At 61.8% G+C, this 87,887-nt stretch carries 72 protein-coding genes, 1 tRNA gene and 3 pseudogenes; 39 read left to right on the top strand and 37 right to left on the bottom strand.

Going from position 1 to position 87,887, the window contains the following annotated elements; translation table 11 throughout:
- Positions 1-96: pseudogene (locus U1839_RS18115) on the top strand (IS5/IS1182 family transposase); the annotation flags it as partial.
- 235 nt (positions 97-331) lie between these two features.
- Entirely contained in the window at positions 332-592 is a 261-nt protein-coding gene (locus U1839_RS18110; protein WP_332804982.1) for a GlsB/YeaQ/YmgE family stress response membrane protein, read from the top strand.
- A gap of 59 nt (positions 593-651) precedes the next feature.
- Here the strand turns inward: U1839_RS18110 and U1839_RS18105 are convergent, their stop codons facing one another.
- Both U1839_RS18105 and U1839_RS18100 read right to left on the bottom strand, forming a co-directional pair.
- The gene (locus U1839_RS18105; protein ID WP_332804981.1) at positions 652-1,374 is read right to left on the bottom strand and encodes an SIMPL domain-containing protein; all 723 of its coding nucleotides are present in this window, start codon (positions 1,372-1,374) and stop codon (positions 652-654) included.
- A 205-nt stretch (positions 1,375-1,579) separates the two neighbouring features.
- Positions 1,580-1,846: a GlsB/YeaQ/YmgE family stress response membrane protein gene (locus U1839_RS18100; protein WP_281126803.1), complete on the bottom strand. Its 267-nt coding sequence runs from the start codon at positions 1,844-1,846 to the stop codon at positions 1,580-1,582.
- A gap of 233 nt (positions 1,847-2,079) precedes the next feature.
- Between U1839_RS18100 and U1839_RS18095 the strand changes: the two genes are divergently transcribed.
- The 3 genes from U1839_RS18095 to U1839_RS18085 all read left to right on the top strand — a co-directional run bounded on the left by U1839_RS18095 (position 2,080) and on the right by U1839_RS18085 (position 7,744).
- Positions 2,080-3,246, top strand: coding sequence for an efflux RND transporter periplasmic adaptor subunit (locus U1839_RS18095; RefSeq protein WP_332804980.1), 1,167 nt, complete (start codon positions 2,080-2,082; stop codon positions 3,244-3,246).
- Positions 3,247-3,250: 4 nt separating this feature from the next.
- Positions 3,251-6,400 (top strand): efflux RND transporter permease subunit, encoded by a 3,150-nt coding sequence (locus tag U1839_RS18090; protein ID WP_332804979.1) that lies wholly within the window; start codon positions 3,251-3,253, stop codon positions 6,398-6,400.
- Between the two features lie 78 nt (positions 6,401-6,478).
- Positions 6,479-7,744, top strand: a complete 1,266-nt coding sequence (locus tag U1839_RS18085; protein WP_332804978.1) for a DUF445 domain-containing protein — start codon at positions 6,479-6,481, stop codon at positions 7,742-7,744.
- Between the two features lie 16 nt (positions 7,745-7,760).
- Here U1839_RS18085 and U1839_RS18080 read toward each other — a convergent pair whose 3' ends face one another.
- On the bottom strand, positions 7,761-8,435 hold the full coding sequence (locus tag U1839_RS18080; protein WP_332804977.1) for an HAD family hydrolase: 675 nt from the start codon (positions 8,433-8,435) through the stop codon (positions 7,761-7,763).
- 62 nt (positions 8,436-8,497) lie between these two features.
- On the opposite strand from U1839_RS18080, the gene U1839_RS18075 reads away from it, so the two are divergent.
- Genes U1839_RS18075 through U1839_RS18060 form a run of 4 tightly spaced genes read left to right on the top strand, consistent with a single transcriptional unit; the run spans position 8,498 to position 11,995 of the window.
- On the top strand, positions 8,498-9,607 hold the full coding sequence (locus U1839_RS18075) for an ABC transporter permease (RefSeq protein WP_332804976.1): 1,110 nt from the start codon (positions 8,498-8,500) through the stop codon (positions 9,605-9,607).
- A 2-nt stretch (positions 9,608-9,609) separates the two neighbouring features.
- Positions 9,610-10,425: an ABC transporter ATP-binding protein gene (locus U1839_RS18070; RefSeq protein WP_281126797.1), complete on the top strand. Its 816-nt coding sequence runs from the start codon at positions 9,610-9,612 to the stop codon at positions 10,423-10,425.
- Positions 10,425-11,390, top strand: a complete 966-nt coding sequence (locus U1839_RS18065) for an MlaD family protein (protein ID WP_332804975.1) — start codon at positions 10,425-10,427, stop codon at positions 11,388-11,390. Before U1839_RS18070 ends, U1839_RS18065 begins: the two co-directional genes overlap by 1 nt.
- Positions 11,391-11,398: 8 nt before the next feature.
- Positions 11,399-11,995: an ABC-type transport auxiliary lipoprotein family protein gene (locus U1839_RS18060; protein WP_332804986.1), complete on the top strand. Its 597-nt coding sequence runs from the start codon at positions 11,399-11,401 to the stop codon at positions 11,993-11,995.
- Between the two features lie 46 nt (positions 11,996-12,041).
- Here U1839_RS18060 and U1839_RS18055 read toward each other — a convergent pair whose 3' ends face one another.
- Positions 12,042-12,905, bottom strand: coding sequence for a peptidylprolyl isomerase (locus U1839_RS18055; RefSeq protein WP_332804974.1), 864 nt, complete (start codon positions 12,903-12,905; stop codon positions 12,042-12,044).
- A gap of 98 nt (positions 12,906-13,003) precedes the next feature.
- Here U1839_RS18055 and U1839_RS18050 point away from each other — a divergent pair.
- Both U1839_RS18050 and U1839_RS18045 read left to right on the top strand, forming a co-directional pair.
- A tRNA-Ser gene (locus U1839_RS18050) sits at positions 13,004-13,094 on the top strand.
- 150 nt (positions 13,095-13,244) lie between these two features.
- Entirely contained in the window at positions 13,245-14,402 is a 1,158-nt protein-coding gene (locus U1839_RS18045) for a tyrosine-type recombinase/integrase (protein WP_332804973.1), read from the top strand.
- 94 nt (positions 14,403-14,496) lie between these two features.
- On the opposite strand, the gene U1839_RS18040 is transcribed toward U1839_RS18045, so the two are convergent.
- The 3 genes and pseudogenes from U1839_RS18040 to U1839_RS18035 all read right to left on the bottom strand — a co-directional run bounded on the left by U1839_RS18040 (position 14,497) and on the right by U1839_RS18035 (position 16,554).
- Positions 14,497-15,558 carry a diadenylate cyclase gene (locus tag U1839_RS18040; protein WP_332804972.1) on the bottom strand — a complete coding sequence of 354 codons (1,062 nt, stop codon included), beginning with the start codon at positions 15,556-15,558 and terminating at the stop codon, positions 14,497-14,499.
- Entirely contained in the window at positions 15,528-16,034 is a 507-nt protein-coding gene (locus tag U1839_RS26815) for a glycine-rich domain-containing protein (RefSeq protein WP_443030636.1), read from the bottom strand. The genes U1839_RS18040 and U1839_RS26815 overlap by 31 nt, the downstream gene beginning before the upstream one ends.
- A 313-nt stretch (positions 16,035-16,347) precedes the next feature.
- Positions 16,348-16,554, bottom strand: a pseudogene (locus U1839_RS18035) (helix-turn-helix transcriptional regulator).
- 526 nt (positions 16,555-17,080) lie between these two features.
- Between U1839_RS18035 and U1839_RS18030 the strand changes: the two are divergent.
- The 3 genes from U1839_RS18030 to U1839_RS18020 all read left to right on the top strand — a co-directional run bounded on the left by U1839_RS18030 (position 17,081) and on the right by U1839_RS18020 (position 19,232).
- Positions 17,081-18,019: an ArdC family protein gene (locus U1839_RS18030; RefSeq protein WP_332804971.1), complete on the top strand. Its 939-nt coding sequence runs from the start codon at positions 17,081-17,083 to the stop codon at positions 18,017-18,019.
- Positions 18,016-18,255, top strand: coding sequence for a sigma-70 family RNA polymerase sigma factor (locus U1839_RS18025; RefSeq protein WP_332804970.1), 240 nt, complete (start codon positions 18,016-18,018; stop codon positions 18,253-18,255). The genes U1839_RS18030 and U1839_RS18025 overlap by 4 nt, the downstream gene beginning before the upstream one ends.
- A gap of 71 nt (positions 18,256-18,326) precedes the next feature.
- Positions 18,327-19,232, top strand: coding sequence for a HEPN domain-containing protein (locus tag U1839_RS18020; protein WP_332804969.1), 906 nt, complete (start codon positions 18,327-18,329; stop codon positions 19,230-19,232).
- A 19-nt stretch (positions 19,233-19,251) separates the two neighbouring features.
- Here the strand turns inward: U1839_RS18020 and U1839_RS18015 are convergent, their stop codons facing one another.
- From U1839_RS18015 to U1839_RS18005, 3 genes are all read right to left on the bottom strand, one after another.
- Positions 19,252-19,758 carry a Ros/MucR family transcriptional regulator gene (locus U1839_RS18015; RefSeq protein WP_332804968.1) on the bottom strand — a complete coding sequence of 169 codons (507 nt, stop codon included), beginning with the start codon at positions 19,756-19,758 and terminating at the stop codon, positions 19,252-19,254.
- Between the two features lie 111 nt (positions 19,759-19,869).
- Positions 19,870-20,082 carry a conjugal transfer protein TraD gene (locus U1839_RS18010; RefSeq protein ID WP_332804967.1) on the bottom strand — a complete coding sequence of 71 codons (213 nt, stop codon included), beginning with the start codon at positions 20,080-20,082 and terminating at the stop codon, positions 19,870-19,872.
- Between the two features lie 16 nt (positions 20,083-20,098).
- Entirely contained in the window at positions 20,099-20,599 is a 501-nt protein-coding gene (locus U1839_RS18005) for a conjugal transfer protein TraD (protein ID WP_443030635.1), read from the bottom strand.
- Between U1839_RS18005 and traA the strand changes: the two genes are divergently transcribed.
- The 9 genes from traA to U1839_RS17960 all read left to right on the top strand — a co-directional run bounded on the left by traA (position 20,598) and on the right by U1839_RS17960 (position 32,896).
- Positions 20,598-23,420, top strand: coding sequence for a Ti-type conjugative transfer relaxase TraA (traA, locus tag U1839_RS18000; RefSeq protein ID WP_332804966.1), 2,823 nt, complete (start codon positions 20,598-20,600; stop codon positions 23,418-23,420). The genes U1839_RS18005 and traA overlap by 2 nt on opposite strands.
- A gap of 9 nt (positions 23,421-23,429) precedes the next feature.
- Positions 23,430-24,005, top strand: a complete 576-nt coding sequence (locus tag U1839_RS17995) for a DUF6118 family protein (protein WP_332804965.1) — start codon at positions 23,430-23,432, stop codon at positions 24,003-24,005.
- A gap of 256 nt (positions 24,006-24,261) precedes the next feature.
- Positions 24,262-25,338: a hypothetical protein gene (locus tag U1839_RS17990; protein WP_332804964.1), complete on the top strand. Its 1,077-nt coding sequence runs from the start codon at positions 24,262-24,264 to the stop codon at positions 25,336-25,338.
- Positions 25,310-26,620 (top strand): hypothetical protein, encoded by a 1,311-nt coding sequence (locus U1839_RS17985; protein WP_332804963.1) that lies wholly within the window; start codon positions 25,310-25,312, stop codon positions 26,618-26,620. The genes U1839_RS17990 and U1839_RS17985 overlap by 29 nt, the downstream gene beginning before the upstream one ends.
- Before the next feature lie 123 nt (positions 26,621-26,743).
- Positions 26,744-27,712 (top strand): hypothetical protein, encoded by a 969-nt coding sequence (locus U1839_RS17980; RefSeq protein WP_332804962.1) that lies wholly within the window; start codon positions 26,744-26,746, stop codon positions 27,710-27,712.
- A 30-nt stretch (positions 27,713-27,742) separates the two neighbouring features.
- Positions 27,743-28,978: a hypothetical protein gene (locus tag U1839_RS17975; RefSeq protein ID WP_332804961.1), complete on the top strand. Its 1,236-nt coding sequence runs from the start codon at positions 27,743-27,745 to the stop codon at positions 28,976-28,978.
- A 343-nt stretch (positions 28,979-29,321) separates the two neighbouring features.
- Entirely contained in the window at positions 29,322-30,281 is a 960-nt protein-coding gene (locus tag U1839_RS17970; protein ID WP_332804960.1) for an anti-phage phospholipase, read from the top strand.
- 4 nt (positions 30,282-30,285) lie between these two features.
- Positions 30,286-31,176, top strand: a complete 891-nt coding sequence (locus tag U1839_RS17965) for an anti-phage nucleotidyltransferase (protein ID WP_332804959.1) — start codon at positions 30,286-30,288, stop codon at positions 31,174-31,176.
- Between the two features lie 16 nt (positions 31,177-31,192).
- Positions 31,193-32,896: an anti-phage protein gene (locus U1839_RS17960; protein ID WP_332804984.1), complete on the top strand. Its 1,704-nt coding sequence runs from the start codon at positions 31,193-31,195 to the stop codon at positions 32,894-32,896.
- Between the two features lie 626 nt (positions 32,897-33,522).
- On the opposite strand, the gene arsA is transcribed toward U1839_RS17960, so the two are convergent.
- The 6 genes from arsA to U1839_RS17930 form a co-directional block, all read right to left on the bottom strand.
- Complete coding sequence (arsA, locus tag U1839_RS17955; protein ID WP_332804958.1) at positions 33,523-35,355, bottom strand: arsenical pump-driving ATPase; 1,833 nt, start codon at positions 35,353-35,355, stop codon at positions 33,523-33,525.
- A 429-nt stretch (positions 35,356-35,784) separates the two neighbouring features.
- Complete coding sequence (locus U1839_RS17950; protein WP_332804957.1) at positions 35,785-36,903, bottom strand: cytochrome-c peroxidase; 1,119 nt, start codon at positions 36,901-36,903, stop codon at positions 35,785-35,787.
- A 190-nt stretch (positions 36,904-37,093) separates the two neighbouring features.
- Positions 37,094-37,462 carry a carboxymuconolactone decarboxylase family protein gene (locus tag U1839_RS17945; RefSeq protein WP_281126786.1) on the bottom strand — a complete coding sequence of 123 codons (369 nt, stop codon included), beginning with the start codon at positions 37,460-37,462 and terminating at the stop codon, positions 37,094-37,096.
- A 97-nt stretch (positions 37,463-37,559) separates the two neighbouring features.
- Positions 37,560-38,420, bottom strand: a complete 861-nt coding sequence (locus U1839_RS17940) for a class I SAM-dependent methyltransferase (protein ID WP_332804956.1) — start codon at positions 38,418-38,420, stop codon at positions 37,560-37,562.
- 20 nt (positions 38,421-38,440) lie between these two features.
- Positions 38,441-39,220: a sulfite exporter TauE/SafE family protein gene (locus U1839_RS17935; protein WP_332804955.1), complete on the bottom strand. Its 780-nt coding sequence runs from the start codon at positions 39,218-39,220 to the stop codon at positions 38,441-38,443.
- Between the two features lie 13 nt (positions 39,221-39,233).
- Positions 39,234-40,100 carry an MBL fold metallo-hydrolase gene (locus U1839_RS17930; RefSeq protein WP_332804983.1) on the bottom strand — a complete coding sequence of 289 codons (867 nt, stop codon included), beginning with the start codon at positions 40,098-40,100 and terminating at the stop codon, positions 39,234-39,236.
- A 172-nt stretch (positions 40,101-40,272) separates the two neighbouring features.
- On the opposite strand from U1839_RS17930, the gene U1839_RS17925 reads away from it, so the two are divergent.
- On the top strand, positions 40,273-40,941 hold the full coding sequence (locus tag U1839_RS17925; protein WP_332804954.1) for a peroxiredoxin: 669 nt from the start codon (positions 40,273-40,275) through the stop codon (positions 40,939-40,941).
- Complete coding sequence (locus U1839_RS17920) at positions 40,938-41,309, top strand: ArsR/SmtB family transcription factor (protein ID WP_332804953.1); 372 nt, start codon at positions 40,938-40,940, stop codon at positions 41,307-41,309. Before U1839_RS17925 ends, U1839_RS17920 begins: the two co-directional genes overlap by 4 nt.
- A 99-nt stretch (positions 41,310-41,408) precedes the next feature.
- Here U1839_RS17920 and trxC read toward each other — a convergent pair whose 3' ends face one another.
- From trxC to U1839_RS17895, 5 genes are read right to left on the bottom strand one after another with little or no spacing between them, the layout of a single operon-like run.
- Entirely contained in the window at positions 41,409-41,855 is a 447-nt protein-coding gene (trxC, locus tag U1839_RS17915; protein ID WP_332804952.1) for a thioredoxin TrxC, read from the bottom strand.
- 4 nt (positions 41,856-41,859) lie between these two features.
- The gene (locus U1839_RS17910; protein WP_332804951.1) at positions 41,860-42,174 is read right to left on the bottom strand and encodes an ArsR/SmtB family transcription factor; all 315 of its coding nucleotides are present in this window, start codon (positions 42,172-42,174) and stop codon (positions 41,860-41,862) included.
- On the bottom strand, positions 42,171-45,392 hold the full coding sequence (locus U1839_RS17905) for an efflux RND transporter permease subunit (RefSeq protein WP_332804950.1): 3,222 nt from the start codon (positions 45,390-45,392) through the stop codon (positions 42,171-42,173). Before U1839_RS17905 ends, U1839_RS17910 begins: the two co-directional genes overlap by 4 nt.
- Positions 45,389-46,402 (bottom strand): efflux RND transporter periplasmic adaptor subunit, encoded by a 1,014-nt coding sequence (locus U1839_RS17900; protein WP_332804949.1) that lies wholly within the window; start codon positions 46,400-46,402, stop codon positions 45,389-45,391. Before U1839_RS17900 ends, U1839_RS17905 begins: the two co-directional genes overlap by 4 nt.
- A 9-nt stretch (positions 46,403-46,411) precedes the next feature.
- Positions 46,412-46,753 carry a rhodanese-like domain-containing protein gene (locus U1839_RS17895; protein ID WP_332804948.1) on the bottom strand — a complete coding sequence of 114 codons (342 nt, stop codon included), beginning with the start codon at positions 46,751-46,753 and terminating at the stop codon, positions 46,412-46,414.
- Between the two features lie 84 nt (positions 46,754-46,837).
- Between U1839_RS17895 and U1839_RS17890 the strand changes: the two genes are divergently transcribed.
- From U1839_RS17890 to U1839_RS17865, 6 genes are all read left to right on the top strand, one after another.
- Entirely contained in the window at positions 46,838-48,115 is a 1,278-nt protein-coding gene (locus tag U1839_RS17890) for an NAD(P)/FAD-dependent oxidoreductase (RefSeq protein ID WP_332804947.1), read from the top strand.
- Positions 48,116-48,142: 27 nt separating this feature from the next.
- Positions 48,143-48,346, top strand: coding sequence for a YgaP family membrane protein (locus U1839_RS17885; protein ID WP_332804946.1), 204 nt, complete (start codon positions 48,143-48,145; stop codon positions 48,344-48,346).
- A 9-nt stretch (positions 48,347-48,355) separates the two neighbouring features.
- Entirely contained in the window at positions 48,356-49,615 is a 1,260-nt protein-coding gene (locus U1839_RS17880) for a TolC family protein (RefSeq protein WP_332804945.1), read from the top strand.
- Between the two features lie 73 nt (positions 49,616-49,688).
- Complete coding sequence (locus U1839_RS17875; protein ID WP_332804944.1) at positions 49,689-50,165, top strand: DsrE family protein; 477 nt, start codon at positions 49,689-49,691, stop codon at positions 50,163-50,165.
- A 93-nt stretch (positions 50,166-50,258) separates the two neighbouring features.
- Positions 50,259-51,143, top strand: a complete 885-nt coding sequence (locus U1839_RS17870; RefSeq protein ID WP_332804943.1) for a c-type cytochrome — start codon at positions 50,259-50,261, stop codon at positions 51,141-51,143.
- A 160-nt stretch (positions 51,144-51,303) separates the two neighbouring features.
- The gene (locus tag U1839_RS17865) at positions 51,304-51,966 is read left to right on the top strand and encodes a class I SAM-dependent methyltransferase (RefSeq protein ID WP_332804942.1); all 663 of its coding nucleotides are present in this window, start codon (positions 51,304-51,306) and stop codon (positions 51,964-51,966) included.
- A gap of 65 nt (positions 51,967-52,031) precedes the next feature.
- Here U1839_RS17865 and U1839_RS17860 read toward each other — a convergent pair whose 3' ends face one another.
- On the bottom strand, positions 52,032-53,630 hold the full coding sequence (locus U1839_RS17860) for an ATP-binding cassette domain-containing protein (protein WP_332804941.1): 1,599 nt from the start codon (positions 53,628-53,630) through the stop codon (positions 52,032-52,034).
- Positions 53,627-55,234: an ABC transporter ATP-binding protein/permease gene (locus U1839_RS17855; protein WP_332804940.1), complete on the bottom strand. Its 1,608-nt coding sequence runs from the start codon at positions 55,232-55,234 to the stop codon at positions 53,627-53,629. Before U1839_RS17855 ends, U1839_RS17860 begins: the two co-directional genes overlap by 4 nt.
- Positions 55,235-55,322: 88 nt before the next feature.
- On the opposite strand from U1839_RS17855, the gene U1839_RS17850 reads away from it, so the two are divergent.
- The 6 genes from U1839_RS17850 (at position 55,323) to U1839_RS17825 (ending at position 61,080) form a co-directional block, all read left to right on the top strand.
- Positions 55,323-56,900 carry a cytochrome ubiquinol oxidase subunit I gene (locus U1839_RS17850; protein WP_332804939.1) on the top strand — a complete coding sequence of 526 codons (1,578 nt, stop codon included), beginning with the start codon at positions 55,323-55,325 and terminating at the stop codon, positions 56,898-56,900.
- Between the two features lie 13 nt (positions 56,901-56,913).
- Positions 56,914-58,062 (top strand): cytochrome d ubiquinol oxidase subunit II, encoded by a 1,149-nt coding sequence (cydB, locus tag U1839_RS17845; protein ID WP_332804938.1) that lies wholly within the window; start codon positions 56,914-56,916, stop codon positions 58,060-58,062.
- 10 nt (positions 58,063-58,072) lie between these two features.
- Positions 58,073-58,174 carry a cytochrome bd-I oxidase subunit CydX gene (cydX, locus tag U1839_RS17840; RefSeq protein WP_281126766.1) on the top strand — a complete coding sequence of 34 codons (102 nt, stop codon included), beginning with the start codon at positions 58,073-58,075 and terminating at the stop codon, positions 58,172-58,174.
- Between the two features lie 449 nt (positions 58,175-58,623).
- Positions 58,624-59,514 (top strand): hypothetical protein, encoded by an 891-nt coding sequence (locus U1839_RS17835; RefSeq protein ID WP_332804937.1) that lies wholly within the window; start codon positions 58,624-58,626, stop codon positions 59,512-59,514.
- Complete coding sequence (locus U1839_RS17830; protein WP_332804936.1) at positions 59,507-60,457, top strand: sensor histidine kinase; 951 nt, start codon at positions 59,507-59,509, stop codon at positions 60,455-60,457. Before U1839_RS17835 ends, U1839_RS17830 begins: the two co-directional genes overlap by 8 nt.
- Positions 60,454-61,080 carry a response regulator transcription factor gene (locus tag U1839_RS17825; protein ID WP_332804935.1) on the top strand — a complete coding sequence of 209 codons (627 nt, stop codon included), beginning with the start codon at positions 60,454-60,456 and terminating at the stop codon, positions 61,078-61,080. The genes U1839_RS17830 and U1839_RS17825 overlap by 4 nt, the downstream gene beginning before the upstream one ends.
- A 562-nt stretch (positions 61,081-61,642) precedes the next feature.
- Here U1839_RS17825 and U1839_RS17820 read toward each other — a convergent pair.
- The 4 genes and pseudogenes from U1839_RS17820 to U1839_RS17805 form a co-directional block, all read right to left on the bottom strand.
- Positions 61,643-62,980, bottom strand: a complete 1,338-nt coding sequence (locus tag U1839_RS17820) for an IS5 family transposase (RefSeq protein WP_332804934.1) — start codon at positions 62,978-62,980, stop codon at positions 61,643-61,645.
- A 430-nt stretch (positions 62,981-63,410) separates the two neighbouring features.
- Positions 63,411-64,528 (bottom strand): IS3 family transposase gene (locus U1839_RS17815; RefSeq protein ID WP_443030634.1). Its coding sequence is split into 2 segments (ribosomal slippage): positions 63,411-64,276 and positions 64,276-64,528, totalling 1,119 coding nucleotides; the frame shifts between segments, so codons are not numbered across the junction.
- Between the two features lie 80 nt (positions 64,529-64,608).
- A pseudogene (locus tag U1839_RS17810) lies at positions 64,609-64,731 on the bottom strand (IS3 family transposase); the annotation flags it as partial.
- A 108-nt stretch (positions 64,732-64,839) separates the two neighbouring features.
- Entirely contained in the window at positions 64,840-65,673 is an 834-nt protein-coding gene (locus U1839_RS17805) for a CDP-alcohol phosphatidyltransferase family protein (protein WP_332804932.1), read from the bottom strand.
- A 563-nt stretch (positions 65,674-66,236) separates the two neighbouring features.
- On the opposite strand from U1839_RS17805, the gene U1839_RS17800 reads away from it, so the two are divergent.
- Complete coding sequence (locus U1839_RS17800) at positions 66,237-67,502, top strand: glycosyltransferase (RefSeq protein ID WP_332804931.1); 1,266 nt, start codon at positions 66,237-66,239, stop codon at positions 67,500-67,502.
- A gap of 245 nt (positions 67,503-67,747) precedes the next feature.
- Here the strand turns inward: U1839_RS17800 and U1839_RS17795 are convergent, their stop codons facing one another.
- The 10 genes from U1839_RS17795 to U1839_RS17750 form a co-directional block, all read right to left on the bottom strand.
- The gene (locus tag U1839_RS17795) at positions 67,748-68,953 is read right to left on the bottom strand and encodes a polysaccharide biosynthesis/export family protein (protein ID WP_332804930.1); all 1,206 of its coding nucleotides are present in this window, start codon (positions 68,951-68,953) and stop codon (positions 67,748-67,750) included.
- Entirely contained in the window at positions 68,950-70,233 is a 1,284-nt protein-coding gene (locus U1839_RS17790) for a glycosyltransferase family 4 protein (protein WP_332804929.1), read from the bottom strand. Before U1839_RS17790 ends, U1839_RS17795 begins: the two co-directional genes overlap by 4 nt.
- Positions 70,234-70,263: 30 nt before the next feature.
- Entirely contained in the window at positions 70,264-72,486 is a 2,223-nt protein-coding gene (locus tag U1839_RS17785; protein ID WP_332804928.1) for a glycosyltransferase family 4 protein, read from the bottom strand.
- 13 nt (positions 72,487-72,499) lie between these two features.
- Complete coding sequence (locus tag U1839_RS17780; RefSeq protein WP_332804927.1) at positions 72,500-73,174, bottom strand: class I SAM-dependent methyltransferase; 675 nt, start codon at positions 73,172-73,174, stop codon at positions 72,500-72,502.
- Positions 73,152-74,648 carry an ATP-binding cassette domain-containing protein gene (locus tag U1839_RS17775; RefSeq protein ID WP_332804926.1) on the bottom strand — a complete coding sequence of 499 codons (1,497 nt, stop codon included), beginning with the start codon at positions 74,646-74,648 and terminating at the stop codon, positions 73,152-73,154. The genes U1839_RS17780 and U1839_RS17775 overlap by 23 nt, the downstream gene beginning before the upstream one ends.
- A complete protein-coding gene (locus U1839_RS17770) occupies positions 74,645-75,448 on the bottom strand; it encodes an ABC transporter permease (RefSeq protein ID WP_332804925.1) in 804 nt (267 codons plus the stop codon). Before U1839_RS17770 ends, U1839_RS17775 begins: the two co-directional genes overlap by 4 nt.
- A complete protein-coding gene (locus U1839_RS17765; protein WP_332804924.1) occupies positions 75,448-76,599 on the bottom strand; it encodes a KpsE/RkpR family capsule polysaccharide export protein in 1,152 nt (383 codons plus the stop codon). The genes U1839_RS17770 and U1839_RS17765 overlap by 1 nt, the downstream gene beginning before the upstream one ends.
- 420 nt (positions 76,600-77,019) lie before the next feature.
- On the bottom strand, positions 77,020-78,384 hold the full coding sequence (locus tag U1839_RS17760) for an HlyD family type I secretion periplasmic adaptor subunit (protein ID WP_332804923.1): 1,365 nt from the start codon (positions 78,382-78,384) through the stop codon (positions 77,020-77,022).
- Positions 78,381-80,111, bottom strand: coding sequence for a type I secretion system permease/ATPase (locus U1839_RS17755; protein ID WP_332804922.1), 1,731 nt, complete (start codon positions 80,109-80,111; stop codon positions 78,381-78,383). Before U1839_RS17755 ends, U1839_RS17760 begins: the two co-directional genes overlap by 4 nt.
- Positions 80,112-80,346: 235 nt before the next feature.
- Complete coding sequence (locus U1839_RS17750) at positions 80,347-80,865, bottom strand: helix-turn-helix domain-containing protein (protein WP_332804921.1); 519 nt, start codon at positions 80,863-80,865, stop codon at positions 80,347-80,349.
- 538 nt (positions 80,866-81,403) lie between these two features.
- Here U1839_RS17750 and U1839_RS17745 point away from each other — a divergent pair.
- The coding region (locus U1839_RS17745) for a pre-peptidase C-terminal domain-containing protein (protein WP_332804920.1) at positions 81,404-87,887 on the top strand (6,484 nt) is incomplete at its 3' end.

Here is an 87,887-nt window from a genome sequence, read left to right as displayed (position 1 = left end):
GACTGGGAACGATCCATCGAAAGCTCGACCGCATGGGCAACCATCGCCAGCATCCGCATGATCACCCGCAGAATCGCAAGAGTCTCAATCAGTTGAGAAACTTTTGAATCAGGCTCTGAGAGCGGCGCCGCGCCGGCGGCATCGTCAAGCCATGTTCAGATCGGGCCGACGCACCGCAAAGTGCGCCGGCCCGATGTCGTTTGCGGGTTACGCAATCACCAGCGCAGCGATGAAGCTCTGGCCGGGCGCCCTCCCCAAAGGAACCTTTTGCGCCCGTTACGAGTCTTGCCTTGTGTACCCGCTGCGACGGGTAAGCAATGGAGGGAAGAAAATGGGTCTCACCGGTCTTATCGTATGGCTCGTGGTCGGCGGCGTTTGCGGCTGGCTGGCGAGCATGGTTATGCGCACCGATGGTCAGCAGGGCATTGTGCTCAATATCGTGGTCGGCATTGTCGGCGCGGTTATTGCGTCGTTCATTTTCGGCGCCGGCATCAACGAAGCCATCACTGTGATGACGTTCGTCTATTCATTGGTCGGCGCGATCATTCTGCTCGCGATCGTCAATCTGGTGCGTCGCGGCACGGTTCGCTGAACCATCAGTAACGCTTCGGAAATGGGGCCGTCCGTGCGACCGGGCGGCCCCATTTCTCATTATTTCAGCAGAAAGCGCACTGACAGGGTAACGGTTACATCGGCTTCACCCGCCGCAACCTCGGTTGTTGCAACCTTGTCGCGCGCCGCCATCGCAAAGACGCGCGGGGGTGGCGAACCGCCGTCATTCTGGCCCGCTTCCGAGATCGATACGATTCGCGCCACGCTGAGGCCGGCGGCACGGGCATAGAGCTCGGCGCGCGCACGCGCCTGCTTCACCGCATCGTTGCGCGCCTCGTCGAGCGCGGCCTCGGGCTTGTCGATCGACAAATTGGGGCCTTCGATCTGATTGGCACCCTCGCCGACCAGCGCATCGAGGATCGCACCGGCCCGGGCGATGTCGCGAAAGCGAATCGAGACCGTGTTGCTGGCCTGATATCCCGTGACCTCTGGCGGCTTGCCGTCGGCGTAGCGATATTGCGGATTGAGCGAGACGTTGGCAGTCTGCACATCGCGCGGCTGAACCCCGGCACGCTTGATCGCCGCGAGCACGCGCATCATGCGCGTCGCGTTGTCGGCCAGTGCGGCCGCGGCGGTGGCACCCTGCGTAACGACACCCGAACGGATCGTCGCGACGTCGGGCACGCGCGTCGTCTTTCCCTCCGCGGTAATGTCCAGCAATGTTCCGTCGGGTAGAATCGGCGACATCATCGGCACCTGCGCCATAGCCGGCCCGGCCAACGGCACGGCGGCCAGCGCCATCAGCATCATTATCTTGCGCATGTCATTCTCCCGGCTTCCTTTGGTCCGGTCGTTCTGGCAGGTCGCAGGCGAACCGGCGATGAACGGCGCAGCACCATGACCGCATAACCTCGGCGGACTTGCGCGTGCGCGAGCGGGCCGCGCGGGTACCCGTGCGACCTGCCGTCAAGCATTGCATAAATTACGTGCGCGAGCCCGGGGAACGCGCAAAAAATGTCGTCGAGCGCTAGCGAACGCGGCGCGACGTAACGAGACGGTAGAGCGCCAGAAGCACCACCGCCCCGGCGGTCGCCGCGCCGTAGCTCTGCCAGCCGCCCTCGACATGTACGCCGAGATAAGGCGAGACGTAACCGGCGAGCAGCGCGCCCGCGATACCGATGAGGATCGTGACGATGATCCCGCCCGGGTCCTTGCCGGGCATGATGATCTTGCCGAGGATCCCGGCGACCAAACCGATCAGGATCCAGCCGAGGAAGGTGTTGTGCGTCAGCATCGCGCCACTCCAGTGTCGCCCGCCCCCCTGTGGCCGGCGCGCGAACCTCGCGCGGTCGCGCAACAATTGCAACCCATTGCGGTGCGAAACCCGCCGCCATCCTTGCGAAATCGGACAAAAGAAGCCAAGGCGAGATGTCAGCCGATGACCCTCTTGAGGTCGGTGCTATATTCAGCTAATACAGCTATGACGAGATGCAGCGGCGGACGGCCGCGACGGGGAAAGTGACGCACATGAACTATGATACGCCGGCGTGGAGCAAGGACGATCAACGCGCCTTGCCGGACGGCACCGAGCGGTCGCGGCGTGGCCTGATCATCGGCATCGTGGTCGCGGTGGCGCTCGCGTTGATCGTCGCCTGGTTCGTGTTTCACAAAAAGCCCGAGCAGGCCAAGCCGGTCGAGCAATTGCCGACCGTGAGCGTTGCGTCGCCGGGTCGGCAGGCGGTCGCGCGGGTGATTTCGGCCACCGGTTCACTTGCCGCCCAGGTCGACATGCCGGTCGGCGTGGCTGGCGAGGGTGGCCGCGTCACGCAGGTGCTGGTCCAGCCGGGGCAGTGGGTCGAGGCAGGCCAGGTCCTCGCCACGGTCGACCGGTCGGTCCAGAGCCAGACGGCCGCGTCCCTCGCCGCGCAGGTCGCGGTCGCCCAGGCCGACGCCAAGATCGCCCAGTCCAATCTCGATCGTGCCCAGTCGCTGGTCGACAAGGGGTTCATCTCGCGCGCCGATCTCGAGACCAAGACCGCGACGCGCGATGCCGCCAATGCCCGCGTGCGCGTCGCGCAGGCGACGCTCGGCCAGCAGCGCGCCGCCAACGGTCGCCTCGACATTCGTGCACCGGCCGCCGGCCTGGTGCTGCTCCGTTCGGTCGAGCCGGGGCAGATCGTCAGTGCCGGCGCGGGCATGCTGTTCCGCATCGCCAAGGGCGGCCAGCTCGAACTGCGCGCCCAGCTCAGCGAAGCCGATATCGCGACGCTCAAGGTTGGCGACAGCGCCGATGTCACGCCCGTGGGCAGCGACAGGAAGTTCGCCGGGCATATCTGGCAGGTCTCGCCGGTCATCGATCCGCAGAGCCGCCAGGGCATCGCCAAGATCGCGCTGTCCTACGACCAGGCGTTGCGGCCGGGCGGTTTCGCCGCGGTGTCGATCCGCAGCGGGACGAGCGATTCGCCGCAGCTACCCAACTCGGCGATCCAGAGCGATGAAAAGGGCAATTTCGTCTATGTCGTCGGGGCCGACGACAAGGTCGTGCGGCGCGCGGTCACGATCGGCGAGGTATCCGACAGCGGCGTCTCGATCGCCTCGGGGCTGATCGGGAACGAGCGGGTCGTACTGTCGGCCGGTGCGTTCCTCAATCCGGGCCAGAAGGTGAAGCCGATCCTGTCCAAGACCAGGAGCTGACATCATGGGTTTCCGCAACATCTCGGCATGGTCGATCCGCAACCCGGTTCCGTCGCTCGTCCTGTTTTTCATGCTGACGGTAGCGGGCATCTTCAGCTTCAACTCGATGCAGATCAACAACAACCCGGACATCGATTTTCCGGTTGTCGTCATATCGGTCAGCCAGCCCGGGGCGGCGCCCAGCGAGCTCGAAGCGCAGGTCACGCAGAAAATCGAGTCGGCAGTGCGCAGCCTGCAGGGCATCGACGAGATCAATTCGCGGGTCACCGAGGGCCAGTCGCTGACCATCGTGCAGTTGGCGATCGGCACGCCGATCGACCGCGCGGTCGAGGATGTGCGCAGCGCGGTGCAGCAGGTACGCAGCGATCTTCCCGACGGCATTCTCGAGCCGCAGATCGAACGCGAGAACACATCGAACCAGGATCTGGCCAGCTACGCTGCGGTCAGCACCGACATGACGATCGAGCAGCTCAGCTGGTATATCGACAATACGGTCAGCAAGGAGCTGCTGGCGGTGCCGGGCATGGCGACGGTCGGTCGCAACGGTGGGGTCAGCCGCGAAATCCGCGTCATCCTCGATCCGGTGCGGCTGCAATCGCAGGGGCTCACCGCGAGCCAGGTCAATCAACAGCTGCGCCAGATCAATCTCAACGCCGCCGGCGGCCGCGCCGAAATCGCCGGGTCGGAGCAGTCGGTGCGGGTGCTGGGCAATGCCCGCACCGCCTATGATCTGGGCCAGCAACAGATTTCCGTCGGGGGCGGTCGCACGGTCAAGCTGAGCGACATCGCCGATGTGCGCGATCTCTATGCCGAGCAACGCTCCTCCTCCGCGCTGAACGGCCAGCAAGTGCTGAGCTTCGACTTTCAGCGCGCCAAGAGCGGCTCCGACGTCACGGTGTTTCGCGGCGCGGCGGCCAAGCTGGCGGCACTGGAGAAGCGCAACCCCAGGGTACATTTCCAGCTGATCTTCAACGACGAGAAATACACCGAGATTCAGTACAACTCCGCGATGGAGGCGATGGTCGAGGGCGCGGTTCTCGCGGTGATCGTGGTGTTCCTGTTCCTGCGCGACTGGCGCTCGACCATCATCTCGGCGCTGGCGATTCCCCTCTCGGCGATCCCGACCTTCTGGTTCATGAGCCTGATGGGTTTCACCCTGAACGGCATCAGCCTGCTCGGACTGAGCCTCGTCGCCGGCGTGCTGGTCGATGACGCGATCGTCGAGATCGAGAACATCGTGCGGCACATGCGGATGGGCAAGACCGCCTATCAGGCCGCGATCGACGCGGCCGACGAGATCGGCCTAGCGGTGCTGGGCACGACCATGGCGATCGTTGCGGTATTCCTGCCGGTCGGGCTAATGCCCGGCATTTCGGGCCAGTTTTTCAAGAATTTCGGACTGACCGTCGTTGTCTCCGTGCTGATGAGCCTCGCCGTCGCGCGGCTGATCACGCCGATGTTCGCGGCCTATTTCCTCAAGGCGCATGGCCATCAATCGCATGGCGAGGGGCGGATGATGGACGCCTATATGGCAGTCCTGCGCTGGACGCTGCAGCATCGCTGGTCGGCAATAGTCGGCAGCGTCGCGGCATTGGCGCTGACGATCGTCTGCATCATGAACCTGCCGATGACCTTCCAGCCCGACCAGGACCAGGATTCGAGCACCGCCACGATCGAGATGGTGCCGGGCACGACGCTGGCCCAGACCGAGGCGGTTGTGGAGCACGTCGCAGGCTTCCTGAAGAAGCAGCCCGAGGTCGCTTCGGTCTATTCGCGTGCCTTTGTCGGCAATGGCCGCGTGACCGCGATCTTCAAGGAAAACAAGAAACAGACCAGTAACGCCTTCGAGCGCGCGCTGGCGCCGCAACTGGCGCAGATCGTCGATGCGCGGGTGTCGTTCCGATCGAGCAACGGCTGGGGCGGCAGCGGCCGCGACCTGACGATTACGCTGGGCGGCGACGACCCCAAGGTGCTGACGCAGACCGCGATCACGCTGGTGGAACAGATGTCGCACCTGCGCTCAGTGGGCGCGCCGCGCATCACCGGCGACCTGCAACGGCCGGAGATCGTCATCAAGCCGCATGTCGATCTTGCCGCCAATCTCGGCGTGACGACGGCGGCGCTGTCATCGGCAATCCGCATCGCCACGCTCGGCGACATCGACCAGAACAGCGCGAAATTCTCGTTGAGCGACCGCCAGATCCCGATCCGGGTCGCGCTTGACCAGAATGCGCGCCAGCGGCTGTCGACGATCCAGAACCTGCCGGTGCAGACCAGCTCGGGCGGATCGGTGCCGCTGAGCCTCGTTGCCGACGTAAGCTTCGGGGCCGGCCCGACCAAGATCGAACGCGTCTCCCAGCAGCGCCAGATCACCGTCGGTGCGGATCGCGCGCCGGGCGTCGTGAGTGGCACGGCAATGACCGCGATCAACAACCTTCCGATCATGAAGCACCTGCCCACGGGCGTCTCGCAGCTGACGCTCGGCCAGCAGAAGTTCCAGAGCGAGATGGTCAACAACTTCATCGTCGCGGTGATCTCCGGCATTTTCCTCGTCTTCGCGGTGCTGGTGCTGTTGTATCGCCGTTTGCTGCCGCCGCTGGTCAACATGGGCTCGCTCCTGCTGGCCCCCCTCGGCGGGCTGCTCGCCCTGCTCGCGACGGGGAACCCGTTGTCGATGCCGGTGTTCATCGGGCTGTTGATGCTGCTTGGCATCGTCGCCAAGAACTCGATCCTGCTGATCGATTTCGCGCTCGAGGAGATGAGCAAGGGTGTCGATCCGATCACCGCGATCATCGACGCTGGTCACAAGCGGGCGCAGCCGATCGTGATGACGACGGTGGCGATGGTTGCGGGCATGGTACCAACGGCGCTGTCGCTGGGCGGTGACGGATCGTGGCGGGCGCCGATGGGCATCACCGTGATCGGCGGCCTCATCCTTTCGACGGTGCTGACGCTGGTCATCGTGCCGGCCAGCTTCAGTCTGGCGGTGGGGATCGAGCGCTGGATCGGACCGAAGCTGGGCCGGCGCCTGCTGACCTATCGCCCGGGCGACGACGGCAAGCCGGTGATCGACCACACGCCCGACGCCGGCCGACTCGGCGGGCGCCCGGGGACGATCGGCTATCGCGGCGAAGGCCCCCACCCGGCGGTGTGAGCCTGAGCCTGGAGCACAAAGTGGCAGTGGGTGCGACGAAAGCTTGAACAATCCCCGTTTTCAGGGATTGTTGTCGTAATGAATCTGTTTCGCCGCCCCATTGTCGCCGCCGAGGCTCCGCCGCCCGGCTTGCAGCGCATGCGCTGGGTGGCGACGGGTTTGCTCGTCGCGATGGCGGCGACCTATCTGGTGACGCGCGCGCTGGCCGACCGACACCCGGCGTTCGGTTTCGTCCGCGCCTTTGCAGAGGCGGCGATGGTCGGCGGGCTGGCCGACTGGTTTGCCGTCACCGCCCTGTTCCGTCATCCGCTCGGCCTGCCGATCCCGCATACCGCGATCATCCCGCGCAACAAGGATCGCATCGGCACGACGCTGGCGGCGTTCCTGCGCGACAATTTCCTCATTCCCGCCGTCGTTGCGCGACGCATGCGCGGCGTCGATGTCGCGGGCGCGGCGGGGCGCTGGCTCGCCGGGCCGGGCGGCGGGCAAGGCCGGCTGCGCGTCGGCGCGTCGCGCCTCGCGGCCGACATTCTCGCCTCGCTCGACCAGAAGCGCCTTGGCGGGATGGTCCGCGGCGCGATGGGCCAGCGGCTGCGCGCGCTCGATCTCGCACCGTTGATCGGCCAGGCGCTCGGCGCCGCGATGGCCGAAGGCCGGCACATGCCGCTGCTCGACGGCATCATCCGCTGGGCGGCGAAGATCCTCGCCGCCAACGATCATCTGATCCGCGCGATGGTGCATGAACGCGCCGGATCGGTGATGCGCTGGACCGGGCTCGACGAGACGCTGGCCAACAAGATCATCGACGGACTCGACAATCTGCTGGCCGACATGGCGCACGACCCCGACCATCCCTTGCGCGAAAAGGCCGAGGAAGGGCTGAGCACGCTGGCGCACGACCTGCAGTACGACCCCGTGATGCAGGCGCGGGTCGAGCGGGTTAAGGCCGAGATCATCGACAACCCGGCAATGCAACGCTGGCTCGACGGGGTATGGGAGCAGGCGCGCGCCGCGATGCTGCGCATGGCGCGCGACCCCGATGCGGCGCTGGCCGGGCAATTCGGCGAAGCACTCAACCAGCTTGGCGAGACGCTGCAAAAGGACCCGTTGCTCGGCGAAACGATCAACCGCTTCGTGCGCCGCGCGGTGGTCGGCATGGCCGCCGATTATGGCGACGGGATCGTTCGCTTGGTGTCCGAAACCGTGCGCGGTTGGGACGCCGACACGATCACGCGGCGGCTGGAAAACGCCGTCGGGCGCGACCTGCAATATATCCGCGTCAATGGCACCATCGTCGGCGGGCTGGTCGGGCTGGCGATCCACGCGATCGACGTGTCGCTTTGAACGCCGGACGCAACGATCAGCGAGCCCAGTCCTCGATCCGCCAGCCCTTGGCACGCGCGAGCGTGCGCAGCGGACCGTGCGCATTGACCGCGACCGCCTGGTCCGCCCAGACAAAGGTCGGCGCGTCGGAGACATGATCCGAATAGAAGCGCACATGCACCTGATCGCGCACCAGCCCCTCGCGCGCCATCCACGCCTCGATCATCCGAAGCTTGGCGGGGCCGTAGCAATTCTCGCCCTCGATATGCGCGAGCAGCCTGCCATGCACATCCTTGCGCACGCCGGTCGCGATGACGTCGTCGAAACCAAGGCGCTCGGCGATCGCCACCGCATAAAAGCCGTACGATGCTGTCGCCATGACCAGCCGCCGTCCATCAGCCTTGTCGGCGGCGATCTGCGCCCGCGCGCCAGTGAAGACACCCGAGGCGACGACCTGATCGGCAAAGCGCGCCGCCGCCTTGTGCGCCGCCTCGGCGTGCAGCCTGCCGCCGAGGATCAGGCGCTGCGTCCATTGCTTGAGCCGTCCGCGGTCGATCAGCTTTGCGGCATAGGCGCCGGTCGCAACGCCGGCAAGCGGGAGCAAGGCGAGCCGCCACGGCGCGCGACCACGCGCGGTGGCAACGAGAAACGCGGTCCAGGTCGGCGCGTGCGTAATGGTCCGGTCCATGTCGTAGATGGCGAGATGCTGCATCGCACTACCTTACGCATGCTCACTCTTGCCGATCCAGCGGCTTTGCATCAAGGTCAACAACGATGACCGAAGCCGCCGACTTTACGCTGGAGCGCGCCACGGGGGGTGACGTGCTGCGATTCCATGGCGTTCTCGCCCTGGCGCGGCTCGGCGACCTGCCCGACCGGCTGCGTGCCTTCGAGGGCGCGGTCGCCAGAATCGACCTCAGCGACGTCGCGCATATCGATACCATCGGCGCATGGATCATCCACCGTTTCGCCGCCGAAAAGGGCGCGTCGATCGAAGGACTCGACGTGGACGGCGAGCACCTGCTGTCGCAGGTCGAGCAGGCCGACCAGCCCGTCGCGATGCGCCCTGCCCATATCGGCAGCATCGAACGCATCGTCGGGGAGATCGGCGAGGCGACCGTCACCGCGCTGCGCACGATGCTCGGACTGCTGGCCTTTCTCGGCGCGACGACGCTGGCCTTCGGCAATGTCCTGCGCCACCCGTCGCGCTTCCGCTTCAATGCGACCGTCCGGCGTTTCGAGGTCGTCGGTGTCACCGCGCTCGGCATCATTGGCCTGATGAGCTTCCTGATCGGGATCGTCATCGCGCAGCAGGGCTCTGTGCAACTGGAGCAATTCGGCGCGCAGGTGCTGACGATCAACCTTGTTGGCCGCATCACGATGCGCGAACTCGGCGTGCTGATGACGGCGATCATGGTCGCGGGGCGCTCAGGCTCGGCCTTTGCCGCACAGCTCGGCACGATGAAGCTGACCGAGGAAGTCGACGCGATGCGCACGATCGGCGTGTCGCCGATGGAGGCACTGGTGCTGCCGCGCGTCATCGCTGCCGTGGTGATGATGCCGCTGCTGGGTTTCTATGCCTCGCTGGTCTCGATCATCGGCGGTGGGCTGATGTGCTGGGCGGTGCTCGACATCCCGCCGATCACCTATGTCCAGCGCATCCGCGAGGTCGTGCCGCTGACCGATGTGTGGATCGGGCTGATCAAGGCGCCGGTGTTTGGCGCGATCATCGCGATCGCGGGCTGTTTCCAGGGCATGCAGGTCGAAGGCGACGCCGAACAGGTCGGCACGCGCACCACCGCCGCCGTGGTCCAGGCGATTTTTCTGGTGATCGTGGTCGATGCGTTCTTCGCGGTTTTCTTCACCCATATCGGGTGGAAGTGAGCATGCGCGGCGACAAGAACGACATCGTCATCAGGGTGCGCGGGCTGCGCAACAGCTTTGGCGACCAGGTGGTCCATGAGGGCCTCGATCTCGACGTCAGGCGCGGCGAGATCATCGGTGTGGTCGGCGGATCGGGCACCGGCAAGTCAGTGCTGATGCGCTCGATCATCGGACTGCAGACCCCCGATCAGGGCGAGGTCGAGGTGTTCGGCGAATCGATGCTGGGCGACAGTACCCCCGCGTCCGACGATATTCGGCGCCGCTGGGGTGTGCTGTTTCAAGGTGGCGCGCTGTTCTCGACGCTCACCGTGGCCGAGAACACCCAGGTACCGCTGCAGGAATTCTATCCGCATCTCGACCGCGCGCTGCTCGACGAGATTGCCGCCTACAAGGTCGTCATGACGGGCCTGGCGCCCGAGGCAGGACCGAAATACCCCGCCGAGCTGTCGGGCGGCATGCGCAAGCGCGCAGGGCTCGCCCGCGCGCTCGCGCTCGACCCGGAGCTGTTGTTCCTCGACGAGCCGACCGCCGGGCTGGACCCGATCGGTGCGGCGGCGTTCGATGAACTGACCAAATCCTTGCAGAAGACGCTCGGGCTGACGGTCTTCCTGATCACGCACGATCTCGACAGCCTCTATGCGATCTGTGACCGTGTCGCGGTGATCGCCGACAAGAAGGTGATCGCGGTCGGCACGATCGACGAATTGATCGCACTCGACCACCCGTGGATCGAGGAATATTTCAAGGGACCGCGCGGACGCGCGGCGATCGCCACGCTCGACCGGGCCGAGGCGAAACTGGCAGGGGCTAGCGACTGATGGAAACCCGTTCCAACCATGTCCTTGTCGGCAGCGTGGTGTTGATCCTGCTCGCCGTGCTGGCGCTGTTTCTCGTCTGGATCACGCGCTTCGGCGCGACCGACGAGAAGGAGTATGACATCTTCTTCAAACAGTCGGTCGACGGCCTCGCCACGGGGTCGGCGGTAACCTTCTCGGGTGTCCCCTCGGGGCAGGTCAAGCAGATCGCGCTGTTCAAGGACGACCCGCAATTCGTCCGCGTACGGATCACGGTCAGGGAGGAGACCCCGGTGCTGGAAGGCACCACCGCGACGATGCAGGGGAGTTTCACCGGCACGAGCACGATCCAGCTCGACGGTGCGGTCAAGGGCGCTGCGCCGCTCAGCTGCCCGGGGGACAACCCCAAGAACAGCTGCCCGTTCGGCGTGCCGGTAATCCCGCCCCGCGCCGGCGGCCTGGGCGCGCTACTCAGCTCCGCGCCGAAGCTGCTCGAGCGCATCTCGACACTGACCGAGCGGCTGACCGAGGTGCTCAACGACAAGAACCAGGCGTCGATCACCGGCATCCTCAACAACACCAACCGGCTGACCAAGGCGCTGGCCGATCGCGGCCCCGAAATCGCCTCGACGCTGGCCGAGACGCGCCAGGCGATCCAGAAGGCCGGGCTCGCCGCCGAGCAGATAGGCAAACTGGCACAGACCACCGACGGCGTGCTGACCGACGATGTGCGGCCGGCGATGGCCAATCTCAACGCGGCGATCAAATCGGCGCGGACCAGCGCGGAAACGCTCAACGCGACACTCAATGACGCGCGACCCGGCGTCCAGGCCTTCTCCAGGGATACCATGCCCGAGGTCGGGCAGCTGGTGCACGATTTGCGCCAGATGACCCAGGCGCTCAGCACGGTGGCGGAGAAGATCGACCAGCAGGGTGCCGGTTCGATCATCGGCGCGCCGCGCCTGCCCGATTACAAGCCCAGCAAGTGAGGACCATGATGCGCCCTGCCCCGCTCAAGACCGCGCTGGCACTGGCCGCGCTCGTGCCGCTGTCGGCCTGTATCAGCTTTGGCGCCAAGCCGCCGCCATCGTTGCTGACACTCACCTCCGCCACGGCCTTGCCGGCCGGACAGACACAGTCCTCCGCGACCAGCCCGACCATCACGATCACCGTCCCGGCGGTGGGTGGCGCGCTGGCGACGCAGCGCGTACCCGTCGCGGAAAACGAAACCGCGATCGCCTATGTCAAGGACGCACAATGGGTCGAACCGCCGGCGCGGCTGTTCGCGCGCCTGATGTCTGACACGATCGCGGCGAAGACCGGCCGTGTCGTGCTCTCGACCGCGCAATCCTTCTCCGACCCGGGCGCGCGCCTGACCGGCGAGTTGCGCCAGTTCGGTGTCGATGCCGGTACCCACCAGGCGGTCGTGGTGTTCGACGCCTCACTGGTGCGCAACGATCGCCATGTGTTCGAGAAGCGCCGCTTCATGGCGACGGTACCGATGGCCAAGGTCGACGCCGCCAATGTCGGGATCGCGCTAAACCAGGCGGCAAACCAGGTCGCGGGCGAGGTCGCCGACTGGGTCGGCAAGTAGCCGCCCATTAGCGACGCATCGCGGATCGCGGCCCGCTGCGCCTTCGCTAGTTCGCGCCGACGCGCCGCACCGCTAGCGGCACGTCGCACACGTCGACTCCGCCGAGTGCCACCATCCCTTTTGGATGGAGGCGCAGGTCGAGCATCGCGCTAAAGCGGACATTGTCAGCCGAACGATAAACGAAATGCGGTCGCTGCGCCGGCGGCAAGTCACTCGCCAGGCGCACCGAGACAATCGGCGTCCGCTCGCGCGCCGTGGCGTAGACACCCAGCGGGGCGTCGCTGCGCGGCAGCGCCGAGAGATATTGCATGCCCTCGATGATCCGGCCGACGATCGTATAGTTGCGGTCGAGCCGCCGCGCGGCCTGGCCGATCGGGGTGAACAGTTCAGATCCGCTGCCGGTGTCGGGCGAGGAATCACGCGCCACGCCGACCGTGCCGTAGCAATGCGGGATCCACGATGCCGCGCCGTCGGTCGCGACGGACCAGCCATCGGCGGTGATGCCGGCTGCGGTCGAATAGGCATCGGCGCGCGCCAGGCGCTGGGCGGGCGCGAACGACGCGATGTCATATTCGGCGGCCGGCACCTTGACGACATTGCCGGGCAGCGGCTTCTTCTCGGAGGCGTCGCCCCATTGCGCGACCCAGCCCTCCTGGACGCGGTAGACGCTTTCGCCGTCCCACCACTTCGCCTGCGCCAACCGCCGGACATTGGCGACATGTTCGGGCGCATGGCTCGGCGCAAGACGAATCACGACGGTGCGGTTGCCGGCGAGCGTTATGACCAGCAGCTCGTCGTCGGGGATCGGCTTCCAGTCGCCGGCGGCGGGATCCGAGGGCAGTGGTGCAGCCGGCGGCGTGGCGGGCGCAGCCTGGGCGGCGGCGAGCATGGCGAGGAGCGAGATCAGCATGGGAAGCTTGTGGCATGCCCGCCACGCGCTACGCAATCGCGCGATGCTTGCGTGTCACCGATACACGCTCTAGGGCCACGCTTCCGTCCAGGACATGCGGAGCGGTGGCCGAGTGGTCGAAGGCGCTCGCCTGGAAAGTGAGTATACGCCAAAAGCGTATCGAGGGTTCGAATCCCTCCCGCTCCGCCATTCCCGCCCTTTTTGGGGCTGGTAAAAACCCCGGAAATCAGCCATAAAAGCATGGAAATCTGCGGTTTTTTATCCCGCGAGATTTCACTCGATCCCGCACCATCCCACACAAAGTGTGGGGTAAAGTGTGGGGTAAAATGGAGTGAGATGATGGGAAAGCTCACGGCATTAAAGGTTCGATCGTTGATCGAACCTGGCCGCTATTCAGATGGGGACGGCCTTTTTCTCGAACTCAACGGGAAGGGGTCGGGCAGATGGCTCCTTCGAATCCAGTCCGACGGCCGGCGGCGTGACATAGGCCTTGGCTCACTAAAGGCTGTGTCACTCGCCGATGCACGGGACGCTGCCTTTCTTACGCGCAAGAAGATTGCCCAAGGGATCGACCCCGTCGCCGAGCGCAAGGAGGAGCGTCGTGTCATCCCGACGTTTCGCGACGCCGCGAAGACTGTCCACGAGGAGCACGAACAAAGCTGGAAGAACGGAAAGCATCAAAAGCAGTGGATTGCCACGCTCGAGACATATGCTTTTCCCATTCTGGGGAACCGCCTCGTCAGCGAGATCGAGGGACCGCTTATCACCACAGTCCTGGCGCCGATCTGGCTGACCAAACCGGAAACCGCGCGGCGCGTTAGGCAACGGATCGGCAGCGTTCTGGACTGGTCGTACGCCAAGGGCCTTCGAACGACCGAAGCTCCAATGCGCTCCCTTTCAAAGGGGTTGCCTCGTCAGCCCAAGAAGGACGGGCATTTCGCTGCCATGCCCTACGTTCAGGTCCCCGACTTCATCAGCAGACTCAACGAGCGCGAATCAGTCGGCAGGCTCGCGCTTGAAGCGCTGATCCTGACAGCGACGCGATCGGGCGAGTTGCGGGGCGCACGCTGGCGCGAGTTGGACTTAGAAGCCGGGACGTGGACCATTCCGGCTGAGCGAATGAAGATGGGACGCACCCATGTCGTACCGCTTGCCCCGGAGGCGGTCGCTGTGTTCACGCGCGCGGAAAAGTTCAAGCTGAGTGCGAGCGATCTCGTTTTCCCCGGACAGGTCGTCGTGACGAAACCGCTGTCGGATATGACGCTGCTCAAGATTCTTCGTGACATGGAACTCGCCGTGACCGTCCATGGCTTTCGCTCTGCGTTTCGGGATTGGGTAGCTGACAAGACGGACTACCCGGGCGAGGTTGCTGAGGCTGCGCTCGCGCATACTATCTCGAACAAAGTAGAGGCGGCTTATCGCCGAACCGACTTTCTCGATAAGCGAAAGCTACTCATGCGAGATTGGGCCATGTTTTTGCGTCATTGCGCCCAATGAGGCGGGGGCACTCGCTGCACACACAGAGCGCCGGGCAAAACCGGCGGACATCCGAAAACGAAATATCTAGCGGAACCCTTAATCTCTATCTTGACTAACGCCGCTCACAGGTTCGAAACACCATTTCCCCGGCGCAATAAACGGTCACTGGCCCCTCCGACGAGATAACGAACACGAGGCCCTTAACAAGTGTAGAAAATGATTGGGCAGTCAAATGCCGCGAGCCCCGGTCAGACCCCGCCTTCATCATCATGAGTTTCGGGACTAGAAGCCAGTTCTTCGCTGATCTTATATAGCCTTTGTGATCTATTAGTACCGCCCCATCGGTATTTCTCATCAATGCTACGAGGAGATTCTGATGAGCTCGCAGAGTAACATCCTGACCGGCGGGGAATACAATAGAGCTTTCAGTATTTAAATTGCTCTTCTTTCTGATATTGTCATTTGGATGCAGCAATACGATGGTACCACCAACACCGGAGTCTGCCCCGAGAGTATGGATAGCTATACGCAGAATAGAATTCAGGATTTGCATATCCCAAGGAGGGCGCTTCCACTTGTTCGAAGTATATTTCCAGAGCTCTCGCTTAAAATAATACTGATACTTAAAAAAGCTAATTCTACCGTTCTTGTGCACGGCTAGGCCTTCTTGGCACAAGACAATTATCTCGCCGCTAAAGCATCGTTTTATCAAGAACAAGTCTTTGCTAAGAGGTTCTTGATGATTTTCTTCGCCACGATTATAAAGAACATCGTCCCTGATGGTAAATAAATCGAGCTCGTCTAAGACAAATATTTCTTTGAACGAGATTACCCCTTGGGCGTTGGGACAAATGACGCGGAATGTCTTAACACCATCGCAAAAAACCCGCCCATCACCCTTAATGTCGGGAAGCCAATCGCCCTCAGGCATATTTTGGTGATATGCGCCGAATGGATGGGAGCATATAATTGCCCCATGTGTCGGAGTCCTTCCCTCGAAAGAAGGCTCGAAAATCGTTTCAACGAGCTCCCGTAGAACAACATCATTTATTTTGAAGGCATCGTTCTTTAGGAAGCCATTCGCTTTGAACTCCCTTTTCAGGAATTTCAAATGACGAGTTTTCTCCTCGGATATAGTCGAAATTACTTCGTGCAAGATGAACAGCTCGAACACTTGCTGCAGGAAGTAGATCCACTCGGACCCTGGTCGTGATCCGGCCGGCTATCAAAATGAGCGAGCCATATGCCGCAAGTAGTCTCAAACGACTTTTCTAAGTTGAGCCGGTCATCTTCGCCATTAAGGCCGAAATACGGATAATGGTGCAGGAATTCACCGAAGATATAGTCGCAATCTTTTTGGTAAGCTCTCGTGTCGAGGATATGGGCGTGCCAAAACGAGTCTATGAGAGTCGTCGGGACGATTTTTATTTCCGGATAGGCGCATTGTAACGCGAGAAACTGCCGATATCTACGTTCTACATATTCAGTTTCGATATTGCAGTCTGGGCAGACAAATCCTTGGTCCAAGTTAATTTTGCGCTTAATATTACTGAAATCACGAGACGCCACTCTTTCGACCGCCAACTTCACAAGATAAGATTTGCTATGCCCGAAATTAGCTGGCTCGTGTGCTGCTAAACCTAATTTCATGTTACGATCCTATCGGATGGGACTTGGGCAATCGGAAAAAATCGCGGCGTCTAAAACGCGATCTTGGCGCCTCATATGCTAGAGTCGGCGGGCGGACTTGAGGTTAGCTTTCCGCAACCAAAGACGCAACGCACGATGCATCCCTCTGCTCCAGCACGGCTTGGCGGCGGATCGCGTGCCGACTTCGGGGTGCTGCGCCCGCCAAGCGCTTCCACAAAAGCCCGCCGGCGAACGGTAGCAGGCAATTGGCGTACCAGGCCGACCCGAGAGCCCACCACATTTTAGATACCACTACGCCGACTGGGGTAATCCGCTAACCTTCGGTTCCGACAGAATAGAACATGGGATTGCGCATCCAATCGCTGATCGCCGACTCGCGCCAGCCCTTGCAGCGGGTGCTGATGTGAATGTTCTGCGGGAAGGTTCCGTTCTCCATCTTGCGGTACATGGTTGAGCGGCTGAGGCCAGTTCATTCCAGCACTGCTTTGAGGCGAAGGATTCGGTCGGGGGCTTCGGTCATGGCGTGGTCCTGCTTGCATCGGTCTGGCTCCCCGCGAACAGGATTGGGATCTGTGGGTGTCGCGCAAGAGGATCGCGCCTGAGTGGCGGCAGGTGACGTGCTGTGGCGGTGTAAAAGATGCTCTGGCGCACGACTGATTTTGGGGGCTGAATCCCAAGGCGTCTCACGCCTTTGGCGTGACGCGCTCTACGCCGCTGGCGCGTCGCCGAGTCGCTCTGCGGCGTCTCGGTCGATTCCGATGACGATCGCTGACGCTGGCTTGATCTGCGATCAATCCGGGCGGTGCTCTGCACCGGTTCGCGGACATCGCGCGGGCGCGATGGCGTTTGCCTCCGGCATCGAATTGGCGGGTGGGCGTCGCTGCCCTGTAGTCCCACCGCGGCGTGCCGCAACCTGAGCTTTGCTCAGGTCCTTCTCTTCGTTTCGGCCCTACGGGTGCTGCCCGCCTTCACCGGCGGGACTGTCGGTCCGCTCCTGCCGCCCACCCGCCATTCCGGCGCCGGTTGCGGTGTTTGGAGTGAGGAAGATGGAGAAGACGAACACGCAATCGCAGCGCCCGGTCAACACGTTGTATGCTGAGGTCACCGACCGGATCGTCGCCGAGCTTGAGGCGGGGCGGCTGCCATGGGTCCAGCCTTGGGGCGAGGCGGGGGCGGACGTGGGCATGCCCTGCAATGCCGGGACGGGAAGGCGCTATTCGGGGATCAATGTCCTGATCCTCTGGGCGACGTTGTTCGAGCGGGGCTATTCGTCGCAGCGCTGGCTTACCTACCGGCAGGCTCAGGGCTTGGGCGGGAATGTCCGGAAGGGGGAGACGGGAACGACCGTCTGCTATGCCGATCGCTTCACGCCTCGGGAGAAAGACGGCGCCGAGCTGCCGCTTGAGGACGGCGAGGAGCGGCGGCAGGTTGCGTTTCTCAAGCGGTTCACTGTTTTCAATGTCGATCAGTGCGAAGGGCTGGGATCGGGGCTTGTCGCCGGTGCGGTGGCGCTTGCCGAGGAACAAATTGTGGAAGTTGCCGACGACGTGATCGCGGCGAGCGGGGTCGACTTCAGGACCGGAGGGATGGAGGCGTTCTACGTGCCGTCGCAGGACTTTGTGACGGTGCCGGCGCGGCGCGCGTTTTTCGATGAGATCAACGCGTACCGGACATGGCTGCATGAGCTTGTCCATGCGACCGGCCACGCGTCGCGGCTCGGGAGGGACCTTACCAATCCGTTCGGGTCAGAGGGCTATGCGCGGGAGGAATTGATTGCCGAGATGGGTTCGGCGTTCCTGTGCGCTTCGCTGGGCATCGTCCCGACCGTGCGGCATGCGGACTATATCGGTTCGTGGCTTGAGGTGCTGCGCGACGACAATCGTGCGATCTTCCACGCGGCGAGTGCGGCCGGGAAGGCCGCCGACTGGCTGCTTGAGCGGCATGCTCGGGCCTGCCGTGAATTCATGCAGGAGGAAGCGGCATGACCCGGGAGCACCCGGAAACCGCCGAGCTTGCGCGGCTGGCGCGGGCGGTTGATTCGCTCCCGCTCAAGTTACGCGCGGTGTGGCTGCTCGGAACGGTCGATCACCTCGATTACGAGCGGATCGGGTTTCGGCTCGGCCTGTCCATTGCCGAGGTGGAACGCTGCACGGCGCAGGCGATCCTGAGGATCGATCGCAGGCTTTGCGGCCGCCGCGACTGGCTCGGCCGGTGGCGATAGCATCCGAACCGGCGGTGTCCTGTCCGCAAGGGCTGGGCATCGCCGGGCGCTTGTTGGTAGGAACGTCTCGAATGCGTGACCAGCTCGACCATCTGCCGGCATCCAAGCAGCGCGAGCTTGCCCATGTCGTGCGCGTGCTGTTCGAGGAATTCGCCGAGGCGATCGTCCTCTCAACCCAGCCATGGAAGAAGAAAGGGCGCATCCTCAAGGTCGTTCTCTACGGCTCCTATGCACGCGGCGGGTGGGTGGATGATCCGGTTGGCGGCTATCAGTCCGACTATGATATTCTCGTGGTAGTCAGCGACGATCGGTTGACCGATGTGGTCGATTACTGGTCGGCGGCCGACGACCGGCTGATGCGCGATATGACGATCAACGGCGCGCTGAGCGCGCCGGTCAATTTCATCGTCCACAGCCTCAAGGATGTGAACAAGCAGCTTGAGCAGGGGCGGCCCTTCTTCATCGATATCGCGGAGCAGGGAATAGCGCTTTACGAGGCCGAGGGGTTCCCGTTCGCGAGGCCGCGCAAGCTTCCTCCCGCCAAGGCGCATGCGGAGGCGCAAAAGCATTTTGATCGATGGTTCTTGAGCGCCACCGAATTCGCGACTCTCGCTAATTTGGCTGCCCGGGAGGGAATGGCGAACAAGGCCGCGTTTCTGCTGCATCAGGCAGCAGAGCACTTCTATCACTGCACGATGTTGGTGCTCACCCTCTACAGCCCGAAGTCGCATAAGCTGAACTTCCTGCGCTCACACTGCGAGGAGATCGCGCCGTCGCTGATCGCGGCTTGGCCGCGCGACGACAAGTTCAGCCGTCGCTGTTTTGAGCTGCTGCGATTGGCATATGTCAACGCGCGCTACTCTGAACATTATAAGGTCAGTGCGGAAGAACTGGCATGGACGAGCGAGCGCGTCTCCGCGCTCCAGGCATTGGTGAAATTCGTTTGTGAGGAGCGGCTCGCGCCGCCCGGTCAGTGACCGGGCGGCGCTCGAAAAGTCAGGCCTTCTTGGGCGCGCGCGGTGCGCGCTTTGGTTTGGCTGGAGCAGGGACAGCCGCCGCCGCGCGTGCCTGACGGCCCTTCTGGCCGAGGCCGATCTTGTGCGCCATCTGCCGACGGGCTTCCGAGTAATTCTCGGCGACCATCGGGTAATCGGCCTTGAGCTTGTAGCGCTCGCGATACTGTTCCGGTGTCAGGCCGTGGCCCGACAGATGCCGACGCAGCGTCTTGTAGGGCTTGCCGTCGATCAGGGAGATGATGTGATCCTTTGACGCAAGGGATTTGCGCGCCGTGACGGCTGGCGCGAATTCTTTCGCGGACGCTGCGCCATCGTCACCCGACGCAGGAGCCGAAGGACCCGACCCAAGTTCGGTCACGGTCGCGTGCATCGTGCGCAGGAACGCCGGCACGTCTTCGGCAGCGACCCGGTTGTTCTGATTGCCGAGCCAGGCGATCGTGAGTTCGGTCGCAAGCTCGACCGCGTTCAAGGTGGCTTCTTCTGACATGTGTAGTTCCTGCTAGGTTTGAATGGCCGGCAAGCATTTGCGCTGCATTTGGCGGTCACATCCATAATGGATGTTTCGCGCGAGTCGATGCTCGGAGGCTGGTGAAACTGCTTAACCGATCTCGTTGTTCTCGAACATGCGCTTGCCGCGCCTTCGCCAGAGCAGAATCGTCTGTTCGCGGTCCTCACTTCGAAGTCGTGCCGCAGCTTCGGCAAGTGCGCCAAGGATCACTGCGCGGTCGTCATCGGTCAGTTCGATCAGGCCTGCCTTCGCGATCAGCCCGCCAAGCTCGATCAACTGACGCGTCCTATCGCGGCGCTTCACGACCCAGGCCCGCGTATCAGTCCGGGCGCGTCTGGCTTCGAGCCGGTGCCGTGCCGCTATCGCCCGACGCAACGCTGTTCGCGTTGCCACAATCGCCGTTAGCTGCGTTGCCGGTCGTGCGTTGAAAGAAAGCAACACCACGCTTGCGCCATCCCTCCTTTGCATTGGCGTCTTTGCCTTCGACTCCGGACAGCAGCAGTCCCGCGAGCTGTTCGACAGGCAGCGCATCAGCACCGGTCGCAATCACCAGCTCGCCCAGTTGATGGACTTTGCGGTCCTTCAACTGTCTGGCCTTGTCGCCCAGCGCCTTCAGTTCGGCATCGAAATCGCGGGGTTTACGCATCGGTCGGTCCTCATGTTGCGTGATGAGAACAGACCAGTTATCGACTCGGTCGATCAGTCGCAATCTGTTGAAATCTCTTGGGACTTTGCCGTCCCGAGATTGATGAAATCTTTCGAGGGCGCGCTTATACGTCGTGCCGACGTGGCTAGCTTGGTGTAATTGGATCGCCGTCATGGCAATCTACCATTTCTCGGCCAAGGTCATCTCCCGCGCTGCCGGATCAAGCGCCCTTGCATCGGCGGCCTATCGTTCCGCCTCGCGGCTGCACGACGATCGCCTCGACCGCACCCACGACTTCTCGAACAAGGCCGGCGTCGTCCATTCCGAAGTGATGCTGCCGGACGCCGCGCCCGAGGAACTCGGCGACCGCGAAAAACTGTGGAACGAGGTCGAGGCGGCCGAGAAACGGATCGATGCGCAGCTCGCACGCGAGATCGAGTTCGCGATCCCGCGCGAGATGACGAAGGAGCAGGGGATCGAGCTTGCCCGCGATTTCGTTGCCCGAGAGTTTGTCGATCGCGGGATGATCGCCGATCTCAACGTGCATTGGGATGTCGGCGCCGACGGAATGCCGAAGCCGCACGCGCATGTGATGCTGACGATGCGCGAAGTGGGCGAGGACGGGTTCGGCAAGAAGAACCGCGGCTGGAACCGCACCGACTTGTTGGAGAAATGGCGAGAGCGCTGGAGCGAGCACGTCAACGAGCGGCTAGCCCAGCTCGATATCGACGCGAGGATCGATCACCGCTCGCTTGAGGCTCAGGGGATCGAGCTCGAGCCGCAGCACAAGATCGGGCCGGCGGCGTCGCGTTTGGCGGCGCAGGGGCTGGAGTCCGAGCGGCTCGAAGAGCACCAGGCCATCGCCCGCGCGAACGGCGAAAAGCTGCTGGCAAATCCCGCGCTCGCCCTCGACGCGATCACGCACCAGCAATCCACGTTCACCAACCGCGACCTCGCGATGTTCGTCCACCGACATAGCGACGGGAAGGAGCAGTTCGACCGGGTGATGGCGGCGGTGAAGGCCGCCCCCGAGCTGGTCGCGCTCGGCACAGATGGGCGCGGCGATCAGCGTTTCACCAGCCGTGCGATGATCGAGACTGAACAGCGGCTTGAGCGCGCGACCGGCGCGATGGCGAATCGCGATCACCACGCCGTAGCCGATCGCTACCGCGACACCGCGCTGGCGCGGGCGGCGGCGCGGGGCATGTTCCTCTCTTCCGAGCAGCGCAGCGCGTACGAGCATGTCACCGATGCAAAGGGTCTCGGTGTCGTCGTCGGCTATGCCGGCACTGGCAAGTCGGCGATGCTCGGTATCGCGCGCGAGGCATGGGAAGGGGCGGGCTATTCCGTTCACGGCATCGCGCTGTCGGGCATCGCCGCCGAGAATCTCGAAACTGGTTCCGGCATCGCATCGCGCACGATCGCAAGCATGGAGCATCAATGGGGTCAGGGTCGCGAACTGCTGACCAACCGCGATGTGCTGGTGATCGATGAGGCCGGGATGATCGGTACGCGCCAGATGGAGCGCGTCATCAGCGAAGCTGAGAAGCGCGGGGCGAAGGTCGTCCTGGTCGGCGATCCCGAGCAGCTTCAGGCGATCGAGGCGGGCGCTGCGTTCCGCGCGACTGCCGAGCGTCACGGCGGCGTCGAGATTACCGAGATCCGCCGCCAGCGCGACGACTGGCAGCGCGACGCGACCCGGCAGCTCGCTACCGGGCGGACGCCCGAGGCAATCGCTTCCTATGATGAGCGCGGACGCATTCACGCCGCCGAAACGCGCGATCAGGCGAGGGGCGAGCTGATCGATCGCTGGGAGCGCGACCGCGGCTCCTCGCCAGGCGCGACGCGGATCATCCTCACCCACACCAATGACGAGGTCCGGGCCCTCAACATCGCTGCGCGCGAACGGCTGCGCGCAGGCGGCGCGCTTGGTGAGGACGTCGCGGTGCGCGCCGAACGCGGCGAGCGGCAGTTCGCCACCGGAGACCGCGTCATGTTCCTGAATAACGAGCGCAGCCTTGGCGTGAAGAATGGCACGCTCGGGCAAGTGCAGTCTGTCACGCAATCCCGGATGGCGGTGATGCTCGATGACGGTCGATCGGTCGCCTTCGACGTGAAGGATTATGCGAACATCGATCACGGCTACGCGGCGACCGTGCACAAGTCGCAAGGGGTAACCGTCGATCGGGTCCATGTGCTGGCGACGCCGGGGCTCGACCGCCACGCTGCCTATGTCGCGCTGTCGCGGCACCGCGACAGCGTTGATCTCCATTATAGCCGTGACGACTTCGCCGATCGGAGCAAGCTGGTTCGCGCGCTGTCGCGCGAGCGTGGAAAGGACATGGCGTCGGACTATCGGCAAGTGCCCGAGCCGGCGCGCGCGCAGCAACGGCCGCCGCCACGCAATCCGTTCGCCGGGATCAGGATCAAGCCGGCGCCGGCGATCGAGCCCCAGCCGACCCCGCTCGACAAGGCTGTCGAGCGCTATGCGCGCGCCGCTGCAGATATCCTGCGCATGCGCAAGGCTAACCTGCCGGAGTTGCCGCACCAGAAGATCGCCTTTACCGAAGCCGGCAGGGCGCTCAACGCCGTGCGGCCGGACGCTGCGCACGATCTACGCAGCGCCATGAATGCCGATCTTGGACTGGTCGACCAGGCCGCCATCGGCAAGACCGCTGCGGCGATTCGAGCGATGGCGCTTGAGGCCGAAGTACGGATCGGCGCAACACAACGTGCTGATCAGTTCGTCGCCGATTGGCAGCAGAAGGTGCGGAAGCTGCAAAGGCTCGATCGCACTGGTGACTATGACGCCGCCCACCGAGTGAAGGAAAGCATGACCGACATGGCCAAGAGCCTTCACCGCGATCCCCAGCTCGAGTCGCTGCTTCGAAATCGCGTGAAAGAACTCGGAATCGGCAAGCTGAGTGGCGCATCTTTGTCCCATGACCTCCAGCAAGTACCCGCCCTCTCGCGGAGTCGCGGGCTGGGCCTGTAAGCGCGAATCATGACCGACGATTCGAACCAAACCAACCCGATTGAAGACTTCACCCAGGCGTTCGACGCGCAGCGCGTCGAGGTGAGCCTTATCCGCGCTGCGGTCGAAGGGCTTACCGCCGCCCGCGAGCGGATACCGGATTACAGTGTGACGCTTGGCGAGATGACCGAAGCCCTGCAAGCGGCGGCAGGCGGCATCCAGCGTATCGAAAAGAGCCCGGCGGTTCGCCTATCACCGGCCGCGCTCGTTGCAGAGATCGTCAAAGCGAGCGTCGATGCCCGCGCCGAGGATCGCGCGCTGTTGCAGGAGACACGCGACGCTTTATCGCGGTCGATCGGCCGGATTGACGGCATTGTCGAGCGAGGGCAGGCGGCGGATCGTCAATGGCAACGGGTCATTTGGGCGAGCGCAAGTGGCGCGGTCGGCGGGATGTTGCTGATGTCGATCCTGCCGGGCGCGGTCGCGAGGTCACTTCCGACCAGTTGGCATGTGCCGGAGTGGATGGCTGCACGCACGATGGGGACAAATCAGAAACGCGCGGGCGAGCGCATGATCGCGTCTGCGCAGCCAGAATACGGACCTTGATGGCGGCACATGTTCGTTTGCCCGGATTTCGGAATAAGGTCAGCCCAAACCCCGAGCGTCTGCAGATCGGCGATGATCGCTTGAAGCCTCGGAAGACTGCGATCAAGGCCGCGCAATATTGGACGCAGTCTCGCGCGCGGCCGTTACGAATGTTAAACAGGTAGCCGATGGGCACCATAAGAGTGGGGGCCCCCACGTTCCAGTCAGTTTGGTGTTGGTTTAAGAGTACCTATTGGCAATGGGCGCAAGATTGCTCATGATCACAACTGACACTGGGGAGGAAATTGTGAGTTTTTTATCCGAAGCGGAGATAGACTCTTTACGCGTTGAACGGATGATAATCCATCTTATCGGCAAGCAAATTGAGTTTAAGCGCGAGCCCGAAACCCAAGTTCAGCAAGAGGTTTTCTTTCGGGCGAGGATAATTGAGCAGGCAGCTTCGGCCGTTCATCGCTTCACTGAGCATTCTAATGTCCAACCGGTGCTCCGACAGATGGGCAGCGGCGCAATCGACTTTGAGGCCGGCGGACAGGAGCTGGCGCGGTTATTTTCGCACGATCATGCGCCTCAGAGTACACCAGGCGCCTTTTTCGTCTTCCAAATTGCCACCTCTATCGACGACGACACTCTCTATGCGCTCATCAAATATGACTACCGCGCGGTCGTCGAACTGGCTCAAAAGGACGGTCAAAACGTACTTCGTGAGATCATACAGGCTTTTGTCAAAGAAAGGCGGGCCGTTCAGAAATTCTGTCTCGCTCGCTACAGAGGTGGCAATGTCGAGGAGCTGGTATCGGCGACCGACCGTATGGCAGAGGCCCCTGATCTTACCGACTATTTCGAAAATTTTCTCGGTGTTTCGCGCGCGCGCTCGACTGAAGAGCTGAGCGCGCGCCTCAACGAGGCACTTCGCAGCTCATTTCAGGGTGTTCGCGATTACCTACCTAACCGCAATGTCGGCGCGGCTCTTGCACGAGCCAAGCAGGCGCTACAAGGCCGCGGTATCATCACTAACGACGATGTCGTTGACGCGGTTCTGCACGGCGCTGAGCGGCCGCACGACGAGGAAGTTATTGCGCAAATCGAGCGGGTGACTCGCAGTAAGCTTAAGCGCGGAAACTTAACCGATGTCGCGTTTCGTCCGGACCCTGGCACGCTTGACGTGCAGCCGAGGCGAAAAGTGCGGACTGCGGAAGACGTTCGCCTGGAATTTCCGGAGGAAGAGCTAGGCCGGACGGTTTTCCATCAAGAGACTGCCGAAGGCGATGTGTTCACAGTTCGAACCTCGCGGGAGCTTGTAGAAAATGACACGGTTGCGATCCGCACTCGCTGACGCGCTCGAAGCGCTGCTCGCGGATGGCAGGGTCGCGCTAACCGAGACGCGTGACGGGCTGGCACTCTATCGTCTGTTGGGGCGCGAGACCAAACAGATCCTCGCGCTGCTCGCCGCCGCAGCCTGGGACGACGTGCAGATATCGGATCAAGGCGGCGTAATGGAAGCAAACCAGATCGAGGACGAGGATCAAGACATTACGCTTCGCGTTCGCAAACCCGGGGTGCCAGACGGCGTCGAAGCCATACTCACCCGAACTGGCCTAGAGGCCGCTCTTAAACGCGCCGACCTCACTCCGCGGCTATGGGTTCATGGCCTCAACGCAGCGTTCGATACCTTGAGTATTCGATACGGGCCATGGGGCGACTCGGTTGTCAGTATCCCGCAAGAGTTGCCGCACTCGCCGCGCAACGTAGTCCGAGTGCTCGATGATGGCGCGCGCTTCCCCGATGATCTGGGCCGCTGGCTGCTTCGTGATCCTAGTGTATCAATCAGTGGCCGCGGAATTGAGCCATGGCGCAGGATGGCAGTGGAGCACCTCGGTCAAGCGCTTGCCGACGAGATCGAGCCAACTGGCCGGCTTCTATTCCGTGGGCCCCCAGTGACGCGCTTTTCACCAGATGTCGGACCCCTTGTCGAGGCGGCCGGGATCGAGGCGATCGAACGCGTCGCGCTTTGGGTATTCGACAATCCGCGCGAGGTCGAGAACCGCCATGTCCTGGTTGCGGCCGAAATTGCGCGGACTGCGCTTAGGGGTGGGGATGCCACGGACCTCGCAGCCATCACGGCGTCCGCGTTCGAGGGTGCGCGCATCGCGTATAGTTTTGGAATTACGCAACAGAGTCGCGATACGCTCAAAGCGTTGGGCGAACTCCGCAAAGCTGTATCAGATGAGACCGGCCGGCTAGCCGATACTACTCGCGGTCTCGCGACGGCAATTACCGGCTCGGTCGTCGCAAACCTCGGGATCATCGTAGCTCGACTGACTGTGCCCGCGACGAGCACCTGGGCGCCGGCTGCCGCGATTGTTCTATCTGTTGTGCTTGCCCTATATGTCGCAAGCGTTATCGCGAGTGGCGCGCAATATCTTCAGTTGCAGGCGACACTCCGCAATGAGTGGCGAAGCCGTCTCTATCGGTTTCTTGATGACCCCGAATACGCCCGAATGGTGACAGATCCGGTTAGGCGGGCGGAGCGTGGTTTTTGGATCGCGGCGATTGCAGGCGGTGCTATGGCTGCGTTGCTGTTCGCCGCAGTTTGGCTGATCGCCGGAAAGGCATGAGAGCTACGCCGGCTTTGGCGGAGCCACGTTGCCTGAACATTCACCCCTATCAGCGGGGGCATTGCCGCCCTCCGGTCAGAAAAGACCGATACTTACGACTCAGGTCTCGGGTACACCGCAACCATGATCGACCAACGACTCGTCGCCGCAGCTCTAGAGGCCGTAGACACCGCGAATTTTGAGCGTTTCGCTCAAACTTTCTACGGGGCAATACAAGATCGCGAATTCATCCCTCTCGGGGGGGTGCACGATGGCGGTGCGGAGGGGTTCGATCGCGGCTTGGGTGACCCCGAGATTTTCGTGGATGAAGCCGCCACGAGCTTCATCCAAGTCTCAAAACAAGCAACAACGCGTCAAAAAATAAGGCAAACAATTCACAGACTCCGCGAATACGGGCGGGCTCCCAAGGTCCTAACTTATATAACATCGCGCACAGTACCCGACATAGATAAAGACGAAGAATTGCTAAGCTGCGAACTTGGCTGCAAGATCGCGATCCGTGATGGTAAGTATATTGAAATATACATAAACTCCAACATGGCCACTCAAGGGGCATTCTTCAGCTACCTGCAACCATCAATTTCCGAAAAGTATACGCCCGGCAATTCGGAGATCGGCAGGAACGTATCGGCTCATTCGGATCGCACGCTTGCTGTCTTTCTTCGTCAAGAGGTCGAGAATAGGAGCTCACGATCTCCTATGGTAGAATCGATTTCGGATAGTTTGATAATATGGGCTCTTAGAGAAACGGATCCGGATAAGGGGATACTACTAGGCCGAAAGCAGATCATGGAGCGGATTGAAGCTGCACTTCCTGCCGCTAAAGATTTCATCCGCAGTGTCTTTGATCGTCGCCTGAACGTACTAGCATCAAAGGACGCACCTGGCGGCCGACAGGTCCGTGTTTATCGAAAAACGGGCCAATATTGCCTACCTTTCGAAACTCGTACGACGGTAGCGATTGAGAATGCCGACGATGATCTTATCAAGATGCGCGTTTCCTGTGTGTTCGAGGATCGATTATCCGAAAGGTCGATCGAAGATATTGATGATCTTAGAGGTAAAATAGTTTCGGTGTGTCATTCTACGTAAGAAAAAGTTTTTGAGCATCAAGGTCTCAAAATGGCCCAGTTCGTTACCAACGCTGATGTCGACGATGAGATGTTCACCGACGTTGCGGACATCGCAACTAAGATCATAGATAGCCTAGGAGAAGTAGGAGAAACTAAATCGGCGATTCGGCGTCACGCGTTGATGGTGCTCAGGGGTGCGTTTTATATGTCAACGGAGGTCGAGCGCCTGTACCTCGGCAAACTAAGTCGCACATATGTTCTTCTTTTGCTTCTTAAGAGTGAACCTAAGATCATTGAGTATTTCAGCTCAATGGCAGGGAGCTTCAATTTATATGTCGGATCGGACGTCATTGTCCGCGCCCTTTCCGAGACATTCCTGTCGGATTCGTCGCAGACGACCGTAAATCTACTAAAAATACTTAGGTCTGCGGGATCAGAGCTAATTTTGACTCAAACGACAGTTGAAGAAGTCGCAACCCATATCCGCGGCCAGATGTTTGAGTTCGAGAATGTTTACGCTAATAATGAAAATCATATAAAAAGTGACTTCGTTGAGTACATTGATCGCATTTTGATCAGATCGTACTTCTACGCCAAACTTCTACCCGCCGAAGGTGTGCGCCCTCCCAAAAATTGGCGCTCATATATTTCACAGTTTTGTAACTTTGCCGACGTTCGAGCCAATCGCGGCGATAGTGAACTTGCGCACTATTTGATGCAGAAATTCGGGCTTACGTACGAAGCTCGCGATGTATCCTTGGCAAATGTCGACACGGCCGAGTTGGAAGATCTCACGACTGCTATTCAGAAGGCAAAAGAACGTGGGGCCAAGGCGAAGGATGCCAGTGACATACTAGATTACAACGATGCCTTGCAGGTGCTTCGTGTCTACAGTCGCCGGCGTGAAGGACACGAGAATAGCCCGGGCAACCCATTCGGATTTAAGACTTGGTGGCTAACACAGGACAGCAAGGTACGACGAGCCGCCATTGCAACTGTTCGTAAGCACGGAGGTAGGCTGTTTATGATGCGGCCGGAGTTCTTGCTGAATTATATCGCAATGGCTCCGAAGCTTGCTGAGGTTCATCAAAGCTACGCCACCATTTTTCCGTCCGCTCTGGGAATTAGACTGTCCACCGGAATACGGGACTCAGAGTTTCGGCGTGTAATGCGTGATGCTGCTGAGATCAGCGAAGTGGATGATGCCCGCGCGGGAGCCATGATCACTGCGTTGAGTACTAAACTTCAAGGAGATGCTATGAAGGAGTTCGAGGCTCGGTGGTGAATGGTTTGCTCGGCATAAAGCAAAAGTGCTCCTGACACCTCGCTATCATTCAGATGCGGATGATGGAGGTGGTGCCCGGTTCTCCGCATGCCGTTGCTGCCGGACCGTACGGGCGACAAAAATACGAAAGACGCCGCCACGCCTCTAGATATTTGCGCCTCTGAGGTTCGGATGATTTCGTTTGGAAAGGTCACGCGCTCCGTGGGGATTAAGGCGGTGGGCGATTGCTCAACGTCGGGTCTGGCCATCCCGTCGATCGCGAATGTCTGCAGAGGCATGTAAAAAGTATCTCATCGCAGTCCAATCTTGTTGTGATTTTGTGACGAACTCTTACCTTGCCTTCATGAATACCCAAATTGACGAAGAATCGAGGGCCAAGGCCGGGGTACCATACCGCATCCTGAGCTTGGATGGCGGCGGCGCGAAGGGCTTTTATACACTCGGAGTTCTGCGGGAGGTCGAGGCCCATCTCGGCAAACCGCTCCACGAAGCATTCGATCTTGTCTTCGGAACCAGCACGGGCGCTATCATCGCGTCGTTGATTGCGCTTGGCCGTACTGTCGCGGAGATACGCGAGCTGTACGCGGAGCACGTCGTGAAGGTGATGAAGGCGAGCGGGATGGCCGCCAAGACTGCCGCGCTTAGCGACCTCGCCACCGAGGTCTATGGCAATGTGGGATTTGATCAGGTCAAGACCGGGCTCGGAATTGTCGCCACGAAGTGGATGATCGAGCGGCCTATGATTTTCAAGGGTTCGGTCGCGCAGGCCCATGGGCGAGTCGGCACTTTCGTCGCTGGTTTCGGGGTCAAGATGGCTGACGCGGTGGTTGCATCGTGCTCGGCTTACCCCTTTTTCGAGCGAAGGACCGTCGTCACCGCGCACGGAGATAAGATCGAACTAGCGGACGGCGGGTACTGCGCTAACAACCCTTCACTCTACGCCATTGCCGATGCCATCGCCGCGGTCAGGATCGAACCCCAGGACATTCGGCTGCTTTCTGTGGGGGTCGGAATCTATCCGCAGCCGAAGGCGCCGTTCTTGTCGATGATGCGGTGGGCAAAGTATCTCCAGAGCGTTCAGCTCCTTCAGAAGACCCTTGAAATCAATACCCAGTCGATGGATCAGCTCAGGAGCATTCTTTTTCAGGACGTGCCCACGGTCCGTATCAGCGATACATTCCATCAGCCGGAGATGGCTACCGACCTATTCGAGCATGACCTCCGCAAACTCAATCTGCTCACCCAGCGTGGGGCAGAATCCTTTGCGGTTCGCGAGAAATTGATCACTGAACTGCTGAAATAGAACGATGACTGTCTCAGAAGCGCAACTCGATATTTGGGCGAAGCAGGGCTCGATCTCCCAGTCTCAGGCGACTTACGCAACAGTCCGCGGAGCCCTTGAGGCGAGTGATGCGTCGTATGCGGCCAGGAATTACGAGATATTCCTTCAGGGGTCCTACGGAAACGATACGAATATCTACGCCGACAGCGATGTGGACGTGGTGATCCGCCTAAACGAAACGTTCTATCGAGACCTATCCGACCTTGATGATGCCGAGCGCGTGGCGAATGACAGCCATTTCGCAAATGCCACGTACGGCCATTCCGACTTCAAGGCAGCGGTGACAGCTCAGCTCGTTAAGAAGTTTGGAGGCGCCGTAAATCCGGGAGGGAAGGCGATCTTCATCGAAGGTAACGGCTCCCGCCGCGATGCGGATGTTCTGGTAGCGGCTCAGTGGCGTAGATACTTTCGGTTCAAATCCGGTACCGACCAGCGGTACGCCGAGGGCCTGGTCTTCTGGACCTCGGAAAGTGCCAAGATCGTCAACTATCCGAAGCAACACTCGGCGAACTGCACGACAAAGCATCAGGCAACGGGTGGTTGGTTTAAGCCGAGCGTCCGTATACTCAAAAATATGCGAAACGCGATGATCGCCAAAAGCTCAATTTCATTGGATCTCGCACCCTCATATTTTCTTGAGGGCATGCTCTACAACGTGCCCAATGCGACGTTCGGTCAAAGCTATCAACAGACGATTGCAGGCGCACTCAATTGGCTGACGTCATGCGATCGAGCCAAGCTACTTTGTGCGAACGAGATGTACTATCTGCTTAACCCGACCTCGCCCGTCACCTGGCGCGGGGAGAAGCTCGAAGAATATCTTAAGTTGACGATCGCCTACTGGAACAGTCAATGATGGCTGCGAACGCTTGATGGCCCAAAAGCTAATTCACCTGTTCATCTGGGGGTGGCAGGAACATTTCCGCATCAGCGTCGAGCTTCTCGCTCAGCGCGCCTTTGAAGAGATTGGTATCAAGGCAGAGCCAGGCGTCCTTCTAGTGGGCATTCGCCGAGAAGGCATCGAGGACGCTCATCCGCTCTGTATCGAGCCGGAGAAAGGTCGCTGGACCGTCGATATGTTCGAAGGTCTTTCCGCCGCTATCGAGCGGAAACGGCAGCAACATCCCGATCGCAACATGTTCTATTCGCACGCGCGGATTATGGCGGAAAAGCCGGAGCGCATCCTGCGGGACGCTCTTTCCGACGCAGTGCGTGATATGCTCGATCAGGCCGATGCCGACCTTGGTCTCAAGACATTCTGTAGCACCGCCGTGCTTGTGGAAAAGCACTACGTTGTCTGCGCTATCCAAGTGCCGAAAACAGCACTTTCCGTGTATCCGACCATCGTTTCCGAATGGTTGGGGAGGACGACCGAAACAAACTTCGCCCTTCGATGCATCAGCGCAATTCTGGGCGAAGTGGGGCAAGCGCTCACGGTTTCCGACGCCAACGGCGAAGGCATGCGCAGCGCCAGGGAGCTCGTAACAGCCGCCGCGGAATCCTTCATGCGCGTATCGATTATCCCCGGCGAGTACGTGATGACGGACGCCTTCGATTTATTCACGCAGCTCTCGCAGCTACCATACGAAGGGGAGCGTGGCAGCGGGCGCCTAGTTATCGCGAAAATCGATGATCCGCGGATCGAGTATGTCACACTCTTCGCAGAGCCCGTTAGCCTTCGACAGACGCGATGGATTCGTAAGTTACTGGAAATGTCGACGCGTGAGACGCCGCTGATCGCGAGCTACGAGCATGCGTTTGGCTTAGGCCACGTCGGCGGCGGCTCGCCGATTTTCCACGTAGACTTTGTCGATCAGCACGAATGGCTGTTCCGGCGCGGTGACACAACGATGCTTCATTGCCGCTTCGGCAAGCCGGCCTTGCCCCGCGACGCGATCGATCGCGAAAGGTTCGCGGACACGCTTCTCCGACTCTTCCCGGAAATGACTGACGAAGCGCTGAAGATCCATCAGACCGCCGTGATTGAGATGAATAGCCAGCCGCACGGAAGCATGATCATAATTGGACGGGACGCGAAAACGGAGGCGGAGCGCCTAGCGGGGCAGGGAACTCGCATCGCGCCTACACCGCTGACGCCTACGCTTCTCAATCGAGCGTCCCGGATTGACGGCACGATCTTAGTAACGCCGGATGGAGTCTGTCACGCGATCGGCGTCATTCTCGATGGCGAAGCGAATGCGCTCTGCACGCCATCTCGGGGCGCGCGCTACAATTCGGGGGTCCGCTATGTCGCTGCCGGGGCCGCGCCACGGGTCGCGATAATCATGTCGGAGGACCGAACGCTGGATGTCATCCCACTGCTGCGGCCGCGTATCCAGAGCAGTGTGATCGAAGAGGCAGTCGAGGCGCTTGAGGCGTCCACGCTCGACGATTTTCACAAGCCGCGAAATCGCCTAGCGGACCTTGAATTCTATCTGAACCAGGGCCAATGCGACCGAATAAATGCCGTTTTTGATCGACTCGACTCTATCCCGCTGGAAGAGAACGAGCTGCGGTACATCGGCCCCCGCTTCTCACCCAACGCTGCGATGAACGACACCTATCTTTTCGATTAGCGAAGGCCCGTGTCGGACCTATGTCAGGCTCAGCTGACATCCGATATTCCGAAGATAGCGGTGCAGCACTAGCTCGCGGGACGCCTTCATGGCCATGGCGCAGCAAACAGGCTTCCCGTTCCGTCCGATCAGAATAGTTTGCGTTTGTGTGGGGTAAAGTGTGGGCACGCGCCCAAGCTCCGCTCAGAAACATACGTAATATCAGTAGTCTAGCGGGAATTCTGGTATCCCTCCCGCTCCGCCAAAACTGAGAACGCAGCAGTGCGTGAACGCTCGCAAATCATTGTAATTGTTAATAAAGCGCGCCATTTGTGGCGCCGCGTGGTGCGCGTGAGTCCGCAGGCATCCGTATGGTTCCCATGGCAAAATCCATGGCATCGACTCCGGATTGCATGGTATCGGAGAGAGCGTAACGCTTAATGGTGATCGAATTAGAGCCGACAAATCACGGAAAAAGAGTCCTACCGCCTCGGCGATTCAGGCCAACTCTATCTCCAAGTGACGTCCTCCGGTGGCCGCCATCGGCGGATGAACTACACGTTCGCGAAGAACAGTCCGGCCAGCAGGCCCAGAAGCCGTTGAGCTTCAGGCCCTATGTCGTACCGAGTGGAGCACGATATCGTCCGCTACATTGCCTCAGAGAGTTGCGGCGGCTGATCGTTGTGGGTGGAACGATCATGTGCGAGCTCTTCGAGCGCGGTAACGCCAACCGGAGGCGTTGCCTGCCACGGCACGAAGAAGAGCTTCTTCGCCATCACGCCGCGGATGCGATCGATTTGTTTCCGCTCTCCCACGAGCCGCTGGCGCAGCAGCGTATCGTCTGAGCCGGCCGCCAGCAGGCTCTTGTTGATGATCCAGGCATAGGGTTCGATTTGCGCGCGCCGCAGATCGTCCTGCAGCGCACTGGCCTGCGACACCGGCGTGGTTTCGGCGAGGGTGACCAGCAGGATCCGCGTATAGTCTGGATCCTGGAGCCGCATCAGCGGCGTGGTGATGCGGCCCCCAAGGGTGTGCAAAGCCGATTGTCGCGTCATCTGTCGGTGGTAGGCGCCAGTGGCGTCCATGAGCAGCAGACTGTGCCCAGTGGGTGCCGTGTCGAGTACGACGAACGCGCTGCGGGCCTCGGCAACAATATGCGAGAAGGCATGGAAGACGGCGACCTCCTCCGTGCAGGGCGAGGCCAGATCCTCACGTAGCAGCGCTTGCCCTTGAGCATCGAGCGTGCTGCCTCGCTGTTCCATGATCTTGGCGATGTAGCGGTCGGTTTCCGCTTTCGGATCGATGCGGTCGACAAGGAGACCCGGGACATTCCCGGCCATCGTCATCTCAAGGTGAGCGGCGGGATCGGTCGTGCTCAGATGGACGCCATGGCCACGCTCGACCAGCCCAAGCGCTATGGCTGCGGCGATGGTGGTCTTGCCCACACCACCTTTCCCCATAACCATGATCAGCCCCTTGCCGTCCGCTGCGAGCAGGTCGATCAGTCGATCGAGGCCCGGCAGGTCGCCGACCCATGGCGCGGCGATCGCGGGTAAGGCATGGCTCGCAGGCAAGGGGCCAGACCGCAACAACAAGCGCAGCGCATCCAGGCCCATCATCTCGAAGGGCCGCAGCGGGATGTCGTCGCGCGAAAGAGTCCGAAGCACAGCCGGCATTTCAGCGAGCGCATGCTGCCCTTGGGCTTCCAATGACTGGGCTGTTGCATCTGACGGGTCGCCGGCGTGGAACAGGCCGTTCACGACCAGGTGCTGATTGCCGAGTCCAAGCACGCGCAACTCACTCGAGGTCCTGCCAGCTTCGGCGATCGCCCCACGTTCCGGCCGAGTCACGAGGATGACGGTCGTGACCGCTGGATCACACAATGCCGCCATTGCCACTCTGAAGCGCTGCTCCTGCGTCTTGAGTCCCGAATGCGGCCCCAGACATGACGCACCCTGATCGTTGTCCGCCAGGAAACCGCTCCACGCCTTGGGCAGGCTGAGCAGCCGAAGCGTATGCCCCGTCGGCGCAGTATCGAAGACGATGTGATCATAGCCACCGTCTTCATCGGCGAGGCGTCCGACGAATTCGTCGAACGCCGCGATCTCGGTGGTACACGCCCCGGAAAGTTGTTCGCGAACAGTGTCGAGTTCCTGCGCGCTTGTCTTGGCGTCCATCTGAGCCAGCACGCGCGCGCGATACGCCTCGGCCGCAGCCGTCGGATCGATATTCAGGACGTCCAGACGGTCAGCGTTGGGCACCGCGACCGGGTGATCCGTCAGCGGTACATCCAGTATCTCGTCGAGATTGGATGCCGGATCGGTGCTGACCAGCAGGACCGACTTGCCACAGTCGGCAAGCGACAGGGCCGCCGCGCAGGCGACCGAAGTCTTGCCCACGCCTCCCTTGCCCGTGAAGAACAGGAAGCGGGTCGGCCGGGTCATAAATCGTGGCAGATCGGCCGGAAGAATATCGTTCATCGCCTGACCAATCTTCCCTCACGTCCAGAATGGCCACTGCCCGACAAGAGCAGTGCGATTGCCGAGACGCGGAGTCCAAAAGCGCCAAGCCGTTCGTTATTCGAGCATCTACAATTGCGCTGTCACCGCGGCGATACGTATTCTCACGGTGCCTCGGGAATGCGAACGAGCAAACAGAACGCTGCGCAGGGCCATGGGGAGACCGGGAGGGATAGATGTAGCACCAAGGGGCGCTGATCGATGGCGCAACGGTCAACCGAGACCAGATCCTCGAGGCGGCCTGGAGGCGAGCGACACACACTGGTCGACGCCTATGTCGGCAATCTGCGCCGCAAGGTCCGCGCGATCGACGCGCTCTGGGTCCTCGCCACGATGCACGGTGCCGGCTTTGTCCTCCGGAAACGATGGTAGCGGTGGCGCAACGCCGCCCTATTTGTCGGGTAGCGGCGACCGTGCATCGCTTGCGGGCAGTTGCGGCGCTTCGATCCTGGGCTGATCTCCGGTCTGCGTGCTCAGGAACGCCACCAGCTGATCGGTCTCGATCTTCGTCAAATCCTGTCCCAGTTGCACCTTTGCCATGACGTCGACGGCCTTCGCCAGGTCCTGCTCCGATCCGGTATGGAAATAGGGCGCTGTGAGCGCGATGTTGCGCAGGGTCGGCACCTTGAAGAAATAGTCGTCGGCTGCCTTGCCGGTGATCGCGCTGCGCCCCTTGTCGGCGACCGGGCGATATTTGACGTCGGGCGCGGCGACCAGGCCGAACTTCGCGTACATGGATCCGCCGAGATTGACGCCGGCGTGACAGGCAGTGCACCCCTTGTTCATGAACAGGCTCAGGCCGGCCTTCTGATTGGCATCGAGTGCTGCCGTATCGCCGCGCAAATAGCGGTCGAATGGTGCATTCGGCGTGATGAGCGTCGCCTCGAACACCGCGATGGCCTTTTGCGCATTGGCCAGCGACACCGGGTTTGGATCGCCGGGAAAGGCGAGAGCGAAGGCGTCGTGATATCCCGGCAGCGCCGCCAGCTGTTCGGCGACGTGCTGCTTGGGTGAGGCCATTTCTACCGGGTTGACGAGGGGGCCGCCCGCCTGTTCCTCAAGGTCCCTGGACCGGCCGTCCCAGAACTGCGCGAAATTGAAGACCGCGTTGAAGACCGTGGGCGAATTGCGCCCACCGCGCGCGCCGTGGAAACCGGCCGATGTCGGCGAATTGTCGGCGCCACCGAGGCCGACATTGTGACAGGAAGCGCAACTGATCGAATGCGTGACCGACAGGCGAGGATCGAAATACAGCATCTTCCCGAGCGCGATCTTCGGCGCAGTCGCAGGGTTGCCGGGCAGTTCGGGCGCGCTGATCGGGATTGGCTTGAAGACCTCGCGCGCCTGATTCAGCAACGGGTCCGAAGACGGCATCATCGCCGGCTCGGCCGCAATTGCGGCCTCGTTCGAGCTAACAGCCTTGTCCTGCGATTGGCTGCACGCAGCGACCAGCAAGCCAAAGCTCGTTGCCACCAGGAAGGAACAGCGACCGGCATGAGAAATACTCATGAGGCGAAATCCTTTCATAGGCCGTCGATTGACGACCGGCGAGCCAGAATAGGCAACCTCGCTTCCGATAGGCCGCTCTCGGCCGCCATGCGTTACGTAAGATTCCTAAGCGCCAGTATGCGCCAGATCCGGCTCAATTCGCCAATTCCCGCCGAGCCCCGATTCCCCCGGCGCTCCGGGCCATCGAACGCTATCCCGCCGCCGCGCCGCCGTCGGCTTGGACCTGGAACTGGTCGAACGCCTCGACGGCCTGTGCGGCGTACATGAGGCTGGGCCCTGCGCCCATGTAGAGCGCCATGCCCATCGCTTCCATCACCTCCTCGCGCGAGGCGCCCTGCTTGACCGCGGCCTGGGCATGAAAAGCGACACAGCCGTCACAGCGGATCGCAACCGAGATCGCGAGCGCCATGAGCTCCTTGGTCTTGGTGTCGAGCGCACCGGCTTCGGTCGCTGCCCGCGCCATCGCCGAAAAGGCCTTGGTCACCTCGGGGCTTCCGAGCCGCACTTCCTTGATCGCACCCGATAATTCCGCCGCCATGGCGGGCCAGTCCTTATGCATCTCTTCTGTTCCTCGACTATCATCGTAAGATCTGGACCACTCGCCCGGAGACGCTGGCGGACGCCAGTCGGCCAGGGCGCATCGTCGCCGAACGCGGCTAGGCGCGCGCAGAGACGAACCACGCCCGCGCGGGCATCGCGACACCGTCGGGACCGACGTGCTGGCCGAACAGCGCGATCAACTCGGCCGAAACCGCCGATCGCACCGCCGGCGCGACTTCGGCCAACAGCTCGCCGAACGACAGTGCTTCGAGAACGAAGGCGACCGCACTTTCGGGGCTCGAGCCGGCACCGCCGACCTGCTGCATCCCGTCCCAGGCGGCGATGTCGACATCGACGAATCCGGCGCCGCCCAGCAAAGCGCGGATGTAATCGGGATCGTCGAGCGCGAAGGGCCCGGGCGCGCGCGGCACGGGTGCCGGCAGCGTCAGGTGGCGACCGAGCACCCCCATCATCGCCGCGATCCACAGATTGTCGCGCGCCGGCGCCCACACCGCGAGGTCGGCCCGACCGCCCGGCCGGATCAGCGATTTCAAATTGCCGAAGGCCTGGCCCGGCTCCGCAAAGAACATCGAGCCGAAACGCGAGAACAGTCGATCGAACGGCGCGCCGGGCGGCGTCGCGGCCGACGCGTCGGCCTGCACGAACGAGACGTTCCCGGCACCGGCCGCGCGCGCGCGCGCCGTGGCGAACGCGACCAGGTCGGGCGAAATGTCGAGCCCGAGCACCGAGCCGTCGGAAGCGACCTGCGCACCGATCGCGATGCTGGTGCCACCACCCCCGCAGCCGATGTCGATGACCCGCTCGCCCGGACGGAACGCCGCGCGTTCGAGAAATGCCTCGCCGACCGGTGCGATCATGCTCTCGAAACGGTCGATATTGGCAAGCCATTTCGCGCCCATCGCGCCGGCCCAGTCCTCGGCCTTCAGCTCATCGCTCGTCGGTGTCGATGCGGACATGATTTCCCTCCCGGTCGTTGCTAGAGTGCGTTCCAGCTCTTCCACAGCATGTAGGTCGCGACGACGAAAATCAGCGTCGCAAACACACCGTTGAGAAGGCCCTTCCTGGCGGCCAGCGCCCGTGATGCCCACGCGCCGACGAGGCCGCCGAATACGCCCCCGCCGATGAACACGGCGGCGAGCGGCCAGTCGACCAATCCCGACCAGGCATAGTTGAGCGAGGTCGTCAGCCCGAACGCCGCGACCGCAACCAGCGATGATCCGACCGCATAGGCGATCGGCATGCCCGTCGAGGCCATCAGGCCGGGGACGATGAGGAAGCCGCCCCCGATCCCGAAAAAGCCCGAAAACAGTCCCGTCGCAGCCCCATAGCCTACCACCTTGGGTGCGTTCTCGCGACGGCATTGCACGTCGGCGTCACCCGGGTTCCCGCGGCCGCGCAGCATCAGCACGCCGACCACGACCATCAGCACCGCAAACAGCGCGAGAAGCTTCTGGCCGTCGAACGCCTTGCCGATCGTCGAGCCGCCCAGAGCGCCGAGCACGCCGGCCGCCGCGTACATGCCCGCGCACCGCCATTTGATCATGTGCCGGCGGGCGTGCGGGATCAGATTGGCGCCGGCGTTCGCCGCGACCGCCAGCGCGCTGGTGCCGATCGCGACGTGCGGATTGGAGACGCCGACGAGATAGACCATCAGCGGCACGGCGAGGATCGACCCGCCGCCGCCCACCAAACCGAGCGTGAAGCCGACCAGGCCGCCCGACAGGGCACCCAGCACATATTGAAGGGTGGTCAGCATCGATCGCCCGCCGTCACAACGCGTCGATCGGTATCTTGAGATAGCGGACGCCGTTCGCCTCCGGATCGGGGAAACGGCCGCCGCGCATGTTGACCTGCACCGACGGCAGGATCAGCCGCGGCATGTCGAGCGTCGCGTCGCGCGCGGTCCGCATTGCGACGAAGGCATCCTCATCGATGCCGTCATGGGCGTGGACGTTCCGGTCACGCTCGGCACCGACCGTCGTCTGCCAGGCAAAGTCGTCACGACCGGGCGCCTTATAGTCGTGGCACAGATAAAGCCGCGCCTCGCGGGGCAGCGACAACAGGCGCCGGATCGAGCGGTAGAGCTGGTGCGCGTCACCGCCGGGGAAATCGGCCCGCGCGGTCCCGAAATCGGGCATGAAGATCGTGTCGCCGGGAAAGACCGCGTCGCCGATCACATAGGCGAGGTCGGCCGGCGTATGGCCCGGCACGTGGAGAACCGTCGCCGCGATCGAGCCCAGTTCGAAGCGGTCGCCGTCGTCGAACAGTCGGTCGAACTGCGATCCGTCGCGCAAAAATGCGTCACCGGCGTTGAAGATCTTGCCGAACGCGTCCTGCACGCGGGTGATGTCGCGGCCGATCGCGATCATGCCGCCCAGCCGCTCTTTCAAATAGGGCGCGGCGGAAAGGTGATCGGCATGCGCATGGGTTTCGAGGAGCCACAGGACCTTCAGGCCCTGTTCCGCGACATAGCCGATGATCGCGTCGGCCGATCGATGGCTGGTTCGCCCGGCGGCGGGATCATAGTCCAGTACCGGGTCAATGATCGCGGTCGCGCCGGTCGACGGATCGTGGACAACATGGCTGGCGGTAAAGGTCGCCTCGTCGAAGAAGGTCTTGACCACCGGGGTCAGCATGCCACCGAGATGGGCTTCGCTGACGACGCTTATGGCCGCATCCAGCGCGCGATCGGCGTCGAGATCGGTGCCGGACATGGGACCCTCCAAAAAAGATATTTGCTCGATTACGGAAAACATATAAATGTGTAATCGTGTTGCGTCAATTCCAGCTTCGTGCGAGCCAGCGAAAATGACAGATCAGAACCCGTCGTCGTCCCACTCCCCCGTCTTCGCAGCGCCGCTCCGGCTGGGCGACGAGGTCCCCGGCTTCACCGCACGCAGTACGCAGGGTCTGTTTTCGCTCGCCGATCTGCGCGGCCGCTGGGTGATGCTCTTTTCGCATCCGGCGGACTTCACGCCGGTGTGCACCAGCGAGTTCGTCGCAATCGCCAGGGCCGCCGATCGCTTCGCCGCGCTCGACTGCGCGCTTGTCGCGCTGTCGGTCGACAGCCTGTTCTCGCATCTCGCCTGGATCCGAATGATCCATGACCGGTTCGACGTGCGGATCGATTTCCCGATCATCGAGGATCCGTCGATGGTGATCGCCCGCGCCTATGGGATGCTCGGGCCAGATGCGCAGGACGCGTCCGCTGTTCGGGCGAGCTATTTCGTGGATCCGGACGGCGTCCTCCGCGCGATGACCTGCTACCCCGCCACGGTCGGTCGATCCATCGACGAGATGATCCGGATGATCGCGGCCTTGCAGCGCGTCCATGCCGGCGACGTCCTCGCCCCGGCAGGATGGACGCCGGGCGTGGATCTACTTCGGCCGCCCGGCGAGACGGTCGAAGCAGTACTCGGCGCGTCCGATGCGGCCGACTGGTTCTACGCCGCGATCCCCGACGAGCCGGCCAAATGAGTCCTGACATCGCCACGCTCGATCTGGACGCGACCGCCGAACTGCTCCGCGCCCTCGCCCACGCGGTACGCCTCGAACTGATGCGGACGCTGGTCGGCGGCGAGCGTTCGGTCGGCGAGATCGAAAGCATTACGAAGGTTGCGCAGCCGGGACTGTCACAACAGCTCGCGATACTGCGAAAGGCCGACCTGGTACTGACCCGGCGCGATGCGAAGCTGGTCTTCTATCGGCTGAATCAGGCCCTGATCGCAGATGTGAGCGCGTTGCTGGATGCCTTCGCCGGGACGGTCGCGCTGACGCATGCGGAAGCGGCGGTCACGCGCCAGCGCAGCGGCGGCGGCGCGGCGGTTTTCGCGCGCATGGAATAGCCGGCCGCGGATCGCCGGCGTTCCGCGCGACCTTCCTGATCGATCCGGAAGGGAAAGTTGTGGCAATGGCCTGCGGCCCGGCAAACCGGTGCTCGTGCGCTACTGCGGTCCTTTGCCTAGCATCGACCGCGTCCAGCCGACGATGGTTGCGCGGTCGAGCGCGCCCGACCGCCGCGCGATCTCCTTGCCGCCGGCAAACAGGATCAGCGTCGGTATCGAACGGATCGCATAGCGCGCGACCACATCCTGTACCTGCTCGGTATCGACCTTCACCAACCTGACGGCTGGCTCGAGCTCTGCCGCCGCGGCGGCGAAGGCGGGCGCCATCATCTTGCACGGGCCGCACCAGCTCGCCCAGAAGTCGACAAGCACGGGCTGGCTACCCGACAAGACCAATCGGTCGAACAGGCCGGCGTCGGCCGCGACGGGAGCGCCGGTGAACAGCGGCTTGCCGCAGCGCCCGCATTTCGGCGCGTCAGCCAGCCGCGTTGCCGGCAAACGGTTGACCGCACGGCAGCTCGCACAGACGATCCGGGCTTCGCTCATGCCGTCACGCCGCGACCGGCCCGCACGCCGCGCAGAGCGCTTCGATCATGCGGTGCATCCGGGGATCGGCGAGACTGTAGTGACGGGTCTGCTGTTCGGGGCGGACCCGCACCGCGCCGGCTTCGCGCAGGACGGCGAGGTGCTGCGACACGCTCGACTGCGCCAGCCCGGTGACCGCGACCAGTTCGTTTACTGAGGCTTCGCCGGCCGCCAGGCGGCACAGCATGAGCAGCCGGTCGCGGTTGGCAAGGACCCGAAGCCGGTCGGCGACCTCGCCAGCATTTTCTTGTAGAGCCTTGATGGACGCGCCGCTGATCATGCGGGAACCGTGGCGGGGCGATCGTCGTCGCGCAAGACGATATAGATCGCCGGGATAACCAGCACCGTCAGGATCGTCGAGGATGCGAGTCCGAACAGCAGCGAGATCGCCAGTCCCTGGAAGATCGGGTCGGTCAAGATCACGGCTGCCCCAATCATTGCCGCCGCCGCGGTCAGCACGATCGGCTTGAACCGGATCATCCCTGCCTCGAGCAAGGTGTCGCGCAGCGACTTCTCGGGACTTCTGGCATGGCGGATGAAATCGACCAGGAGGATCGAGTTCCGGACGATGATGCCGGCCAAAGCGATGAAGCCAATCATCGATGTCGCGGTGAAGGGCGCGGCGAAGATCATGTGGCCGATGACGATGCCGACCAGGGTCAGCGGGATCGGCGTCAGGATCACGAGCGGCAGGGTGAAGCTGCGGAACTGGCCGACCACGAGCACATAGATCGCCAGCAGCGCGACCATGAAGGCGGCACCCATGTCGCGGAACGTCACCCAGGTGATCTCCCACTCGCCGTCCCACAGCAGCGACGGCCTGGATTCGTCGCTCGGCTGGCCGTTCATGCGTATCTCGGGCTTCACCAGCCCATGGCCTTTCCAGTCGAACTTCGCAATCGCGTCGTCGACAGCCATCAGCCCGTAGATCGGTGCCTCATAGGCGCCGGCGAGTTCGGCCGTGATCATGTCCGCCGCACGCCCGTCGCGCCGGAACAAGGTATGGCTTCCCCGGGTCATCTGCGCGTCGACAATCTGGCCCAGTTCGATCAGCTGCGGGCCCGACGCGCCCTGCGTCGCCGCAACCGGCGTCGAGGCCAGCGCCGCCGACCAGCTGCGCTGCGACTGATCGAGCGCGATCTCGATCGGCAGCGGATCGCGGCCGTCACCGCGCGGCGCATAGCCCACGGTCTGCGTTCCCATCAGCGCGCCGATGCTGTCGAAGACCTGCCGCTCGGACAGGCCGTAGGAATCGAGCTTGGCGCGGTCGGGCGTCAGGCGGAGTTCGGGCCGCAGCTGGCCGAAGCTGTTGTCGACATCGACGATATACGGGACGCTCCGGAAAATCTGCTCGACCTGCGCCGCGGTCGCCCGGCGCGATGCTTCATCGGGACCGTAGATCTCGGCGAGCAGGGTCGCGAGCACGGGCGGCCCCGGCGGCGTCTCGACCACCTTGATCGATCCGCCCGACGGCAGCGCGACCGATTTCAGCCGATCGCGCAGCACGACCGCGATCGCGTGGCTCGACCGCGAACGGTCGCCCTTGGCCTTCAGCGTCACCATCAGGTCGCCCATTTCCGGCTTGGCGCGCAGGAAATAATGGCGGACCAGGCCGTTGAAGTTGAACGGTGCCGAGGTGCCGACATAGGCCTCCATCGCCGTCACCTCGGAAATACCGCGGGTCACCGCCGCGGCCTGCTCGAGCACGCGCGCCGTCCCCTCCAGGCTCGTGCCCTCGGGCATGTCGACGACCAGTTGCACCTCGGACTTGTTGTCGAACGGCAGCAGCTTGACCGTCACCGCCTTGAAATAGAACATCGAACAAGCGACCAGCGTGGCGATCCCGACCGCGATCAGGAAGGTCCGTGCCGATGTGCGGCTGCCAATCACGCGGCGCGCAACGCTGCCGTAGAGCGCACCGAGCTTGCCGCCGTGCGCGTCGGCATGGTGCCCGTCGCCCAGCGTCTTGCGCGCGAAGCGGACCATCAGCCACGGCGCGATGATCACCGCGACGAAGAAGGAGAAGACCATCGCAGCCGAGGCGTTGACCGGAATCGGCGCCATATAGGGGCCCATCAACCCCGAGACGAACAGCATGGGCAAGAGCGCCGCGACGACCGTCAACGTCGCGACGATCGTCGGATTGCCGACCTCGGCGACGGCGTCGACTGCGGCATCGACCCGGCTGCGGTCATCGGCCATCGCCCAATGGCGGGCGATATTCTCGATCATCACGATCGCGTCGTCGACCAGGATGCCGATCGAGAAGATCAGCGCGAACAGGCTCACCCGGTTGATTGTGAAGCCCATGACGTTCGAGGCGAACATCGTCAGCAGGATCGTGGTCGGGATGACGATCGCCGTCACCCCCGCCTCGCGCCAGCCGATCGCGAAGCCGATCAGGATGACGATCGAAACGGTCGCGAGCGCGAGATGGAACAGCAACTCGTTCGCCTTCTCGTTGGCGCTTTCACCATAGTTGCGCGTGACCGTCACCGCGACGCTGTCGGGGATCAGCGAACCCTTGAGCGCTTCGACCCGGTCGACGATCGAACGCGACACCGTGACCGCATTGGCGCCCGCGCGCTTTGCGACGGCAAGGCTGACGGCCGGCGCCATCGACCAGCTGCCGCCGTCGGCGCGCGCCCAGCGCCAGGAGCGGGCCTGATCCTCGCCCGGCCCCTGCTCGACGCGCGCCACGTCCCGCAGATAGACGCTCTCGCCGCGCACGGAGCGCACGGTGAGCAGGCCGACATCAGCGGCATTGCGCAGCGTTTGCCCGGCGATGACGGTCGCGGCCGCCCCGCCTTCGCGTACGATACCGGCCGGAAAGGTCCGGTTGGCCTGGCTGGCGGCCTCGACCACGGAACCGAGCGGCACCCCGTACAGCGCGAGCTTTGCAGGGTCGGGCGCGATGCGGATCCGTTCCTGCTGGCCGCCGACCAGCGACGTCAGTCCGACATCGCCGACCTTCGCCACTTCGGTGCGGAGCCGCGCGGCGAGTGCGTACAGCGACTGATCGGTCCATTGCCCCGCCGCGCCGGCCTTCGGCGTCAGGGTCAGGACCACGATGGGCACGTCGTTGATGCCGCGCACCGTTACCTTGGGCGGCGGAATGCCGACCGGAATCCGGTCGATATTGGCCGCGATCTTCTCGTTGATCCGCGTCGCTGCGGCTTCCGGGTTTGAGCCGACGAGGAACCGCGCCGTCACCAGCACGCCATTGTCTTCGGACTGGGTATAGACATGCTCGACACCGTCGACGCTCTTGACGATCGTCTCGAGCGGCTTGGCGACGAGTTCGACCGCGTCGCCGGAGTTGAGCCCGGGTGCCGCCACCTGGATGTCGACCATCGGCACGCTGATCTGCGGCTCTTCCTCGCGCGGGATCGTCATCGTCGCGATGAGGCCGACAAGGATCGCCGCCAGCAGCATCAGCGGCGTCAGCGGCGACCTGATCGTGGCGCGGGTCAGGCGGCCCGATAGACCGAGTTTCATCGCGGCGCCGTCCCGGCCGCAAGCGTGTCGCCCGCGCCGACGCCCGAGAGGATCTCCACCTTGGCCGGCTCGGACGTTGGCGTGATCTGCACCGGCACGGTCGATACCTGGCCATCCCTGGTCACGACCGTGACATAGTCGATCCCGAACCGTGTCGCGACGAATCCCCTGGGCACGATCAGCGCACGACGGGTGCCGATCGCCACCCTGGCGGCAACGCGCCGGCCGATCAGCGAACCGTCGAGGCCGGGGATCGCGACATCGGCGATGATCTGGCCCGCCTGGACGGACGGGTAAACCTTGGTGACGGCACCAACCATTCCATCAGCGAGGACCTGAGATCCGACATGCACCTTGCCGGCCAGCGACTCGGGAAGATCGAGCCGCAGGACAAGCGGCCCCGCCGTGATCCCGGCAATCGACATGCCGGGGGCAACCGCCGATCCGGCGGGAATATCGGCGCTGAGCACGCGGCCGTCGGCTGGCGCGACGACCGCGCCCTGGCCGGCAACGGCGTTAACCGCCGACTGTTGCGCGCGCGCGGCGTTGACCTGCGCGCGGGCGGCCGTGGCCCCGGCCTGCGCCTGGTCGAGCCGGGCCTTCGCATAGACGCCGTTCTGGTAGAGATAGCGGATACGCGCCAGGTCGGCCTGGGCCTGGACAGCCTGAGCTTCGGCTGCAGCCGCCTGGGCGCCATAGGCACCACCTTCATAGGCAAGACGGGTATCGACGATCCGGCCGATCACCTGGCCCTTGCGGACCATGTCGCCCTTGCGGACGCTGAGGCTTTGCAGAACGCCCGGAATACGCGCGCGCGCATCGGCCCGATCGGTCGTCGTGATCTCGGCCCCCACGTCCTTCCACTCGGTCGTATCGACCGCCTGGAGCGTAAGGCGCGGTCCTGCTGGCGCCGCGACCTTGGCGGTATCCGCCGGCTCCTTGCTCCCGCAGCCGGCAAGCGAAAGCATCGCCGACAGCGCGAGCACCGATAGAAACGAGTGTCCAACCATCGTCGATCCTTACCGGCCGAAAGCGATGGGTAGTTTCGCACCCTGCCAGGCGGAAAACCCTCCGTTTAAATGCGTATCGACCGAAGCGCCCGCCTTCGCACATTGTGCCAGAGCCATAGCAGAGCGTCGCCCGGCGGCGCAGTTCAGGACCAGCAGCTTACCCTCCGACTCAGGCAGGAGAGCAGGATCGAATCGCGACAAGGGAAGATTGACTGCCCCGGGAATGTGCCCGGCGGCAAACTCGTCGGGCTCGCGCACGTCGACGACCATCGCCGCGTCACGATCCAGCATCTCGCGCAACGCCTTGGCCCCGACCTCTTTGGGGTGGGTCTGCTTTCCGAAACCGAACATTGCCTGAGCCTTTCAATTTAATGATTGCTTGTATCGTGTAAGTGTAATATTCGTCAAGCACAATCAGTGGAGAGAGGCCGTAAGATGGCTCAGTCGCAAATCATCGTGTTGGGTGCCGGGCTTGGCGGAACGATCGCCGCCTATGAGATTCGCGCCGCCCTCAAGGGCAAGGCCGACGTAACGGTCGTCTCCAGCTCAGAGGATTACTGGTTCGTCCCCTCGAACCCTTGGGTTGCGGTCGGCTGGCGCGAACCCGAGGCGATCAAGGTCCATCTGCCGCCGGTGATGGCAAAGCACGAGATTGGCTTCACGGCGGTGGGCGCCGCACGTGTCCACCCGCAGGAGAACCGGCTCGAACTCAATGATGGGTCGTCACTCACTTACGACTATCTCGTAATCGCAACGGGCCCGGACCTTGCCTTTGACGAGATTCAGGGCTTCGGGCCGGCGGCCAACACGCTGTCGATCTGCCAGACCGATCACGCTGCACACACCTTTACCCGCTTCGAGGAACTCTGCGCCGATCCCAGGCCGATCGTCGTGGGCGCTGTACAGGGCGCCTCCTGTTACGGCCCTGCCTATGAGTTCGCGATGACGCTCGACACCGAGCTCAAGCGCCGCAAGATCCGCGACCGCGTGCCGATCACGTTCGTCACGCCCGAACCCTATATCGGCCATCTCGGGCTCGACGGTGTCGGCGATACCAAGGGCCTGCTCGAAAGCGAGATGCGCAACCGCCACATCAAGTGGATCACCAACGCGAAGGTGACGAGCGTCGATCCGGGCATGATACATGTCGAGGAAGTGGATGAGGACGGCAAGACGAAGCGTACCCATGACCTGCCATTCGGCTTTTCGATGCTGCTTCCCGCCTTCCGAGGGGTGCCGGCCGTGCACGGCATCGAGGGCCTGACAAATCCGCGCGGCTTCATCCTGATCGACAAGCACCAGCGCAACCCGGCCTTCCCCAACATCTTCGCGCTCGGCGTCTGCGTCGCGATCCCGCCGGTCGGCCCCACCCCGCTCCCGGTCGGCGTACCCAAGACGGGTTTCATGATCGAAAGCATGGTGACTGCGGTCGCGAAGAATCTGCGCGAACTCCACACGGGGGGCGAAGCAAAGCACGAGGCGACCTGGAACGCGATCTGCCTCGCCGATTTCGGCGATGGCGGGGTGGCGTTCGTCGCCGAACCGCAGATTCCGCCGCGCAATGTCAACTGGTCTTCCGAGGGCAAATGGGTCCACCTCGCGAAGATCGGCTTCGAGAAATACTTCCTGCGCAAGATCCGCAAGGGCGAGAGCGAGCCCTTCTACGAGAAGCTCGCGCTCCACGTCCTCGGCGTGAAGAAACTGCGCTTCTGAGCCAACTTTCCAACAGGAGAAAATGTCATGAACCTCGATCGAGCCGTGCTGGCCTTTGCCGGCCTTGTCGTCCTCGCGGGATCCATCCTTTCGGTGACCGTCAATCCGTGGTGGATCGCGCTGTCGATCTTCGCTGGCGCCAACATGCTGCAGGCCAGCATCACCGGCTTCTGCCCGGCCGCAATGGTCTTCAGATCGTTCGGGATACGCCCCGGCAACGCGTTTCGCTGATCGCGAGCGATGATCGTCCGTTATCTGATCCCGGCTGTCGGCGTGGCACTGCTGGCGGTGACGCCCGCATCGGCCCAGAGCCTCGACGACGTCATCGCCGCGGCCATGGCGCATTCGCCGCAACTGGCGGCCGCGAAGGCGCGTGAATCCGCCGCCGAGGCGAGGCTCGACGGCGCCCGCGCCGAACGCGGTCCGTCGCTGCGGATCGAAGGCCAGGTCGGCGTCGGCAGGCTCGACCCGCAGGGCTATTTCGGACTGTCGGCCGACAATGTGACGCCGCGTTCCGCCCAGGCGGTCGCTGAGTTCCCGATCTGGACCGGCGGCCGGGTCGCGGCGGCCGAGCGCCAGGCCGGCGGCGGGCGGGATATCGCGCGGCTGGAAACCGCCGCGCAGACCCTCGATCTGCGGGTTCAGGTAACCCAGGCCTATGCGAATGCGCTTGCCGCGCACCAGCTGGTCCGGCGCTACGAGCAGCTGCAAACCTCGCTCGACGAGGTCGTCCGTCAGGCGGGGCTCCGTTTCAAGGCGGGCGAAGGCACGAGCACCGAGACCGCCCAGGCGCAGGCGCGGCGCGCCGAAGCCGCAGCGGGCCTCGCACAGGCACAGGGTCAGGTCGCGACGGCGAATGCGCGGCTGGCCGCGCTCACCGGCATGACGGTCGCATCCCCCGCCGGATTGCCGGGGCCGCCGGCGACGCCACGCACGGTCGACGACGCGGTCGATCGTGCGATCGCCGGCAACCCGCGACTCCAACAGGCGAAGAAGGCGACCGATGTGGCACAGGGTCGGGTCGACGCCGCGCGCGCCGAGCGGATGCCGACCATCGGCGCCTTCGCCGAGGCGGCCACGGTACGCGACCAGTTCTTCCCCGGCTACAAGGCCAATTCCGCGACGGTCGGCCTGCGGGGGCGGTGGACGCTGTTCTCAGGTGGTCGCAATGCCGCCAGCATCCGCGCGGCCAGCGCCGACATGGCCGCCAGCGAGGCCGACGCGCGCGGTGCGCGGCTGGCGGTCGAAGAGCAGGCGATCGAGGCGTTCGAGGCGGTGCGCACGGCACGCGCGGTGCTCGATGCCGCCCGGGCACGCGTCGCCGCCACTGAATCGGCCCTTGGCGGTGCGCGCCTCGAGGTAAAGGTCGGTGCCAAGCCGCAACTCGCCCTGCTCGACGCGGAACGCGAGGCGATCGAGGCGGAAAGCATGCGGATCAGCGCCGAGGGGCAGCTTCTCGTCGCCAGTTACCGCCTGCGCGCCATCGCCGGGATGGACTGATCGCCCTTGTTTCTGCCAACAATGTGAGCGGTACGCGATGGCAACACCGCGCGTTCGTATCTGGAGACCCGCCTTGTTCAGAGCAATCGCCCTATTCCTCGCGTTCGGTCTCTCGGCCACCGCCAGCGCTGTCGCGGCCCCGGCGAGCGACGTGATGAACGCACCGGTACCAGCGGGCTATTACGTCTTCCAGAAGGTCGTCTATCAGAATGACGGCGGTGGGCCGGACGACCATGCCTATTTCGTGCGGCTGCTCCATCATCTCTCCGCCCATATCGAAGCGACGAACGGTCAGGTCGAGATAAAGGTCGTCAGCTTCGCTGCCGGCGTCAGGCTGTTCCAGATGGCCAAGACCGACGCGCCCCTCGCCAAGGCGGTCGATGGCCTGCGTGCAAAGGGTGTCCGCTTCATGATCTGCCGTAACACGCTCAAGGGCATGGGACTGACCCCGGCCGAGCTTTACGGCGTTCGGGACGAGGACGTCGTCCCGAGCGGCGTCGCCGAAATCGCGCGACTGCAGGGTCTGGGCTTTGTCTATATCCATCCCTGATCGGCGCAGCACGGTCTCCCCGGCGATGGTTTCAGGATAGCCGCGGTGGCGTCACCCCTTCGCATCACGGCACTCGTCGCAGGCGGAACGGGCGTGGTCGCGCTCGGTGTGGGCCTTGGCGTTTCCCTGTCCAGGGCTCCTGCGCCGCCGCGCGCCGAAGCGAAGGAATTTCGGGCCCCGCCAGATACGGCGATCCCCGGCGACGCACTCGGTCGGAGCATATTGCTGGGCCGGGAGATTTTTACGAACACTGCTCGGACGGCCCCGCAATTCGTGGGTAACGATCTTTCCTGCTCGAACTGCCATCTCGATGCAGGGCGCCGGCCCAACGCCTCGCCGCTATGGGCCGCCTATGGGCTCTATCCGCAATATCGCTCCAAGAACGGCCATGTGAACAATTTCGCGGAACGCCTGCAGGAGTGCTTCCGGTACAGCATGAACGGTCGGATGCCCCCCGCCGGCGATCCCGTGCTCGTCGCCCTGGAGAGCTACGCGACGTTCCTGGCCAAGGGCGCCCCGATCGGCGTGACGTTGCCGGGCCAGGGTTTCCTCAAACTCCCCAAGGCCGCCCGAACGCCCGACTATGAGCGGGGTCGAGCGGTCTATGCCGAAAACTGCACACAGTGCCATGGGCAGGACGGTGTCGGACTGAAGGCCGATGGCAAGACAGCCATCCCGCCGCTCTGGGGCGACAGGTCGTTCAACTGGGGTGCCGGGATGGCGCGCATCCCCAACGCAGCCGGGTTCATCAAGGCGAACATGCCGCAGGATCGGCCGGGTGTACTGACCGGCCAGCAGGCCTGGGACGTGGCGGCCTATATCGACGGCAAGCCCCGGCCGCAGGATTCGCGCTACGTCGGATCGGTCGAGGCCACGCGCCAGCAGTTTCACGGAGGGGATCAATCGGCCTATGGGTCAATCGTCGACGGCGTTCTTCTCGGGGGAGACGGACCGCCGAAAGCGATCGCAACGAAATAGCGGAAGCAAGCGCCCCGATAGGCGATAGGCGCAGCCACCAGGGAATGGTGATCCGCTCGCCGTCATTGCCCGGCCGACAGCGGCGGGGTATCGATCGGAGGCTGCCCACACATATCACGGAACTGCCTGGCAGAATCCGCAGAAGGAACGGGAGCGCGGCATGGGCCTGTATTCGGAACGGATCTTTCCCTGGTTCATCGAACGGGCGCTCGACACGCCCGCGATCCGGGCGCGCCGCGCGAAGCTGATCGAGGGCGCCACGGGCGATGTCCTGGAAATCGGATTCGGCACCGGCGCGACGCTTCCCTATTATGATCGCGCGACCGTGAGATCGCTGTCCGTCGTCGAGCCATCGTCCGGCATGAACCGGCGGGCACAGCAACGCATCGACAGTCTCGGCTGGTCGATCAGGATCGAGGCACTGGCCGGAGAAGCCCTGCCCTTCGCCGATGAGAGTTTCGACTGCGTGGTGGTCAGCCTGACGATGTGCACCGTCGCCGACCCGCCGCGCGTGCTGGCCGAGATTTGGCGGGTGCTGCGCCCCGGTGGTAGCCTGCGCTTCTTCGAGCATGTCGCGAGCGCGGATACTGCCCGGCGCAAATGGCAAGACCGCCTCAATCCCGTGCAGCGCGTCGTCGGCGTCGGTTGCAATCTCAATCGCGACACCGTCGCCTATATCCGCGCGGCCGGCTTTGAGTTGGGCCCAGTCGCGCAGCAGATCGAGCCCGCCTTCCCGTTCGCCGACTATATGCCGATCGTCGAGGGCGTCGCGCGCAAACCGGCCCCGGATGCCGCGGGTCAGGGCAACGCCCCGAGGCAGTAACGACCGGTAGAGCAGAATCCCGCCGTGGCCGGCACCGCCGGGCGACGCGCGACCTCGCTTTTCGGTCACGCGGAGAGAAGCAGGACGCGCTGCGCCAGCCCGAGCATTGCCGGCCGGTGCGATACCAGGATCAAGCCTTGCCCGGTTCGCTCGAACCAGTCGCCAAGCCGCTTCACAAGTTCGGTTTCCGTTGCACCGTCGAGCCCTTCACTGGGCTCGTCGAGCAGCAACCATGGCCGGGCCGCCAACAGCCCCCTCGCCAGCGCAAGTCGCTTGCGCTGGCCGCCCGACAGGCGCGCGCCGTCTTCTCCGATCCATTGGGCAAGCCCCTCCGGCAGCGACCGGATCTCGTCGTCGAGGCAGGCGGTGTGGAGTGCGTTCCAGATCTCGTCTTCGCGCAGACCCGGACGGGCGAGCCGCAGATTGTCGAGCACGGTGCCGGCGATCAGCATCGCATCCTGCGGCACCAGCGCGAACAGCTGACGAAGCCGGAACAGTCCGAGATCTCCTGCCGGCACGTCGCCGATGGTGGGCCGCTGCGGCGCATCGGTGCGCAGTCCGGCCAATGTATGAAGCAGGCGGGTCTTGCCTGCGCCCGACACGCCGAGGACCGCAACGCGCTCGCCCCGCGACAGGCATTCTGGCTCGCCGCCAAGGGAAAAGGCGATGTCCGCGTCGGCGAGACGCAGTACCGGCTGGTCCGGCACATCGATCGCTGTCAGGGTCGCCAGGCGGCGGCTGGCATCATCGACCGAAGGCGCGCGGACCTGCGCACGGACATAACCCAGCAATGCCTCGCCCGATGCCGCCGTCGCCAGCGCGGCCATCGCCGCGAGCGCCGGACCGGCGCTCGCGGTCACGATCGCGAGCGCGCTCGCGATGCCGGCGGTTGCGGGAAGAATCGCGCCAACCATGGCCTCCATGCGCGCCTGGCGTCGCAGTGCTTCGTCATGGTGGTTTGCGAGCGATTCGAGCCGGGCCGACACGCGATCCGTCAGGCCATAGACGGCAATCTCCGCCGCCGAGGCGGCATATTCGGTGACCGCGCCCTTGAGGTCATGCACCGCCGTTGCGACGTCGCTGGCGCATCGTGGTAACCGATGCCGCGCCAGTCGCCGGGTCCAGATAGCGCCGCCCGCCAGGGCCGCCGCAACGAGCATGGGCGGCCATGGTCCTGCCAGGGCAGCGAGCGCGATCGTCAGGGCCGCGCCCGCGACCGCGCCGGCGAGCGCGGGCGTTCGCACCAGATGATCCTCGAGCCGGTCGATATCCTGGACGAGCAGCGTCGCAGCGTCGCCACCCGAAAGCTTCAGGGTGCCCTGGGCCTCGGCCATAGCCGCCTCGCGGAACAACAGGCTGCGAAAGGCCGCGAGTGTGGATAGCGACGCACGATGGCTGAGCAGGCGCTCGAAATAGCGCGCGGTCGTCCGCACGATCGCGAGCAGCCTGATCAGCGCGCTTGGAATGAGATAGTTGAACGCGCGCGCGCCGAACGGCCCGGCCGCGCCGGCAATCGCCGCGGCGGTGATGAACCACCCCGACAGCGCGAGGAGACCGATCGTCGCGACGGCAACCGCGACGCCAGAAGCGACGGCCAGCCGGCGCGTGCCCGTCCAGGGCTTGCTGCAGGCGTCGAGCGCTTGCGTCAGGCCGGCGGGCATCATCGGATCGCAACCTTGCGGTCGGCGGCCGCGATCAGTGACGGATCATGGCTCGCGACGAGCACGGCCCGCTCAAGGGCAACCTCCTTCAGCACGGCAATCAGCGCATCGGCGGTGTCGCGATCAAGATCGGCGGTGGGCTCGTCGAGCACCATGAGCGAGCGCTCGACGAGCAGCGCGCGCGCGATGCCGATCCTGCGCCGTTCCCCACCCGACAGACCCGAGCCGCGCGGGTCGATAACGGTGTCCAGCCCGTCAGGACGCGAAGCGATCAGCGCCCCGAGCCCCGCCCGCTCCGCCGCCGCGCGGATCCTGCCCGGGACCGCGTCGGGGCAGGCCAGGGCGATGTTGTCGGCGATCGTACCCGGCAACAGCATGACATGCTGACCTGCCCAGGCGATCACGTGATTGAAGGCACCGGGGTGCATGTCCGCGCCATCGAGCAGCAACCTGCCACTGGCAAGCGGTGCAAGCCCGACGATCATGCCGAACAGCGACGACTTGCCACTCCCGGTCGGGCCGCTCAGCGCGACCATTTCGCCGCGCGCTACCGTCAGGCTGAACGGGCCGACGCTGGTGCCGTCATCATAGCGAATGACCGCCAGCTCGATCTCGAGTGCCCGTGATCCTTCCGGAACAACCGAGATGGCCTTGTCCGGCTCCGTCGGGAGGTCCGCGCACCGTGCGTCGATCGCTGTCATCGCCGCTTCGCCAAGTTGCTTGTCGTGATAGGCAGCGGCCAGCCGGCGGAGCGGCAGATAGAATTCCGGCGCAAGCGCGAGCGCGAATACGGCACGGGGCAGGTCGAGATGTTCGGGCACCCGGAATGGCAACAGGTCGAGCATCTGAAACCCGCAATAGACGGCGACGAGCGCGACCGAGAGCGCCGAGAAGAATTCAAGCGTCCCGGATGAAAGGAACGCGATCCGAAGAACGCCGTAGGTGCGGTCGGCGACTTCCTGAACGGCGGTATCCACCTGCCGCGCGACGCGCTCTTCGGCACCGAAGGCGAGAATGATCGGCAAGGAGCGGACGCGATCGACGAACAGGCCCGACAGCCGGCCCAGAGCCGATACCTGCGCATCGGCGGCCTGGCGCGCGGCGCCACCGGCGAGCACCATGCCCAGACCGAAGGGCAGAAGGGTCGCGACAAGGATCGCGGCCGAGACCGGGCTGGCGAGCATGACCATGGCGGCAACGAGCAGAGGCGAAACTACCGCTGCACGCCGCAGCGGCTCGAACCGGCCCAGATAAGCGGTCAGCGCGCCGACCTGGTCGACCGCGGTCGCGACGTCTTCGCCGAGCAGGCGGCCCGGCACGCGCCGCGATCGAAACAGCGCCGGAAAGAGGCGGCGGCGCACCTGTGCCTTCGCCCGGTTCGCAGCCTCGATCCCGCTATCTTCGACCCGTGCCTGCACCCAGGCGCGCGCGAGCGCCGCGACCGCCATGGTCCCCGCCGCGATTAGGGACAAATACGAAGTGCCGGCGAGCAGGAAATGGAGTGTAGCCGCCAGCGCGACCGCGAACAGCGCCGCAAGGAAAGCGTCGATGATCCACCACGCCAAGGGCCCGCGAACGATGCGAGACGGGACAGCTGAGCCGGTCATGCGAGCGCTATTTACACAATTTCGTTCATACAGTAATTGAAATCTGCCGCCGGTGCTGCCGGACCGAGTCTAGAGAAGGACGCCAGCGATGGACATGGCCGTAGTCGAGCTTTCCCGCCTGCAATTCGCATTGACCGCGCTCTATCACTTCCTGTTCGTCCCGCTGACGCTCGGCCTGTCCTTCATGCTCGTCATCATGGAAAGCCTCTACGTAATGACCGACCGCCCGGTATGGCGGCAGGTCACCCGCTTCTGGGCCAAGCTTTTCGCGATCAATTTCGTCCTTGGTGTGGCTACCGGCCTCACCATGGAGTTCGAGTTCGGCATGAACTGGGCGTATTATTCGCATTATGTCGGCGACATTTTCGGCGCCCCGCTGGCGATCGAAGGCCTGATGGCCTTCTTCCTCGAGGCCACGTTCGTCGGCGTGATGTTCTTCGGCTGGGACAAGCTCTCGAAGCAGGCCCATCTGTTCACGACCTTCATGGTCGCCCTGGGGTCGAACCTGTCGGCGCTGTGGATCCTCGTCGCCAATGGCTGGATGCAGCACCCGACGGGATCGGCGTTCAACCCGGCCACGATGCGCATGGAAGTCACCGACTTCGCCGCGGTCATCTTCAATCCCGTCGCCCAGGCAAAGTTCGTCCACACCGTCAGCGCCGGTTATGTGACCGCATCGGTCTTCGTGCTCGGCGTGTCCTGCTATTTCATGCTCAAGGGCAAATGGCTCCCGCTCGCGCGGCGCTCCTTCACGGTCGCCGCCGCGTTCGGCCTCGCCTCGTCATTGTCGGTCGTCGTGCTGGGCGACGAGAGCGGCTACGCCCTCACCGATAATCAGCGCATGAAACTCGCCGCGATCGAGGCGATGTGGCACACCGAACCCGCGCCCGCCGGGATCGACGTGTTCGGCCTGCCCAGCAACAGCCGGCACGAGACCGGATATGAAATCAAGGTTCCCTATGTCCTGGGCCTGATCTCAACGCGCAGCCTGACCGGCGAAGTCACCGGCATCACCGAACTCGTCAGCCAGGCCCGCGCACGGATCCAGCATGGTATCCTGGCCTATGACGCCGTCGAGCGCCTCAAGGTGAATCGCACCGACCTCGCTGCGCGCGCGCAGTTCGAGGAGGCGAAGGGCGATCTCGGCTATGCGCTGCTCCTGAAACGCTTCGTCGCCGATCCGCGCCAAGCCGACGCCGCGACGATCGACAAGGCGGCGTGGTCGACCGTGCCCAATGTGCCGGTCATGTTCTGGCTATTCCGCGCCATGGCCGGCCTCGGGTTCGGATTCATCGCCTTTTTCGGCTTCGCCTTCTGGTTCGCCACAAAGCGGCAGTTCGACCGCCGCTGGTTCCAGCGCATCGCGGTCTGGATCATCCCGCTGCCGTGGATCGCGATCGAGTTCGGCTGGCTGCTGGCCGAGATCGGCCGCCAGCCCTGGGCGATCGACGGCGTGCTGCCGACCTTCCTTGGCACCTCCGATCTCGGTGTGGCGCAGATCTGGACCACGATCGCCGGTTTCACGCTCCTCTACGGCACGCTCGCCGTGATCGAGGTTCGGCTGATGCTGCAGGCGATCGGCAAGGGTCCCGAACCCGTCACCGAGCCTGCGGACGATCTCACGAACGCCCATTCGGGCGGCTACGCCCCGATCGCGGCGGAATAAGGAGTTCATGCAGATGGCCATTCCCCTCGACTATGAAACGCTCCGGGTCATCTGGTGGGCGCTGATGGGCATCTTGCTCATCGGCTTCGCACTGACCGACGGTTTCGATCTCGGCGTCGCGACGCTGCTCCCCTTCGTCGCCCGGACCGACGCCGAACGCCGTATAGTCATCAACACGGTCGGCCCGACCTGGGAAGGCAACCAGGTCTGGCTCATCCTTGGTGGCGGCGCGATCTTCGCCGCGTGGCCGTTTGTCTATGCGGTGAGCTTTTCAGGCTTCTATCTCGCGATGTTCCTCGTGCTGGCCGCGCTGATCTTGCGCCCGGTAGGCTTCAAATATCGCTCGAAGCACGCGGACGCTGGATGGCGATCTCGCTGGGACTGGGCGCTGTTCGTCGGCGGCTTCGTTCCCGCGCTCGTGTTCGGCGTCGCCGTCGGCAACGTCCTGAGCGGCGCACCCTTTCGCTTCGACGGGGATCTGCGCCTGCACTATGCCGGCGGTTTGCTCGGCCTGTTCACCCCGTTCACGCTCCTCGCCGGTCTCCTCTCGGTAGCGATGATCGTGCTGCACGGCACCGCTTGGCTGTCGATGAAGGTAGAGGACGGCGCCGTGGCCGACCGCGCGCGCGGCTTCGGCAAGATCGCGGCGATCGCGGTCATCCTTCTCTATGCGACGGGGTTCGCGATGATCACCTATACCGGCCTTGGCCATCGGATGAGCGGCTTGATCGACCCGGCGGGTCCATCGAATCCGCTGGACGGCGCCAGCGTCCATGCCGCCGGCGCCTGGCTCGACAATTACCGCGCCTATCCGTGGATGATCGTCGCACCGGTCGCGGGGTTTGTCGGCGCGATGTTCGGCTATGTCGGGCACCTGCGCCGGTCGCCCGTCATCGCATTTGCCGGCTCGAGCCTGGCGACCGTCGGGATCATCGCGAGCGTCGGCGCGTCGATGTTTCCCTATATCCTGCCAAGTTCGATCGACGCCAATTCCAGCCTGACGGTGTGGAACGCCTCGTCCAGCCACATGACGCTGTGGATCATGCTGCTGGCGACGCTCGTCTTCCTGCCGATCGTCCTGCTTTACACCGCCTGGGCCTATCGCGTGATGTTCGGGCGGGTGACGTCCGAAGCCGTTCTCACCAACCCCGACTTCTATTGAGGAACCTGTCATGTGGTATTTCGCCTGGATCCTCGGCCTCGGCCTCGCCGTCGCCTTCGCGATATTGAACGGCCTGTGGCACGAGATACACTCCGTGCCGGAAGAGGAATAGGCGGCGCTGTCGATATCGACCGCACGCGCTCCGCGCCGCGCCGCCGCAGTCCATGCGATCGCCTTGGGCCCCACCCGGGCCGTCGATTTCGGCCGGTACGCGGGTGTCGGCGGGGCGGCAAGAACGCAGGATCAAAGGTTGCCGGACCCCGGACCGCACTGTCCACAATCAGGCGGCGATGCCCCTCCGAGCCGTCAGGGAGCTGCGTTAGAGCCGGCCGACCGTAGATGTCCCGACCAACGGCACTTCATCACCAGCTGCCGGGCGCGACACCGATCGGGGCGCCGACGGCCCTAATGCGGCGGCGACTTCACGGTGCCCAGCCAATGTCGCGGGCTTAATCCGATGGGTCAATAAAGGTTCTATATCGAAAGTTATGTATCCTGCTGGCAAATTGATATAGGCCCGAAGCCAAACGGGGGAATGCGGCATCGGTGAAGCGCCCTCGCTTGGCGATACTGCTGACCTATCTCGCGGCAGCAGGGGGAGTGTTCGTGCTGCTGCAAACCCAACCTTTCGACCGGCTGATGTCCAAGCTTGGTGATTCGCGTGGCTTGGGAGGCGATCGGCGCCTCGCGGTGTGCGGCACACATCGCAGCGGCACGACGCTGCTCGGCGCACTGTTGTCGGCAGATCCTCGCAGCTGCCAGATTTTCGAACCGTTCAATCCCGTTTTCGGGATCGAGGAAGCGACCCGCAGCTTCATCGCGGCCGATTGGCCGATCAATCAGTGGCACGGGGTGATCGATCGATTTCTTGCTGGGGAGAGGATACGTTTTCGCCGTCCGGCCAGCAATAACAATCGGCTGGCGCGATGGATCAAGGGCACGCGCCTGACCCGTGAATATGCCGCGGCCAGGCTCTTTCGTCCGAGCCGCCTGGTGATCAAATGCCCGTTCATTTCGCTGTCGAGTCAGTATCTGATCGATCGCCATGGCGTTCAGGTCGTGTTCGCGGTCAAGCACCCCGCTTCGTTTTTCGTGTCGTTGCGCCGGGTCGGCTGGGACGAGGTGCTGCCACTGGACGACCTGGTTGCCCAGGGTGTGATCGACGCCGCGACGTGTGATGCCGCAACCACGTCAGCGGCGCGCGCCGGACTCTTCTGGAATGTGATCAACGCCCACGCACTGGACACACAGCGCCGCTATCCGGCCGCGGCGACAATCTGGTCGCACGATCGCTTCTGTCGCGATCCCGACGCCGAAATGTCACGCCTCACGGAAGCACTGCACATCGATTACAGTCGAGCGATGAAGCTGGCGGTTATATGTAGCGACGCGAACGGATGGCAGGTTCGAGCAGGAAAAATTCGGACCGAAAGAATTCCCACCCTTGGTTGACGAGGACATCGGCAAGCGCCCGTTTCTGTTCGACATCGCCGAACATCGCGTGCTCATTCTGCGCGAGGGTTTGCGACAGGCGATCTCCGGCCGAAATCCGCTCAAGAGCGGCTTCGCTGCCCGGTTCGGGATCGATGCCGGCTTGGGTATCCCCATTCGGACCGATTCTTACGAAGGCTATCTGTTTGCCTCGGATATTTCCGGGGTGTCCTCCGATGACCTTCGATTGGCCGAGATGGTCGGCGAGGAAATATCGACGGCCTTCGAACGATCCGCCCTGTTTTCCGCAACGCGTGAAGCCGCCGCCACGCGAACACGCGGTTTACTGGCGCGGGACCTGCACGACAGCGTCGTCCAGTTCCTCGCAGGGTTGGGACTGAGACTTGAAGGCCTGAAGCGAAGCGCGGGCGATTCACCTGCGATCGTCGAGGAAGTTAATGATATGCAGCACCAGCTCATCCAGGAACAACAGGACCTGCGCGGGCTGATCGCCGCGCTGCGAATTGCCGGCCCATCCGACCCTTACCTCGGCCTTGCCGACAGGTTGCTGGAGCTTGGCGTGCGGCTCGAACGTCAATGGGACGTCAAATGCGATTTAGAGCTTGATGCCTCGCTCTCCATCGTTCCGACGCGCCTCCATCACCATGCCGAGCAACTGGTCCGCGAAGCCGTAGCCAACGCGGCCAGGCACGGGCAGGCAGCGAGAGTCATCATCGCCGCGTCGGTGTTGGAAGGGCATATGAGGCTGAACATTAGTGATGATGGCCAAGGCTTCCCGGTCGAAGGGGAGTTTGAGAACGAAGCCCTTGATGAGGGCAAGATCGGCCCCCGCTCATTGCATGAACGTGTCCACCTGTTGGGAGGCACCATGCGGTTGAGTTCAAGTCGAGAAACGGGCTCCAAGTTATGTCTGATATTACCGCTTGAGGGACATCCGGCGTGACGCGCATTCTGATCGCCGACGACCATCCGATAATCCTGTCGGGCGCAGAAGCACTTTTGCGAGGAACCCGGTTCGAGATCATCGCGACATTCCCCGACGGCGACGCGCTTCTGGAGCAGCTGGCCGAGCTAAGGCCCGAGATGATCGTTCTGGATGTGCAAATGCCGCGCTGCTCGGGGCTCGATGTGCTGAGAGCGCTGCGTCGTCGGAACGACGACCTCCCGGTAATTCTCCTCACCGCCGCGATTGACGAGCGCGAAGCACGCGAGGCGATCGGGCTGGGGGTCAACGGCCTTGTCTTGAAGGACACCGCCCCCGGGTCGTTGGTCCATTGCCTTGAAGAAGTGGCGCAAGGACGTCGATGGATCGATCAATCCATCCTCCTGCGTGCACTCGATGCCAGTCTTGAAAGTGAGGAAATAGCGCCGACGCCGCTGGCCGCGCTTAGTCAGCGCGAAAGAGAGATCATGAACCAGGTTGTGCAGGGGCTGAGAAACCGTGAGATTGCGGCGCTGTTCGGCATCACTGAGGGAACGGTCAAAGTGCATCTGCACAAGGTCTATGAAAAGCTGGGCGTGAGCAGCCGAACCGAATTGGTGATACTGATCAACAGGATGACGTAAATTCCACGCGGTATTTTCAGCGCTGATTTCCGTCATTCGCGACACCAACGGCGCCACCGCGATTGAGTATGGACTGAAGGCGGTTCCCGTTGCGCGCCTCGTCGGTGTGCCAGCGTCGCGCTTTCAGCCGGAATCCGCTAGAGCGGCGAAATCCAGTCCCCGCCTTGAGCCTCAGCGGCTCAACGAGCACGCCAATGGGTGCGGGCGTGGTTGAGATTCGGGAATGCAAAAAGGTCTGATCTCGCCGAAAGGCAATACGTGGCACTATCCATGGTACGACACGTCATTTGCGCCATAAGATGGTTTGAAATCATGTTATTATGGAAATAGTATGAATCCTCCCGCTCCGCCAAGTCTCCTATTTATCTCAGTTAATTCAAGATATTAGGAGTCGCGCGTGATCCACGCCCAACATATCAACCAACATTGTTGATTGTGTGCGATTGCTGATCGTGACGCTATAGGTGTCCGATGCTCGATAGTCGTCCGTGAACAATGCGTTTTGGCCGGGCGCGGCGACGAGCGCGATGGCGACGACGGTCCGGCGTCGATGGCCGTTGCTTCAAGCGGGGGCGCGTATTGGCTGCAGGGTTGAGAGCCATGCCGTGACCAAGGCACGCCAAAGGGCGATGAGCCAGGCGACGAGCAGTCGCATATTATGACCGGCGGCGACGAGGAGGGCGTTGATGGCGTCTCCTTGGGTGCCGGCCAGGTGATTGCGCTCGAGCAGGCCATCGGATTTGGTGTGGCCGATGATGGGCTCGACGGCGCTGCGGCGTCTCAGCTCGCGGCGGATGGTGGGCGATGTGATGCCGCGCATGCGCGAGATGAAGACCTGGGTTTTTCCCTTGTGGCCGTGACCTTGATAGCCGCGATCGACATAGGCGCGTTCGATCGTGATGTCGGTCAGACGCTCGACCTGTTCGATCTGGCCGGACAGGGTGTGGCCGTCATATGGGCTGCCGGGTAGCGCCCGCATGCCGATGATGAACTGGCCGCCGGCGGTGCGTGCGTTGGTCACCGCGATCGATGTCTTGACCCCGAACTCGTAGCGGGTGCGGGCCTTGCCCTTGCCGATGCATTCGACCTCGGGCGCGTGGAGCGCGTAGAGCTTGTTCTTGTCGTCGCGCTTCTGGGCGAGCAGCCGCCCGACCCGGTTACGGGCGACCGCGAAGGCCGTCTCAAGGGCGGCATCGCCTGCGATCTTGCGGCCGATGTCGCGATCGAGCCGGCCGAGCCAGGTGCGCATCTTGCGCACCCAACGCATCGCCTGGGCATGGCGACCGCCATGGAGCAGTCGGGAGACATCGACCCGGGCACGCCTGGCGACGCGCAGGAAGGACTGGCGCAGCTTGATGCCGTGGCGCTTTGCAAGCCGGTTGAGCCATTCGATCCCGCGCAGCAGCAGATGGCTGTCGGTCGGATGCGCCACCGCCTTGGTCTGGACCGTCGTATCGATCGTCACGCGCGTGCACGCCGATGGCGTCACCGCCTCGGTGCGGGTCGCCACCGCGATCGTCTCGGCCAGCAGAAGCTCAAGCTTGTCCGGCCCGATCCGTCCGCGCCAGCGCGTCATCGACGAGCGGTCGAACGGCAGCTTGTGACAAAAGTGCTCCTGGCCGCAGAAAAACTGCCAATACGGGTTCTCGACCCAGCGCGCGCAGACCTGCTCGTCGGACAGGCCCTCCATGTGCTTGAGCAGATGCAAGCCGGCCATCAGCCGCGTCGGCAGCCCAGGACGCCCCTTCAGCGGCGTGTAGAACCGCCCAAACGCTTCATCGAAGCGCGACCAGTCGACCAGCAGGGCCAGCTTCACCAGCGGATGTTCGAGGTCGAGCATGTTGTCCAACCGGCTCTGGAACAGCTCAAAAGCACCAGGCTGGGACTTCTTCGGCGGCATGGCAGGTCCTCGTCGTTCCTTTGCATCGACGAGTGAATCACAGCTGGAAACCGAACGAAACCCCTTCCCGCAGGCGTGCGCGAAATAACAAGCTTTTCAGCCGAAAACCGCCCAAGCCTTGCGAAATCGAATACTTGATAACCTACAAAAATCACCGTCTATCAGTAGCTTCCGTATTTTTCACGGGCGACTCGATACTTGGAGGCGCGAACGACAGATTCGAAGGGTGCTTCGAGGCATCGCTCGGCAGCGCGTGGCACTTTTTTTCAAGGAAACAGACACTTGGATCATTGAATGCGCGCTCCAACGTGACGATCGGGTCGAAGCGGATTTAGCGACCTGCTGACGTGCCCCCCAACGTTCATCCAGCCAAAACTAGAGTCCGCTCGTGGTTGAGCTGCTACCCGATCTTGGACCACCCGGCTGGGCGTCATCCAGTTCCTGCCGGCAGCGGCGGGCCATGTGCCGCTGGCCGGTTCACCAGCGATATCGGCGGCTTATTGCCGATCGCGCTATGTGGCCGCACCTCGTTATAGTCTCTACGCCAAGTCTCGCATTTTCCGACCGCGTCGTCGAGGCTCATGAACCAGTGCTGGTTCGGGCATTCCGCCCGGAACTTGCCGTTGAACGATTCGATGAACGCGTTGTCGGTCGGCGTGCCAGGCCGAGAGAAGTCCAGCGTGACGCCTTTCATGTACGCCCACAGGTCAAGGTCTCGGGAGACGAACTCGCTGCCCTGGTCCACCCGGATCGAGGCCGGATAGCCAACCTCACCGCATACGCGGTCCAGCACCTCGATGACGTCGGGCGCGCGGAAGCTGAACTGCGGCACCACCGCTGGCGAGAACCGGCTGAAAGTGTCGATCACCGTCAGGATGCGCAGCTTTGATCCCGTCGCCAACTGGTCATAGACGAAGTCCATCGCCCATACTTCATTCGAACAAGACGCCGCGCAGCGGCCTTCTCTCAGCTTTGCCTTCACCCGACGTTTCGGCGGTTTGTGTCGCAGCTGCAGCCCCAACTCCTTGTAAAGCAGATAAACCCGCTTCGCGTTCACGTCCCAGCCCTCGCGCCGGAGTAGTACATGGATCCGGCGATAGCCGTAGCGCACCCGCGTCGCGGCGATCTCCTGCATCCGCTTCTTCAGGTCGGCCTGATCCGCGCGGCAGCCACGATAGTGGTAGCTCGATCGTTCGGCCCGGAGCACACTGCATGCCCGTCTGATGCTGACGGACCAGATACTCCGGACATCATCGACGAGCTGGCGCCGCCGATCAGGCCTCAGAGCTTTCGCGAGACGACATCCTGCAGCATCGCCTTGTCGAGCGACAGGTCCGCCACCAGCCGCTTCAGCTTCGCGTTCTCATCCTCGAGTTGGCGCAGCCGACGCATCTCCGACGGCATGAGCCCGGCGTACTTCTTGCGCCACGCATAAAATGTCGCGTCGCTGATCCCGGCCTTGCGGCATACCTCACCGATCGTCGTGCCGTCCTCGGCCTGCTTCAACACGAACGCAATCTGCGCCTCGCTGAACCTCGATCTCTTCATCGCTCCCTCCGTCAGATGACCCTCAATTCTAAACTGGAATTTTCCAGCTCAAAACGGTCCAGGAAACGGGCAGCAGGTCATATCTTATCCGAGATCGATACCACCGCCGCCCATCGAGATGGGTGATCCCGCTCATGATCGAATACCATCCGTACCGCACGCTCGCGGACTTCCGGCGCAAACTTGTTCGTTGTCTTGCTCATACAGGCTCCACCTCCTCAGGAGCTGGAGCCTCCGGCAAACCCGGGGCGGTTCACTGGAGGTACAAGACTTGGCACAAAGCGCGTCCCTTCGGCGACACGGCAGGGCGCTTACTTGTCGAGTATCGGCCGGAACCGACGAGTATCCGACCAGACCTTCCACATGAAGGCCATAAATACCAGCGACCATAAGGCGAAAACCGTGATGTCGATGCGGCGCATGCCCATGAAACGGGCGTCGATCAGCCCGGGGCCGCACCACAGCGCGAACACCGCCCAGGCCGTCAGCAGCAGGCGCAACTCGGTCGCACCCATCCCGTAATAGGACAAGTGATGGGTCTTGAGGATCAGCACCTTGAGATAGGTAAAGCTGCTCATCAGCAGATACATGGAAAGCGCGAGCAGGGCGGAAAGCAAGGTGAAATATGGAGAAAGACCCAGCCCGACGAAGATGAAGGTCTGCGAGATAAGGTCGCAGGAGTGATCGAGGAAATAGCCGAAGTCCGGCCGTTCGATCTTGCGATAGCGGGCGAGCGTTCCGTCAAGCGAGTCGCCGAGCCAGTTCAGGAAAAGCCCCAAGATTGCGAGCGAAACGAACCAAGGTGAGGCGCGACTGGCGGCGAATCCCGTCATGACCAGGAAGGCGCCGACCAGCCCCAGCAGGGTCAACTGATCGGGGGTTGCTGCCGATGGTGTCCGCGCGGCCAGCCACAGCAAAACATTGCGTTCATGGGTTGCCAGGAAGCTGTTGTTCACCCGCACATGGTGGACAGGCTGACTCGGTTCCTCGACTGGCGCAACTTTGATAGTTTTCTCCGATTTTGCAGTTGCTTCGCTGGCTCCCTGAGGATTTTCGAACTGAATTGGAGCCAGTTGCGCCGACGCCGTCGTGAGACCGGAGGGGAGAAATTCCTGACCCGGTCCATCGATTTGGTGGAGCTTCAAATGCGAATCCTTTGCGTGCGAATTGCCGGGGGGCCAAAACATCCAAAATGGATGTTATTGCGTGCGCTTTCACCTTATACTCTCGTGAGTTACGCAACGATATTATCGCAAGGCGGAATAGGCGGGCGACGAATCGAAAGCAAGTCGGGACGGGTTTTCTCGGACCAAAAATCCGTGCGAATCGATCACATAAGCGCAGCATTCGGATGGAAACGCCGGTATATGGAATATAACTTCACGCATCTGGCGTTCGTGGGGCTATGTATCAATTGGAAGTCGTGTCAGTTTGGCTAGTTTCCGAGTTCTCTGTCTCAGTCTTGTTAATATAAAAGAGAAATTGTAGTGCCTACTAATCTTCGCGAATTGCCAATAATAATTCGGGAAGTGCGCATAAATTGGCCGAAATTTCTCGATATATTATGTGAGTTTTAGATTATTGAAACGTAGATTTAACATATTAAATTAAACGAAAATTTTGAAAAGGCTTATTTCAATTGATTGCAAAATTTTTTGGGAGTGCAAACGACGGCCCAACCACACGGCCAGTTATAGCTTATGACGTAATGAGACTATTTATCGCGCCGGCATTTTTAACGCCGCGTGGTATAGATAGAGTTGATCTAGCGCTCGCCCGTCATTTTTTCTGCGATGAATCCAATCAGAATGTCGGGGTATTGCCAACACCTGCTGGCGTCTATGCTTTTTCGGCGACGCAGGTCAGGCATTTGTTAAATTATATTCAGGAGTTGTGGGCGGAAGATCCAGGGCCCGCGAGCAACATTCAGTTGCAATCGTTGTCGGATAGGATCGCACGCCGGCAGGATGACGCACCGCCGGTGGCGGCTGTGCCGTCCCTTCTTTTCCGGGAAAAGGTCTGGCGTATGTTGGGCATGCTTCGCGCGACCAGCTTGTTTCCTCATCGTTTTGCGGGCTCGGCGGTACCCACCGGCGCCGTTTATCTGAATATCGGGCAGTTGGGGCTGGCGATGCCATCCTTCTTCAACTGGCTCGCGAAGCGCCCTGACATCACCCGCGCAATGATGGTGCACGATGCAATCCCCATCGACTATCCGCATCTGGTCGGGGGCAAGGCACCCATACATCATAAGCAGATGATCCGCACCGCGGCAGAACATGCGGATTGCATGATCTTCAATTCCACATACACACGTGACAGCGTGACAGCGGTGATGCGGAACTTGGGCCGGGCCTGTCCGCCGGCGCTGGTGCGATCGCTGCCCTTGCCGGCGGCCTTCGTTGAGGTCGAAGCCGGCGTCGCAGCGTTGGCGGGCACGCGCTATTTCCTGGCGGTTTCGACCATCGAGCCGCGCAAGAATTTCGCCTTGCTGCTGCGCGTCTGGCAGCGTTTCGTCGCGACCATGGGGGCGGCGGCGCCGCATCTCGTCATCGTCGGCTCCCCCGGAAAGGATGCCGGCAATATTCTGGCGCCGTTGGAGTCCAATTCCGCTCTGGCCAGCCGGGTTCATCATGTGGTCGGCCTCTCGAGTCCGGCGCTCGCCTCGCTGTTGCTGGGGGCTACGGGCATGCTATGCCCCTCGCTCGCGGAAGGCTTCGGCCTGCCCCTGCTTGAGGCGAGCGCGATGGGCGTGCCGGCGATCGCCACGGATAATCCGGCCCATCGCGAAGTGGCGACCGCAACGACGGTCCTGTTGCCGGCGGACGATGACGACGCCTGGGCGCGGGTGATTGCGGCGTTGCCCGACGTGGGAACGCGCCGACGTCCCCTCATCCCCTTTGCCATGACCGAAGCCGCCTATTGCGCCGACATCGTCGATTTCGTCAGCGGCATCCGGGCGCGGTCAAATTAAATTGACCGTGCTCTTGAGCAGGAAAAACGGAGGGAATCTGCCCGATAGTCTGGAGAAGCTTGGTCGGCTCGTCGGACTTTGCGGTCGCCACATACATCATATCCCTGTTTTCAAGGATGAAGTTCAGCGTGACGTGTTCTTCTGAGCATCACCATTCCAGGGGTAGAGCCCGACTCCTTCATGCCGTTTGGTTGAGGTGACGGCAACGTGTCCGGGGCCAAGGCGACGTGCAGCTTGCGACGCTGCTAGGGGATATTCGTGACAATGCCGGCGACGGAGAAGGCCATCTGAGAGACCAAGCCGGCAAACTTCTGGAAATCGACGATGGGCGCGTTCGAGACGTAGACGATGTCCTTGTCACGCATTGGGAAGCTCTGCATCACGAAGAAAGTCGACGGATCGCTCATGTCGACGCGGTAGATCACCGGAACTTTGCCTTCCGGGGTCAGCGGGGCGCCAAGGCGAATTTCCGGGGGAAGGGCGGCAGGATCCTCAAACCGGAAAATGAAGACGCCTTTGATGTTGGCGCGGTTGTCCTGCAGCCCGCCGACCCGCGCGATCGCCTGGGCCAGTGAAATTCCGGTGCCTTCGAACGGCACCTCAGCATTCGATCCAAACGCGCCTAGTGCCTGGAAGCTGTAAGGTTGGAATAGTGCGGTGACGACATCGTTCGACATTAGCGGCACATTCTCCCGCGGATCGCGAATGATGGCGCCAAGCGGGCGGGTCACGACGGTGTTGTCGCGCGTAACCTGGATCAAAACCTTGTCGACCGGCTGGCGGACCCCTCCAGCTTCAGCCAGAGCATCAAGCAGGCGTTCGTTTCGTGTGGTCAGCGCGATATTGCGGCTGTTCACCACGTCACCGACAACGGTCACGCTTGCGCCCTGGTTACGCCCGATCCGGACCAGAACCTGTGCATCATGGGCCTTGCCCTGCAACCGGTCCTGGATTTCGCGGGCGACATCGTCCGGCGCGTGGCCGACTGCCCGGATGCGGCCGGCAAAAGGTATCGAAATCGCGCCGTCGGCATCGACCATCTGCGACGGGAAATTCGCGCCCTGCGCTACGCTCGGCGCAGCCGTTCCGGCCGAACTGCCCGCACCGCTCGAGAACAGCACTGCTGGCGGAGCCTCCCAGATCGAAATGTCCAGTACATCACCCGCGCCGATCAGACCATGGCGCTGCGCGACATTGCCGAGCCTGCTCGCGAAGGTGTCGCGACTTTCCGCAGCGACCACACTGCGCACGACCGCTTCGTTCAGCACAATCGCCCGAACTCGCCCGTTGCGCTGAGGAGCCTTCACGACCGCGCCGGTCGACGGCCCGGAAGCACCCATGCTCGTACATCCCGAAATTGTGATGGCGGATGCGGCTACGGCAATCGTAAGCCAATCGCGTGGCTCAGGGCGTCGGCGTGGAGAGAAGTTGGAAACGCGATCAAAGGTCATCGAATGGTCCCGTAAAATTCAGCCAATCTGGCTTGATATGCGGCCGAACTAAATTGTCTCGCCTGAACGAGCCCTTTTGACGCCATGTCAGCGCGTAGATCATCGTCGGCGTCAACCGCCCGAATCGCAGACAAGATCGACTGCACGTCGTAGGGGTCTACATATTGTGGAGCCGACCCACCAATTTCCTGAAGGCAGGAGATCTTGCTGGTTATGACCGGAGTCCCGAGTTCCATCGCTTCCAATACCGGTAGACCAAAGCCCTCGTACAAGGAAGGAAACAGCACGGCGCGTGCGCCGGCAATCAGCCGTGTCAGCGTCGCTCTCGGAAGGTAACCCAGCCACTTGACGCGCTTGCCGGTGTCGAGCGCGGCCATCGATTCTATGAGGGCCATGTCCTTCTTGCTGCCCCAACCCGGCGCTCCGACAACGACCAACGGTGCCTTTGTTCCGCTGCCCAAATAGGCTTCCAGCAAGCGCGCGACGTTCTTCTTGGGTTCGATGGCACCGAAAAACAGAAAATATCCCTTCGACGGAACACCCAGAATGCCTTCTGTGTAACACGCGATATCGGCGTCACTGACGCCTTCGATCATCTGTGCGGTGTCGCTGGCTTGATAGAGATTAGTGATGCGGCCAGATTCGACACCCAGCATTTCCATGATGTCGCGACGCGAACATTCCGAAACGGTCAGAATGTGATCGGCCTCGCGTACGATCCGTTGACACATTCTGTAGTAAGTCCGCTTCGTGTCGGCAGTTGTGTAAGGCAGTTTCAGCGGCACAAGATCGTGTAACGTGTAGACATTACGAGCCTTGGGCATGCGGACCGGCAAAGGGTAAGTCCAATGCGCAAGGTCTACCCCGAAATTTGCAATCGGCGTAAAGCGTCCCGTCGCCCGGAAGGCCATATCCGCGCTGACGAAGACGTTGGGCACGTTCCACAGGCGATTGGCTTCCCGAGGCAATCCGACGGGCATGACCACCTGCCCGGACATCGGCACTTCAAAGCCCCTGCGAGCCTTGAGGGTGCCGGCCAGTCCGCTAACCCCGTAATGGACGAGCGCAGGGACCGGCAGCTTGTTATGGCGGTCCCGCCCCGCGTCCATCAGTGCGACCTCGTTGAGTAACGGGTCCCTCGAATCGCCTGTCTTGTCCCCGAACAGCAAGCTGACGTCGTGCCCCAGCGTCGTAGCCGCCTGGGCAAGCGTGCGCCCGTAAGTCGCAATCCCGGTGCCATGCGGGCGAGCGAGATTGAAAGCGTCGATACTAAGCTTCATCGGAAGGCGCGCCTCTGGAGCAATGCTCGTTCATTTCGTGAGAAGCTTGGAGACGAACGCGGCATCTGCGCCTTTCTCCCCCAGCTCGAACAAGGCCTCAGCCGTTGGCCTGTCAACGCGAGCCGCCATGAGCAGGTGGAAGTTGAACTCTTCGGGGCGGTCGCACAAACGATAGAGACGCGCGATCTGCAGGTGAGCGTCCTGATCGTTCGGCTCTATCGCCAAAGCCTGCTGATATGCTTTTTCGCTTTCCTGGTATCGCCCTGCTTCCTTTAAGCAATTACCGAGCTGGACCAGATACGAGAAAGCGCCGGGATAGTAGTTGAGTCCTGCGGCGTAGGATCCCGCCGCATCATTCCACAGGCCGCGGTCCCGCATCTGATCGCCGCGGGCGAAATGCTTCCTCGCCAGGGCGGGGACCCCACCCAATGACGAACCAAACGGAGCCTTGAACCTGAACCACGGTAGCCTGAACAACGAGGCAGCGTCCTTGTCTCGAAGACCGGCGACGGCCTGACGCATGTTGCGGATCGTAACGCCTTTGAAAAGCAGGTTGCAGTTGCCGCGCCGTGAGACCTGAATCCGGAACTCCGCGATCGCGCCTTCCATGAGGACCGGAAAGAGCAATCGCGGCGGCGGACCGGTGCGGATCGACTTGACCGTGACCTTTCGCTTGGCGACCCGCCAGTTGTTCTCGATCAGGACATCGAGTTCAAGTTCAACGCTCTCATCGCCGTTCCTATCAGCCTCAAAGTCAAAATCCGCGGAGAAATACCCTCGCGCAAACTTCACATATGGGCCGTAAATCACATGCGATGGATTTTTGTTGGCTGCAGCTCCCGAAAAGGCGATCCCCTCATTCAGCAAGGTTCCGTCGCTGGTCACGAACTCGCGGTGAGACAAGGTGATGTAGTCACCCCCACCTTCGGTCGAGATCAATGTATCGACGCCGCGCGCGCGATTGAGCAAACTCTCGTAGGATTGAATATCGTATACAGTTACGAAGTTGTCGGAAATTTCTATCGGCTGATTAAATTGATCGTCTGTTTTAACAATATTATCCGCAATCTTTGAGCGAATTTTCATGGACCGGGCTTCGTTCGCGCTAATGTTGGGGAGGCTGCGCGTCCACGGCCCATGAATTCCTGCCATTCCCGCTTCGAGTTGATCGGAAATCACCTGCGATGTGTAGGTCTCGAGCAGGGATGCCTGGATCTCAAGAACTGCGTTGCGGGTTTCGTTGTCTGCCAAAAGGCGCGCGGCCGCGATCGCTTTTGCCAGGTCGAGCTCGTCGAGCGTGAAGGGATGAGCGTGCATCAATTCGCGCAACGCGGTTCGGCCCAGGCACATCACCGGCAGGCCGACCCGCATGGCCTCGAAGACCGGCATTCCAAAGCCCTCATGTTCGGAAAAACATACGAATAGGTCGGCTTCGCAGTATGCGCGGTAGAGTTCGTCCTCGCTGACTTCACCCATCAGCAACACCTCCAGCCCTTCTTTCTGCCCAAGAGCGGAAAGGTTGGATTTTAATGTGGTTGCGGGATCGTCCCGGCCCAGAAAGGTAACGGAAACTTTTTGATCGAGCGCTCTTTGCAGCGCCCCTGCGAACGTCACCACATGACGATGCCCCTTATGGGCCACCACGCGACTGACGAACAGTAGCCGGACTGGCCGGTCTTTGGTCGCACCGAACGAGTCAGACTCTTCTGCAGCAGCGGCTCTCGCATTGGCGTGTTCATGATCCAGAAACCGGCTGCCGGGATACACCACGGCAGCGCGGGCCGGGTTGGCGCCCAACGCCAACAACTGGTTCAATGTGAAATTGGAGTTCACCCAGAACCGCAGGTCGGGTTTCTCGATAAACTTCAGGATCGTCCGAAATCCGGCGACCGTTCGCTCCACTGATCGACGATGCGTTGCACCATAGAACCATGGGGGTGTGTTGTTATGCCACCGGACAACGAAATCACCGGTCGCTCTCAATAAAAGATCATCGAATTCGGGCCATCCGTCACAATAGTGGTAGATGACGGTAGCGTCAGTGGATTTTTGCAGATGCTGCCAAAAATCGGCAATCGGCTCAATCGGAATGCCTGCATGTAATTGCGAATCAAAACGTTCCGCAAAGATACGCACGCGCGGCTCGCCATGAATTTCACGCAATATCTTATATTCGAATACGGCATCATAGCCGATCGAATCACTTTTTTCAAAAAGCCCCTGGACGACAATGAAAACCTGCGGGACATCCATTGCTGCTCTGCTTTCAAGCGCCAATTCGCGTAAAAATCATTACGCGGTGCGAATAAGCAAAAATCTTTGAATGCTCCTCTTCGGAAAACCGCTTTGTGGCTTCTTCATCGAAACGAGCGCCAGTCTGGGCCGCGATGAATTCAACCCACCACGTGTAAGGCTGAAAGATGAGATGCGTCGGCTCATCGGGGTCGAACGTCTCTCCGTTTTCGTAAGTCGCGGGGACAATAAGAAGATCTCGTTTGGTCGCTTGCCAGAGGTTGTTGATGGCGAAACCCAGCCTTTCGGGAGCGATGTGTTCCACGACATCGTAGCTGTAAACGAGGTCGTATTGACGAGCTATCAGGTCTGTCGAAAGATCTGCCTGCTCGATGCGCGGCGTGTTGGCATGTTGCACGGCCCAATCCGAGATATCGATGCCGTGCGCATCGATACCCAACTCTGCCATGCGCTTGACGTCATGCCCGACGGCGCAGCCGCCATTCAGCGCGTTGAGCGGGCGAAAGAATTTGTAGAGACATTCCGCAAGCATGCGAGAAGGGCCGTAGGAAGCCTCGACGTATCCGCTATAATTACTCTTGGATCGGTTTCCCTCAAAATATTCTTTGTTGTAAACACTGCGAGTGTCACCTTGTTCAACTGCTGAATTCATTTTGCCCCACCGATTACTGAAGAGTGATGTCAGCATTGCTTGAGCTAATGGCTGATTTGGTTAATTCCCAATCGGAGAGAAGATCTCTTTCGAGAATTTCGCTGAGAATGTCGGATGATTTTCTAAGTTTGGGGCGCAGACGCTCTCGCGCCGGACCGCTCAGGTCCGTGAAAAAGATGGCCAAGATATAGTCCAGGCGTTGGTCGTGGTGTTCTTGCTTGATAGAGCCTTCAACCACATCCTCACGATTCGCGCCGATCACCCTGGCAGGCCGCAGCAGGCAACGTTCATCAAGCACCATGGATTGGGCAACTTGATCGAGCGAATCCTTTTCTCTCAGGAAGCTAAGGCATTCAGCGTCATCGATGACCGAACTGCCCCAGAAGATATAACTCAGAAGTTCAAGGTCGGGTTTACCGGGTATTTGCTGCGGCAGCAGCGTTCGAGCAAACGCCCGCAGCGGATAATCTTGGGGATCAAAGCCCTGATGTTCGATCACGAATGCCAGATGGATCGCTACATCCTGTGCCGGTTGTCCAAACGCTGCCGCGGTGCGATAGCAAATCTCCGCCCCCGCCAAGTCGCCTTGTTCCTTTTTAGCATGGCCGAGTACGAGCCAATAGCTACGTTCAAAAGGGTATACCGACAGTGCGGCAGCGTAGGAATCTTCAGCCGCTTTCCAATCGGTCTGGTCCCGTGTCCAGTCGGCCCTGGATGCAGCGAATCCGGCTTCGTTAACAAGCGCCCTGAAACGATCGTCAACACCTGCTTTCCGATATGAATATTCCAAAAGACGCAATCTGTTGCGGACGCTGTCCAGAAACGACGAGTCGGCAGCGATAAGAGAGCTATCCGCTATGCCGATCACTTCCTTGTATGCACCATATGCGACATCGAAATCGTCAAATTCTGTGAACTTACCCTTGTCGAGAATGGCCCAGCGACTGCAAAAATCGCGGATATAGCCAGGGTCGTGGGAAATGATCACCATCGCCCGATCTGACCGCTTCTCGAACAGCTCGAAGTTGCAGCGGTCGTGAAATCTGGCATCGCCGACGGCGGAGATTTCGTCGATCAGAAAGCAATCGAACTCGATGATCATCGAAATCGCAAAAGCCAATCGCGCCCTCATCCCCGACGAATAAGTGCGTACAGGTTCTCCAAGATATTGCCCCAGCTCGGAAAACTCCTCGACAAAAGCAATATTTCGTTCGAAATCCTGACCATAAATTCGGCTGATAAATCTGACATTGTCTCGACCGGTCAGAAAGGCTTGAAATGCGCCGCCAAATGCGAGCGGCCATGACACCGACATGTGCCTTTCGACCGTTCCCGAGGTAGGCCGCTCAGCGCCGCTGATTAAGCGCACCATTGTGGATTTTCCCGCGCCATTCCTGCCTAGAATGCCAAGGCGCTCACCTTTCGAAAGGTCGAAGCTGATCCCGCCAAGCACTAGCCGATCGCCGAAGCGCGTCGGGTAGACTTTCTTGACGTTGTTAAGCCGGATCATGCTGGAACCACTCTAGCGGCGAGCTTGCGCACCTCGAGCAGCGCTAAAGCGGTAAGAACCAGGCAAAATGGCAGAATATAGGAAAGGTCAAAATGAGCTCGCGCCCTTGACCCGAAATATCCTTCGCGCACCATTTCCACACCGTGAACGATGGGAATGTACAAAATAACATTCTGTGCTGCCTTGGGCAGCGCATCGACCATGAACGCAGCGCCAGACAGGGGAAACAGCAAGTAGGAGAAGGGGTGCCAGATTTTGTCCACCAACTCATTTTCATGACTCATCGCCCCGAGCCAGATTGCGAGCGCCGAACCGAACCATGCAATTATGAGCCAGCCTGCAGCCACCTCCAAGATATCTTCCGGCGGCTCGACCCAACCAATGGAGATGAAGACGAGGCTGAGGACGAAAAACGATATGGTCGCGCCGCCAAATTCTAGCATGAGTCGTGCCAGGAAAATGTCGAGCACCTTTATGTTGCGGTGATAGAGCAAAGACACATTGGCCAGCAGCGCACCGATGGATCGTCCCGGCATATTCCGCCAAAGGAGCACGCTTGAATAGCCGGTGAGGGCAAAGGCTACGATCGGCACGCCGCTGCCATGGACCATCTTGGTAGCCGTCCACAGCGCGGTGACCCCTAGGGTGAAGATCATCGGTTCGACGAACAGCCACAGGAAACCGATGTTATGCCGACCATAGCGGGTCAACGCCTCGCGCATGAACAGGGCGCCAATGACCCGACGCTGGACCCGAAGGCTGTCAAGCAGGCTAGGGTTCTCGTCGACCGGGAGGGCCATCAGTCGCGGTGCTCCCTGATCCCGGTCGTCAGCGTCACCAGCACGCCCCAGGCGAGCATGGACAGGACCAGCGTGGCCAGGATGCTCCGGAATTTGCGGGGTTCGAGCGGGTAGTCTGGCAAGTTCGGTTCGGCGATCCGTTCGACGTAGATCTGCTTGCGGCTGGCGTCGTTTTCCGCCTCCTGTAGCGCCGCGAGCGCGATTGCCAGTTGCTTGCCGGCAAAATCGGCATCGAACTGCAATTGCTGGTATCGCGTCGCTGCCGCCGAAAGCGACTTTGGTGCGCCGGCGACGTTGCCAGACTGTCGTGCGATTTCACGTTCCAGGACGCGAATTCTGGTGCGAGACGCCGGAATCTGCGGATTGCGCGGCGTATAGGCCTCAAGCTGCGCAAGCTGCGTCCGTTCGGCCAGCAATGCATCCTGCACCTTGGAAATCATTTGCAGATTGATCGAAGCCTGCTTTTCGGGGTCGATGATCCCGCTCGAATTGCGGAACTGGCCCAGGGCTACTATCGCGTTACGGGCCTTGCTGCGCGCATCCTCCACGCGGACCTGTGCGCTCCGGATCGCGTCGGTTCGCCCCCGCTCGCTGAGCCGGTTGATCAGCCGTTCCGAATGCTCGAGCAGCCGTTCGTTCAGCGCCCGCGCATCTTCAGGGGAATAGGCCCTGACCTGTAGCGTGGTGATCTGGGAGGAGGAATCGAACGAGATGTCCACCTTGTCGCCGAAGTATCGGTATAGATGTTCGGTGGTCCGGCCGCGGAACGGGCTGTCGAATCGATCGAGCATGGAAATGCCGGGCTCGCTGTAGACGCGGCGAACCATGTCGTCCTTGTTGCTGTCGGAAAGAGCGTTGCGCGAGCGGACATAGTCGACCACAGCATAGCTGTCATCGTTAGCGCTGGCGAACCCGCCGCCGCTTAGAATCGTGCCGAGCGGAGACGTGCTCGACTTGCCTGGCGCGCGCACCACAAACCGCGTTTCCGAGATATAGACGTCGGACGCAAGCAAACAGAAATAGACAATCGCCACCAGTGTGGGAAACGCAACGACAGCAATGAACAGCCCGATCCCTCGGGTTTTCAGAAAGTTCGGCACCGCTATCTCGCCGAGAAAGCGACGAAAAGGATGTTGCACTGACAGAATCATTTTTCAAAGAGCCAACCACGTAGCCAATACCAAACTTACCATCGCGGTCACCGAAGCCGAAGGACCGGTGACATCAGATCGAACGAACACGCCGAGAGGCTCCGCAGCGAGGAGAGACCGGAGCACGCGCAAATGATCGAGCTATTGCTATTCCACTTTATCCGCTGAAACCGGCCGAAGCGGCCTGCCTGCAGCGCAAGCCATGGCCGTCGCTATCGCAGATATTCCCTGCATATCAAGGTGAAATTCCCCGCCCGGCGTCGCTTGACCGCATGTTGGCGGCGGTCTAACAGCCGCAACTTGGATCTTGGCAGCGCGACTTCGAGGAGGCTCTTTGGCGGTGTGCCAAACTGCCTGAGTTCTCGAGATTCATGTCGTGATTTGTCGCCTATCAATGGCGCAGGCATTTCATTCTCGAAATCAGTGCTCTCGAAACGATGCCCAAAAGCTACCCATTAGCGGTTCCAGCGCATAATCGAGCGCGGTCCTCTTCTTTAGTGGGACGAGCACCTGTACAGGCATTCCGGCGCGGAGCAGGAAGTTGCTACCGCGGATCTGTCGAATAAGCCGGATCTGACTTCCGGGGACCACGATCTCGCATGTAAAGTAACTCTGGCCGGACTTCTCATCGGTGAAGCTGTCGGCGGACAGCCTGGTCAAATGCCCTTCCAGATTAGGCAGGGTGCGTTCATGCAAACCCGTGAATTTTACCAAAGTTCGCTGTCCGATCGCCAGATCGTCGGCGTCGTCGGGTGCAATCCGCGCCTGAATCAGCAATTGCGAGCGTTCTGGCACGATGTCCATCAGCTTCTGCCCTGGCGCGATGACGCCGCCTGGCGTAAAGATCGACAGACCCACCACCGCCCCGGTTGCCGGCGCTCGGATCGCGGTGCGGGCGAGTTGGTCGCGTGCGGCAGCCCATTTCGGCAATATCTCGCCGAGACTATTCTCCACTTCGCGCAAGTCGGAGGCAGTGCGTTCGCGGAAGGTGCGCTCGGCTTCGAGCACCTGGATTTCGCTCTCGCGCGCCGCCCCTCGCGTTTGCGCCACGCTGGCGGAATATTGGCCGCGCTGCCCCTCAATCTCGGCGCGCAGACGTTCCAACTCGCGCATTCTGGTCTGTGATACGAAACCCTTGTCGGCGACAGGTTTCAACGCGGCGATCTGCTCGTCGATCAGGCGCAACTGTTCCCTGGCCGAAATCGCCTGTTCGCCGTAGCCGCGCCCTTGTTCTCCGGCCTGCAACACGCGCTGGCCGAGCGCGCTGCGCTGCGCCGAGAGGACCGCAGCGCGCGCGGCGAGTTCAGTCGTTTGCAGGCGCATTGCGATCGCCGCGTTCGTCTTGTCTTCGGGTGACAACGCCGTGAACTCAGGTGGCGTGGCGATATGCGATTGATCGAGTTGTTCGGCCTGGAGACGCGCGCGTTGCGCGAGCAGTCGAATAGCCTGTGAGGCAAGCGCACGTTCCTGAGCCCCGACTTCCGCGGCGGCGAGCTGCACCAGCAACTGCCCGCGCACGACGCGCTGGCCCTCATGCACATAGAGTTGGCCGACCACCCCGCCCTCACGGTGTTGCACCGCCTGGCGCTGGCCGGAGACGACCAGGGTGCCCGGCGCGTAGGCAGCCGCGTCGAGCCGGGCAAAGCCGGCCCAGCCGAGAAAGCCAACAAAGAAGATCGCGGCGATCACGAGGCCAGCACGAATTTCCGTTGAAGGATCGGCAACGCGACGGTCATCGTCGGCGATGATCGTCGGTTTGCCGAACGGGAGCGACATGTCGGTCATGCGTTGGCCATCGGGGCGCGAGGCGCGACACGCCGCGCATTTTGTGGAGAAAGCTTGAGCAATACCTCGTCGCGCGGTCCGAACATTTCGGGTCTTCCTTCCCGCAGGACGAGTATCTTGTCTACGATCGGCAAAATGCCCGGCTTGTGCGAGACGATCGCGATCGTCTTTCCCTCACGTTTGAGCGCGGCGAGCGCGGTCAGAAGCGCCGCGTCTCCGTCCGAATCGAGATGAGCATCGGGCTCGTCGAGGACCAGCAAACTGGGGTTGCGGAACACCGCCCGCGCGAGCGCGATCCGCTGCGCCTGGCCGGCCGACACGCCGCGTCCCCCCAGCTTCAACATGTGATCATAGCCGTTGGACAATTTGCGGATGATCGCATCCGCGCCAACCTTTTCCGCGGCCACGACGATCGCCCGGTCGAGCCCGGCGCGGTCGGTCTCCATTTCGCCAGAGAAGCGGGCGATATTTTCGGCGACCGTGCCGGCGAAAAGGACCGCATCCTGCGGGACATAGCCGATGTGCTGGGCGAGTCGCTCCGGATCCCAGTCTTTGGTGTCGGACCCGTCGAGCCGTATCGTGCCCCGGTCGGGCATCAGCGCCCCGGCAACGCTGCGGACGAGGGTCGACTTGCCGGCCCCGCTTGGCCCGATGATCGCGACGACTTCACCGGGCGCTACCGAAAACGAAACGCCGTTGACCAGCGCCCCATCCTTGGCATCGTTTAGCACGGTGACGCCCTCGAGCGATAATGCGCCGCGCGGCGCGGGCAATTGGGTCTCCAGGGCATGGGCCGGTGCCGAGGCCAGCAGCGCATTGAGGCTGATATAGCCTTGCCGCGTCTGAACCAGCGGCTTCCATGATCCGATCAGTTGTTCGATCGGCGAAAGCGCGCGTGCGATCAGGAAGGACGATGCGAAGATCGCCCCGGCCGAGATCAGGCCGTCCACCGCCAGCAGCGCGCCGAGGCCGAGGGCGAGCGACTGGAGTGCGAGGCGGACGAACTTCGTGAAGGTCAGATAGCCGCCGGCGGCGAAATTGGCCTCGGTCTGCGCATGAATCATCGCGACGCGTTGATGCATCTGGCGCGCGACCATTGCGCGGCGCATGCCCAGCGCGCGGACGACGTCCGCCGATCCGAGCAGGACCTCCTGGTTGGAATAGGACAGGCTGGCGATCGCCTGCGCCCGATCGAGGCGTTTGCGTGTCGCGCTTTCATTGGCCCAGGCGATCAGGGGCAGGATCGTACAGCCGACGATCGCGATCGCGCCGACCCAGGGATGGACGAGGAAGCAGACGAGAATATAGATTGGAATCCACGGAGCATCGAACGCGGCGATGATGCTTGGCCCGGTCAGCGTCGCCCGCATCAGATCGAACTCGCGCAGCGCCTGGCGCGCGGCGGGCAGGTCGGGCCGGCCGATCGTGGCGTCGAGGATCAGCGGCGCCAGCGCGGCGTGGAGCTGTACTCCGGCGCGGACCAGCAGCCGGGAGCGGACCCGGTCAAGCAACGACAGGGTCGCCAGCGCGAAGATCAGGACGAGGGTGAGGAACAGCAGCGTCTGCAGACCCTGGGTCGGCACGACGCGGTCATAGACCTGCAGCATGTAAAGGGTTGGCACGATATAGAGGAGGTTGATCAGCGCGCTGAAACCGACCGCTGCGACAAAATGCCGCCGGCAACGCGTCAAGGCGTCGCGGAGCGCATCAGTCGTCCGGACGTTCATCAAATCACAGCCCCAATGCGATCACTCGCTTTACAACCTGAAGGTGCGAAGCAGATCGGCCAAGCGCTCATATCGCATCTTGCGTAAGAATGAAGGCTCGAAATGGATCGGCGGGCGGCGATGCTGGCACAGGCAAGTGGTTCAGGAATCCAGTAATTCGCCTGGGCGTTGAGCGCGTGTGCCGCGCCGCGCCTTGCCCGAGCGGTGGGCGACAGGCAATCGTGCGCGGGGGAAGTCACGGCGCGGCCAGCCGTCGCGCGACTTCGGTCTCGACGGCGGTGGTGAAGCGGACCGCGTTTTCGGCTGCCTGTCGCTCGTTTTCTCGCGCGACCTGCTGGCGGCGTTCGGCGACGATCTTGGCGATGTCGATCTCGGGCTGCTCGGGGAGGCGCGCCCAGGGTTTGGGCCGGCGGATGGCGAACCAGTGGAGTGCGGCGCGGACATCCGCGGGCACGTGCACGGTGTGGAACATCACAACCGGACCACCGCCCTTGGGCGTGACGATCTTCTCCGCGACATAATCGTAACCGACCGCACGCTGGTAAAGCGCGCGCTCGACACGGTCGTCGGCGGCATCCGTGCCGACGCGGACGGCAGCGCTGAAATCGTCGTGCAGCAGACACCAGCGATAGAAGGTGCGCACCGAGATACCGAGAATGTCGGCGACCTCGATATCGGTCGCGCCGTTGCGGCAGAGCCGCCGCGCGGTGTCGGCGCATTCGGGCTTGTAGGGGGTGGGGTGTCCGGCTGGCATGGCGGCGGGGGATAATGGGTGCGTACGGGATGTTGAATCACGCTGTGGGGGAGGGATTTGGCCAAATTGTTCAGGCCAACGATGATTTCACGCGAGCGCGTTTACGCGCTGCTGCCAGTACCCAGCACTGGCGTTGGACAATTATGTCAGAGGTTCCTGGAGGGTGCGCTTGGCACCCGGCTTGCCACTGTCTTTCCATAACTTACTTTGTGAAATATTTTCCAAATGTCATTTACTTACAATTGGTTAAATCGCATGTTTATAGATGAATAGGGATTCGCTGCTTGAGTCCAGGTGATCCGCAGGCAAGTCGGTCTCGAGGGTCCAGCCGTGTGTCGGCTCATTTCCGTTCTTTCACAATTTGACAGCCCGGATCGCCTGGCCTGGCTGTCATTGGGTTTGCGATAGCATTTTCCTCTGAAGTGATGGCTGAAGCCATGCTGAGAAACGGAAGCCTGTTCGCGACGGCGAATCTGATATAATTAATACGGCCTAAACTAACGAATCAAAGTTGGTTTTTTTGAAGGGTGGTGGTTCAATGCGCCGCTATTTCGGTAATTCCGCTGCAATCTGGTCGTTTGGACTTGCGGGTCGGCCGCTGCGAATCGACGAATCGGTCCATTATCAGCCGATCGTGCGCTCCCTTGGGATCGAAAGTACGCGCTACTTGCTGAGTTCGCTGAGTGAAACTGCGATTGAGACAGGCGATCGGGTCGTGTCGGGCACCAGTCCCGTATTCGACCCGATACTGACAGCGTTGGCAAATCATGTACCGACCGCAACGGGACATAATCAGACTGCGGCGCCGGGCACGGTGATTCCGCTATCGACGCTCTTCACCTATTCGGACGCCGATGGATCGTCGGACATCGTCAGCTTCGACGTCCGCGACCAGACCAGCGGCGGAGGGCACCTCCAGCACAACGGTTCGGCATGGCCCGATGGTCAACTCACGCCGGACCAGCCGATCGGCCAGATCAGCCAATGGAGCTATGTCGTGGGGTCGAGCGGATCGGTCGATATGATCGGGTTCAATGTTACCGACAAGGCTGGCGCGTTCAATCCGACCGTCACCGCTACGGTGAGTGCAACCGTAAACCATGCGCCGACCGCGACCGGGCAAAACCAGACCGCAGCGCCGGGCACGGTGATTCCGCTATCGACGCTCTTCACCTATGCGGATGCCGATGGCTTGTCGGATATCGTCAGCTTCGACGTACGCGACCAGACCGTTGGGGGAGGGCACCTCCAGCACAACGGCTCGGCGTGGCCCGACGGACAACTCACGCCCGACCAACCGATCGGCGAGATCAGCCAATGGAGCTATGTGGTTGGGTCGAGCGGATCAGTCGATACGATAGGGTTCAATGTTACCGACAAGGCGGGCGCGTTCAATGCGACCGTCACGGCGACGGTGAGCGCAACGGTAAACCACGCGCCGACCGCAACGGGGCATAATCAGACCGCAGCGCCGGGCACGGTGATTCCGCTATCGACGCTCTTCACCTATTCGGATGTCGATGGATCGTCGGACATCGTCAGCTTCGACGTACGCGACCAGACCAATGGGGGAGGGCACCTCCAGCACAACGGTTCGGCCTGGCCCGACGGGCAACTCACGCCCGACCAGCCGATCGGCGAGATCAGCCAGTGGAGCTATGTTGTCGGATCGAACGGATCGATCGACACAATCGGGTTCAACGTCACCGATAAGGCCGGCGCGTTCAATTCGACCGTGACAGCGACAGTGAGCGCGACGCAAGCCGCCAATCAGCCACCGGTCGTGTCGGGCAGCAATCACAGTTACTCGATCAATCAGCAGCATGCGGTTACCGAGTTGTTCAGCGCCAGCGATCCGGATGGTTCGGTGGCAACCTATAATTTTTACGACAGCACGCCGGGTGCTGGATATTTCACCTACGACGGCGCTCATATCTCGGGGACGTCGATTTCGGTTTCGGCGGCCAATCTGAGCCGGGTGGGATATTTCACTGGCACCAGTGCGGGCACCAACGACATCGCCTGCGACGTGGTCGATAACCAGGGCGCTACCAGCGCCACCAAAACCATCACGGTTACGGTCACGGCTTCAAATTCGCCGTCCGACGACTATCCCGGAGACGCATCGACAACAGGGATTGTAAGCGTCGGTAGCGCTACAACTGGTACGATAGGGACGACCGGTGACACAGACTGGTTCAAGGTTACGCTCGTGGCGGGGCACAGCTACCGTTTTGATTTGCAGGCTCACGACAGCGGTCAGGGAACGCTGCCCGATCCGTTCCTGCGGTTGCGCGATAGCTTCGGCACCTCGATCACTTTCGATGACGACAATGGCAATGGTCTCGACAGTCAGATCGACTACACAGCCACGGCAAGCGGCACCTATTTTCTGTCGGCCGGATCTTCCACGGTCACTGGCATCGGCACCTACCGGCTTGCCGCTGCGGACATAACGCCGGCCTCAACAACAGACACGATCAGAGGCGACGTCAGTACAACCGCCGCACTTGTGGTGGGGCAAACCATATCGAGCACCATCGACAACGCCGATCTTTCCGGCGATCCTTATGACGGGGACTATTTCCGTGTCTCGCTCACCGCAGGCCATAGTTACCATTTTTCCGCGACGGCAAATGTCAGTAGCGTCGATACTCTGGACACCGTCCGAATCCGCCTGCGGGACTCTGCGGGCAATATTCAGACGCCCGATCCGACCGCAACGGGAGCCACGCCCAGCTTCGACTTCACACCGGCATTGTCGGGAATTTACTTTCTCGCAATCAGTGCCAGCGGCGGCGCGGCTCCGCAGGACAAGGTGGGGGGTTATCAAGTTAGTCTCGCGGACAGTACGTCGGTCGGCGACGACTTTGCCGATGAAGCAAGTGATTCAACCGCGCCAATCGGAGCCATCAGCGTAGGCGGATCACGAACCGGGGCCATCGGCCCTGCTGACGCGAATGATACTTCGGGTGATAAGGACGTCTTTCAGGTTTCCCTCGTACAGGGGCAGGCTTACGAATTCCGGATGACGTGTTCGACGTTGCCCGCCGGCGTTTTCACGATTCGCAGCGGCCAGAATTTCGATGACGTCCTGACGACCAGTTCCGTTGGTTTCGATGTTGCAAAGACGATCGTCGCCGATGTGACGGGGGCGTATTACTTCCGCGTTGGTAGCGGAGGCTCGGCAACCGACCAAGGTGGCTATTCCGTTACGGTGAAAAATGTCACCGACACGACCGTCGCCGATGATTTTAAGGACGATCCAAACGACACGGGCTCATTCGGCATTCTGAATCCAAATAGTTTCGGAAAAGGCGTGGTCGAAGTGGCCGGCGACAAGGACGTGTTCACGACTTCCGTCGTTGCCGGACATCGCTATCAATTCGTGCTGACGGGCGAGGCGCAAGGGAGCGCTGGGGCGCTTTCCAGTGGTTATTTGACGGTACGCGGACCGGGGTTCAACCATATCACTGGCGAGGGTGGATCAAGCCAAGTTACGTCATACTACTATGACGCCGATTTTACGGGTACTGCTTATGTCCGCGTCGGATCGGGGGGCGATGGCGCGCGTACTGGGGGGTATCGCCTGAGTGTCAGCACTCAGGCGACACCACCACCAATTACACTGCCTCCATCGACCGACACACCACTTAATCAAGCTGCTAAATTCATAAATGATACTGTCTCGCTCGTCCCCGCGCAGTTGATCAAGGCATTGTTGAGTGATGATTTCTGGTACGGTTTAAAATTAACTCTTGGAAAACTGAATCACCAAGAAGTTATTACATTTGCTCACAATATTTCTGACAACGCCAAAAAAATATTTGGACCCATTGGGATTGTGATTGATTGGGCGCCAGCTATAAATCATGTCATTCTGGCTGGAGATAATAACGCTGCAGAGCAACTAGCGGTAGAAATCGTTGATAATTTTAGTGCGTGGGCGTTCGAGTATGTCGGCAAGATTGGCGGTGCGCTCGGAGGCTTCGTTTTGGGTGGACCAATCGGCGGCGTTATCGGAACCTTGGCCCTACCAGTTGCCTCTCGTTTTATTTATGAACATTTTCTTCAAGATAATGTTAGAAGCGAAGTTGATTTTTTGTGGGATGGTGTTGAAGATCTGACAAAGTACAATGAAAATCAAATTAGTAGGGATTTAAATATTACAGAAATGGCAAGCGCCAGAAATTATGTTGTATCATTTGATAGTGACTATTATCTTAGTCAACATGGCGATGCCAGGCAGGCGATAATGAGCGGAGCCGTAGGTAGTGCCTATGATCATTTTATTATGATCGGGATTGACCTAGGCTATCAACCAAACGCCGGACAAACATTAGCGCGGCCCGATCTTGCCTTTACCGTACTCAACAATGATCCTGCCGTGTTGGGAAATTCTGCGCTGTTTACGGCGCCGTTCGGTCAACTTTCGGCTGATGGCGTCGGGGCCGTAGAACACGCGGTCGCCGCTGCCGCGATTGCAGCATCAGGCGCCGCGCACGGGACGCAATTGGATGCCGCATTGTCAGCGATAGCATATCGAAAGGCGCTTGACGTCGTTGCCAACGGAGCAGGTCGCGCGGTTAACGAAGCGATTGGCAAAACGGAGGGAGAATGGGCCACGCGATGGTCCGATGGCAGCGCCTTTGAGCAGCATTTCGCCGGCGAACTGGATTCGATTGTCGGAGAGGGTGCCCCTGTGGGGCGCTATAAGATGTTTGTCATAGCCTCGAACAGCACTGATCCCGCTTCTGTCTTGGCTGCACTGGCTATCCAGAACGGTTGGACTACAGTTGGTTCCAACGACACGATGGGCATTGCCGAGTATGGGGGCATCTGGGTCGTTCTGTTGGCCGACCGCATCGATAGTTACGCGGTGCAGACGCCGGGTAGCGACACGTTGAAGAACATCAGCGAATACGGAAGTAGCGATGCCGACACACTCTTCGCCGGCTCGCGCATTGGCCATCTGTTTGGATTGGACGGTGCCGACACCTTGCGAGGAGGGCCAGGAGACGACAGCCTTGATGGCGGTGCCGGGAGCGACACGGCAGACTATCGCGATGACACGGCAGGTGTCATCGCCAATTTGGACACCCGATCAGCGACCGGTTCAAATGTCGGCACAGACGTGCTGACGAGCATCGAGAACCTAATCGGCGGCTCGGGTGCCGACACATTGACCGGCGACAATAGCGACAATGTTTTAACCGGGGGAGCTGGAAACGATGTCCTGCGGGGCGATGTTGCGAAGCAACCCCTGGCACGCGTCTCAGTCGCGACTGACGGTTCCCAGGCGAACGGCGGCAGCCCGAACCACCTCAACACCGGAGCAGGCGCCTCGATCAGCGCCGATGGGCGCTACATCGCCTTTGTTAGCTCCGCCACGAATCTGGTGGCGGGCGACACGAACGACGTGAACGACGTGTTCGTGTACGATCGCGTCACACACACAACGGTACGTGTCTCGGTGGCAAGCGATGGCGCGCAAGAGAATGGATTCTCGGGCTTCGGCGCCGACCATCCTTCGATCAGCGGCGACGGGCGCTATATCGCATTTTCCAGCGCAGCCACCAACCTCGTGGCCGGCGACGCCAACGGGTCTACGAACGATATTTACGTCTATGATCGGACGGCTCAGGCAATCCAGCGTGTGTCCATCAACTCGGACGGTGTCCAGGGAAACAATTACAGCAACGATCCATCGATAAGCGCCGACGGCCAGTCGGTCGCGTTCCGCAGCGGTTCGACCAATCTTGTGTCGGGCGACACAAACGGCTTCGACGACATCTTCGTGTTCAACCGCGCGACGGGCGCCACGCAACGTGTGTCGATCGCAAGCGACGGCACGCAAGCGAATGGCAGTAGCTATCAACCGGTTCTGAGCGCCGACGGACGCTATGTCGTTTTCTGGAGCGAGGCATCCAATCTCGTCGCCGGCGATACCAACGGCGCGCGCGATGTTTTTGTCTTTGATCGGAACACCTCGACGATCGAACGGGTGTCGATCGCAAGCGGCGGCGCGCAATCCAACAGCGGAAGCGAATCCGTTACGATCAGTGGCGACGGACGATTTGTCGCATATTCGAGCGCAGCGACGAACCTGATCCCCGGTGAGGTCAACTCGCAGCAGAATATCTATGTCTATGACCGCGTCACCCATGTGACCGAGCGGGCATCCGTCGCGCTTGGCGGCGGGTCGGCAAATTCTTTCAGTTCCAATCCTTCATTGAGTTTCGACGGGCGATATCTCGCCTTCAACAGCCTTGCATCCAATCTCGTAGCGGGTGACACTAACGGCATTGCAGACGTGTTCGTTTACGATCGCGTCACGCACATGACGAAACTCGTTTCAGCTTCCGACAGTGGAACGCAAGGGAATGGCTCGCTTTTCTACAGTTCGGAGCTGCCCTCGATCAGTGCCGATGGCCGATTTGTCGCCTTTGACGGCGACGCGTTCACGCTCGTACCGGCGGATACCAATGGCACCTACGATATCTTTGTCGCCGACATGGCTACCGGCCAGGGTGGGAATGACGTTCTGGACGGTGGGGCGGGCAACGACACGCTGGTAGGTGGCGTTGGTATTGATACAGCGGTGTTCAGCGGCAACCGGGCGGATTACAGCGTTGTGTCGAACGGGGCGGGTCTGCTGACCGTGACCGATCTGCGCGGTGGTTCTCCTGATGGTACGGACACGATATCGGGTGTGGAGCGTTTGCGCTTTGCCGACGTCACGCTGCGTCTGCCGACGGGTACGGATTTCAACGGCGATATTGTGGGCGACGTGTTGTTCCGCTCGAGTGGCGGCGGATATGCGTCGTGGCAGTTGTCGAGCACAGCGATCTCGGGCGGCGGCAATATCGGCAACCCGGGTGGTTCGTACCGCTATGTTGTCTCGAGTGATTTCAACGGCGACGGGGCGAGCGACCTGCTGTTTCGAGGCCGCGACGGCACGCTGGCATCGTGGCAGATGTCGGGCACATCGATCGTCAGCGGCGGCACTATCGGCAATCCGG

Source organism: Parasphingomonas halimpatiens, assembly GCF_036663795.1.
In the GTDB taxonomy this organism is placed as follows: Bacteria; Pseudomonadota; Alphaproteobacteria; order Sphingomonadales; family Sphingomonadaceae; genus Sphingomonas.
The sequence above is the reverse complement of the archived record's forward strand: the minus strand, read 5'-3'. Positions and strand labels throughout refer to the sequence as shown.

Bases quoted from the DNA above. Each gene is read 5' to 3' on its own strand.
- U1839_RS17925 (WP_332804954.1), top strand. From the start codon at position 40,273: ATGACAGATCAGAACCCGTCGTCGTCCCACTCCCCCGTCTTCGCAGCG.
- U1839_RS17880 (WP_332804945.1), top strand. From the start codon at position 48,356: ATGATCGTCCGTTATCTGATCCCGGCTGTCGGCGTGGCACTGCTGGCG.
- U1839_RS17800 (WP_332804931.1), top strand. From the start codon at position 66,237: ATGAGACTATTTATCGCGCCGGCATTTTTAACGCCGCGTGGTATAGAT.
- U1839_RS18065 (WP_332804975.1), top strand. From the start codon at position 10,425: ATGGAAACCCGTTCCAACCATGTCCTTGTCGGCAGCGTGGTGTTGATC.
- U1839_RS17765 (WP_332804924.1), bottom strand. From the start codon at position 76,599: ATGATTCTGTCAGTGCAACATCCTTTTCGTCGCTTTCTCGGCGAGATA.
- U1839_RS18085 (WP_332804978.1), top strand. From the start codon at position 6,479: ATGAATCTGTTTCGCCGCCCCATTGTCGCCGCCGAGGCTCCGCCGCCC.
- U1839_RS17900 (WP_332804949.1), bottom strand. From the start codon at position 46,402: ATGGTTGGACACTCGTTTCTATCGGTGCTCGCGCTGTCGGCGATGCTT.
- U1839_RS18090 (WP_332804979.1), top strand. From the start codon at position 3,251: ATGGGTTTCCGCAACATCTCGGCATGGTCGATCCGCAACCCGGTTCCG.
- U1839_RS18060 (WP_332804986.1), top strand. From the start codon at position 11,399: ATGCGCCCTGCCCCGCTCAAGACCGCGCTGGCACTGGCCGCGCTCGTG.
- U1839_RS17910 (WP_332804951.1), bottom strand. From the start codon at position 42,174: ATGATCAGCGGCGCGTCCATCAAGGCTCTACAAGAAAATGCTGGCGAG.
- U1839_RS17780 (WP_332804927.1), bottom strand. From the start codon at position 73,174: ATGCTGACATCACTCTTCAGTAATCGGTGGGGCAAAATGAATTCAGCA.
- U1839_RS17895 (WP_332804948.1), bottom strand. From the start codon at position 46,753: ATGTTCGGTTTCGGAAAGCAGACCCACCCCAAAGAGGTCGGGGCCAAG.
- U1839_RS18045 (WP_332804973.1), top strand. From the start codon at position 13,245: ATGGGAAAGCTCACGGCATTAAAGGTTCGATCGTTGATCGAACCTGGC.
- U1839_RS17860 (WP_332804941.1), bottom strand. From the start codon at position 53,630: ATGATGCCCGCCGGCCTGACGCAAGCGCTCGACGCCTGCAGCAAGCCC.
- cydX (WP_281126766.1), top strand. From the start codon at position 58,073: ATGTGGTATTTCGCCTGGATCCTCGGCCTCGGCCTCGCCGTCGCCTTC.
- U1839_RS17990 (WP_332804964.1), top strand. From the start codon at position 24,262: ATGATCACAACTGACACTGGGGAGGAAATTGTGAGTTTTTTATCCGAA.
- U1839_RS17930 (WP_332804983.1), bottom strand. From the start codon at position 40,100: ATGCTGACCCCGGTGGTCAAGACCTTCTTCGACGAGGCGACCTTTACC.
- trxC (WP_332804952.1), bottom strand. From the start codon at position 41,855: ATGAGCGAAGCCCGGATCGTCTGTGCGAGCTGCCGTGCGGTCAACCGT.
- U1839_RS18105 (WP_332804981.1), bottom strand. From the start codon at position 1,374: ATGCGCAAGATAATGATGCTGATGGCGCTGGCCGCCGTGCCGTTGGCC.
- U1839_RS17890 (WP_332804947.1), top strand. From the start codon at position 46,838: ATGGCTCAGTCGCAAATCATCGTGTTGGGTGCCGGGCTTGGCGGAACG.
- U1839_RS17965 (WP_332804959.1), top strand. From the start codon at position 30,286: ATGACTGTCTCAGAAGCGCAACTCGATATTTGGGCGAAGCAGGGCTCG.
- U1839_RS17920 (WP_332804953.1), top strand. From the start codon at position 40,938: ATGAGTCCTGACATCGCCACGCTCGATCTGGACGCGACCGCCGAACTG.
- U1839_RS17945 (WP_281126786.1), bottom strand. From the start codon at position 37,462: ATGCATAAGGACTGGCCCGCCATGGCGGCGGAATTATCGGGTGCGATC.
- U1839_RS17795 (WP_332804930.1), bottom strand. From the start codon at position 68,953: ATGACCTTTGATCGCGTTTCCAACTTCTCTCCACGCCGACGCCCTGAG.
- U1839_RS17970 (WP_332804960.1), top strand. From the start codon at position 29,322: ATGAATACCCAAATTGACGAAGAATCGAGGGCCAAGGCCGGGGTACCA.
- U1839_RS17750 (WP_332804921.1), bottom strand. From the start codon at position 80,865: ATGCCAGCCGGACACCCCACCCCCTACAAGCCCGAATGCGCCGACACC.
- U1839_RS17935 (WP_332804955.1), bottom strand. From the start codon at position 39,220: ATGCTGACCACCCTTCAATATGTGCTGGGTGCCCTGTCGGGCGGCCTG.
- U1839_RS17760 (WP_332804923.1), bottom strand. From the start codon at position 78,384: ATGACCGACATGTCGCTCCCGTTCGGCAAACCGACGATCATCGCCGAC.
- U1839_RS17905 (WP_332804950.1), bottom strand. From the start codon at position 45,392: ATGAAACTCGGTCTATCGGGCCGCCTGACCCGCGCCACGATCAGGTCG.
- U1839_RS17790 (WP_332804929.1), bottom strand. From the start codon at position 70,233: ATGAAGCTTAGTATCGACGCTTTCAATCTCGCTCGCCCGCATGGCACC.
- U1839_RS17865 (WP_332804942.1), top strand. From the start codon at position 51,304: ATGGGCCTGTATTCGGAACGGATCTTTCCCTGGTTCATCGAACGGGCG.
- U1839_RS18025 (WP_332804970.1), top strand. From the start codon at position 18,016: ATGACCCGGGAGCACCCGGAAACCGCCGAGCTTGCGCGGCTGGCGCGG.
- U1839_RS17975 (WP_332804961.1), top strand. From the start codon at position 27,743: ATGGCCCAGTTCGTTACCAACGCTGATGTCGACGATGAGATGTTCACC.
- U1839_RS17950 (WP_332804957.1), bottom strand. From the start codon at position 36,903: ATGAGTATTTCTCATGCCGGTCGCTGTTCCTTCCTGGTGGCAACGAGC.
- U1839_RS18095 (WP_332804980.1), top strand. From the start codon at position 2,080: ATGAACTATGATACGCCGGCGTGGAGCAAGGACGATCAACGCGCCTTG.
- U1839_RS17940 (WP_332804956.1), bottom strand. From the start codon at position 38,420: ATGTCCGCATCGACACCGACGAGCGATGAGCTGAAGGCCGAGGACTGG.
- U1839_RS17980 (WP_332804962.1), top strand. From the start codon at position 26,744: ATGATCGACCAACGACTCGTCGCCGCAGCTCTAGAGGCCGTAGACACC.
- U1839_RS18110 (WP_332804982.1), top strand. From the start codon at position 332: ATGGGTCTCACCGGTCTTATCGTATGGCTCGTGGTCGGCGGCGTTTGC.
- U1839_RS18070 (WP_281126797.1), top strand. From the start codon at position 9,610: ATGCGCGGCGACAAGAACGACATCGTCATCAGGGTGCGCGGGCTGCGC.
- U1839_RS17755 (WP_332804922.1), bottom strand. From the start codon at position 80,111: ATGAACGTCCGGACGACTGATGCGCTCCGCGACGCCTTGACGCGTTGC.
- cydB (WP_332804938.1), top strand. From the start codon at position 56,914: ATGGCCATTCCCCTCGACTATGAAACGCTCCGGGTCATCTGGTGGGCG.
- U1839_RS18100 (WP_281126803.1), bottom strand. From the start codon at position 1,846: ATGCTGACGCACAACACCTTCCTCGGCTGGATCCTGATCGGTTTGGTC.
- U1839_RS18030 (WP_332804971.1), top strand. From the start codon at position 17,081: ATGGAGAAGACGAACACGCAATCGCAGCGCCCGGTCAACACGTTGTAT.
- U1839_RS18005 (WP_443030635.1), bottom strand. From the start codon at position 20,599: ATGACGGCGATCCAATTACACCAAGCTAGCCACGTCGGCACGACGTAT.
- traA (WP_332804966.1), top strand. From the start codon at position 20,598: ATGGCAATCTACCATTTCTCGGCCAAGGTCATCTCCCGCGCTGCCGGA.
- U1839_RS17995 (WP_332804965.1), top strand. From the start codon at position 23,430: ATGACCGACGATTCGAACCAAACCAACCCGATTGAAGACTTCACCCAG.
- U1839_RS17885 (WP_332804946.1), top strand. From the start codon at position 48,143: ATGAACCTCGATCGAGCCGTGCTGGCCTTTGCCGGCCTTGTCGTCCTC.
- U1839_RS18075 (WP_332804976.1), top strand. From the start codon at position 8,498: ATGACCGAAGCCGCCGACTTTACGCTGGAGCGCGCCACGGGGGGTGAC.
- U1839_RS17855 (WP_332804940.1), bottom strand. From the start codon at position 55,234: ATGACCGGCTCAGCTGTCCCGTCTCGCATCGTTCGCGGGCCCTTGGCG.
- U1839_RS17775 (WP_332804926.1), bottom strand. From the start codon at position 74,648: ATGATCCGGCTTAACAACGTCAAGAAAGTCTACCCGACGCGCTTCGGC.
- U1839_RS18055 (WP_332804974.1), bottom strand. From the start codon at position 12,905: ATGCTGATCTCGCTCCTCGCCATGCTCGCCGCCGCCCAGGCTGCGCCC.
- U1839_RS17985 (WP_332804963.1), top strand. From the start codon at position 25,310: ATGACACGGTTGCGATCCGCACTCGCTGACGCGCTCGAAGCGCTGCTC.
- U1839_RS17850 (WP_332804939.1), top strand. From the start codon at position 55,323: ATGGACATGGCCGTAGTCGAGCTTTCCCGCCTGCAATTCGCATTGACC.
- U1839_RS17785 (WP_332804928.1), bottom strand. From the start codon at position 72,486: ATGGATGTCCCGCAGGTTTTCATTGTCGTCCAGGGGCTTTTTGAAAAA.
- U1839_RS17770 (WP_332804925.1), bottom strand. From the start codon at position 75,448: ATGGCCCTCCCGGTCGACGAGAACCCTAGCCTGCTTGACAGCCTTCGG.
- U1839_RS18080 (WP_332804977.1), bottom strand. From the start codon at position 8,435: ATGCAGCATCTCGCCATCTACGACATGGACCGGACCATTACGCACGCG.
- U1839_RS26815 (WP_443030636.1), bottom strand. From the start codon at position 16,034: ATGAAATTAGGTTTAGCAGCACACGAGCCAGCTAATTTCGGGCATAGC.
- arsA (WP_332804958.1), bottom strand. From the start codon at position 35,355: ATGAACGATATTCTTCCGGCCGATCTGCCACGATTTATGACCCGGCCG.
- U1839_RS18015 (WP_332804968.1), bottom strand. From the start codon at position 19,758: ATGTCAGAAGAAGCCACCTTGAACGCGGTCGAGCTTGCGACCGAACTC.
- U1839_RS17960 (WP_332804984.1), top strand. From the start codon at position 31,193: ATGGCCCAAAAGCTAATTCACCTGTTCATCTGGGGGTGGCAGGAACAT.
- U1839_RS17820 (WP_332804934.1), bottom strand. From the start codon at position 62,980: ATGCCGCCGAAGAAGTCCCAGCCTGGTGCTTTTGAGCTGTTCCAGAGC.
- U1839_RS18020 (WP_332804969.1), top strand. From the start codon at position 18,327: ATGCGTGACCAGCTCGACCATCTGCCGGCATCCAAGCAGCGCGAGCTT.